This is a genomic window from Nonomuraea montanisoli, assembly GCF_013363975.1.
Classification (GTDB): Bacteria; Actinomycetota; Actinomycetes; order Streptosporangiales; family Streptosporangiaceae; genus Nonomuraea; species Nonomuraea montanisoli.
In genome coordinates this window covers 1-83,614 of the sequence record NZ_JABWGN010000026.1, presented here as the reverse complement: position 1 = coordinate 83,614, position 83,614 = coordinate 1, and the positions used below count along the sequence as shown (strand labels likewise).

Below are 83,614 nucleotides of genomic sequence, written 5' to 3'. Positions count from 1 at the left end.
TAAGTGGGGCTCGATCAAGGACCATTCCTCGTCGGTGAGGTCTCCACGCGCCATGCCCGATGGCCTACCAGGACCGTCGGCCATACCGCAGGCAATCCCTCTGATCTCAACTCCGTACAGGCCCTAGTACGGACGCGGTCGAGGGGCGTCCCGGCGGGCGCCGCCTCCCGCTGCCGCTTCCCCGCGTTGCGGCGGCGCTGCTCCGCCCGTCATGCCGACCGAGGCGACGGTCCGTCACTGGCGCGGTACGGACCGTCGCCTCTCGCAGGAGTAGTGGCCCGTTATGCCGGGTAAATCCCCTTGTGGCATGTGAACGTCTCGGGGGGAGTACACATGATCGGCGCCATAGTCTCCGCCGTCGTCATCGGGGCCATCATCGGCGCCCTGGCCAGGCTCATCGTTCCCGGCAAGCAGAACATGTCCATCGGCCTGACGCTCATCGTCGGCATCGTGGCCGCTCTGCTCGGCACCCTCATCGCGCACCTGTTCGGCTGGGCCGACACCAGAGGCATCGACTGGATCGAGCACATTCTCCAACTCGTCCTCGCCGTCGGCGGTGTGCTCCTGGTGACCCGGATGAGCGCCGGAAAGACGGCCGGTCCAGGACCTACGGGGGTCTGACCAGCGCCAACGTAATTTCTACGCATAATTGTGCGCGCCTGGGTACTGATCTCACCGTGAGAGAGTGAACGGCTCACCCTCATGGGGAGGTTTCGTACCATGACTATCCAGTCCATCCTCGGCGCGATCGTCATCGGCGCCGTCATCGGTGCCGTCGGCCGTCTGCTGCTGCCCGGCCGGCAGGCCATCGGGTGGATCCTCACCGTCGTCGTCGGCATCGTCGCCGCCCTCGTGGGCACCCTCATCGCGCAGGTTCTCGGCGTTGAGACCACTCCGGGCATCGACTGGATCGAGCTCGTCATGCAGGTGGTCCTGGCGATCGTCGGTGTCGGCCTCGTGGCCGGACTCCGTCGGGGTAGCGGTTCGCGGAGCATCTAAGACCCCTACTCCGCGCTCCTGAGAGCGGCGCGGGACGCGGTATATGCGGAAAGACCCGCTCGGTTCAGCCGAGCGGGTCTCCGTGTTGCCTGGCGGGCTCTGAGACGGCCTTGTGGCGCGCCCTGAGCGCCCATGGGGGCTTTGCCTCGTTTGCCGTGGCTGGGCCTGTCCTGGGGGCTTGTCGGGCGCGTCTGTGGGGTCCGTGGGTCCGCCGGGCCGGCGCGGGCGCGTCGCCGGGTGCCGGTGGACGGCCGGTCACTCCTCGGGTGGGAGGGGCGTGCTGCGCATGCGCCGCGCCGGAGCTTCGTCGTACGCCTCGACGGGCTCCTCATGGATGACGGGGTGAGGGGCGGTGTCGACCATGGACTCGTCGCGCTCGTCGCCGCGCGCGGGCCGGGTGGGGACCTCCTCGGCCGCGGCGGTGGCGGGGGACTCGCCCGGGTCGGCGGCCTCGCGGCCGTGCGCCGGGTCCGGCCCTCTATCTCCGGCTCTGCCTCCGGCTCTGTCTCCGGCGGCCGGGCGGTCGTCGGCGACGACGGGCACGGGCTGGGTGTCGGCGTCCTTGCCGGCCGGAGTGCGGGGATGGACGAGGACGTCGGTCGGCTTCACCCGGTCGCCCCAGCGGACCGGCCGCCGACGAGGCTCCTGCCGAGGAGCCTCGGGGGGAGGAGTTTCCGACTGAGGAGTTTCGGGCCGAGGAGTTTCAGGTCGAGGAGTTTCAGATCGCGGAGTTTCGGGCCGAGGAGCGTCCTCGGGCAGCGGAGCCTCAAGCCGTGGGGCCGCCTCAGGCCGCTCAGGCCGAGGTGTCTCCTGGCGGGGAACCTCCTGGCGGGGAGTCTCGCGTCGCGGCGCCTCCTGCGCCGAAGGGGCGTCGAGGGCTTCGGCGGCGGCCGCCGTGGAGTCCTCCTCCACCGGCACGACCTCCGCCGTCTCCTCACCCGCAGCCGCCCTGGGCGCGTCGTTCCGTAACGTGTCCGCCTCCACCTGAGGAGCCTCTGCGCGGGTCACCCGCTCGGGGATCGGCGGCGTCTCGGGCGCCGGGGTGGGGCCGACGACGGGTGTCGGCTCCAGGACCTGCTCCAGCGGCTCGGTGAGCGGCGGCGCCTCGGAGAGAGGCGGCGGCGCGTCGACGGCGCGGCCACGCGGGAAGGGGACGAGGTCCCGCTCGTCGCCGTCGTCGTCCCGGTCGTCGTCGCGTACGGAACGCCGGTCCTGTACGTGCTTGATGAGCAGCAGCCACAGCCACAGCGCCACCGCCAGCATGACCCACGGCGCGACGGCCACGCCGACGGCCGCCTGCCGTACGTCCGGCTCCAGCAGCAGGGCGGTCGAGACGTTGGCCGCGGCGGCGGCCACCAGCAGCACGACCAGGACGATCGCCGTCTGGATCCGGACCAGCAGCCGCGCCGAGCGCAGCAGCAGGAGGCTGATCAGCGCCACCGCGAGCAGCGCGTCGAACGCCGCGGGATAGAGGTAGGCGAGGTCGGCCCGGGCCTCGCCGAGTTCGGCCAGCGACCGCAGGTCGTCGAAGGAGAGCGCGCACGCGGCGCCGGTCAGCGCGGCGACCGCGACACCGGCCAGGGCGATGCCGAGGCGGCGGAGCGTAGAGGGGGGAGTCACGTCCATGGCGCTGTCGAGCCTACAGAAGAATGGCGTTCACGACTGATCGAGGAGGAGACCATGGCCGAGCTTTCCGACGCCGTGCGCGAGTTGTTCGACGGGCCCAACTTCGCGACGGTGACCAGCCTGAACGCGGACGGATCACCGCAGAACACCGTGGTCTGGGTGCGTACGGATGGGAACGACGTGCTGTTCTCGACCGCCGCCGGCCGCGTGAAGCCGCGCAACTTCGAGCGGGACCCGCGCACCAGCCTGCTGGTGGTCGACCCCGCCAATCCCTACCGGTACGCCGAGGTGCGCGGCCGCGTCACGCTGGAGGAGGACCCGGAAGGCAAGCTCATCCAGGAGCTCTCGCACAAGTACATGGGGCAGCCCTGGCAGGACGCGCCGGGCACCCAGCGGCTGATCGTCAGGGTCACTCCGGAGCGTGTCCTCCTGCGAGGGTGATTTATTCGGCATGTGAGCGTGGCTGAGGCGTTAGCCTTTCCTTCGTGAGCCTGCACTTGTACGACACCAGCACACGCGCCGTTCGAGAATTCGTTCCTCTGGAACCCGGCCGGGCGTCGATTTACCTGTGTGGCGCAACCGTGCAAGCTCCGCCGCATATCGGGCATATCCGCTCAGGCGTGAATTTCGACGTGCTGCGGCGCTGGCTGCTGCGCTCCGGGTACGACGTGACGTTCTGCCGCAACGTCACCGACATCGACGACAAGATCATCAGGGTGGCCGCCGCGGAAGGCGTGCCGTGGTTCGTGGTGGCCGAGCGCAACCAGCGCGCGTTCACCTGGGCGTACGACACGCTCGGCTGCCTGCCGCCCACCGTCGAGCCGCGCGCGACCGGGCACGTGCCCGAGATGATCACCCTCATGGAGCGGCTGATCGAGCGCGGCCACGCCTACGCCTCCGGCGGCGACGTCTACTTCGACGTGGTCTCGTACGCCGACGAGTACGGCAAGCTCTCCAACCAGAAGCTGGAGAACATGCGGCCGGCCGCCGACACCGACGACGAGTCGTGCAAGCGCGACCCGCGCGACTTCGCCCTGTGGAAGGGGGAGAAGCCCGGCGAGCCCACGTGGCCCACGCCGTGGGGGCCGGGCCGGCCCGGCTGGCACCTGGAGTGCTCGGCGATGGCGACCAAGTACCTCGGGGGGACGTTCGACATCCACGGCGGCGGCCTCGACCTGACGTTCCCGCACCACGAGAACGAGATCGCCCAGTCGCAGGCGGCGGGCGACGGGTTCGCGCGCTACTGGATGCACAACGGCCTGGTCAAGATCGGCGCCGAGAAGATGAGCAAGTCGCTCGGCAACTCGCTGCTGATCCCGGAGATGGTGCAGAAGGTACGCCCGGTGGAGCTGCGCTACTACATGGCGGTGCCGCACTACCGTTCCTCGATCGACTACTCGGAGGAGGCGCTGCGCGAGGCGGCGGCCGCCTACCAGCGCATCGAGGGGTTCGTGACGCGGGCGGCCGAGGTCATCCACGACGTGGACGCCGACGCGCCGCTGCCCCAGGCGTTCGTGGACGCGATGAACGACGACCTGGGCACGCCGCAGGCGCTCGCCGTCGTCCACGAGGTGGTGCGCGAGGGCAACGTGGCGCTCGCCCGCGGCGACAAGGAGGCCGTGGCGCGGCTGCTGGCCGAGACGCAGAACATGCTGGACGTCCTCGGCCTCGACCCGCGCTCGCCCCAGTGGCGCTCCGCCGGGTCCGACCTCAAGCCGGTGGTGGACGCGCTGGTGGCGGTGGCGCTGGAGCAGCGCGCGGCGGCGCGGGCGCGCAAGGACTACGCGGCGGCCGACGCCATCAGGGACCAGTTGGCGGCGGCGGGCATCACTGTCGAGGACACGCCGCACGGGGCGCGGTGGGAACTCTCCCACTGAGCTCTCGGCTTCACTCGTAGAGGCCCGGACGTTCCTTTTGGGGCGTCCGGGCTTTTTCGTGCGGCCTGAGTGAACGTGTCTTCTGCTCTCCCGCGGCATCCAACGCGCGCTCTCGCCCGCCCCTCAGCCTCGCCTGTTCCTGAGCCTCGCCTGCCCCTGAGCCCCGCCCGCCCCTGGGTCTTGCTCGCCGCCGGCCTTGCTCGTTCCTTCGTCCGCCTGCTGACTTGGCCCGCTTGCTCGTTGCCCGACCCGATCCTTGGGCGGGCGATGGAGCGGGGGTGCCTCGGGGAGAGCAGGAGCCCGGAGGCGATGAACTCCGCGACGCCGCAGCGGCCCGGGGAGCGAGCAGGTGTCGCGGCCAGGAGGAGGTGTCGCGATCAGGAGCAGGTCGCGATCAGGAGCAGGTCGCGATCAGGAGCGGGAGTGCGAGTGCCTGATCGCCGGGCCGAACACCCGGCGCTCCAGCCGCGCGTACGCCCGCCCGGACATCGCCAGCAGCGCCCGCCTCCCCACCCCGGCCTCGCGCATGAGCTGGCGACGCTCCTCGGGGGTCGCCAGCCGGGCCGCCCAGGGCAGCACCCAGGGGACCCGGTGAGGGGCGATGGTGGAGCGCATCCGCCGCGATGCCACCACGTAGTCGTCAGCGGACACGTACCGGGTGATCAGCGGCAGGACGTCCTGGTCCAGGTGGTCGACGTGCTCGTCGATCCGGTCCCGGACCACCCGCAGCAGCGCGGCGAGCAGCGCCGCGCCCGACTCGGGATCATCGACGAACTGGTCGGCCGCCGCCCGCAGCCCCGCCACGATCGGCGTCAGGGCGTCGCGGCTCTCCAGGTACGGACGCATGTCGATGGCGGCGCCCGCTGACTCGGACAGAATCGGCCACAGGACCCGCTCCGCGCACTCGTGGTGCCGGTCCATCTCCTCGCAGAGCAGCGTGACGTAGTCCCGCACGGCCACAGCCCGCCGCCGGGACACCAGAGGCGCCTCCTGCGCCGGCGCAGATGCTCTCGGCGTCCGCTGGGACAGGGCGAGCCGGGACGAGGCAGGCATGCCTGGCCCTGACGTGCGCTTGGACTGGATGGCCTGGGTTGTCGGTGGCGGCCCCTGCGTGCGCTGGGACGGGGTGGGGACGCCCGTGGGCCGCTCGGCACCGCTCTCCGGGGTGCGCGTGGGTCCGGCCACGGCCGAGGAGACCGGCGGCACGGCGCTCGCCTCGACGGCGTCCGCCAGCCCGCCGATCACGTCGGCCAGCCTGTGGAGGTCGTCGCGCAGGGAACGGTGTATCAGCCGGAGAACGGTGACATCGGCTCCACCTGTGTTGTGGACCGCGCCGTTCCGGCCTGCGGCATTCTCGTCTGCGACGCCCTGACCGGTGCCGCCTCCGTCCCTGACTCTTTCGTCGGCGGGCCTCGCGTCCACGGCCCTTTTCCGGGCCCGCCTTTCGTCCGCGAACCTCTCCTCCGGGAGCTGTGAACCTTCATGCGAGTGAGGCGCGACGCTCACACCGCCGTTCTTGTGGATGTACGTCATAAATGACCTTCCCGGTCGTCTCGTCTACCGACTCCTCCTGCTCGGAGTGGGTCAAGTGAAGATTTCGTAATATCGGCACTTATTGCCGACTTCCTGGTGGCCGCCCAGGCTCATAGACCTATGACCAGATGTGTCTCGACGTATGTGAACGAGCCCCATTAGTGCTGAGCCCGCACTCCAGCCATTCCGGGCCTCGCCCGCGTCCTGCGACTGGAACCCAACGGCCCCGAGCCGGAACCCAACGGCCCCGAGCCGGAGCCCAACAGCCCCGAGCCGGAACCCAACAGCCCCGAGCCGGAGCCCAACAGTCTTGAGCTGAAGCCAGCCGTCCCGGGCTGGCTCCTGGCGCCTGAGGGACGGGCTTCCGTCGATGCCCCGTGGGGTCGGCCAGCGTGCAGCGTGCTCATCGCTCCGCTTCCCGATCCCGCCTTCACAGCGAACCTCGTCCAGCACTCGTCCGGCCCTACGAGCGAACCTCGTGCCGGCCCTCTTCGCGCCCTCAGTCCACCGAGCCATGACTGTGGAGGCGGCTGGAGGTGGGCCGTCATGTCCCACCGATGGGGCCACCCGATGGGGCCACCTCACAAAGTCGGCCACTCTCGCGTACGCCTGACCTCACCGTACGCCTGCGCTCTGAAGCACTCACCGCAGCCCGCAGACGGGAAGCGAAGGGGTGTCTTACACGGGGCCCCAACCCGGCTCGAACCAGTCACGTGATCGCCGACCGGCAACACCCGCATCCCCTATCAACAGCCTTCGACCTGCGGATTGTTCCCCAAGAACCGCGCTCCACCCTGTCGCTCCGCCCCGGCTCCCCGCTCCGCAGAGACACATGCATCGCTACCTGACTTCAAAGCTGCTACTTCAAAAACAAGAAGTCATCGCTCTAAGATCGAGACACATGTTCAGAGCTTGGAGTGAGAGGAGCGCCATGCGCGACGGCAAGGACCGGACCCTCGACAGCACCTCCGAGGCGACCCCTGACAGGGCGCTCCGCGAGGCCCGGGATCCGGCACCCGATGAGGCGCCCGGCAACACCGATGGCGCGGCGTCCGCGAAGGGACCAGCCGGGACTTACGGCGGTGCGTTCACGCGGCTGTCAGTGAGGACATATCGCGCGGAGTCCACCAGAACATCACCCAAGACCAATGGCACAGCTTCCGCCGGAGCGCCAGGCAGGACTGGCGACGCGACTACCAACAGGGCGTTCGGAGAAGCCCCCGACGCGGCACCCGTCGACACGTTCAACGTGACTCCGTCCGGAGCCGCTGTGGTGCGGATCGGGTACCTGCTCCCGACCCGGGACTGGGTGGTCATGGACGATCGCGACCTCACCTCCCTGGTCGATCAGGCGAGGTTGGCCGAGGAACTCGGGTTCGACTCGGTCTGGGCGGGGGACAGCCCGGTGACACGTCCGCGTGCCGACCCGCTGCTGGTGCTGGCCGCCGCCGCGGCGCTCACTCGGCGCGTCACGCTCGGCACAGCGGTCCTGCTGCCCGCCTTGCGACACCCCATCCTCCTCGCCCATCAACTGGCCACGCTGGACCTCATGTCCGGAGGCCGCCTGGTGGCGGGCATGGGTGCCGGCTTTCCGACCCCGAACACCGAGGCCCAGTTCGAGGCGATCGGGATCGGCTTCAAGCGCCGGGTCAGTCGCATGGAGGAGGCGATCCACGCCATGCGGCGGCTCTGGAGCGAGGACGAGGTCTCGCACCAGGGGACGCACTTCGCCTTCAGCGACGTACACCTCGCCCCGAGACCGGCCCGGCGGGGAGGCCCGCCGATCTGGCTGGCGGGGGGCGGCTCCGACGCCGCGCTGCGGCGCGTCGCGAGGATGGCGGACGGCTGGCTCCCGTACCCGCCCGACCATCGCACGTACGCCACCGAATGGACGTCCATCGCCACACAACGGTCAGCCCTCCCGAAGGCGGCGGGCTCCCGCGACACGGAAGAACACGACGACGAGGGGACGGCGAGGCGAAACCCTCGCAGACCCGGTAACCATGAAACGTCCCGGTCATCCCGCGAGAAGCCGCCTGGTGACGAAACACTCGCCGACGCCCGCGACGCCCGCGACGCCCGCGACGCCCGCGACGCCCGCGACGCCCGCGGCAACCAGGGCTGCTACCAGGGCGGTTGCCGTGACCAGGGCGAGCAGGGCGATCGGGGTGCCCACGGCGACCGGGACGATTGCAGCGACCGCGGCGACCGAGGCCTGCGGGGCTTGGACGGCGATCCGACCCCCGCCCTCTACGCCACGATCTGCCTGGACGAGGACCCCGAACGGGCCCGCCTCCGCCTCCGTACCAGCATCGAGCGCTACTACAACGCACCTCTGGAGTTCGTGGAGGGCATCCAGGCCATGTTCGCCGGAACTCCTGAGGACGCCGCCACCTGGCTCCAGGCGTACGTGAAAGCCGGGGCGCGGCACGTGGTGATCCGGCTGGCCGTGGACGATCACCGAGCGGCTCTGGAGGAGTTCGCCGCCCGGGTGCTGCCCCTCATACGGCATGCGTAGCCAAGCCGGCAGGAACCGAGACATGCCGACGACAGGAAGGAACACCATCATGACCACGTACGTCCTCGTGCCCGGCGCCTGGCACGGCCCCACGGCCTGGGACCGCGTCGTGCCGCTGCTCGAACGAGCCGGTGCCCGCACCGTCACGCTCGACCTCGCCGCCACCCCCGCCACCGGGTTGGACGAGCACGTGCAGCAGGTGATCACGGCGCTGGACGCACTTGAGGCGTCCACCTTCGCCACGCCCACAGACGACGAGGCCTCAGAGACGACGACGCCAAACAGCGACACGCCACGGTTTGCTACGTCCGCCCCCGAGCACGCTGCTACGTCCGCCCGCGAACGCGTTGCTACGTCCGCCCCCGAGCACGTTGCTACGTCCGCCCCCGAGCACGCTGCTACATCCGCCCGCGAACACGTTGAGACGCCCGCCCCTGAACACGTTGACGTGCCCGCCCGCGAACATGGGCGGGTCGTCCTCGTCGGTCACAGCTACGCGGGCCTTGTCATACGCCAGGCCGCCGATCGCAGGCCCGATCGCGTCGAGCACCTCGTCCTGATCGACGCCTGGGTCGGTCCGGACGGGGCGGGGCTGTTCACCCTGGCTCCCGAGGCGTTCGCGGACAGGATCCGCGCCGCCGCGGACGAGAGCGGCCTCATCCCCGCGCCGGCACCCGCGATGTACGGCGTCACCGAGCCCGATGACGCCGAGTGGCTGCGGACGCGGCTGCGCCCTCACCCGCTCCGGACGTTCACGGACACGACCACCCTCACCGGCGCCGTGGACCGCATCCCCGGCACCGCCCTCTACTGCCGCCCGCAAAGCCTTCCCTTCGACCGGCTGGCCGAGAAGCTGGGGTATCGGACGGTGCCCGTTGACGGGCCGCACGACGTGATGGTCACAGATCCCGAGACCGTCGCCCGCCACCTCCTCGACATCCCGCAGGTTCAAAATCGGGAAGCGCCAGAGCTACAGTGAAGAAGTGGATCAGCGGACGTACAACCAGTACTGCGCGACGGCCCGGACCCTCGACATCGTGGGGGAGCGCTGGACGCTGCTGCTCGTGCGCGAGCTCCTGACGGGGCCCAAGCGCTTCGGCGACCTGCAGAGCAGCCTGCGCGGTCTCGGCACGGGGCTGCTCGCGGCCCGGCTGAAGCACCTCGAACGCGAGGGACTGGTCCGCAAGGTCGTGCTGCCGCCGCCCGCGCGCACCCCCGCGTACGCCTTGACGCAGGCGGGCGCCGAGCTGGGCCCCGCGGTCCTCGCGCTCGCGCGGTGGGGGATGAAGTGGGCCATGGGCGAGCGCCGCGAGGACGAGGCGTTCCGGGCCGGCTGGGCGGTCCTCGGGCTGCGGGCCTGCTTCGACGCGGAGGCGGCGTCGGGGACGCGGGCGGTGTACGAGTTCCGGATCGCGGACGAGATCTTCTACGCGCGGGTCGAGGACGGGACGATCGAGACCGTGCTGGGGGCGGCGCAGCAGCCGGACGTCGTGATCGAGATGGACGACGAGACGCTGGCGGAGCTCGCCGCGGGGGAGCGGACGCTGGCGGACGCCATCAGGCACGAGGTCGTACGGGTGTCGGGGGACGCGGAGGCGGTCGGGCGGCTGAAGTCGCTGTTCCGGCTGCCCCAACCGCAGTCCAGGTACGGACGGGCGCCCCAGGAGGTCTGACGCCGGAGTACCGGGCGCTGGCCGGAGTCCCGGGCACTGGTGGAATCTGAAGACCGAGGCGCCGGAGGAACCTGACCGAATACCGGTGCAACCCGAAGCCCCAGCCGCGGGTGAAATCCGAAGCCTAAGGCGCCGGTGAAACGTAATGCGCCCCAGGCTCCGGTGGAACGTAATGCGCCCCAGGCTCCGGTGGAACGCAATGCGCCCAGGCCCCGCTGGAACCTGAAGCCGGGAGCCAGAGGAGTCTGAAGACTCGGGCGCCGGGATGAAGCCGGACTCCCGGATGCTGGAGGTCACCGCGGCCCAGACCGGACACTCATTCCAGACACCGGGGAAACCCGGATGACGGACCCCCGTCCCTGACATCGGGGAAACCTGGATTACGGGACACCCACCCCTGACACCGGTGGAACCCGGATACCCGGACACCGGCGAAACAGGGCCGAACCAGGCGGGCATGAGTGGGTCGTGCCCGCCAGTACCCTTGATGGCATGGCAGCTGGTGGTAGGGCGTCGGGCAGGCCCGCGAAGAAGAAGGGCCCGTCCAAGGGCACCGGAGGTCAGGGCCGCCGGAGCCTGGAGGGCCGGGGCGCGACCCCGCCCGCCGAGGCGCGCCACTGGTACAAGGACAAGGCGCGAACCGAACGCATCGCCCGCGAGGAGCGCGGCGGCGGCGCGCGACGCCCGGCCGCGGCGCGGCAGAGGCGTTCGGAGGAGTCGCCCGAGTACATCGGCGGTCGCAACCCGGTGCTGGAGGCGCTGCTCGCCGGGGTGCCGGCCAACGCCCTGTACGTGGCGCAGCGCATCGACAACGACGATCGCATCCGCGACTCGATCAAGATCGCGACCGAGCGCGGCATCGCGCTGCTGGAGTCCACGCGCGACAAGCTCGACCGCCTCACCGACGGCGCCGTGCACCAGGGTCTCGTGCTCCAGATCCCGGCCTACGACTACGCGCACCCGTCCGAGCTGGTCGAACTGGCCCGGGACGCGGCCGAGCCGCCGCTGATCGTCGCCCTCGACGGGGTGACCGACCCGCGTAACCTGGGCGCCATCGCCCGCTCGGCCACCGCGTTCGGGGCGCACGGGCTGCTCATCCCCTCGCGCCGCTCGGCGGGCGTCACGGGCGGCGCCTGGAAGACGTCCGCGGGGACGCTCGCCAACCTCCGGGTCGCCCGCGCCGCCAACCTCACCGCCGCGTTGCGCGAGTACCGCGACGCCGGCCTGTTCGTGATCGGCCTGGACGGCGAGGGCCGCACCGACATCGGCGACGTCGACCTGCTGTCGGAACCCCTCGTGGTCGTCATCGGCTCGGAGGGCAAGGGGCTCTCCCGGCTGGTGCGCGAGCACTGCGACGTGGTGGCCCGCATCCCGATGCACGCGGCGGCGGAGTCGCTGAACGCCGGGGTGGCGGCGGGAGTGGCGCTGTACGAGACCGCTCGTCACAGGCGTCGCTAGGCTCTACACTGGTAGGCCGTGCCGACGTAGCTCAATCGGCAGAGCATCTGTCTTGTAAACAGAAGGTCAGGGGTTCGATTCCCCTCGTCGGCTCTGTGCCGGATGGCCCCTGAACAGGGATTTCTTGTTCGGGGGCTTTCTGTTTGCCGGAACAAAGATGCGATCTTGCCAACACCCTTGCCAACAGGAGATCCGGTGACTCTGGAAAAGCATCCTGGCACATGGACCTACGACCCTGAGGCGGGAGCCGCGTATGTCTACCTGCGCGGTCCTATCGCTCAGGGTGGGGTCGCGAGGACGGTCACGATGGATGAGGCGACGGTCAACTTGGATCTTGATGCTGAGGGCCGCGTGATCGGTATCGAGATCCTCGCTGAGTGGCCCGAACAAGAGAAAAGGGCGTGATGGCGTGGCGTCTTGAGGTTCTGCTTGTGGTGGGCCTCGACGGACGAGCTTCGGCATGAGCGATGCCGGGGTGTCAGGGAAGCGAGGATCTCCCCAGCCGGTCGTGAACGCGTAGGTGTCGCCGCCTCTTCACGCTTCGCCGAGTTTGAGGCGGTCCTCGTCTTGCCGGCCACGTTTCGGACGCCGAAGCCCCTGAACAGGCGATATGCCATCAGGGGCTTCCTCGTTGCGGGGTGTGCCCGCCCATACCCTGTGGCGGCAACCCTGGATGGGCTCAGGAGCTCATTTCATAGCGGTACCAACGGCGCGGATCGCCGTCCTCGTGCAGCCACAGCGTTCCATCCCTGCCGATCTTCCCTCGTGCCCAGCCGGTCGGGTATCGGTCTTCTGGTAGCAGCAGGTTCGCCCGGCCCGTCTCGGTGACGGCTCCGCCCTCTCGCCGGGCGCTGCGGATCTCCCAGCGGAAGCCGCCACCTGCTCGATGCTGATCGAGGAAGGCAAGCTCATTGCCGGAGACAGCCAGGCCGCTGCACCGTGTGACGGGGTTCGGTGTGATGCCCCGGACGCCATCACTGTCGATCTCGATCAGCGGAAAGTCGGTGTACGGGCAGGCGTGGACCACCTCACGGCCGACATTGAGCGCATAGCAGTCGCACCAGAGGACGCCTGGAGTGTGCGACGGTGCCATCCAGGGTGGGCCACCGTGGCTGTCCCAGCGCGCGAGGCCGATCATGAACCTGTAGGAGCGGGTGCCGTCCGGGTTGGCGAACCAGTAGTTCGACTCGTCGAAGTAGCTGGTCCAGATGTTGCCCTGGGCGTCGGTCATGAGCTGCTCGATGCCGTCACCAGCGTAGAAGGCCGATCGGGTCTCCCCGCCTCCGTCGATCACTCGGACGTTGTCGGTGAGGTGGAGTCCGTCCTCCGGAACCAGCCATCGATAGCGCTCGATGTCGACGCCCGAGGGCTCGCAGCGTGCGACGGCCAGCACGATGCCGTCGCCGAGGGTGTCGATGTGGGTGAACCACAGGTCGAGATCTGTCAGCGCGATCTCGCGGATCTCGGCTCCGTCGCAGATGACGGCGGTCGCGTCGTAGCGCGGGGGCGGACGTGGCGTGGAGAAGTGCGGGATGAGGGTGAAACCCTGAGCGGGGTCGGCAACCAGGGCGGCGAGCCGGCCGCGGTGGTCGATGGTTGAGGCCAGGACCTCATATGGGGCGTAGCGGTCGGGAAGCGTCGCGTGCAGCGCGAGCCGGCGGTCAGCGACCATGGGCCTTTCTCGTCGTCATCCATCGATGATCGCATACAGGGCGGCGCCGAGTGCGTCGGTGCGGTCGACCGGACTCTTGCTCCGACGGCTCCCCCTGGCAGCACGCTTCCTCTGCTCGTTCACTCTCTGGCCACTCCGAAGCGCGGGACACGGATGTACGTCCGTGGACGGACGTTCTTGGTGATCGTGATGCCGGCATGCCCCGCGGACTTTGGACACCACGTGGAACGTGGTGCCTTGGGGATGCCGTCCTCCGCGCGGAGGATCCAGTCCATCGTTGATCAGCTCACTGGGCCTGCCGGGGCGGGCAGATGTCGCGGTAGGGCACGTCCTTGAGGAAGGCGGTCCAGTCGGCCGGGGAGAGGGTGTGCCCGACACGGTGGCACACGTCCTGGACGATCCGCTCGGCACCGATGGGGATCTCGTGGACGGCGCCCCAGTCCGCGGCGTAGAGCGTGGAGCCGTCCGGGCTGAAGGCGAGCGAGGTGATCTGGGAGCCGTGCAGGTCGAACGCGCCGCCGAGCCGCCGCATGGCGTTGACGTCCCAGATCTGGAGGATGCCGTCCATGGTCACGCCGGCGAGCAGGTCGCCCTGCTGGGAGAAGGCCAGTTCCTCGATCTCCCCCGCCGTCCCGCGCAGGACCGGCGTGATCGGGGTCGGCCCCCGGACCGTCCACATCGCGATGCGGCCGGCCGCGCTGGCGCTGAACGCCAGCCGCCCCTGGTCGCTGACGGCCACTGCCGAGGCGCCGCGCACGACATCGAAGGCCGCGTCGACCGGCTGGCCGGCGGTGAGGTCGATGAACCTTCCGGAAGCCGAGGCGAGGCGCCCATCCGGTGTGTACGGCCCGCCGCCGATCTGCGAGCTGAAGGTACGCAGGACACGCCCACTGGCGGCGTCCAGCACCAGGAGCCGGAAGCTGCCCTCCTGGGTGGACGGCTGGAGCGTGAGCGCGATCGTCTTGCCGTCCTGACGGAAGTCGACGCGCTCGGGGTTGTTCGTGTTCGTGTTCGGCGTGGCGATCTGCCAGAGCTTCTTGCGTGTGGCGAGGTCGATCAGCCGTACGCTCGCGCTGTCGGCGATGAGCATGCGCGTGGCGGCCCGGTCGAATCCCCACGCCCCGAATTCGCCGAGCGGGAACGTCGCCACCTCCGTGCGGGCGCGCAGGTCCCAGAGCCCGAGACGGTTCTGGTCGGGATCCTCCATCGCCGCCCATCGTCCTCCGGGGCTGAGTTTCCCCACCCCCTTCCGGACCTGGGTGGCGCCGGCTCTCGGCGACAGGTCGAGGCTGATGACCATGTTGTCGTAGAGGTAGCGCAGGCTCCTGCCGTCGGGGTCGAATCGAACGTCGGTCAGCTCGTCCTCGGCCCGGTAGGTGAGGATCGGCTTCCGGTCGGCGACCTTCCACACGCGCACCTCGCGTTCGGCGAAGGCGGCCAGGTAGTCGCCGTCCTGGCTGAAGCGCAGCCGGGCCCCGGACTTCGTGCAGATGTCGCAGACCCACTCGTCATCGCCCAGTTTGCGCTCACGACCGGTCGCCGCGTCGACGAGCGCGATCGTGGCGTTCGCGCAGGCGACGGTCCTGCCGTCCGAGGTGAACGCCACCGCCTCCATGTGAACGTGGCAGGGCGCCAGACGCCGCTCCCGGGTCAGGCCGGGCAGCGTCAGCTCGTCGAAGCGCCCACCCGACAGCAGCAGGTGTTCACCTGTGGGGTCGACGAGCGGAGGCTGCGAGGGCGACACCATGTCGCCGTCCGTGGAGAGGTTCTGGCCGAACTGCTTGCCGGTCGCCGTGTCCACCAGGTACACGATGTCGCCCTGGTACATCACGGTGAGGATCGACTCGTGCTCACCCCAGGTCGCGCTGAAACCACCGCGTTCCGTCAGAGCGTGCCGCAGCAGTTGCTTGCCGGACGCGAGGTCCCAGACCCCGAGCTCCGCACCGCTGATCATGGCGAGCAGGCGGCCGCTCTTGTTGAGCGTCAGCCCCCCGGGAGGCGCGCCCTGCAGCTTCAGCCCGGCCCAGCCGCCGGTGCGCTTGCCGGTGCGGACGTCGTAGACGTTCACGCCGGCCTCACTGACGCTGACGAGTGTGCGGCCGTCGCGACTGAGGGCGCGGTCCGCGGTGCCCTTGACCAGGGGATCACGGAAGACCGCCGTCTCCTGCTGCTGCAGGGAGGCGATGAGACTGGATCGGGCCTCCAACTGCGGTGAGGTCCGCCAGGCGGCGACGCTCAGCAGCATCGCCTTGACCGGGTCGGTCGTGCGCATCCGGTCGGCTTCCGCCGCCACCTGCTTGGCGGTGAGGATGTCGCGCTGTTCGGTGGCCTGGTGCTGCTGGTAGACGGCCAGCCCGCCGGCCACCAGGGCCACGACCAGCAGCCCGGCCAGCGTGATCGTGGTCAGCGTCCTGCGGCGGGTCCGCTTCCTGGTCAGCTCGGTGCCCGCGCGCAGGAAGTCCCGCTCGGCGGGGGTGAGTGTCACGTGACGGCGGCCGGTGGCCGCCCAGCTGAGCGCCTGCTCCAGGCGGCTGCCCTGGAAGAGGTCGCCGTCCCGCCTGCCGTTGTCGGACCAGCGCCGTGCCGCCGTGGAGATCTGGCCCAGTATCGCCAGGCCGTCGCGGTCGGCGTCCACCCACATGCGCAGCCGTGGCCAGGCCCTCAGCAGGGCGGGTCTGGACAGCGCGACCGAGGTGTCCTTGGTGGTCACGACGTACGAGAACGCCCGCAGGATCCGCTCGACCGCTCCCGCCTCACGCTCTGGGCGCCCGCCGTACAGCTCCTCGTGCGAGGCCCACCGCCCGCTCTCGTGTCCTTCCTCGTCCACCGTCACCATCCGCAGGAACACCGGGGCGACCAGCTCGCGCTCCTCCGGTGTGAGCGCCGCATACGCGTCCTCCGCGATCGTGCCGAGCGCCGGATCGCCCTGGTCGGGCCCGTGCACGCCCTGGGCCGAGCGGCTGCCCGCGGCCAGCAGGCCCCTGGTGTCGGCGGCGTTGCCGCTGACCAGCGCGAGCAGCAGGTCGCGTGCCGCGGGCCTGGCGGCGGGATCCTGCGCCATCGCGGCCGCCACCAGCTGGGCCAGCCGCGGCGGCAACGCCCGCAGATCCGGTGCGGAGGACAACACCTGGTGCATCACGCCGCCCAGGTTGTCCGCCTTGAACGGATCCTGCCCCGTGGCGGCGAACACCATGACCGAACCCCACGCGAACACGTCGGCGGGCGCCCCCGCGCGCTGTCCGATGAACACCTCGGGCGCCATGTAGCCGGGCGTGCCCGAGACCTCGCCCGTCTTGGTCAGCGACATGTCCATGGTGCGGGCGATGCCGAAGTCGATCACGCGCGGGCCGTCCGGGCCGAGCAGCACGTTGTCCGGCTTCAGGTCGCGGTGGATGACGCCCGCGTCGTGGATCGCGGTCAACGCGGTGGCGATCGCCGTCGCCAGCCGGTGGAGGTCGTCCTCGGTGAACCGTCGTCCCTCCACCACAGCCTTGCGCAGGCTCGGCCCGGCCACGTACTCCGAGACGATGTACGGCTTGCTCGCCTCCAGGTCGGCGGCGAGCACCCGGGCCGTGCAGAACGAGGCCACCCTGCCGGCCGCGGTCGCCTCCTTGGCGAAGCGGTCACGGCTGCCGTCGTTGTCCGACGCGTGCAGGACCTTGATGGCGACCCTGCGTCCCTCGGGGTCGTAGGCCTCGTACACGACTCCCTGGCCGCCCGAACCAAGGCGTCCAGCCAGCCAGTAGTCCCCGATGTGCTGGGGATCCCCCGCGCTCAGTGCATCCACGGCGCGTTAGATGAAGCTTCCTCGCCCAAAGTTGCCGCATCCGGGCGTCTTGTCCCGACTTGTCGGCAGCCGCCGCCGGACGAGACGGCGAGGCGGCCGGCTCCCGTTCGCAGCGAAAGCAGGATGCCGCGGCTTTTTCCTGCTTCGTCCCATGGAAATTCGCGTACCTCTGGATTTGAGCGAGCTTGGCATCCCTAACTTTAGGGATGCCAAGCTTTCCTCGGGGCGCTTTATCGTGAAGCGAGCAGAGAGCCAAACAAGTGGAAAGGAGTGTGACGATGTCGAAGTTGTACGCTTCATGGCATCACGGATTCACGGCGGTGGCCGAGAATCCCGGCACGAGCGCGCTGCGTCAGGGATTCGGCGTGACCTTCTCGCTTCCGGCGAACGGGGGTGACTGGATCCATCTGGCCATTCCCACCCCGGTCATCGTCGAAGACCGTCGGGCCACCCTGGACAGGGTGCTGATCCTCTTCGACGCGCGAGAGACCAGCGCGCTCCTCGCCGTGCACGTGTGGGACGGCCCGGAGCGCATCCTGGTCAGAGAGGGCCTCCGGGTCGAAGGTGACCACGCGCACGGCCTGAGCGCGGACAACGTCTTCCCGGTGGGCCGCGACGGCATCAACTGGGGGTGCGGGATCTCGATGTTCTTCACCGCCGGTCAGATCGACAGCCACGTCTTCATCGCCGGTTTCGGCGGGGACTTCTCGCACAACATCTGAATGGACCGGAATTCCTCGGCGGAGACGGCCTTCGCCGAGGAATTCATTTGATAGCGCCCTGATGAAATGGGCCCTGCTTCTGGACGGTCTTTTCCCGGCGAATCTCAGGACGAACCGGCGGAGTGTCGTCCGGCGACGACGTTCGCCGCGATGAGCAGTCCGGCGGGAACGATCGCGGAGAGGAAACCGCTCGGCCCGATCAGGCTGACGGCGAACGCCCCCCAGGCGAGGATCGCCCAGCCGACATACCCGGGAACGTGGTGCCCCTGCCGCCCTGCCCGCGCCACCAGCAGCCCCAACAGCGCCAGCACCACGACGAATCCGCCCGGCAGCGCCCAGAACGTCGCCATCGAGTCGCTGTCCGCGGCACCCGTGCGGAGGTCTCCGGCGAGCCAGCTGGACCAGGGGGCGATGAGGGAGAACAGGACGGTGTGCGCCACGGCGATCAGGACCATGCTGCGGCCGGCCCAGATGGTGAGCCGGCTCGGAGGTGCGGACGTTGCGGGCGGTTTTGCCGCGGGTGTGGTGCTCATGGGGGTCAGCTTCTCCGGGGCGCGGTCCGGCTTGCTCCCCTTCAGGAGGGATGTCGCTCCCTCGCTCCGGGGAGTGGCTCGGGCGAACGACGAAGCACTCAGGTCTCGCGAGGGATCTCGATCCGAACGGGATCTGCGGACGCGGGTGGCTCCCCCGGGAAGACACCGGTGATCAGGGCGGCGACCGTGTAGAGGTTCCAGGCCAGCGCGGGCTGCCGCACGACGGGTTCGGAGAAGAACGCCCTCAGCTCGTCGCCGCGTACGAGGGGAGCCAGGGCGTCGGCTCGTTCGAGCACGAACGCTCCGAGGAGAGCGGACATGTGGGGCCCCGGGGCGGTACGCCAGTTCCAGGTGCCGCCACGCTTCGGAACAGGCGCCGCGGGAGCGCCGGCCGGAGGCTTCCGCCGCCACCATCCGCGCTGCCTCTTCGCCTCCCCGGCGAGGAAGCGCCACGGCTTGCCCTCCAGGTCGATCTCCTGCAGGCCCGGAGCCATTCGGCTGATCAGTTCGTGGACGACTTCTTCGGAATGCCGCCATCGCTGGTCGAGCGACAGCGCCTCGACCACCACGCGATTGTCGAGAAACGGCTGGATCGGGTCGCCGCGCCTCAGTGATCCCACCCGGGCGGCGGCGTGCCACCGCCCCACGCGGTACGTGACGTACAGGTGGTCGAGCACTTCCCACGGGTTCTCGCCGGCTCGTCGCAGCCATGGCTCCGCCAGCCCGCGGGCATGCTCGTTCGCCTCGTCGGTGAACAGCGGCTCGTCGCGGAGGAAGAAGTCCTTGACCCTGCGACGCATCGCCGTGTCGGTGGTCTGTCCCTGGCTGTAGAGGAAACCGCCTCTGAGGATCTCACCGCTCTGCCCGGACATGGTGGGCATGGTGGAGTACGGCCGGTAGTCCACGATGCTCTCGTACGCCGAGGTCATCCCTTCGCAGGCGCGGATGACGTCATAGGTGCGCACGCTCGGGTGGGGGACGAGCACGGCGTCCTTCGCCTCGGTCCGCGCGGGCGGGATGACCGTGTGGCGGATGCGCAACCGGGCGGCGACCGCGCGGGCGATGACGACGTCCGGGTGGGTGTCGAGTCCGTTGGTCGTCGCGCGGAAAGGCACGCGGCCCGCGTGCAGAAGCGCTGCCATCAGCCGGCTGTCGCGCCCGCCGGTGAGTGCCAGGTTCACCGGTTCGGAGACGGCCCGCAACGGCTCGACGGCAGCGACGAGGGCGTCACTCACCTGCTTGATCGCCTTACGTCTGGCTCGCGGCGAGGCCGGCGCCGGTGGCGCCTGCGGCAGCGGTCGCGTGACGATGCGCCTGCGACCCTCCTTCGCCGTGATCACGGAGGACGGCCCGAGCGCCATGACACCCCGGTACGGGGTCTCATCGGAGAGGAAGTAGCCCTGGCGGATCATGGTCTGCAGGGCGACCTCGTTCCAGGCGACCTTGCCTCCGTTCGCCACGAGGTGCACGTGCAGAGCACGAGTACCCATGAGGTGGAGATCCTCGTTCTCCGCGTAGAAGACGGAAAGCGCCCGGGTGCTCGCTGTGGCGGCCTGCAGCTCTCCCCCCGCGACCCGGACGGCGGAGAAGCACCCGGACAGGTCCGCCACCACGTCACCGAGGTCGGGCGTCTGGGCGAGACGGCGCACGTCCCGCTGTGAGGTGAAGGTGCCGCTGATGCCCAGGCCTCCGTGTTCTCCCCGCACGATCAGCGGTGGGCGGGCATCCGTCCCGTTCTCGTTGGACCAGGCGAGCAGCGCGGCGCTCCTGCCGGTCCACTCGTCGGCGTCGACGGTTTCCGGCGGTACGGGGAACACGTCCGCGAGGAGCGAGCGGGCCAGGGAGAGAGGCCGGCCGATGTCCACCCCCGGACGCTTCGCGGCCATACCCAAGAACACGCGCATCGGCAGCTCCTCGCACCTCTAGGCCGTTCGGGATCACTGATCACTGATCACCGTTCGGCGGCCCTTGAGTTCACGCGGCGGCGGAGTGCCGGCGGGCGCAGGACCCGCCGGCCGGGGATCGGGCGGGCCCGGGCTATGGTCGTGATCATGGATGTCGACCAGGTGACCGAGATCGTCGTCGACGCCGCGCGCGTCGCGATCCTTCCCCGCTTCCGCGCGCTGGCCGATGGAGAGGTGGCCGAGAAGTCGCCCGGCGAGGTGGTCACCGTGGCCGACCGTGAGGCCGAGGAGCTGATCAGCCGGCGGCTGCGCGAGGTGCTGGACGCCCCGGTCGTCGGTGAGGAGGCGGCCGCCGACGCCCCCCAGCTGCTGACGGCGTTGAGGGAGGCGCCCGCGGCGTGGGTGGTCGATCCGCTGGACGGCACCGCCAACTTCGTCGCCGGTCGTCCCGACTACGCGGTGATGGCGGCGCTGGTGCGCGACGGGGAGACCGTCGCCGCGTGGATCGCGCAACCGGCCCAGGGCCGCGTCTACGTCGCCGAGCGTGGGGCGGGGGCCTGGCGCGACGGGGTCCGCCTGCGCAGGGAGCCCGCTCCCGGCGACCCGGCGGCGCTGCGCGGAGCGGCGCTCACCAGGTTCCTCGATCCGGCGGCGAAGGCGCAGGTCGAGGCGGCCGCGCCGCGGTTCGCCGCCCTGGGGCCGGGCAGCGGATGCGCCGGTGTCGACTATCCCCGCCTGGTGGACGGCGAGCAGGACTTCGTCCTCTTCCAGCGCACCCTGCCCTGGGATCACGCCCCTGGTGTCCTCCTGCTGACCGAGGCGGGCGGTCACGCGCGCCGCCTGGACGGCAGCACCTACCGGCCGGCCGATCCGCGTGCCGGCCTGCTCGACGCCGCGGACCCGACCTGCTGGGAAACGGCGCGGTCGCTGCTCCTGGGGTGATCCGCTGTGTCCTCAGGGGTTCCGGGACATCCTCATGGGTTCCGGGACAACCGTCGCGCCAGGATCCGGGCACGGGCGAGCTGGACCTTGCGCGCCTGGCCGGCGGCGAACCCGGCCACGAGCCACGGCGCCGTCAGGTCGAGCCGGTCGCTCACCCGCGTGCCGGCGCCGTCCGGCGCGAGGTCGAAGCGGTAGGCCATGCGGACGCGTCCGGGGCTTCGCACCTCGCCGTACACGGACAGGCCGTCGGTGTGGAGTGCCACGTCGATCGGATTGTCGTAGGTGAGGAACCGGAGGAAGCGGAACCGCTCGACGGCCGTGTACCGGATCACTCCGGCCTCCGAACGGTCCACGTCACGGACGGCGATCACGAGCGGGGACAGGCCGATGTAGCTCTCCGGAGTCGTGAGGTGCTCGAACACCTTCTCCGGTGCGACGCCTACGCGGAAGTGGTGGCTCAGCACCCTGTTCGACACCCCGGCCTCCCATGCCTGCGCGTTCTGTCGCGGAATTGTGGCAAGGTTGCTCCCTGCCGGGAAGCTCCGAATGATCACGAAAGTGATGGTTGAGGGTGAGACGCGGCAACTGACATGATCTCGCTGGTTATGTCACCCTCTGCAGCGCATGGAGCACCCTTGTTCAAGCGTCGTGGTTTGATCGTGTCCGCAGCCCTCACCGCGTTGGCGGTGGGTGTCGCCGTTCCCGGCGCGGCGGCGGGCGACGAGTTGGATGATCCGACAGCCCCGGGTCCGGTGTACAAGACGGTCACGGACAAGAGCGCTCTGCTGTCCTTGCAGACCAACGGGCGTCCGGACGGGCGGGACATGGTGTTCCGGATCTCGGGCTCCGTCTACGCCAACATCGAGGGCAACGCGTACGACCCGAGCCTGCGTCACGGCCAGAAATTGTTCAACATCGAGGGCTACAACATCCGGCGGTTGTACCGGGTGCCCGGCACCACGCAGCTCTACCAGCTCTCCCGTGAGATCGTCTTCTACACCGACCCCGCCGACCCGACGAAGGTCCTGCGGGAGTGGAAGAACCCGATCGACCTCAAGACGTACCCCGTCGTCCCGATCAACAACGACGCGGTGAACTTCGGCCCGTTCAACGTCACCTCCTCCTACGTCGGCCCGCCCCTGCGGCAGATGCACGACGAGACCGAGTGGACCAGCGACATCCCGGTGCGCACGGACCTCAAGACCGCGCTGGGCGAGTCGTTCGGCCTGGTGAACGGCGTCTACGCGGCTCAGGAGATGTTCGACTTCTACGTCGACGAGCGCGAGGTCGCCACCCGCACGGTCGCGGGCACCGTCCCCAAGGGGGCGATGAAGACCAAGATCAGTTGGGCGAGGACGAGCCCGTGGGCGCCGTTCATGTGCCTGCCGGAGACCGACGTCCGCGGGCAGCTCACCTACCACGCGCGGAGCTGGTCGCTGCAGTCCTACAGCGAGATCGAGCCGTGGCTGCGCGCGGAGGTCGAGGCCGCCTACCCGCTCTACAAGGCCGCCCCCACCGCGCCCGGCCCGAGCGAGAACTCCTGGACCTCCTTCTACAACAAGCAGCTCGGCAAGGGGGCCACCACGTGGTCCGCCTGGTGCGCCGCCAACGGCAAGGCCTGACCGCACCCTGATCCCAGCCGCTCGCCGAGGGCGGCTGGGAGGGACCTATCGCGCCGGTACGAGCCCGACGTCGAACCGTACCCCGACCTCGTCGCCCACCTTGAGCGCGCCGAGGAACGCCGAGTACGGCCGGATCCCCCATCGTGACTGCATGATGACCGCCGAGCCCGTCACCCGGCCCCCGGCCACGGAGCCCTCGACCACGACGGGCCGGGTGGCGCCGGCCATCGTGAGGTCGCCCTCGACGCGGAACGACTCCGCCGTCCCCTCGACTCGCGACGACCGGAACGTGATCACCGGGTTGCGCGCGCTGTGCAGGACCTTCTCCCGGATGTTCTTCTCGATCTCCGCGCGGTCGGAGGCCGTGAGCGGCTTGACGCCGCCGGTCCCCTCGCAGACCTCGAACGACTCCGCGTCGACCTCCACGCTCACCGCGGAGCCGGCCGGGTCGGCGGGGTCGATCGTGGCGTCGCCCCGCCAGCGGGTGACCGCGATGGTGAGATCATGGCCGGCCTTGGCGCCGAACCCGGCACGCGTCGTCGTGACCACGAGCAGGCCGGACTCGGGTCCCAGCGTGTAGCCGCCGGCGGTGATGCTCATTCCGCCGCCCTACGAGCCGCATCCGATGGTGACGAACGTCCAGGCGATGGACCGGATCCGCTCGTAGGCGTCGTACACCTGCCAGCCCTCCTTGAAGCTCGCCGCGACCAGGCCCAGGACGATTCCGGCGGCGAACGCGTCGCAGGCCGCTCCGTTCCAGCCGTCCGACGCCTGGCTCTTGACCGCGTACGCCGCGCTGAAGAGCGGGTCGCTCAGCGGGCTCCAGGACTGGGCGAGGGAGCTGTAGCCGCACGGGTTCCAGCAGCCGCCGGCGTTCACGTTGCCGCGGTCCTGGCCGTTCTCGAAGATCTGCAGGAAGAGGTCGTCCGCGCTCTGGCCGTCGATGGTGACCTTGAGAGTGGTCTGCTGGGAGCCTGAGATGGCGAGCTGGATGGTCTTGGGGTCGGCCTGCACGTCGGCCGAGGAGTCCTGTACACCGCTCGCCTCGTAGGCGGCGAGCGCGAGCGCGGATCCGTCGGGGGAGAGCGTGCACCAGGTGATGCCGGCGCCTCCCGGTGTCTCGGTGGGGGCCGGGACGACGATCAGCGGGTTGTCGGCCATGTGCGCTCGCTTTCGGTGATCTTTCGGGTCATGCCTTTCTCGTGCAGCGGGATACCCGATGGCACGCAGCGCCGCACGCGTCGTCCTCGACGTTGGATGCTTCTTGGCGGTGGATCGACCCTGCCGGAGCCCGCTTCACGCGGGTGCCGGGAGGTCGGCCACGCCGACGGAGAAGACGACCCGCTCCTCCTCGCCCTCGGTGAGCCCCCACAGCTCGCCGGTGCCGTACCAGAGCGACAGGTCCTCCGGCCGGTACGCCCACCGCGTGTGGGCGTTGATCGTCCAGGTGGAGGCGGCGCCGTCGACGTCCACGGTGGCGAACCGCCTGCCGGGATCCGGGCCGGGGTGGGAGCCGGCCGACATGTCGAGGTACAGGCGGTCGCCGTCGGCCTGGACGCCCTGCACGTCGCTGATCGCGTCGGCCGGGTCGGCCGGGACGGTGGACACCCACGCCTGGGCGGGCGCGGCGGCGAGCCGGTAGTCGCCGTCCGGGGGCGGCTGGAAGCGGTAGCGGACCAGCTTGGTGCCCGCCAGGGAGGCGGAGGTGCCGCCGGAGCGCTTGTACGTGCCCGCGACCAGGGTCGCGCCGCCGGAGCTGCGGCGGTCCAGGGAGACGTAGTCGAAGAGGATCGGCGTGATGTAGTGCCGCACCTCCGGGATGACGTACCTGTAGTCGCCGCCGCTTCCGTCCCGCTTGCGGTAGATCTTGCGGGTGTCGAACACCCGGATGGTGTGCCGCGTGGAGTCGGGGCCCGCGTAGCCGTTCCAGTTGGAGCTGGAGGTCATGAACAGGTAGGGGCCGTACCACGCCAGACCGCCCCCGTGGCCGTAGACGCGGCGCAGCCTGCCCTGCCCGTCCACCCACACCGGCAGGACGTCGCGGTAGCGGCGCTCGTCGAGGTCGACGACCGACAGGATGACGGAGTTGGTGCGGTAGTCGGGCGCGTCGAGGTCGGGCGAGTTCAGCCACGCCCAGCTCGCGATGAGCGTCCTGTGGTCGCCGCCGATCGGGATGCCGCCGAGCTGCGCCTCGCCGGAGGTGGCCAGCCCCTGCGGCACCCAGGGGGAGTGGGGGAGGTCCTGCTTGTCGCCCTGGGCGCCGGGGTTCCAGCAGAACCACGTACGGACCGGCAGCCGCGGCAGATAGGACGCCCGGGCCGCGCAGCCGGCGTCCTCGCTGCCCGGCAGGGCGGTGCGGTCGGTCCCGGTGAGCGCCCCGGCGATCCCCACCTGCTCGTACTCGGCCGACGGCGGCGTCGTGTAGGGGTCGGAACCGGTGGTCAGGTTGAGCCCCGTCAGGCTCAACGCCTTGAGCGGCGCGGGATGCGTGTCCGCGTGGGCGGGTGCCGTCGCGGACGAGGCCAGGGCCACGGCGGCGGCCATCCTCACGAACCAGGTCAGAGCGGTCGCCGTCCAGTGCTCGGCCATGCGGCTCCCCGGTGGGCGCGTCAGTTGACGTGATCTTGACCCAGGGGGCGGCGGCCGTCAACCCGCCGGCATCAAGCTCATCGACCTGCTGCCGAACGCGGTGCGCTACAGTCCAGGCGACCGGAAGGCGCTGATCAGCGCGAGCTGGAACGGCGGGACACCAGGGGGAGGTCTCACCATGATCCTCGCATTGCCCGTCTCGTCCCGGGCGGTGGCGCCGTGACCCGCGTCCTCGTCGTCGACGACGAGCCCCAGCTCCTCAGGGCGCTGCGGATCAACCTCGTGGCCCGCCACTACGAGGTCGCGACGGCCCCCGACGGCGGGGCGGCGCTGCGCCAGGCCGCGGAGTTCCACCCCGACCTGGTCCTGCTCGACCTCGGGCTGCCCGACCTGGACGGCCTGGACGTCATCCACGGGCTGCGCGGCTGGACCTCCGTCCCGATCATCGTGCTGACCGGCCGGTACGCGCACCAGGACAAGATCGAGGCGCTGGACGCCGGCGCGGACGACTACGTGACCAAGCCGTTCAACATCGAGGAGCTCCTCGCCCGCATCCGCGCGGTGACCCGCCGGGCGGGCCTGCACGAGGAGGAGCTGGCCAAGATCCAGATCGGTGACCACACGGTGGACCTGACCGCCAAGACGATCTCCGGGGACGTGCGGCTGACCCCGACCGAGTGGGGCATCCTCGAGATCCTGCTCCGCAATCCGGGCAAGCTCGTCAGCCAGCGCCATCTGCTGTCGGAGGTGTGGGGGAGCAGTCACGTCAAGGAGACGCACTACCTGCGCCAGTACATGGCCCAGTTGCGCAAGAAACTCGAACGGGACCCGGCCCATCCGGCCCATCTGATCACGGAGTCGGGCATGGGATATCGCTTCAAGCCGTGACGCCGCCTCGGCTGCCGAAATATATGCATTCATACGCATTCTTGACGCCCTCACCTGGCCATTTGCCCTTCCGGGCTGGGTAGTGTGCTTTCGGCTTTAGGCGTGTTTCGTGAAGGGTGTCCGAAATGGTGCTGGCGAAACGGCCAGTCGCTACCGAGGGAACGCTGCGTTCGTGGCTCCTTGAGGGTCTGCAGACCGACCGCAGGCAGATCGAGCACGGTCCCCACGTCAAGCACTCGTGGTGGCGGGTGATGTGCCTGACCGGGGTGGACTACTTCTCCACGCTGGGCTACCAGCCGGGCATCGCCGCGCTGGCGGCCGGCTTCCTGTCGCCGCTGGCCACGCTGTTCCTGGTGGGGCTCACCCTGCTGGGCGCGCTGCCGGTGTACCGCAGGGTGGCGGCCGAGAGCCCGTACGGCCAGGGCTCGATCGCCATGCTGGAGAAGCTCGCCCCGCAGTGGTGGGGCAAGATCTTCGTGCTGGCCCTGCTCGGGTTCGCCGCCACCGACTTCGTGATCACGATGACGCTGTCGGCGGCGGACGCGACGGCGCACATCCTGGAGAACCCGCTCGTCCCCGACGCGCTCCAGGGGCAGGCGGTCCCGGTCACGCTGCTGCTGCTCGCCCTGCTCGGCGGGGTGTTCCTCATGGGCTTCAGCGAGGCCATCGGCATCGCGGTGGTGCTGGTCTTCGTCTACCTGGCGCTGAACGCGGTGGTGGTGGCGACCGCGCTCCTGCACGTGCTGGAGGAGCCGCAGGTGGTGGTGGACTGGCGGGACGCGCTCAGCACGGGATACAGCAGTCCGCTGGCCATGATCGGGCTCTCGCTGATCGTGATGCCCAAGCTGGCGCTCGGCATGTCCGGGTTCGAGACGGGCGTGGCCGTGATGCCGGTGATCGAGGGCGACATCAAGAAGCGGATCGGGGGCGCCCGGCGGCTGCTCACCACCGCCGCCCTCATCATGAGCGTCTTCCTGATCCTCTCCAGCTTCGTGACGACCGTGCTCATCCCGCACCACGAGTTCGAGCAGGGCGGCAAGGCCAACGGAAGGGCGCTGGCCTACCTCGCGCACGGCTACCTCGGCGACTGGTTCGGCACCGTCTACGACGTCTCCACGATCGCGATCCTCTGGTTCGCCGGGGCCTCGGCCATGGCCGGCCTGATCAACCTCGTGCCCCGCTACCTGCCCCGCTACGGGATGGCGCCCGAGTGGACCGGCGCGGTGCGGCCCCTGGTGCTGGTCTTCTCGGCGATCGGGTTCGCCATCACGGTCATCTTCGACGCGAACGTGGACGCCCAGGGCGGCGCGTACGCGACCGGCGTGCTGGTGCTCATGCTGTCGGCGGCGGTCGCGGTGACGCTGTCGGCCCGGCGCAGGCGGCAGCACGGGGCGAGCGCCGGCTTCGCCGTCATCTCCCTGGTGCTGGCGTACACGCTGGTGGACAACGTCATCGAGCGGCCCGAGGGCGTGAAGATCGCTTCCTTCTTCATCGCGGCCATCATCCTCACCTCACTGCTGTCGCGGGCCACCCGATCGACCGAGCTGCGCGTCACCGACGTGCGGCTCGACCCGCTGGCCGAGGAGTTCGTGAACGAGGCGTGCGGGGAGGTCCACCTGATCGCCAACGAGCCGCACCGGCGTGACCAGGACGAGTACAACGCCAAGGTGCGCGAGACGTGGCTCAACCACCGGCTGCGCAGCTCGGAGCCGGTCATGTTCGTCGAGGTGACCGTGCCGGACGCGTCGGAGTTCGAGACGGAGCTGGACGTCAGGGGCGAGGAGCGCTACGGCCACAAGATCCTCACGGTCGAGAGCTCGGCGGTGCCCAACACGCTCGCCGCGATCCTGCTCTACCTGCGCGATCGCACGGGCGGGGCCCCGCACATCTACTTCCACTGGACCGAGGGCAACCCGGTCGTGGCCATGCTGCGTTACCTGGTCTTCGGCGGCGGCGACGTGCCGGCCCTCACGCGGGAGGTGCTGCGCCAGGCCGAGCGCGACCTGGAACGCCGGCCGCACGTCCACGTCGGCTGAGGCGCCGCCCCCGCACGGTGGGGACATTTCGGTCAACGGCGAAGGATTGTCCCCATACCGTGGGGCCATGGTGTTCCGAAAGAGCGAGTGGCCCGCCCTGGCGGCGGCCGGTGTCACCGTCGTCCTGTGGGCCTCGGCCTTCGTGTCCATCCGCAGCGCCGGCGCGGCCTACTCCCCGGGCGCGCTGGCCCTCGGGCGGCTGCTCGCGGGGACGCTCGTGCTGGGCGCCATCGCCCTGGTCCGGCGGGTGGGATGGCCGCCGCGGGCCGCGTGGCCGGGGATCGCCACCTCGGGCGTGCTGTGGTTCGGCGTGTACATGGTGGTCCTGAACTGGGGCGAGCGAGAGGTGGACGCCGGGACCGCGGCCATGGTCGTCAACATCGGCCCGATCCTCATCGCCCTGCTGAGCTCGCGGCTGCTGGGCGAGGGGCTGCCCCGGCCCCTGCTGGCCGGCATGGGCGTGTCGTTCGCGGGCGCGGTGGTCGTCGGGGCCTCGGTGTCCGGCGGCGGGCACGCCTCCGTGGTCGGCGTGCTGCTGTGCCTGCTGGCCGCCATGTCGTACGCCGGAGGCGTCGTGGCGCAGAAGCCCGCGCTGCGCCACGCCGGCGCGTTGCAGGTCACCTTCTACGGATGCCTGGTCGGAACCGTGGCCTGCCTGCCCTTCGCCGGCGTGCTGGTGAGCGAGGCGGCCCGCGCCCCGCTGTCCGCCACGCTCAACATGGTCTACCTGGGGGTGTTCCCGACCGCGCTGGCGTTCACCACCTGGGCGTTCGCCCTGGCGCGGACCACGGCCGGGAAGATGGGCGCCACCACCTACGCGGTGCCGGTGCTGGTGGTGGCCATGTCGTGGGCGCTGCTGGGTGAGGTGCCCGGGCTGGTCACCCTGCTGGGCGGGGCGCTGTGCCTGGCCGGGGTCGCCGTGTCGCGCCGCCCGGCGGCCCGTGCCCCGCGGGAGCCGGTCGCCTCGCCGGTCAGGTCCCGGTGAGGTCGCGTTCCAGGGTGCGGGCGTAGGACTCGACGGCGGCGACGATGTCCACCGCCTCCGGGTCCAGCAGCCATTGGGTCTGCAGCCCGTCGAGCGTGGCGATGATCTCGGCCGCCTTGGTCTCCGGGTCCAGCCCGGCCCGCGTGAGCCCCTCCTCCTGCGCCGAGCGGATGGTGTCGGCGACGATGGCGCGCAGCGCGCGGTAGCGGGCGACGAAGTGGTCGTGGCCCGGCGCGTCCGGCTCCAGGCTCTCGGCCACCAGCACCGTGAACAGCTTGGCCAGGCCCGCCCGCTCCCTGTTGCGCCGGGCGAACTCCGGCAGCGCCCGCAGCCGGTCGGCCGGCTCCATGCCGAGCAGCTCCATGGCGAACGCCTCGCTGTCGAGGTCACGCCGCTCGATCACCGCCAGCAGCAGCCCCGCCTTGTTGCCGAAGTGGTGCAGCAGGCCGGGCTCGGTGATCCCCGCCCGCGCGGCCACGTCGGCCAGCGCGGTGCCCCGGTAGCCGCGCTCGGCGAACAGCTCGGAGGCGATGAGGATGATCTCCTCGCGGCGCAGGCGGGCTCGTTCGCGGCGGTTCGTGACGGGTTGGTCCCCGTGGAGGGGTTGATCAGCGCGGCTCATGGTGCTAAACCTAGCGCAACTCACTTACCGAGCACTAAGTAAGTTAGGTGGCGACCATGGGGCGTCTGCTGGCAGGAGCGGGGGTCGTCGTCTTGTCGGCGGCCCTGAGCACGAGTTCGGGAGTGGCCTGGGCGCGGCAGTCCCAGGGCGAGCCGGTCATCCTCGTCCACGGCTGGAACGGCACGCCCGACTCCTTCGCCCCGATGAAGGCGGCGCTGGAGCAGGCCGGGCACCCGACGTACGCCATCGACCTGCCCGGCGAGGAGAACGTCGCCAACGCCAACGCCATCGCCGCCCTGGTCGAGCAGGTGCGCCAGACGCACGCCGCCGACAAGGTGAGCCTGGTCGGCCACAGCATGGGCGGCCTGTCGGCCCGGTACTACCTGAAGTCCCTGGGCGGCGCGGCCAAGACCCTCAGCTACGTCTCCATGGGCACCGGCCAGCGCGGCTACTGGCCCGCCTGCCTGATCCCGGTCGCGCAGGGCGGCCAGATGTGCCCCTCGGGCTCGTTCATGCAGCAGCTCAACAGCGGCGACCCGACCCCCGGCGCGGTGCGCTACACCGTGCTGGCCAGCTCGCTCGACGAGACCCGCAACGACACCATCGACGGTGTGGCCTGCCGGGCCGAGATCCCGGGCGTGCCCCATGCGGAGGAGCCGGGGAACCAGGCGTTCATCAGCGCGGTCCTGACCGCCCTGAACGGCGGCTGCCCGGCCTGACGGCCGCCTTCCGCGCCCGCGGCAAGGCGGGATGACCCCGTACCGGATCGAGGGCCCCCAACTCCAGCTCCCCGGGTGCGGCCGGGGAGCTGGAGCCCGTTCAATCGGCGGCCGTCCGCTCCGCATGGTCGCGGAGGGCGGTCAGCCGCTCTGCCTCGTGGTGCAGCGCCGCGGTCAGCAGCAGCTCCAGGCGGAGCTCCGCGAGATCCGGCGCCGCGAGGCCGTCGAGGACGCTCATGGTGGGCCTCCCTTGCAGGATGGACGCCCCACCGGTCACATCGGTTTACCGTTCGCGGGATATCGGTCGCCGCGAAATCCGGCCGCGGCGCGGCCCGGAAGGCGTCACTCCCGGAACCTCTCCCACGCGGACTGCCGGGTCATGCCCAGCGCGGCCCCGATGCGCTCCCAGCTCACGTCGCGCGTGCGCAGGTGGCGCACCCAGTCGTGCAGGTTGTCGTCGACCTGGACCTGGACGGCGACGATCTTGGGCAGGTGGTCGAGGATCTGCTCCTCGGTCATGCTCTCCCACATGGGCAGGCGGGGTTCGGTGGAGGTGGCGAGCCGCTCCTGCTCCAGGATGTCGACGCAGAGGCCGACGCACTCGTCGCAGATGTGGACGCCGGGGCCCGCGATGAGCTTCGCGACGTCCGCGCTCCCCTTGTGGCAGAACGAACAGCGCAGTTTCTCTTTCCAGTCAGGCATGGCCTGACACTAATCCGTCAGGCTGAGCCTGACAAGGGTCATGCGGGCCTGATCGATCTCCTGGCGTTCCTCGCGGATCCGGCGGCAGATCGTCACGTACGCGGTGACCACCTTGCGGTAGGCCCGGCGCGCCTCGTCGAGCTGGACGCTGAGGGCGAGGATCCGGTCGGGGTCGCCCTGCCGCTCGGCCTCCGCGAGCAGCTCCCGCGCCTCCTTCACGATCTCCTCGGCCCTCAGCCGCGTACGGCGGAGCAGCGCCGAGCACTCGGAGAGCTCCCGCAGGCGTGCCGAGGAGACGATGAGCTCGGCGGCACGTACGGCCGAGCCGGTTTCTCCGTGCCTGCGGAGATCAGATGTCATTCCCGCCACCTCCCCGGTCGAGATTGCCTAAGCGTAGACGCGTGACGAGGGCCGGCGGATCACCGTCGGAGGCGCCGGGGTACGGCACTCCTACCAGTGGGAAAGTTCTCCACCCCGCGGTGGAGAAACGCCTTCCTGAAAGTAATTCGGTGCTGACGAATGGTGACCGGTTAGCGATATTAGCTGGGCTTTCCCCGGGCTACGGGAAGAATTGTCGGAGTCGTGAGGGGACGAGAAAAAAGCCGGTGGTGAAGTCCGCCGATCGCCCCACGCGCCCACCGCGCTTCATCACATACTGAATCCAAGTGGAGGCGGACTGTAGCGGCGAGGGGCGCGGCTGTGGCTATCACGACATCGGCGAAGGACGGCGAGACGGTGGACGTCAGCGTCGTCATCCCGGCCCGCGACTGCCGGCCGTACCTCGACCGCTGCCTGACCTCGGTGCTGGTGCAGCGGGTGCGCAAGGAGATCGTGGTCGTCGACGACGGCTCGACCGACGGCAGCGCCGAGCTGCTCGACCTCTACGCCGCCTACCACAAGGCCAGCGTCAAGGTCGTGCGCCTGCGCGGCGAGGGCGGCGGCGCCGGGCGCCCGCGCAACGTCGGCCTCGACCACGCCACCGGGCGCTACGTCTTCTTCTGCGACGCCGACGACTACCTCGGGCCCGAGGCGCTGGAGCGCATGGTCGCCATGGCCGACCGCAACGGCTCCGACATCGTGCTCGGCAAGATGGTCGGCCACGGCCGCCGCGCCCCGGTCTCGATGTTCGCCCGCGACGCCGAGCGGGCCGAGCTGGGCGCCAGCGCGGTCTACAACAGCCTGTCGTGCTTCAAGCTCTTCCGCCGCGAGATGCTCGAACGCCACCGCATCCGCTTCGCCGAGAGCCGGCTCGTGGGCGAGGACATCTACTTCACCGTCCACGCCTACTGCCACGCCGGGGTGATCTCCGTGGTCGCCGAGCACGACTGCTACCACCTGGTGGCCCGGCCCGACGGCAGCAGCATCATGCAGCAGTCCGGCAGCCGCGACCCGGTGGGCTGGCTGACCATGATCCGCGGGCCGGTCCAGCTCATGCTGGAGCACATCCCGCCGGGACCGCTGCGCGACCACCTGCTGCTGCGGCACTTCCGGCTGGACGTGCTGGCCCAGCTCGGCGTGCCGTTCCTGGAGTCCGACCCCGTGCGCCGCAAGAGCATCGCGCAGGAGGTCGCGGCGCTGTGCGACGAGTGGCTGACGCCGGGGGTCCACGCACGGCTCAGCCGCATGGGCCGGCAGCGGGTCGCCTCGCTCGACGACGTCGACCGGCTCGGCCGGCTGGCCGACATCGAGGCCGCCGCCGTCCGCCGCCGCCTGACGGCGCTGCGCTGGGAGGACGGCATGCTCGTGGTCGCGGGCACGGCCGGGCTCGACGGCGTCCACCTGCCGTACGCGATGTCGCTGGTGCTGCGCGACCGGCACGACGCGGGGCGTGAGGTCGTCGTGCCCGCCGCGTGCGAGGGCGAGCGCTTCACCGCCCGCCTGGACGTCTCGCTGCTCGGCTCCGGCATCTGGGACGCGCGGATCGCGATCGAGCTGGAGGGCGTGCTGCGGACGGGCCGGCTGGGCGCCGACCGCGACGAGGACGTCGCCCGGCCCGCCGCCCGGCTCGTCGGCGAGGCGGTCGTCATCCCGTACTTCACCAAGGACAACGGCAACCTCAGCGTCGACGTCGGCGGGCACCTCGCGGCGGTGCCCGGCAGCGTGCGCGTCACCCGCACCCGGTGGGCGCTGGGCAGCCGGCTGGCCATGGACGGCGAGGTCACGGTCGGCGGGTCGGCGCCCGGCGCGTCGGCGCTGCGCCGGCTGATCTGGCGCGAGCGGCGCACCGGTGACGAGCGCGCCGAGCGGGTGGTGCCGCTGCCGGGCGGCGGGTTCGCGGCCCGGCCCGCGATCGGCCGCCTGTCGCCGGGCACCTGGGACGCCTATCTGGAGGTGGTGGTGGGCGGGCCGCCCGCCCGGTTCCGGGTCGAGGCCGACGCCGAGACGGTGGCCGCGCCGCGCCGCCTGTGGGGAGGGGCGATGTTCCGCAGCGTGCGGCCGTACGCGACGCCGGGTAAGGGACGGTTGAGCGCGGTGGTCCGGAAGCTCACCGCTCGTACCGTGCTACGAAGGATCTTGCCCTAATTGCCAACTATGTGCAGGTGCAAGACAATGTCCTAAAGTAGGGCTGTTGTGCTGCCCTAGGTGAAGGATGTGCCGTGCACGTACCCGATGGCTTCTTCAACGCGGCCGTGTCCGTTTCCGCCGGAGCCGTGGCCGCGGCCGGAGTGGCCGTGTGCCTGCGCGGCGCCCGGCGCGAGCTCGACGACCGCACCGCCCCGATGGCGGGCCTCGTCGCCGCGTTCATCTTCGCCGTGCAGATGCTGAACTTCCCGGTCGCCGCCGGCACCAGCGGGCACCTGCTCGGAGGCGCGCTGGCGGCGATCCTCGTGGGTCCCTACACAGGGGTCCTGTGCATGGCCGTGGTCCTGCTCGTCCAGGGCGTGTTCTTCGCCGACGGCGGGCTCACGGCGCTGGGCATCAACATCACGATCATGGGCATCGTCACCGTGCTCGTCGGCTGGGGTGTCTTCCGGCTGGTCACCCAGCTCGTCCGGGGCAAGGGCGGGGTGACGATCGCCGCGTTCCTCGCCTCCCTGATCTCGGTGCCCGCCGCGGCGCTGGCGTTCACCCTGCTGTTCTGGATCGGCGGCACCGCGCCGATCGAGGTGTCGGCGGTGGCCGCGGCGATGGGCGGCGTCCACGTGCTCATCGGCATCGGCGAGGGCCTCATCACCGCGTTCACGGTCGGCGCGGTCCTCGCCGTCCGGCCCGACCTCGTGTACGGCGCGCGCGGGCTGGCCTCGCCGCTGGTGCTGCGCGGCCCGGACGGGGTCACGACGGTGGAGCCGGCGGCCCGGCCGGCGACGGCCGGCCACGGAGTGCGGCCGTTCCTGCTCGGCGGCGTCGGCCTGACGCTGCTGCTGGCGGGCGTCGTGTCGTTCTTCGCCTCCTCCAGCCCCGACGGCCTGGAGGCCGTGGCCGAGAACAAGGGCTTCCTCGACCAGGCGACGGACCACCTGATGAGCTGGTCGCCGCTGGGCGACTACGGCGAGGTCGGCGGGATCCCCGTGGGCGTGGCCGGGGTCGTCGGTGTGGGCATCGTGCTGCTCGTCGCCGGCGCCGTCGCCTACGCGGCGCGCACCCGCGGGCACGCCCCCGCCGCCGGGGACGACCAGGTCAAGGTCTGAGGAAACGTCGTGGGCGCGGGGCACCACCACCAGCTCTACCTGCCGGGCGCTTCGGCGGTCCACCGGCTGCCGCCGCAGTGCAAGCTGCTCGCGGCCTTCGCCTTCGCCGTGGTCGTGGTGGCCACGCCGCGCGAGCGGTTCTGGGCGTTCGCCGCGTACGCGCTGCTGCTGGCGGCCGTGGCCTGGGCCGCCCGCGTGCCGCCCGGCCACGTGCTGCGGCGGATGGCGATCGAGCTGCCGTTCGTGCTGTTCGCCTTCCTCATCCCGGTGATCGGGCTGGGGGAGCGGACCACGGTGCTCGGCCTCTCGCTCAGCGTGCCCGGGCTGTGGGCGGCGTGGAACATCCTGGCCAAGGCCACGCTGGGCGTGGTCGCCTCCATCCTGCTGGCGGCCACGACCGAGCCCCGGGTGATCCTGCTCGGGGCGCAGCGGCTGCGCGTGCCGTCGCTGCTGGTGCAGATCGCCATGTTCATGCTGCGCTACCTCGACGTGATCCTGGACGAGATGCGGCGGATGCGGGTGGCGCGCGAGTCGCGCGGCTTCGAGGCCCGCGACGTCCGGCAGATCCCGGCCGTCGCCCGCTCGGCGGGGGCCCTGTTCATCCGCTCGTACGAGCGGGGTGAGAGAGTGCACCTGGCGATGCTGAGCCGCGGCTACTCCGGCCGGATGCCGATGCTCGGCGAGGTCTCGGCGTCGGCCGCGCAGTGGGGGGTCGCGCTCCTGCTGCCGGTTTCGGCTCTAGCGGTGTTGGGACTGTCCCTGTGAACTCACTCGAAGTCTCGCGTCTGGCCTACGCCTACCCGGACGGCACGCAGGCCCTGTTCGGCGTGGACCTCACGATCGGCCGGGGCGAGCGGGTCGCGCTGCTCGGCCCGAACGGCGCGGGCAAGACCACGCTCGTCATGCACCTCAACGGCATCCTCACCGCCGGGCACGGCACGGTGACCGTGGCCGGCACGCCCGTGCGCAAGGACACGCTCAAGGAGGTCCGCCGCCGGGTCGGCCTGGTCTTCCAGGACCCCGACGACCAGCTCTTCATGCCGACCGTCCGCGACGACGTGGCCTTCGGCCCGGCCAACATGGGCCTGACCGGCGAGGAGCTGGAGCGCGCGGTCAAGGGCGCCCTCGAACGGGTCGGCATGCTGGAGGCCATCGACCGGCCGCCGCACCACCTGTCGTTCGGCCAGCGGCGCAGGGTGGCCGTGGCGACCGTGCTCGCGATGGAGCCCGAGATCCTCGTGCTGGACGAGCCGTCGTCCAACCTCGACCCGGCCGCCCGCAGGGAGCTGGCCGAGGTCCTGCGCTCGCTCGACGTGACCGTGCTCATGGTCACGCACGACCTGCCGTACGCGCTGGAGCTGTGCGAGCGCTCGCTGATCCTCTCCGACGGGGTGATCGCCGCCGACGGGCCCACGCGCGAGCTCCTCGCCGACACCGGCCTGCTCGCGGCCCACCGGCTGGAGCTTCCGTACGGCTTCGCCATTCCGGCCCCCGCCGAGCCCGCCTGAGCCGCGCCACCGCGCCTCCGGGAGAAGTACAGTGGCTCATCGAGGAGGGGCCCAATGAAGCTGCGGCTTGCGCGACACGCCCTCGGTGACGCCGTGGTGGTGGCCGTGGAGGGTGAGCTCGACCTTTTCACGGCGCCGTTCCTCCGCGACGAGGTACGCGACGCCATCAAGCAGGACAGCGCCCGGCTCGTCCTCGACCTCCAGCTGCTGTCGTTCATGGACTCCAGCGGCCTGTCGGTGCTCATCGAGGCGTGGCGGCTGGCGACCGGCGAGGGCGGCGGGGTGTCGCTGGCGGCGCCCCAGGCCCCGGTGGCCCGGATCCTGCGCACCACCGGCCTCGACCGGCGGATCAAGGTGTACTCCGACGTCGACAGCGCTGTGGGTGAGATTTAACCCACCCCGAGTAGAACTTCATTCGGTCGGCGGGTTAGGGTCCGGGATATGGACGTGAACGGATCTGCAGCAATCATCTCCGGCGGCGCCAGCGGCCTCGGTGAGGCCACCGCCCGCGAGCTCGCGCGGCACGGCGCGACCGTCGTGATCGCCGACCTGAACGAGGAGCGCGGCAAGGCCGTCGCCGACGAGCTCGGCGGCGTCTTCGTCCGCACCGACGTGTCCGACGAGGACCAGGTGCAGGCAGCCGTCGATGCCGCCGTCGCCACCGGCAAGCCGCTGCGCGTCGTGGTCAACAGCGCGGGCATCGGCTGGGCCGAGCGCACGGTCAACCGGGAGGGCAACCCCCACAGCGCGGCCTCCTACCGCAAGGTCATCGAGGTCAACCTGATCGGCACGTTCAACCTCATGCGCATCGGCGCCGCCGCCATCGCGAAGACCGAGCCGGTGGACGGCGACGGCCAGCGCGGCGTGGTGATCAACACCGCGTCCGTGGCGGCCTTGGAGGGCCAGACCGGCCAGCTCGCCTACTCCGCCTCCAAGGGCGGCATCGTCGGCATGACCGTGCCCGCCGCCCGCGACCTGGCCGCCATCGGCGTCCGCGTCAACACGATCTGCCCCGGCATCATCGACACCCCCATCTACGGCTTCAACCCCAACGCCGAGGAGTTCAAGGCCAAGCTGGTCGCGCCGGTCGTCTTCCCCAAGCGCATGGGCCAGGCGAGCGAGTTCGCCCACCTCGTCCGCTCCCTCGTCGAGAACAACTACATGAACGCCGAGGTCGTCCGCTTCGACGGCGGCATCCGCTTCCAGCCCAAGTGAGGTCACGTGTCTGACGACGTGCTCGTCGAGGAGTCCGGCGGCGTCGCCGTGCTCACGATCAACCGCCCGAAGGCGCGCAACGCGATCAACGGCGCGGTGGCCCGGGGCATCGCCGAGGCGCTGGACGCGCTCGACGGCCGCCCCGACGTCTCCGCCTACGTCCTGACCGGCGCGGGCGGCACGTTCAGCGCCGGCATGGACCTCAAGGGCTTCCTGGCCGGCGACTTCCCCGTGGTCGAGGGGCGCGGCTTCGGCGGTCTCACCGAGGGGCCGCCGCGCAAGCCGCTGGTGGCCGCGGTCGAGGGGTACGCCCTGGCGGGCGGCTTCGAGCTCGCGCTGTCCTGCGACCTCGTCGTGGCCTCCTCCGAGGCGACGTTCGGCCTGCCGGAGCCCAAGCGGGGGCTGGTCGCGGGCGCGGGCGGCATCATGCGGCTGCCGCGCCGCGTGCCGTACCACGTGGCCATGGAGATCGCCCTGACCGGCGACCACTACCCGGCCTCGCGCCTGTACGAGCTGGGCCTGGTCAACCGGATCACCGAGCCCGGCGCCGCCCTGGAGGGCGCGCTGGAGCTGGCCCGCAAGATCGCGGCCAACGCGCCGCTGGCTCTCGCGGCGACCAAGCGGGTGATCATCGAGTCGCAGGACTGGCCGCTGGAGGAGATGTTCCGCCGCCAGGGCGAGATCATCAACCCGGTGTTCGGCTCCAAGGACGCCATGGAGGGCGCGGCGGCGTTCGCCGAGAAGCGCGCCCCCCAGTGGAAGGGCGAGTAGCCCGGCGGAGTTTCTCGCCCCCTCCCCGCCCCGGGGAGGGGGTTGTTTTCCGCACGCGCGCATGACGGGCCCTGCGTACGGTAAAGAGAGGGCGTGGAGCGGGAGGGCGTATGAGCGACGATTCCAGGGCGAGGTACGAGTCGGTCAAGCGCGGGGCGGGCACGCTGCTCACCGGCGCGCTGAGCGCCCTCGTCGTCATGCTGGTGATCCTGGGCGTGATGTGGGGCGTCGAGGTCGTGGACTACGTGCTGGACGGCACCCTCGACCGGCAGTTCGGCATCGTCGGCTGGGAGCCCGACGGGCTGGCCGGCATCCTGTTCGCGCCGTTCCTGCACGTCGGCTTCGGCCACCTCATGGCCAACTCGCTGCCGCTGCTCGTCCTCGGCTTCCTGGCCGCCGTGCGCGGCCTCGGCCGCTTCTTCGCGGCCAGCGCGCTCATCATCGTCATCGGCGGCCTCGGCACCTGGCTCAGCAGCCCGGAGATCATCACGGTCGGCGCCAGCGGGCTGGTGTTCGGCTACTTCGGGTACGTCGTGTGCCGGGGGCTGTTCGACCGCCGCGCCCTCGACATCGTCATCGGCGTCGGCGTGGCCATCGCGTACTACTCGATCCTGTGGGGGCTGCTGCCCAACCAGCAGGGCATCTCGTGGCAGGGCCACCTGTTCGGCCTGATCGGCGGCATCGTGGCGGCCTGGGTGCTGCGCCGCAAGCGCCCCGCCGCCCTGCCGTCCTGACCTCGCGACGCGAACGGCCCCGCACACCGCCTGCCGGCGGGTGCGGGGGCGTCTCCGCGTGATCCGCCGGCTAGAGGCGCTCGACCACGTGGTCGATGCACACGGTCAGGGCCTCGACGTCGGCCGGGTCGATCGCCGGGAACATCGCCACCCGGAGCTGGTTGCGGCCCAGCTTGCGGTACGGCTCGGTGTCGACGATGCCGTTGGAGCGCAGCACCTTGGCCACCGCCGCCGCGTCGACCTCGTCGGAGAAGTCGATCGTGCCGACCACCTGCGAGCGGAACTCCGGCGCGGCGAACGGCGTCGCGTAGGACGACTTCTCGGCCCACGAGTACAGGCGCTGCGCCGAGTCGGCCGTGCGCGAGGTGGTCCAGGCCAGGCCGCCGTTGCCGTTCATCCAGTCGAGCTGGTCGGCCAGCAGGAACAGCGTGGCCACGGACGGGGTGTTGTAGGTCTGGTCCTTGGCGGAGTTGTCGACGGCGACCGGCAGGCTGAAGAACTCCGGCACGTAGCGGTCGGTGGCGGCGATCTCCTCGACGCGGGCCAGCGCGCGCGGGGACATCAGCGCGATCCACAGGCCGCCGTCGGAGGCGAAGCTCTTCTGCGGCGCGAAGTAGTAGACGTCGGTCTCCTCGATCGACACGGGCAGGCCGCCCGCGCCGGAGGTGGCGTCCACGAGCACCAGCGAGTCGTCGGAGCCCACGCGCCGGATCGGCATGGCCACGCCGGTCGAGGTCTCGTTGTGGGTGAGCGCGTAGACGTCGACGCCGTCCTCGGCGACCGCCGCCGGGTGGGTGCCCACCTCGGACTTGATCACCGAGGGCTCGCCCAGCCACGGCGCCTTGCGGGCGACGGTGGCGAACTTGGACGAGAACTCGCCGAACGACAGATGCTGCGAGCGGTCGCGGATGAGCCCGAAGGAGGCGATGTCCCAGAACGCGGTGGTGCCGCCGTTGCCGAGGACGACCTGGTAGCCCTCGGGCAGCGAGAACAGGTCGGCCAGCCCGGAGCGCACGCGGCCGACCAGCTCCTTGACCGGCTTCTGGCGGTGGGAGGTGCCCATGACGCTCGCCCCGGCGGAGGCGAGGGCGGCCAGCTGCTCGGTGCGAACCTTCGAGGGCCCGCAGCCGAAGCGGCCGTCGGCGGGCTTGATGTCAGCGGGAATCACGATGTCAGCCACCCGACCAGGTTACTGAGCCGGTCAGGGTGACTCGCGCCGGGTCCGGAATGTGAGATGTGGGCGGGGCACGACTGGGCAGCACCGTACCGCCCGGGTGATGTCGCACCCGGGCGGTGAGCTGACCTTCGGCCTTGTGGGCGCCGGGGTCAGATGGTGCCGGCGACCTCGGCGGCACCGGGCACGTCGCTGAGCGGACGCGACGCCGGGCCGGTGTACCTGGCGCTCGGGCGGACCAGACGGCCCGTCTTCTTCTGCTCCAGGATGTGCGCGGCCCAACCGGCCGTGCGGGCGCAGGTGAACATCGAGGTGAACATGTGGGAGGGCACCTCGGCGAAGTCGAGGACCACGGCGGCCCAGTACTCCACGTTGGTGGCCAGCACCCGGTCGGGCTTGCGGGCGTGCAGCTCCTCCAGCGCGGCCTGCTCCAGCGCCGCCGCCACCTCGTAGCGCGGGGCGTCGAGCTCCTTGGCCGTACGGCGCAGCACGCGGGCACGCGGGTCCTCGGCGCGATAGACGCGGTGGCCGAAGCCCATCAGCCGCTGGCCCTTGTCCAGCTCACTCTGCACGTACTTCTTGGCGTCGCCCATCTGCTCGACGCCCTCGATCATGTGCAGCACGCGGGCCGGGGCGCCGCCGTGCAGCGGACCCGACATGGCCCCCACGGCGCCGGACAGCGCGGCCGCCACGTCGGCGCCGGTCGAGGCGATGACCCGGGCGGTGAACGTCGAGGCGTTCATGCCGTGCTCGGCGGCGGAGGTCCAATAGGCGTCGATGGCCTTGACGTGCCGGGGGTCCGGCTCACCGCGCCAACGGATCATGAACCGCTCGACGATCGTCTTCGCCTCGTCCACCCGGCTCTGCGGCACCATCGGCAGGCCGAGGCCGCGCGCCGACTGCGCCACGAAGGACAGGGCCATCACCGAGGCGCGGGCGAGCTGGTCGCGCGCCTCCTCGTCCGAGATGTCGAGCAGCGGCTTGAAGCCGTACGCCGGGGCCAGCATGGCCAGGGCGCTCTGCACGTCGACCCGGATGTCACCGGAGTGGACGGGGATGGGGTACGGCTCCGCCGGGGGCAGGCCCGGCTGGAACTTGTTGTCCACCAGCAGGCCCCAAACGTGCCCGAACGGGACACGGCCGACCAGCTCTTCGATGTCGACGCCCCGGTATCGAAGGGCGCCTCCTTCTTTGTCCGGTTCCGCGATCTCGGTCTCGAAGGCCACGACGCCTTCGAGGCCGGGTTTGAAGTCGGACATTATTGGCCGCCTCCCTTTCTTGCCATGTTCCGGCAATGCCTTGATGTCGAGATACCGGCGGGTCAATTTAACCCCCTGCCGAGTCATGCTCGGTCTCCGGACCCGTTGAAACGCCATCGCCCCAGGTCGGGGGCTCGGTATGGGGTTCACGGCCGAGCGCGCAAGAATACCGTCTCGTGGATGCCACCTCGCGCCCGCCCTCGCTGGCCGGGCTTCGCCGCACGTACGAGGGCGAGCCGCTGCTCGAAACCGGGGCCGCCGCCGATCCGATCACCCAATTCAGTGTCTGGTTCGAGGACGCGCTGCAGGCGGGCGTGCCCGAACCGAACGCCATGGTGCTGGCCACCGCCTCGGCCGGCGGCCGGCCCAGCGCCCGCACGGTCCTGCTCAAGGGCTACGACGAGCGGGGCTTCGTCTTCTACACCAACTACGAGTCGCGCAAGGGCCGCGACCTGACCGAGAACCCCCGGGCCTCGCTGCTGTTCCCCTGGCACCCCATCCGCCGCCAGGTGCGCGTCGAGGGCTCGGTGACGCGCCTGCCGCACGAGGAGTCGGCCGTCTACTTCCGCTCCCGCCCGTACGGCTCGCGCATCGGCGCGTGGGCGTCGCGGCAGAGCGCGGTGGTGCGCTCGCGGGAGGAGCTGGACGCCCGCTACGCGGAGCTGGCGGCGCGCTGGCCGGACGATCCGCCGGTGCCCGACTTCTGGGGCGGCTACCGGGTCGTGCCGCTGGAGGTGGAGTTCTGGCAGGGGCAGCTCGACCGCATGCACGACCGCCTCCGCTACCGCCGGACCGGAACTCAGTGGGTCTTGGAGAGACTTGCCCCTTAATGTGCCTTAAGTGGCAATCGGGGCGCTTGTTAAACGTCATCTCCTGGACACCCGGCCGCTGGGCGTGCCCGCGTACCGGCGGATCTGGATCGGCCAGTCCGTCTCGCACGTGGGCAACGCCGCGACCCTCGTCGCGGTCGGCCAGCAGGTCTACGTCCTCACCGACTCGTCCTTCTGGGTGGGCCTGCTGGGCATGGCCAACTTCATCCCGCTGGTCGCCTTCGGCCTGTGGGGAGGGGCGGTCGCCGACGCCGTGGACCGGCGCCGGCTCCTGCTGATCGGCTCGGCCATCTCGTGGGCGAGCACGCTGCTCATCCTGCTCCAGGCGCTCGCCGGCCTGGACAACGTCTACGCCCTGCTCGCGGCCGTCGCGCTGAACGCCACCGGCTTCGCGATCAGCTCGCCCACCCGGGGCGCGATCATCCCCCGCATCCTCACCCCCGAGCTGGTGCCCGCGGCCAACGCCCTCAACTCCCTGGTGTACAGCCTCGGCGCCATCGCCGGGCCGATGATCGGCGGCCTCGTCCTCGCCTGGTCCGGCTACGCGGCCGTCTACGCGCTGGACGCCGTCCTGTTCGGCGCCGGCCTGTACGCCGCGCTGCGCCTGCCGCCGCTCCAGCCGGAGGGCGAGGTGCGCCGGCCCGGCGCCCGGGCGGTGGTCGAGGGGCTGCGGTTCATCCTCGGCAGCCAGGTGCTGCTCATGTCGTTCGTGGTGGACATCATCGCGATGGTGCTCGCGCTGCCCCGCGCCCTGTTCCCCGAGGTGGCGGCCGAGCGGTTCGGCGGCGACCCCCTCGCCCTCGGCTGGCTCAACGCGTCCATGGCGATCGGCTCGGCCGCCGGGGCGCTGTTCTCCGGCTGGGTCGGCCGGGTCACCCGGCAGGGGATCGCCCTGGTCGCCGTCATCGCCGTGTGGGGGCTGTCGGTCGCCGCGGCCGGGTTCGTCCACCAGTTGTGGGCCGTCGTGGCGTTCATGGCCGTGGGCGGGGCGGCCGACGTCGTGTCGTCCGTGTGGCGGCAGTCCATCCTCCAGCTCCACGCGCCCGACGAGATGCGCGGCCGCATGCAGGGCGTCTTCCTCGTGGTCGTGGCCGGCGGACCGCGCCTGGGCGACCTGCGGGCCGGCGCCACGGCCGTCGCGTTCGGGGTGGGGGCGGCCTGGGTGGGCGGCGGGCTCGCGTGCGCCGCCGCCGTGCTGGCCGTCGGCCTGTCCGTCGCCCGCTTCAGGGACTACCGCGCCGATCGTTGACGGCGCCCGCCTTCTCTGGAGCCCTCCTGAGCCCGTGCCGTGTTCAGGCGGCGCCGTTCACGGTGCCCGCGGCGACCCGGAGGTCGGCGAGCAGGCCCGCGTAGGCCGCGTCCCGGTCGGGGGCGCGCAGCACCGCCGACGGGTGGATGGTCGCGATCGCCAGAGCCTCCCCCAGGGGCACCGGCTCCCCGCGCTGCCGCGTCACCCGGAAGGCCGGCCCCAGCAGCGACCGCGCCGCCGTGGCGCCCAGCACCACGACCACCTCCGGCTCCACCAGCGCCAGCTCGGCCGTCAGCCACGGCCGGCAGGCGTCCACCTCGGCCGCCGTCGGCTTCTGGTGGATGCGCCGCTTGCCCCTGAGCACGAACGAGAAGTGCTTGACCGCGTTCGTCACGTAGACGTCGTCGCGGTCGATGCCGGCCTCCTCCAGCGCCCGGTCCAGGATCCGCCCGGCGGGCCCGACGAAGGGCGCGCCCTTGCGGTCCTCCTGGTCGCCCGGCTGCTCGCCGACCAGCATGAACCTGGCCGAGGCCGGTCCCTCGCCGAAGACGGTCTGGGTGGCGTCGCGATACAGCTCGCAGCCCTGGCAGCGGGTCGCCGCCTCACGCAGGGAGTCCAGGTCGAGGCGGTCGGGAAGGAACGGGGCCGCCCCGTTGTTGCCGTCCTTTGCCATCGCCGGTCCTTGTCCGCGAGTTCCGCAAGTAAGGTTTCCTCTGACTTGTGTGCCCGAGGCGGACGGGCTCAGTCCCCGCCGTGACCGGCGTAGCATTCCAGTTGGGAGGAGCCTTGACCGCACACGGCCTGATCGACACGACGGAGATGTATCTCCGGACGATTTACGAGCTTGAGGAGGAGGGCATCGTTCCCCTCCGGGCGCGCATCGCCGAGCGCCTCCAGCAGAGCGGCCCGACGGTGAGCCAGACCGTGGCCCGCATGGAGCGCGACGGACTGGTTCGCGTCGAGGGTGACCGGCACCTGTCGATGACGGAGCTGGGCCGCACGCTCGCCACGCGCGTGATGCGCAAGCACCGCCTCGCCGAATGCCTGCTGACCGAGGTGATCGGCCTGCCGTGGGAGGAGGTGCACATCGAGGCGTGCCGCTGGGAGCACGTGATGTCGGAGTCGGTGGAGGCGCGGCTGGTGACGCTGCTGCACAACCCGACGACGTGCCCGCACGGCAACCCCATCCCCGGCCTGGCGGAGCTGGGGGCCAAGGAGCCGGCCGACGAGACGGGTCTGTCCATCCTGACCTCGATGTCGGCGCTCGCCGGTCCCCGGGACGTACCGGTCGTCGTGCGGCGAATTAGCGAACAAGTGCAAAGCGATCCCGCCGTGATGCTTAAACTCAAGCAAGTTGGGATACAACCCGGACGCGAGGTCACGCTCGCGGCGAGCGACGACGGTGTACGGGTGACAGGTGACGGTGACGCGAACAACACTCCCGCGGAGCTACCGCGCGACGTTGCCGCGCACGTTTTCGTCTCCAAGCGCTGACGCGCGCGCTGCTGCTTGGTTGAATCCCTCGAGGGAGGCCCTCCACTCCCCTCCGGTCAAGACTGTTGCAGGAGCGCCCGTGGTTCGCTTTGCGCACATGCCTCCCCGAGGAGTGGTCTCCGGATGAAGCGCTGGGGGGATCTTTCCGAGGACGCGGCCGACCACCTCGCCGCGGAGTCCGTCCTCGACCACGCCGAGATGGCCGTCGTCGTGACCGACCGCTTCAGCAACCTCCTGTACTGGAACCCCTTCGCGGAGAAGCTGTTCGGCCGGCCGGGCAAGTCCGTGGCGAGCGACACGTCGGTGCTGTCCCTCGGCATCCTGGAGAAGGACCACCCGCTCGCGATCGAGCTGGCCAAGCACGTGCTCAAGGGCGGCGTCTGGGAGGGCACGTTCGACGTGCGGCGCGGCGACGGCACGATCGTCTACGTGCGCGCCCAGGCCGTGCCGCTGCGCCACTCCTCCGGCTCGGTGACCGGCATCGTGATCACGGCGCGCGAGGCGCTGCGCAGCAACGAGCGCGAGAAGGACCGCTTCGGCCTGCTGGAGCGCATCGGCGAGCGGCTCGCGGGCTCCCTGTACGTCGAGGAGACGCTCAAGCGGGTCGCCGAGATGCTCGTCCCGCAGTTCGCCGACCACTGCTTCATCGAGCTGATGGAGGGCGACCGCCTGGTGCGCCGGGTGTCGCAGCACGTGCAGGGCTGGACCCCGCCGCCCGGCAGCTGGAAGCCGGTCGGCGCCGAGATCCGCTACCCGCCCGGCCACTACGCCGAGGTCGCGATGCGCCGCCAGGAGACGATCCTCGTCGAGGACTTCTCCTCCAGCAGCTTCCCCGCCCCCAGCGAGAACAGCGCCAAGCTGTGCGGCGAGGTCGGCATGACCTCCGCCATCGTGGCGCCGCTGTGCGTGCGCGGCGAGACGCTGGGCCAGATGTACCTCGGGCTGTCCAACCTGACCGACCGGCGCAGCCCCCACTACGACGCCTTCGACCGCGACTTCGTCGGCGCCATCGCCACCCGCGTCGCGCTCGCCATCGACAACGCGCTGCTGTTCGAGGAGGAGCGGCACACCGCCGAGTCGTTCCAGAAGCACCTGCTGCCGCGGGCGCTGCCGAAGCTCGACGGCCTGCAGATCGCCGTGCGCTACTACCCGGCGGCGCCGCTCGCCTCCCACGGCCAGGGCATCCAGACCCAGGTCGGCGGCGACTGGTACGACGTGATCCCGCTGTCGGCGGGCCGGGTCGGCATCGTCATCGGCGACGTCGAGGGCCGGGGCGCCCGGGCCGCGGCGATCATGGGTCAGCTCCGCGCCGCCCTCCGCGCCTTCGCCCAGGACGACAAGTCGCCCGCCGACATCCTCGCCCGGCTCGACGAGTGGACCCGCATCATCGCCACTCCCGAGAAGGACGACAACGGCGCCGACGTCAGCGTCCCGCCCATCGTGACCTGCCAGTACCTCGTCTACGACGCCTGGTCGCGCACGCTGTCGTTCGCCAACGCCGGCCACGCGCCGCCGCTGCTGCTGGTCGACGGCCAGTGCGTCGAGATGGACATCGAGGAGGTCGGCCAGCCGCTGGGCGTGCGCGCCAAGGGCCTGCACGCCGATCTGGTCTACAAGGAGCAGACCCGCGTGCTGCCGCCCGGCGCCGCCCTGCTGCTCTACACCGACGGCCTGGTGGACCGGCGCCCCAACCGCGACGGCCAGATGCCGAGCGACGAGGAGACCCTCGGTGTGCTGTGCGAGAAGCTCGCCAAGTACGCCGACGCCGAGGTGGAGCGGGTGGCCGACGCCGCCACGGTGGCCGTGCCCGGCGAGATCGACGACGACATGGCGATCCTCGTGGTCCGCTCCAGCCAGGCGGACCTGGACGTGGAGGAGCGCACCTTCCCCGCCCAGCCGATCATGGTCGGCGAGGCGCGGCGCATGGCCTCGGAGGCGTTCGACGCCTGGAACGTACCTGAGGAACGGGCCGAGCTGGCCTGCCTGCTCGTGTCGGAGGTCGTCACCAACGTGGTGCTGCACGCCGCGAGCGCCAGCGTGCCGCGCCGCGAGCTGACCGTGGACGGGCCGCTGCCGTTCGACGAGTCGTGGGACGTGCCGGGCTTCGAGGACGAGGTCGTGGGCGAGAAGGAGTTCACGCTGCGGCTGCGCCGGGGCGACGAGGCGGTCTGGGTCGAGGTGTTCGACCAGGATCTGCGGCTGCCGCGCATCCGCAGCGCGGGGGAGAACGACGAGGGCGGCCGCGGCCTCTATCTCGTCGACCAGCTCGCTCGGCGTTGGGGCTCGCGTCCTACCAGGGAAGGCAAAGCCGTCTGGTTCGAGATTCCCACCCGCAGCCGCTGAGTGGTTCACTCCTCAGCATGGAGTTGGCCTTCGAGCGGCGCGGCGCCGGTCCGCCGCTGATCCTCGTCCACGGCATCGGCCACCACTGGCAGGGCTGGCTGCCGGTCATGGACCGGCTGGCCGCCTCGCGCACGGTGATCGCGCTCGACCTGCCCGGGTTCGGTGTCTCGCCGCCGCTGCCCGCCGGCACGCCGTACACCGCGGAGGCGCTGGCCGACGCGGTCGAGGCGTTCTGCGAGCTGCTGGGCGTGCGGGAGCCGCACGTGGCGGGCAACTCGCTGGGCGGCTACATCGCGCTGGAGCTGGCCTCGCGCGGCGTGGTCCGCACCGCCACCGCGCTGTCGCCGGCCGGCTTCTGGTCGCGCTCGGAGCTCCTGTACGCCCGGACGGTGCTGCGCACCGTGCGCGCGTCGGCCGCGGCCCTGTCGCCCGAGCAGGCGGCCCGGGCCGCCGCCACCCCGGCGGGCCGGGCCCTGAGCGCCGGGCTGCTGGTCGCCCACCCCTCCCGGCTGGCGCCGGAGGCGCTGGTGGCCGCCTCGCAGGCGATGGCCGCCGCGCGGGGCTTCGAGGAGACGCTGGAGTCGTTCGCCGGGATGATGCCGCCCGCGCCGCCCAAGGCGCCGATCACGATCGCCTGGGGCGAGCACGACCGCCTGCTGCCGCGCCGTCAGGCCGTGCGCGCCGCCCGGTGGTCGGGGCAGCGGGTCAAGCTGCTGCTCGGGTGCGGGCACCTGCCGATGAGCGACGACCCGGAGCTGGTGGCCCGGGTGCTGCTGGAGGGCAGCGGCGGTCAGGCGGCTCCGGAGTAGCCGTCAGGCGGCTGCGTGAGGGGCCGTCAGGCGGCTGCGTGAGGGGGCCCGTCAGGCGGCTGCGTGAGGGGCAGTCAGGCGGCTTCGAGGTTGGCCGCCATGCGGCGCAGCACGTCGATGGTGGCCGCGTACTCCTCGGCGCTCACCCCCTCGGCGGCGCGGCGGCGGATGCGGCCGACCTGCTCCGCGAGCGCCGCGTGCGCGCGCCGTCCCTCCTCGGTGAGCGCGCCGCCGTCGGCCCATCCGCGGGAGGCCAGGCGTTCCTGCGCGTCGTCCACCCCCGAGAACGGGGAGAGCTGGGCGCCGGGGTCCTCGCCGGCGGACAGCACGTTGAGCGCCTGCCACTCCCGGCGCGACACTCCTTCCGCCACCAGGGTCGTCGTGAGCACGTTCTCGAAGAGCTCGTCCAGGTGCTTGAGCCAGTAACCGATCATCTTCTGCATGGATGTAGAATAGCAACTATATGTACGATGACAACAATCTTGAGGCAGTCGAGCGCGCGATGGTCGCCATCCGGCGCAGGCAGAGCAGGCGGGTCCTGGCGCGGCAGCACGGCGCGCCCGCTCCGGAGCACGAGGTGCTGGACGTGCTGGAGGCGGCGGGCGAGCCGGTGACCGTGTCGGCCGTCGCCGAGGCGCTGTCGGTCGACCAGCCGCGGGCGAGCCGCCTGGTCGCGGCGGCGGTGTCGGCCGGACTGGTACGGCGCGAGGCCGACCAGGCCGACGGCCGCCGGGCGCTGCTCGTCATGACCGAGGCGGGGCGGGAGGCGGTCGAGCGGGCCCATCAGGGCAGGCGGGCTACCTTCGACCGGGCCATGGCCGGATGGACCGGCGACGAGCGCGCGCAGTTCGCGCGGCTGCTCGCCCGCTTCGTCGAGTCGCTGCCGGGCGGCTAGAAGACCGGGCGGCCGGCTAGCGGAAGGTCTGGCCCCAGAGCAGCAGCATGACGATCACGAAGACGATCATGATCCCGGCGTAGCCGACGGCGCCCAGGCGCAGCGCGCGCCGCACGCGGTTCAGGCCCCAGGCGAACAGCAAAGCGAGGAACACCAGGAGGATCAGGCCGCCGTCCATGCTGCCCAGTATGCGCCGCCGCAGGGCCCGGCGCGCGGCGATGCCCGGTGTCCGCCGGGATCCGGGGCCGCGTCGCCGGTCAGAAGCCGAACGACCGCCCGATGATCTCCTTCATGATCTCGGTGGTGCCGCCGTAGATCGTCTGCACGCGGCTGTCCACCCACGCCTTGGCCACGGGGTACTCCATCATGTAGCCGTAGCCGCCGTGGAGCTGGAGGCAGCGGTCGATGACCTTGGTCTGCAGCTCGGTGGTCCACCACTTGGCCTTGGCCGCGTCCAGCGCGGTCAGCCGCCCCGCGTTGAGCGCGAGGACGCACTTGTCGACGTAGTGCCGGGCGATCTCCGTCTCGGTGGCCAGCTCCGCCAGGACGAACCTGGTGTTCTGGAACGACCCGATGCTGCGGCCGAACGCCTGGCGGCCGCGGCAGTACTCCACGGTCTGCTCCAGCACGGTCTCGGCCGCCGCGACCGCGCCCACCGCGATCGACATGCGCTCCTGCGGCAGGTTGCGCATGAGCTGGAAGAATCCCTGACCCTCGTCGGGGCCGAGCCGGTTGGCCACGGGCACGCGCACGTTCTCGAAGAACAGCTCGGCGGTGTCCTGCGCCTTCATGCCGATCTTGTCGAGGTTGCGGCCCCGGCCGAACCCCTCCATCCCGCGCTCCACCACCAGCAGCGTGATGCCCCGCGCCCCGGCCTCCGGGTCGGTCTTGGCCACGACCACGACGAGGTCGGCGTTGACGCCGTTCGTGATGAACGTCTTCTGCCCGTTGAGCACGTAGTGGTCGCCCTCGCGGACCGCGGTGGCGCGCACGCCCTGCAGGTCGCTGCCCGCGCCGGGCTCGGTCATCGCGATCGCCGTGATCAGCTCGCCGCTCGCGAAGCCCGGCAGCCACCGCTGCCGCTGGGCGTCGTCGGTCAATTCCACCATGTACGGGGCCATGACGTCGTTGTGCAGCGAGAACCCGAGACCGGTGGCGCCGTGGCGCATGATCTCCTCGACGATCACGGTGTTGTAGCGGAAGTCGGTGACGCCGGCGCCGCCGTACTCCTCGGGGACCGAGAAGCCGAACATCCCGATCTCGCCGGCCTTCTTCCAGACCTCGCGCGGGACGATGCCGTCCTTCTCCCAGCGGGCGTGGTGGGGGGCCACCTCCCGGGCCATGAACTCGCGCACGGTGTCGCGGAAGAGCAGGTGCTCCTCCTCGAAGAGGTCTCGCTCCATCGGTCTCCTCCAGGACGGGCGGTACGGAGGCCAGAATACGATTCTGTTACCTGGAGATATACCCCGCTGAGCGCCTGCTTTGTGGAGTGGACACGGCTTCATCACAAGTGCCGAACATCGGCTGATTGAAAGTGAAATCGCCTTAAGATCTACCTTCGGTCGATGTGTGTCGGGAGTGTCCGTGAATCGGTGGCGCAAGGCGTTGATCGGCGCAACGGTCGGCATGGCCGCGTCCGCCGCCTTCGTGGCGGCATCCCACCCTGGGCAGGCCGAGGCATCGCTGGTGGCCAAGTACCTCTGCACGGGCGGGGTCGCCGGTGACACGGGCGGGGTGCTGCTGGAGGCGAGCGTCACGCCCAGGCTCACGACCGGGGGCATGCTGGACGTGGGCTGGTCGATCAGGTACCTGAGCGCCAAGAAGTTCGGCTCGCCGGGCTTCTTCCCGGCGGGCTCCACGCTGAACCTCGAAGGCGTCGTGGACATCAGCGGCGCCTGGTACGGCCAGCTTCGGCCCAAGGGCTCCCAGGACCAGGCCGAGCTCGTGCCGGGCGACTTCCTCAAGCTGCCCTCGGGCCTGTCCGACGCGGGCTCCGTGCAGCGCCCCGGCACCATCCGGGTCAAGCCGGCCGGCCTGGTCGTCAGGTTCAAGCCCGCCAAGGGCGAGGTCACGGTCAACGACAACAAGCTCGTCACGTACACCGGGGACTGGAACCACCACCAGACGCCGGAGGAGTACGCCGACCACATCTACGACCTGCACACCACCACCACGAAGGACGGCGTCGCCAAGCTGGAGTTCAAGGGCACGCAGGTGGCCTACATCGGCCGGCGCGAGCCCGGGCTGGGCCCCGTGCGCATCCTGCTGGACGGCCAGACGGTGACCGACCCCATCGTGGAGCCCGACAAGGACCGCAACGGCGTGCCGATGACGGGGACCAAGTCCAAGGAGGTCCTCTGGACCTCGCCGGAGCTGCAGTACGGACCGCACACGATCGAGGTCGTCAACGTCGAGGCCAAGACCGCGCACGTGGACGCGTTCCGGGTGACGACGGGTGAGATCACCGAGCCGCCGTCGCACAACGAGGCGGTCTGCGCGCTCCAGGGCGACCCCGGCGCCATCGACGTGACCGTCCCCGGCGCGACCCCCACTTCGTCGAGTCCCACACCGACGACGCCCACCCCCACCGTGACGACCCCCACGCCGACGGGCACCGGTACCCCCACGACGCCGAACCCGAACAACTCCTCGCCCTACTCCCACACCCCCGGCACGTCCCACGTCAGCGTGGTCACCGGAGGCGTGCGGACCGCGACGGCCACGGCGACGGTGACGCCGACCCGGTCGCCCAAGCCGACCACCACCAGGTACGTCAAGGCCCAGGTGGCCAAGACCCCCAAGGGCGGGGTGGACACGGGTGAGGCGCCGGAGCCCGCGAGCACCTCGTACGGACTGGTCGCCGGCGGCTCACTGCTGCTGATGGGGAGCGCCACGGGCGGGCTGCTGCTGCGCAGGCGGCAGGCCGCGCACGCCGGAGGAGGTCGCTGATGAGCGAGCACACGACTGGGCCGACGAACGAGCCGACGCCCGCGTTGCCTGTCGGGAAGGCGAGCGAGCGCGCGCGGGCGCGCAAGGCGGCGTTCAACAAGGCGATGCCAGGGCTGCTGGTCGCCGGCTCCCTGGGCGGCGTGGGCGCCATCATGGCCGGGCTGCTGTCGCTGGCTCCCGCCGTGGACGACGGCTCCGTCCCCGTTCCGGGCGCGGTCGCACAGGGCGAGCCGGGCACGGTGCAGATCCAGAACATGGGCGCGTTCGTGCTGTCGCCGACGGTCGGCCCGGGCGGCAAGGACGTCCCCCTGACCCCGGCCCGCCTCGACGCGCCGCCGCCCCCGGCCGCGGCCCCGATCGTGGCGGCGATCCCGCCCGCGAAGACCACGACGAAGAAGAAGCCCGCGCCGACCCGCATCAAGATCCCCAAGATCAAGGTCAACGCGCTGATCGGCTCGGTCACGGTGGACCTCAAGGGCAACCTGACCACGCCGCCGCTGTCCAGGCCGAACCAGGCGGGCTGGTACCGCTTCTCGCCCGTGCCCGGCGAGCTGGGCCCCTCGGTGATCAACGGCCACGTGAGCACCCGCAAGGGCGCCGCCGTCTTCTACCGCCTGCGGGAGCTGGCCAAGGGGGACGCGATCTACGTGTACCGGTCGGACAAGAAGGTGACCAAGTTCACGGTCAGCGGGATCGAGCAGGTCGGCAAGACGTCGTTCCCGACCGGCCGGGTGTACGGCAACACCGCGAACGCGCAGCTCAGGCTGATCACCTGCGGGGGCGTCTTCAACAAGACGGCCCACTCCTACACGGACAACGTCATCGTTTACGCGACCTTGTCCAAGAAGAAGGGCTAACACCGTATTTGCGCAGGTTTCCCGGTTTACAGGAGATTTACAGCCACAATTCGTAGGATCTCAACCTAACCGTGACCAGTGGCTGCCAGTCTGGTACGCCTGTTGAACCTGTGCCGAAACGGAGAAGGACAGTGCTGACGTCCAAGGCGCGGCGCCGCCGCCTCGCCCTCAAGACATCCGCCTTAGCCGCAGCAGGTGCAGGTATCTTCGGTGTCGTCCCCGCCGTGGCCGCCCTCGCCACTCCTGTGGAGCGCCCATACGTCTGCACGCCGGCCACCGGGGCCGGGGTCCCATCGCCTGCGCCCACCATGACAGTTCCCTTCAGCATGGAACTGGTGACGCCAGCGGCGGCCACGCCGCATGCGACGGTGACGGTCAACTGGCAGATCGTGCAGCCCACCACCGGAGCATTCACCGCGCCGGCCACGATCAGCGCCCAGGCCACCCTCGCCGCCGAGGCCACGGTGACGCCGAGCGGCACGCCGATCACCTCCTTGCCCGTCGTGGCCTCGGGCGCGGTCACGCCCTACAGCGCGATCACCCCGGGCGCGACGCCGCAGCTCCCCAACATGAAGATCGTGGTGACGCCGACGGCGACGGGCACGGTCGCCATCAAGGGCGACGCGTTCGCGCTGAAGGTCAACAACACCACGTGGTACAACTGCGCGCCTCAGACCGCAGGCGGCGGCCCCACACTGGCCTTCGTCGTCGGCACCGGAACCCCGACCAGCACCTCGACCTCGACCTCGACGTCGACCTCCACCTCGACCCCCAGCAGCACCCCCACCACCCCAACGCCGACCCCCACCAAGACCACCCCCACCCCCAAGAAGACCAGGACGAGCTACGTCACCGTGGTGGAGACCCCCAAGAAGCGCTCGTCCAAGACGCCCAAGGCCGGGGCCAACACCGGTGCCGGCGGCGAGGCGGGCCCCGACGGGCGGATGTTCATGCTGGTGGGCTCGGCGTTGATCCTGGCGGCGGGCGTCGGCGGGCTGGCGATACGCCGCCGCGGCATCAGCCGGGGCTGACGGCGCCATGGCCCCCCACTACCCCTACGGAGGCGAGCCGCCCGACGACCCCGGCGGGCGGGTGCTGCGCACCGTCCTCATCCTGGCCGCCATCGCGGGTGTGATCACGGTCGTGGCCGGCATGCTGATCGTCTTCAACTCCCCGGAGGAGTACGGGCTGGCCTCCTCGCGGCGGGACCAGCTCGCGCTGGGCGCCCAGCCCGACGGCAAGACCACGGGACAGCAGCAGGCGCTGTTCAAGGCCGCCCCGACCGTGCCGCCGCCCCTGCCGCTGCCCGACCCGGCGCCGCCGATGATGCCCTCCAGCCCGGTCCGCATCGTGATCAAGAAGCTGGGCGTGAACGCCCCGATCAAGTCGCTCGGCCTGGCCAAGGACGGCACGATCCAGGTGCCGCCGGCCAACAACCCGAACCTGGTCGGCTGGTACCGCGAGATGGCCACCCCGGGCGAGGCCGGCGCCGCGGTCATGCTGGGCCACAAGGACACCTACACGCGCAGCGCCGTCTTCAGCCGCCTGCACGAGCTCCGCAACGGCGACACCATCGAGGTCAAGCGCCAGGACGGCATCACGGCGGTCTTCACCGTCGGCGGCATCGAGCAGGCCAGCAAGAAGACGTTCCCGACCGAGCGCGTCTACGGCGGCCGGGCCAACGCGCAGCTCCACCTCATCACCTGCGGTGGCACGTACAACCACGCGATAGGCCACTACACCGATAACATCATCGTCTACGCGACGATGACGAGCTCCTATCGAAGCTGATCGCGGAGGCGCGCATGGGCTGGATGGCGAAGCGGAGACTGCGTACTGGCCCGACGGCGGCGTTGCCCGCCAAGCCGGTCCGCGGTGAGGTGCTGCGACTGGTGCGGCTGGCCGATCCGGACGCCCGCGAGGACGGTGAGGACGTCGTCGCGACCGACGTCCGGGTCCACGCGCCGGTGGAGGCCGAGCCCGACCTGGTGGGCGGCGTGCTGGAACAGGTGTGGGCCGTGCGGGTGTCGGCCGAGGGGCCGCTGCCGTTCGACTTCTTCGACCGCTACCTCGCCGAGGGCCTGGCGTTCCGGCTGGGCGGGCTCGCGGTGTGCCGGGGCGAGGTGAGCGATCCGGCCGACGAGGAGGGCGGTGGGCCCGCCGTGATCGTCCCCGTACGGCCGGCGGACGACGAGCTGCGCCCCCTGCTGGAGGCCGAGCTGGACGAGGTCGAGCAGGAGGAGGAGTTCGTCCACGCGGGCGACGGCGTGCGGGTGCTGGTCGTGCCGCAGAAGGGCCGGCCGCCGGCCGTGGGCGAGCTGCTGCCGTTCGCCTCCGACCTGACGGCGATCGAGCTGCGCGGCGACGACCCGGAGCGGCTGGGCGCCCTGGCGCTGCGGCTGGCCGAGGCGCTGAACGGCCTGGTGGTCGACCGGTGGCGGTTCCGGGTGGACGACGTCGCCGATCTGATGCCTCCGGCCGAGCAGGCGTAGAGCATCGTTCTGTTGTAGTCTCTCCCTATAACCGAATAATGCTCGGTTTCAGGAGGCACTGTGGCAGAGGCGTACATCGTCGGGGCGGTCCGCACCCCGGTCGGCAAGAAGAAGGGCGGCCTTTCCACCGTCCACCCCACTGACCTGGCCGCGCACACGCTCAAGGCGCTGATCGACCGCACCGGCGTCGACCCGGCGGCGGTCGAGGACGTCATCATGGGGTGCGTGATGCAGTTCGGCCCGCAGAGCATGGACATCGCGCGCAACGCGTGGCTGTCGGCCGGACTCCCCGAGACCACGGCCGGCGTCACGATCGACCGGCAGTGCGGCTCCTCGCAGCAGGCGGTCCACTTCGCCGCCCAGGGCGTGCTGTCCGGCACCCAGGATCTCGTCGTGGCGGCCGGCGTCGAGTCCATGAGCATCGTGCCGATGGGCGCCTCGATCACGGCGGCGCTGGAGAAGGGCATGCCGTTCCCGTTCGGCGACCTGTGGGGCGAGCGGTACGGCAAGCAGGAGATCTCGCAGTTCCGCGGCGCGGAGCTGATGTGCCAGAAGTGGGGCCTTACCCGGGAGGAGCTGGAGCGGTTCGCGCTGGAGTCGCACCAGCGGGCCGCCAAGGCGGTCGCCAACGGCTACTTCCGCGACCAGATCGCCCCGGTCAACGGCGTCGAGGACGACGAGGGCCCGCGTCCGGACACGACGCTGGAGAAGATGGCCGAGCTGAAGACGCTGAAGGAGGACGGCCGGATCACCGCGGCCACCTCGTCGCAGATCTCCGACGGCTCCGGCGCGGTGCTCATCGCCTCCGAGCGGGCGGTCCGCGAGCACGGCCTCACCCCGCGCGCGCGGATCCACCAGCTCGCGCTCATGGGCGACGACCCCGTCTACATGCTGACCGCGCCGATCCCCGCCACCCGCAAGGCGCTGGACAAGGCCGGCATGTCGATCGACGACATCGACGTGGTGGAGATCAACGAGGCGTTCGCCCCGGTGCCGCTCGCCTGGATCAAGGAGCTCGGCGCCGACCCGGCCCGGGTCAACCCGAACGGCGGCGCCATCGCCCTCGGCCACCCGCTGGGCGCCACGGGCGCGATCCTCATGACCAAGCTGCTGCACGAGCTGGAGCGCACCGGCGGCCGGTACGGCCTGCAGACGATGTGCGAGGGCGGCGGCCAGGCCAACGTCACCGTCATCGAACGGCTCTGATCCCGAGCAGAGGTCCAGCGCGGCGCCCCGGCCCCACGGGGAGGCCGGGGCGCCGCGGTGGTGTGCGGGGGCCCATGGCGTACGGGCCGCGCGCCGCACTCACCACCATCCCGGTAGTGGTCTAGCGCCCCTTGGGCGGGATGCGCCGCGGCGGCGCGACCGGCCGCTGCGGCATCTTGGGCATCTTCCGGGGCGCCGGCGACGCCGGGGTCCCCGGAAGACTCGGGGCGTTCTTCTTTCGCTTACCGCTGGCGTGTACTCGCATACGAGGCTCCTTCACGTGACTCGTGACGCGGCTGGGGAAAGCCGGTCGACAAGCTCAGCTGCCGCGTCTGGGACGGACTCGCCGGCGGGAGTGGACACCGCCGGCGGATGGGCTGCCGAGTGGCCGGGCCGATCGGGGTCGGCCCCGCTCATCACAGGAAGAAACGCATGTCCTAGACGGTAAGGGGCGTCCCGGAAGGGGCGCAAGCGATTATTTCCGCGAAGCCTTCGTCGAGAAGCTAGTCCAGCCGCGCCGGGGCGGTGTCGTGGACCTGCTGGAAGATGACCGACGTGCGGAAGCCCGCGATCTCGCGCCGCTTGCTCAGCCGGTCCAGCAGGAACGCGTGCAGGTGGTCGAGGTCCTGCACCGCGACGTGCAGCAGGAAGTCGTCGCCGCCCGCCAGCACGAACACGCTGAGCACCTCCGGCAGTTCGGCGGCCGACTGCTTGAACGCGTCGATGACCTCCCGGCTGAGCGGGCGCACCTGCACCGACACCATCGCCTGGACCGACCGGTTGAGCGCCGCGGGGTCGATGTCGGCGTGGTAGCCGCGGATCACGCCGCGGCGGGTGAGCGCGCGGACGCGTTCCAGGCAGGTGGAGGGCGCCACGCCGAGCTTGCGGGCCAGCTCGCGGTTGGACTGGCGCGCATCTGTTTGGAGAAGGCGCACGATCGCCGAATCTAGTTCGTCCATGACGGCAGTCTCGCACCGGTTCCGGCCGACTGTTCGGCTGCTACCCCATCAGAGCAGGCGAATGACTAGTTTTTCGGGGTATGACAGGACAGATCGGTGGGCGGCTCGGGGCCGCGCAGGGGACGGCGTTGCTCGTGGGCGCGGTGCTCGGGCCGGGGATGCTGGTGCTGCCGCACCTCGCGGCCGCCGCGGCCGGGCCCGCCTCGGTGCTGGCGTGGGCCGCGCTGCTGCTGCTGAGCGTGCCGGTGGCGCTCACCTTCGCCGCGCTCGGCGCCCGCTACCCCGACGGCGGGGGAGTGGCCAGCTTCGCGGCGCTGGCGTTCGGCCGGCGCGCCTCGGCGGTCGTCGGCTGGTGGTTCTACGGCGTCATCCCCGTGGGCGCGCTGGCCGGGGCGCTGGTGGGCGGCGAGTACGTGGCCGCCGCCCTCGGCCTGGACTCCCGCGGCGGGACCTGGGCGGTCGCCGCGGCGCTGCTCCTGGTGGCGTTCGCGGCCAACGCCGCGGGGCTGCGCACCTCCGGGGGGCTCCAGCTCGGCATGGTGCTCGCCCTGGTCGCGGTGCTGGCCGGCGCCGTGCTCACCGCCGCGCCGCACGCCGCGGCCGCCAACTTCACCCCCTTCGCCCCGTACGGCCTGACGGGGGTGGTGGACGCGGCCGGGGTGCTGCTGTTCGCCTTCGTCGGCTGGGAGGCCGCCAGCCACCTGTCGGCCGAGTTCGCCGGCGGCCGTGGGCTCACCCGGGCGACCGTGGCCACCCTGGCCGTCATCACGGTCCTCTACCTGGGCGTGGCCCTCACCACGATCGGCGTGCTCGGCCGGCGCGCGGCCGAGAGCCCGGTGCCGCTGGCCGCGCTGCTGGAGGTCGGCGCCGGCTCCGCCGCCCGGCCGGTCGTCGGCGGCGTCGCGGTGCTGCTGACCTTCGGCGCGATCAACACCTACGTCGCCGGCGCCTCCCGCCTAGGGGCGGCGCTGGCCAGGGACGGCGCGCTGCCCGCCTGGTTCGCGCGGGGCGGCGGGCCCGGCCGCACGCCGTACCGGAGCCTCGGGCTGCTGGCCGTGGCGACCGCCGCGACGACCGCCCTGGCGCTGGTCTGGACCGTGGACCTCGACACGCTGATGCGGGCCACCTCGGCCTGCCTGGCGGCGGTGACCGCGGCCGGCGTGGCGGCGGCCGTGCGGGTGCTGCCCCGCGGGCGGCTGCGGGTCATGGCCGTGGTTGCGACCGTGCTCGCGCTCGCCGCGCTCGCCTGCTGCGGGCCGTACCTGCTGGTGCCCGCCGTACTGGCGCTGGTGGCCCTGGTGGCGACGCGCGCCGCGGCCCGCCGCCCGGTGGCACGCGTGACGATCCCTTGAGGTGATCTCGCCGGAGCGCCGGGTACACAGGCATTCCCAGGGGGCGTAACGTCGGCGGGAGGATGCCATGAGCGAGTACGCGAAGGCGAGAGAGCTCGGCGAGCAGGCCCGCGAGAAGGAATGGACCCGCCCCAGCTTCGCCAAGCAACTGTTCCTCGGAGACTTCCGGCTGGACCTCGTGCGCCCAGCGCCCGCACCCGCCGAAAAGGCGGCAAAGCGGGGCGAGGACTTCGTCCGCGCGGTGCGCAGGTACCTGGACGCGCACGTCGACCCCGCCGAGATCGAGCGCACCGCCCAGGTGCCCGACGCGGTGGTCAAGGGCCTGGCGGGGCTCGGCGCGTTCGGCATCACGATCGGCGAGGAGTACGGCGGGCTCGGCCTGCCGTACCTGTACTACTGCCGCACCCTCATGCTGGTCGGCTCGTACTGCCCCGCCCTGGCCACCCTGCTGTCGGCGCACCAGTCGATCGGCGTGCCGCAGCCGCTGAAGCTGTTCGGCACCGAGGAGCAGAAGCGCGAGTTCCTGCCCCGGTGCGCGCGGGGCGAGATCTCCGCGTTCCTGCTGACCGAGCCGGACGTCGGCTCCGACCCCGCCCGCCTGTCCACCACCGCGGTGCGCGACGGCGACGAGTACGTCCTGGACGGCGTCAAGCTGTGGACCACCAACGGCGTCGTCGCCGACCTGCTCGTCGTCATGGCCCGCACCGGCGAGAAGGTCAGCGCGTTCGTCGTCGAGGCCGACACGCCGGGCATCACGGTGCAGCGCCGCAACAGCTTCATGGGCCTGCGCGGCATCGAGAACGGCGTCACCGAGTTCCGCCAGGTCAGGGTGCCGGCCCGCAACCTCGTCGGCCGCGAGGGGCAGGGCCTGAAGATCGCCCTCACCACGCTCAACACCGGCCGCCTCTCCCTGCCCGCCACCTGCGCGGGCAACGCCAAGTGGGCCGTCAAGATCGCCCGCGAATGGGGCAACGCCCGCGTCCAGTGGGGCCGCAGCGTCGGGCGGCACGAGGCCGTCGCCACCAAGATCTCCTTCATCGCGGCCACCGCGTACGCCCTGGAGGCCGTCTGCGACCTGACCAGCCGCATGGCCGACGACCAGCGCAACGACATCCGCATCGAGGCCGCCCTGGCCAAGCTGTACGCCTCGGAGCTGTCCTACCAGGTGCTCGACGAGCTGGTCCAGATCAGGGGCGGGCGCGGCTACGAGAGCGCCGAGTCGCTGGCCGCCCGCGGCGAGCGCGGCGTGCCCGCCGAGCAGATGCTGCGCGACTCCCGCATCAACCGCATCTTCGAGGGCTCCTCCGAGATCATGCGCCTGCTCATCACCCGCGAGGCGGTCGACGCCCACCTGTCGGCGGCCGGCGAGCTGATCGACCCGGACGCCCCGCCGCAGGCGCGCGCCCGGGCGCTGCGGCGGGCCGGCGCCTTCTACGCCCGCTGGCTGCCGACGCTGGTGGCCGGCACGGGCAACCTGCCCACCTCGTACGCCGACTTCGGCCCTCTGGCCCACCACCTGCGGTATGTGGAGCGGACCAGCCGCAAGCTCGCCCGGTCCCTGTTCTACGGGATGTCCCGCTGGCAGGGACGGCTGGAGCACCGGCAGGCGTTCCTCGGCCGGATCGTGGACATCGGGGCCGAGCTGTTCGCCATGACCGCGGCCTGCGTCCGGGCCGAGGAGGACGCCGCCGACCTGGGACGCCGGCCGTACGAGCTGGCCGACACCTTCTGCCGGCAGGCCAGGCGGCGGGCCGACGCCCTGTTCACCCGGCTCTGGGACAACACCGACAGCGCGGACGTCCGGCTGGCCCGGTACGTCCTCGACGGCCGCTACGGGTTCCTGGAGGAGGGCGTCCTCGACCCGTCGATCGAGGGACCGTGGGTCGGCGCGCCCGAGGGCGGGGAGAACCTCCGCAGGAAGATCACCTGACTCTGGTCTAGACCGGTTGTGAGCAGTTTCAGCCGCAGATGTTGCCGAACCGAGACGAGCCGGTATAGACCGGCTGTCGAAAGCGGGCTTACGCTGACGCAAACGCGTGGCGAGACGGCTCACGCACCCCCAAATCCCTCTGGGCGGGACGGCAACTGGTACGGACCAGCAGGACCCCGTCCGACGAGAAGGCGGTACACAGGTGAGAATCAAGCTTGCGGGCGGCGCCGCTCTCGGCGTGGCGGCCATGCTGGTCCTGTCCAGTTGCGGCTCGGGCTCGGGCGGCTCCGGCTCGTCCGGCGACCAGAAGTCCTCCGACGGAGGCCAGGTCACCCTCAAGATGGTCGCCGCCGACTACGGCGACGGCCCCGGCAAGCCCAACTCCGGCGAGACGTTCTGGAAGGGCGTCGTCGACGAGTTCCAGGCGGCCAACCCGAACATCAAGGTCGAGGTCCAGGTCATCAACTGGAACGACATCGACAAGCAGGTCGCCACCATGGTCCAGAACGGCCAGGTGCCCGACATCCTGCAGACCGGCGACTACTCGGGCTTCGCCAAGGACGACATGCTCTACAAGGTCGAGGAGGTGCTCTCCCCGAACGTCTCCGGCGACATGCTGCAGAAGTTCGCCGAGTTCGGCAAGGTCGACGGCACCGCCTACGGCATCCCGTTCGTCTCCTCCGCCCGCGCCCTGTTCTACAACAAGGAGCTGTTCACCAAGGCCGGCATCAGCGAGCCGCCCAAGACCTGGGACGAGCTCAAGGCCGACGCCGAGAAGCTGAAGAAGGCCGGCGTCAGCCAGCCGTTCGGCCTGCCCCTCGGCCAGGAGGAGGCCCAGGGCGAGTCGTTCCTGTGGATGCTCGGCAACGGCGGCGGCTACAAGGACGCCTCCGGCAAGTGGGCCATCAACTCCCCGCAGAACATCGAGACGTTCACCTACCTCAAGGGCCTGGTCAACGCCGGCCTGACCACCCCCAACCCGGGCACCAAGGACCGCAAGACGGTCTGGGAGGACTTCGGCGCCGGCAAGGTCGGCATGGTCAACGGCGGCCCCATGTCCATCCCGATCTTCGACGCGGCCGGCCTGAAGGACAAGTACGGCGTCGCGCCCATCCCCGGCAAGTCCGGCCCGCTCGACACCACGCTCGGCGTCATGGACTGGATCATGGCGTTCAACAAGAACGGCCACGCCGCCGAGATCAAGAAGTTCTTCGACTTCTTCTACACCGGCTCCGCCGCCCAGAAGATCAGCGACACGTACAAGCTGCTGCCCGTCACCAACGGCGGCATCCAGAAGCTGTCGAGCGACGAGAAGCTCAAGCCGTTCCTCGACGCGCTGCCCAACGCCAGCTTCTATCCGTTCCAGGACCCCAAGTGGGCCGACGTGAACCCGGCGATCAAGCAGACCATCGGCGGGGCCGTCAAGGACGACCCGGCCAAGGTGCTCGGCGAGCTCCAGAAGACCGCCGACGCCGGCTGACCCCTCGGCGCACCGTACGGCCGGCGTCTCGCAGCCGGGACGCCGGCCGTACCGTCCTGGAAGGTAGTTCATGAGAAGGTTGCGCGCCCTGGAGCCGCTGGCCTGGACCGGGCCCGCCGTCGTGCTCATCGCGCTCGTCGTGCTCTGGCCCGTCGTCGAGATGATCCGGTCGTCGTTCCTCAAGATCAACCGGCGGGGAGTGGAACAGGGCTTCTACGGCTTCGCCAACTACGACAAGCTGTTCGGCGAGAAGGACTTCGCGGACATCATGGTCCGCAGCGTCATCTGGGTCGTCGCCGTCGTCGCCCTGACCGTCCTCATCTCCCTCGCCCTCGCCCAGCTGTTCAACCAGCGCTTCCCCGGCCGCCGCGTCGCCCGCTGGGCGCTCATCGCGCCCTGGGCCGCGTCCGTGCTGATGACCGCGATCGTCTTCAAGTGGATGCTCGACCCCGAGGTCGGCGTCATCAACCAGATCCGGCTCAAGCTCGGCCTCATCGACGCGCTCGGCGGCGCCCCGGCCGACCAGCTCGGCGACGCCTCCACCGCCATGCCGTGGTTGATCTTCGTCGCCGTCTTCGTCTCCGTGCCGTTCACCACGTACGCGCTGCTCGCGGGCCTGGCCACCATCCCGGCCGACGTCTACGAGGCGGCCAAGATGGACGGCGCGTCCAAGCTGCGCACCTACTGGTCCATCACGCTGCCCCTGCTGCGGCCCGCCCTGACCGTGGCCGCGCTCATCAACGTGATGAACGTCTTCAACAGCTTCCCCATCATCTGGGCGATGACCCACGGCCAGCCCGGCTACTCCACGGCCACCTCGACGATCCTCATGTTCATCCTCAAGGGCTCGAACATCGGAGAGTCGGCCGCCATGTCCGTGGTCAACTTCGGCATGGTGCTCGTCCTGACCGTGATCTTCCTCAAGGTCTCCCGCTGGAACAAGGAGGTGGCCTGATGGCCGTCACGACCGCGCCCCCGGCCACCGGCCACCAGCACGCCCGGCCCCGGCCCCCCGGCCGGCGGGCCATGCCGAAGCTCAAGACCACGATCACCGCGGCCGTCGCCTACGTGATCGCGTTCGTCTTCGTGTTCCCGTACCTGGTGATGCTGATCACCTCGCTGCGGCCCCAGGACACGCTGCGCGAGGCCACCCTGCTGCCCACGAAGTGGGACCTGTCGAGCCTGACCGGCTTCTGGAGCAGCGGCCTGGCCGGCAACCTCATGGTCACCCTCAAGGTCGCCGCCGGGTCCACGATCCTCGTGCTGCTCGTGGCCCTGCCCGCCGCCTACTACTCCGCCCGGCACAACTTCCGGGGCCGCACGGCGTTCCTCATCCTCGTGCTCGTCACCCAGATGTTCCAGCCGACCGCCATGCTCGTCGGCATCTACCGCGAGTTCTACGAGTTCGGGATGGTGGACTCGATCTGGTCGCTCATCCTGGTCAACGGCGGGTTCAACCTGGCGTTCGCGGTGTGGATCCTCAACGCGTACTTCTCGTCGATCCCGCGCGAGCTGGAGGAGGCCGCGTTCATCGACGGCAACGGCCGCTTCGGGGCGCTGTTCCGCATCACGCTGCCGCTGGCCATGCCCGGCGTCATCACCGCGCTGATCTTCACGTTCATCGCCGCGTGGAACGAGTTCGTGGTGGCGCTCACCCTCGCCACCACGCCCGAGAACCAGCCGCTCACCGTGGCGCTCAACTCGTTCATCGGTCAGTACCAGGTGGACTGGCAGAGCCTGTTCGCCGGCTCGGTCATCGCGACCATCCCGGTGATCATCCTGTTCGCGCTGATCGAGCGGAAGGTCGTCGGCGGCCTGACCGCCGGCTCCATCAAATGACGGCCGCCGGCGGGCGCGGGCCGCTCACCCGGGGGCGCGGGCGATCTACTGGGGGACGCGGGCGACGCAGAACACCGTCTGGCCGAACGGCGGCGTGATGAACCGCTCGATCAGCCGCGTCGCCGGCACCACCGTGCGGTCGTAGATCTTCACCAGCCGCGGGTCGGGGTAGCCCACCCCGCCCCGCCGCACCGCGGCCCACCAGGCGATGCCGCCCAGGAAGTTGATCGGCTTGAGCACGTCGATGTCGAGCCCCGCCTTGGCGACCGTCGAGCGCAGCGTCTTGGGCGTGTAGCGCTGCACGTGACCCACCTTGCGGTCGAAGTCTCCGTAGAGCTGCATGTAGCCCGGCACCCAGATGATGATCCGGCCGCCCGGCAGCGTCACCTTCGCCAGCGAGCGCAGCGCCCCGGCGTCGTCCTCGATGTGCTCCAGGACGTTCATCATCACGACCGTGTCGACCTTGTCCTCAAGCGGGATCTCGGTCGGCAGGCCGAACTGGAGGACGTCGATGTCGTCGCGGCCCGCGAAACGCTTGCGCAGCTGCTCGACGCAGTAGGGGTCGAAGTCGCTCACCACGAGCCGGTCGAGCCGCGGCAGGAACTGCTCGGCGAAGTGGCCCAGGCCGGAGCCGATCTCCAGCATCGACCGCCCGACGTGCGGGGCGACCATGTCCAGCTCGTACTGCCGGTAGTTCTTGGCCTCGTCGCCACCGAGGTGGTTCTCCAACGCCTCGTCGCCGGCCGCCGGCTGCACTACACGGTCATACCCTGAAGACATAGTCCCGTTCCTTTAAGGGCTCGCGGATTGGCCCGAGTCTAGTGCCCGGCCGGGCTCGAAGGTCACATGATGCGCCGAACGGGCCTTCCCAGACCGTCCGGGATGCGGTGGAATCTGACTCGCACATGGACGACGACGAGGCCATCACCCGCTCCCTCGACGGTGATCTGACCGCCTACGAGGCGCTGGTCGCCCGCTACAGCGCGCTCGCCCACCGTACCGCCGCCATGCTCGGCGCCGCCGACGAGGCCGAGGACGTGGTGCAGGAGGCGTTCGTCAAGGCGTACCGCGCTCTGGCGTCGTTCCGCCGCGGGTCGCCGTTCCGGCCGTGGCTGCTGCGGATCGTGGCCAACGAGACACACAACCTCACCCGTTCGCGCGGGCGCAGGAACGGCCTCACCGCCCGGCTCGGCGCCGTCGCCGACCCCGTCGCCCCCGACGACCCGGAGGGCGCCGCCGTGGCCGGGGACCGCCGTGCCCGGCTGCTGGAGGCCGTACGCGCCCTGCCCGACGGGGAACGCGACGCCGTCGTCTGCCGGTACTTCTTACAGCTGACCGAGGCCGAGACCGCCGAGGTGCTCGGCCGTCCGGTGGGCACCGTCAAGTCCAGCACGCATCGCGGGCTGGCCCGGCTGAGGGAGGAGGTGGGCGGTGAACTCGCGTGAACCCCACGACGACGATCGCGACAACGTCGGCGGCGTCGACAACGTCGGCGATTCCGGCGATTCCGGCGATTCCGGCGATCTGCTGGGGCGCGGCGACGTCGGTGGCTTCGGCGACCTCGAAGCCGAGCTGTTCGCGCTCGGCGACGCCCTCGACGTCCCCGCGCCGCCGCCCGCCGACGTCGCGGCGGCCGTCCGCGCCCGCCTGTCCGCCACCCCTGCGTCCCCGGTCACCCGCCCCCTGAAGCGCGCCCACCGGCGCGGGCGCCGATGGGCGGTCGTCGCCGCCGTCGTGCTCGCCGTGGCCGCCCTCACGGCCGCCACCCCGCAGGGCAGGGCCGCCGTGGCCCAGATCCTCCGGTACGCGGGGATCGAACTGCGCCTCGGCGGCGCCCCCACGCCCACCTCGCCCGGCGCGCCCACGCCCACCGCGCTGCCCGGAGAGCGCGCCGTCACCCTCGCCCAGGCCCGCGCCCTGGTCCGCTTCCCCGTCAGGACCCCGGCCGCCCTCGGCGCCCCGGACGTCGTCACCGTCGCCGACGGCGGGCGCGTGGTCTCCATGCTGTGGCCCGGCGGCCTGCGCCTCGACCAGTTCGACGGCACCATCAGCCCGTACCTGTGGAAACAGCTCGGACCGCCCTTCCCCGAGGAGGTCCACGCCGCGGGCCTCGACGCCCTGTGGATCGGCGGCGCCCACCCCCTCGGCTACATCAAGCGCGAGGACGGCACCTCCGTGCCGCTCCGGCAGGCCGCGCCCACCCTCATCTGGGAGAGCGGGGGAGTCGGCCACCGCCTGGAGGGCGCGGGAGGCAAGGACCGCGCCACCCGCATCGCCGCCTCACTGCACTGACCCACCTCACTGCGCTGACCCGCCTTCCCGCTTCCCGCTGCCCGGGAACGGCGCTCACTCGGGAGCGGCCAGCCAGTCGTCGATCTCCTTCAACAGCTCCTTGCGCGTCTCCTCCGGCGCCGCCGACGCCCGCACCGACTGCCGCGCCAGCTCCGCGACCTCCGCGTCGGCGAAGCCGTACGCCTCGCGCGCCAGCTCGTACTGCCGCGCCAGCCGCGACCCGAACAGCAGCGGGTCGTCGGCCCCCAGCGCGATCGGCACCCCCGCCTCGAACAACCGCCGCACCGGCACGTCGGCCGGCCGCTCGGCGACCCCCAGCCCCACGTTCGAGCTGGGACACACCTCGCAGCAGATCTCCCGCCGCGCCAGCACCTCCATCAGCCGCGCGTCCTCCGCCGCCCGCACCCCGTGCCCGAGCCGGTCGGCGCCCAGGTCCTCCACGCACTGCGCCACGCTGCGCGGCCCCAGCAGCTCACCGCCGTGCGGCACAGCCAGCAGCCCCGCCCGCCGCGCGATCCGGAACGCCCGCTCGAAGTCGCGGGCCTGCCCCCGGCGCTCGTCGTTCGACAGCCCGAACCCCACCACGCCCCGCCCCGCGTACTGCGCCGCGAGCCGCGCCAGCGTGTTGGCGTCCAGCGGATGGCGCGTGCGGTTGGCCGCCACGACCACCGCGATCCCCACGCCCGCGTGCTCCGCGGCCCGGTCCACCGCGTCCAGCACCATCTCCATCGTCGCCGTCAGCCCGCCGAAGCGGTGCGCGTAACCCGACGGGTCCACCTGGATCTCCAGCCACCGCGAGCCCTCGGCCGCCTCGTCCTCGGCCGTCTCCCGCAGCAGCCGGTAGACGTGCTCCGGCCGCGACAGCACCGACCGCGCGATGTCGTACAACCGCTGGAACCGGAACCAGCCCCGCTCGTCGGTGGCCCGCAGCCGCGGCGGCCAGTCCTGCTCCAGAGCGTCCGGCAGGTGCAGGCCCTGCTCACGGGCCAGCTCGATCAGCGTCGAATGCCGCATCGATCCGGTGAAGTGCAGGTGCAGGTGAGCCTTGGGGAGAGCGTCGAGCGGACGTGCCATTTCCCTATGGTGCCACTCAACCCGACGCGGTACTCACGCGTTGAGGAGGGGCGAAAGGGGACCCTCGCTCATGACGGATGAAGATGAGGCGGCGTTCGACGAGTTCCTCGCCGCCCGGAGCACCTCGCTCATGCGCACCGCGATCCTGGTCTGTGGCGCCACCAGCCACGACGCCGAGGACCTCGTCCAGCACGCGCTGGAGAAGGTCTACCGGCACTGGCCGAGGATCCGGAGCGACAACCCGGAGGCGTACGCGCGCAGGATCGTCGTCAACGCGGCGATCAGCAAGGCGCGGCGCCGCCGGCTGATCCAGGAGATCACGTTCGCGCGGCCGCCCGAGACGGCCGCGCCCTCACCCGACCTCGACCTGCGCGACGCGCTCTTCGAGGAACTGCGCAGGCTCCCGCCCCGCATGCGGGCCGTGCTCGTCCTCCGCTACTGGGAGGACCAGTCCGAGGCCGCGACCGCCGCCCTGCTCGGCTGCTCGCCCGGCACCGTCAAGTCCCAGGCCGCGCGCGGCCTGGCCAGGATCCGCGAACGCATGAACGTCACAGAAGGAGCGATGCCGTGAACGTCGAGGACCTCCTCGCGGAGGCCATGGAGCGCCAGGTGTCCCACGTCCAGGCCCCGCCCACGCTGGGCCGGACCGTGCGCAGCCGTCACCGGGCCCACGTCATCAGGTTCCGCGTGGCCGGAGCCGCCCTGGTGACGGCCGCCGTCGCCGTGGCCGTGCCCGTGGCGCTCGGCACCGGACGGACCGCCCCCGCCCCGGCGGCGAGCTCGCCCACCTCGGGCCAGGACACCGCCGTGGTGGACTCCGTCACCATGCCCGACGTCACGGGCATGAAGACCGCCGACGCCGTCGCGGCCGTACGCGCGGCCGGCCTGGGCCTGGAGGGCCCGGAGCCGTCCGGCACCGCCGACGAGATCGTCGTCACGCAGAAGCCCGCCGCCGGCACGGAGCTCGCCAGGAACTCGCTCGTCGTCCTCAGATCCATGCCGCGCGCCAAGGACCCGCAGGACCTGGGCGACCTCGGCGACGGCCGGACGTTCGGCGGCATCCACATCGGCTACCTGCCCGAGGGCCTCGCCTGGGACAGGTGGTCGGGCAAGAACGGCTTCGGCAGGAAGAGCTACGCCACCTCCTTCTCACCCGGGGGTGACGGCACCAAGGGGTACGGCGTCGAGGTGGTCGTGTACGAGGGCGAGGCGGTCCGGCACGTCCGGAGCCGGATGGGGACCGTGCCCTCCGTCGAGATCGGCGAGCGCAGGGGCTACCTGGGCAACCTCACGGACGGCGGTGAGGTCATCGAGGAGCCCAGGGAGGACACCACGGCCACGATCGGCTTCCTCCTCCGCGACGACCTGGCGGTAGAGGTGTACATCAGCCCGATGTACGTCAAGAAGGTCGACGCCCCGGCCGAGCTGAAGAAGATCGCCGAGGGGATCGAAGCGGCCGAGTGACCCGTGCCGCGTCGCCGGCTGAGCGGGGGCCAGTCGCGCGAACGGCACCACGGGCGGCGGTGGAGCGGGGATCCTACGGTCATGACCCCTGAGGCGATGACCCCCCGCCCCCCGCAGGACGCGCCGCCCGCACAGGACGCGCCGCCCTCCCAGGAGGCGCCGATCGCGGGGGAGACGCCCGTCTCGGGGGCGGCGGTCCCCCGGCAGGGCACCCGAGGCCCGCGCGCCGCCCCGGCTCCGCGAGAGGGCGCGGCGCCACAGGAGCCAGGCTCCGGGGGGCGCCCGCGGGGGCAGTGGTGGCGGGCGGTGCTCGCGCTCGGCGCGTTCGGGGTGGCGGCGACCACGGTGTACGGGATCTTCTCCTCGGGGTTCGGCCGCCCGCCCCGCGCCGCCGCCCTCGACCCGCCGCCCGCCCCGCCACCGCTTTCCGAACCCCGCGTCGCGCCGTCCACGGCCGGCACTCCCGCCGGGACCTCCACCGGCACTCCCACCCGCACCCCCACCGGCGCCCCCGCCGGACCCGCGCAGGCGCCGCCGCCTCCCGGCCGCGCCCCCACCCTCGCCGTCGTCTCCGGCGACCTCTGGTTCACCCACCTCCCGGCCGGGCTCACCCGAACAGGCGGGGGAGCGGCCGACACGGGCCCCGGCACACGTACCGTGTGGGCCGTCTGGGCCGCACGACCCTCGTACGGACCGGCCCCCAAGGCAGCGGGATCCGGCGCGGGCGACAGGTTCGTCGAGGCCCGCGCCGACTACGGCGCGATCGCCGCGAGCTGGGCGGCCTATCGCCGCACCGCCCCGCCCGGGTCCAGGGAGACCGTCGTCGGCGGCAGGCCCGCCATGGTCGGCCGCGACCCGCGCGGCGGCCGCACCGTCGTCCGGCTCGTGCGTCCCGGCACCGGGGTCCGCGTCCGGGTCGGTGAACCGCTCGCCGGGGAGCTGCTTCCTGTTGCCGCCTCTGTGCGGAGTCCTGTAGGAGACTGGGGAGGTTTTCCCTGAGTCTCCACAAAAAGTCATGGGGGGTCGATGCGCCGCTGCCTGACCTCGGCGATCATCGTGCTGGCAGTGGCCGGTTGCGGCTCCGACGTGCCCGTGACGCACACCGCGCGCACCACGCCCGGTCCCGTCACCGTCCACGAGACGCCGTACCCGGACCTCACCTGCGGTGACGGCAACGTGACGCTCACCTACGTGCCGTCCGGGCTCACCCGCGGCCCCGCGTTCAGGCGGATCAAGTCCCTGACCCGCAAGCTCCACGTGCGCGGCCGGACCTGGCGCGGCAGCGGCGGCGGCGAGCAGCTGCTCGTCGGGGTCGTGTGCGGGGTCCGGTCCGTCGAGACGTTCGCCGGACTGGTCAGCAGGGCCGGGCTCGGCGCGTACGAGGGCATGCCGGCGCTGCGCTGGCGCACCCGTGGCGACATGCGCAACTTCATGTGGCTCGAACGGCCCGGCGTCGCGGTGTACGTGGCCGCGACGCCGGGACTCGCCCACGAGGTCCAGGACGTCGCCGACGGCATAGCCCTGAACGGCTGACGGACCCGGAGGCCCGGAGCGTCAGTGCGCCTCGGACAGCAGCTTGGCCATCCGGCTGACGCCCTCGACCAGGTCGTCGTCGCCGAGCGCGTACGACAGCCGGAAGTACCCCGGCGTGCCGAACGCCTCACCCGGCACCACCGCGACCTCGGCCTCCTCCAGGATCAGCTCGGCCAGCTCCGCCGACGACGCGGGCCGCCGTCCGCGCAGCTCCTTGCCCAGCAGCTCCTTGACCGACGGGTACGCGTAGAACGCCCCCTTCGGCTCCGGGCACACCACGCCGGGGATCTCGTTGAGCATCCGGAGCATGGTCCGCCGGCGCCGGTCGAACGCCTCGCGCATCCGCTCCACCGCCGACAGGTCGCCGCGCACCGCCGCCAGCGCGGCCATCTGCGAGACGTTCGCCACGTTGGAGGTGGCGTGCGACTGGAGGTTGGTGGCCGCCCGCACCACGTCCGGGGGGCCGATGAGCCAGCCCACCCGCCAGCCCGTCATCGCGTACGTCTTGGCCACGCCGTTGAGCACGACCACCCGGTCGGCCAGCTCCGGCACGGCCGTGGCGATGCTGGTGAACTCGGCGCCGCCGTACACGAGGTGCTCGTAGATCTCGTCCGTGACCACCCACAGGCCGTGCTCGGCCGCCCAGCGGCCGATCTCCTCGGTCTGCTCGCGCGTGTGGACCGCGCCCGTGGGGTTGGACGGCGAGACGAACAGCAGCACCTTCGTGCGCTCCGTGCGCGCCGCCTCGAGCTGGTCGACCGTCGCGAGATAGCCGGTCGTCTCGTCGGTCACGACGTCGACCTGGACGCCGCCCGCCAGCTTGATCGCCTCCGGGTACGTCGTCCAGTACGGCGCGACGACCAGGACCTCGTCGCCCGGGTCGAGCAGCGTGGCGAACGCCTCGTAGACGGCCTGCTTGCCGCCGTTGGTGACCAGGACCTGCGTGGGCTCCACCCGGTAGCCGGAGTCGCGCAGCGTCTTGTCGGCGATGGCCAGCTTCAGCTCGGGCAGGCCGCCGGCCGGCGTGTACTTGTGGAAGCGGGGGTCGCGCGCCGCCTCGACCGCCGCCTCGACGATGTACTCGGGTGTCGGGAAGTCGGGCTCGCCGGCGCCGAAGCCGATGACCGGGCGGCCGTCCGCCTTCATCGCCTTCGCCCGGGCGTCCACGGCGAGAGTGGCTGACTCGGAGATCGCGGAGATTCGCGTGGAGACGCGAGGTCGCATGGACATGTCCCCATGCTTTCATCTCCTCGCCGCCGCGGCCCGTCTCCGGGGCTCTGAGCTGGGAGATCGGAATGAGTTCGACGGAATGGGGATCCACCGATACACTTTCGCCTGGTCGTACCGCCGCATGTCGATGTGCGGTTCGGTCCAGGCAGTGAGCCGATCAGGGTAGTGTGGTTGGCGACATAGGGCACTGGCGCAATTGGTAGCGCACCGGTCTCCAAAACCGGCGGTTGGGGGTTCGAGTCCCTCGTGCCCTGCGAGTGCGGTCCGCGCAATAATGGGCGTGTAATGCGCGCCGCAAACTGCGTTGGATACGACAGATTCAGGTGAGGACTGTGGCGATCGACACGCGCGGCGAGACCGCAGGCAAGCCCAGTGGTGAGAAGAAGTCTCGCACTACGCCTGCCCTTTTCTACCGGCAGGTCGTCAACGAGCTGCGCAAGGTCATCTGGCCGACACGCAAGGATCTTGTCACCTACACCACGGTCGTCCTGGTATTCGTTCTGATCATGGTGGCCGTCGTGTACGGGCTGGACAGCGCCCTCGGCTGGGCCGTCCTCAAGGTCTTCGGCGGATCCTGATCCGCGTCGGGGTCGCCGAGGCCGCCTGACGGAGTCGCCATTCGATTCGACGAAATTCGACGGAAGAGGAAAGTCACCGTGTCCGAGTCTTCAGTGCCGGCGGAGGAGCCCCGTAGCGAGTGGGGCGACGAGCCGGAAGAGGCCGTCGAGGCCGCTGAGGAGTCCAACGGCGCCGAGTTCGCGGACAGCGACGAGGACGAGGCCGCCGCCGACGAGGCTCCCGCAGCCGAGGACGGTGACGCAGAGCCCGACGTCGATCCCGTCGAGGAGTTCAAGCGCGGTCTGCGCGGCCTTCCCGGCGAGTGGTACGTGATCCACTCCTACGCCGGTTACGAGAACCGCGTGAAGTCCAACATCGAGAGCCGCAACGTGTCGCTCAACATGGAGGACTACATCTACCAGGTCGAGGTGCCGACGCACACCGTCCAGGAGTTCAAGAGCGGCAAGAAGGTCCCGGTCAAGGAGCGGGTGCTGCCCGGCTACGTGCTGGTGCGCATGGAGCTGACCGACGAGTCCTGGGCCGCGGTGCGCAACACGCCGGGCGTCACCGGCTTCGTCGGCCTGTCCAACAAGCCGAGCCCGCTGAGCCTCGACGAGGTCGCCAAGCTGCTCGCCCCGGAGCCCACCGAGGAGAGCAAGAAGGCCACCGCCAAGACCTCCACCGGCCCCACGGTCGAGTTCGAGATCGGCGAGTCCGTCACGGTCATGGACGGCCCGTTCGCCACGCTGCCCGCCTCGGTGAGCGAGATCAGCCCCGAGTCGCAGAAGCTCAAGGTGCTCGTCTCGATCTTCGGCCGCGAGACCCCGGTCGAGCTGTCGTTCAACCAGGTCTCGAAGATCTAAAACGATCACATACACTTAGACGTTCGGCTGGCCGCCTGTCGCGAAGGGCGGCCTTCCGACATGTCCGGCCGCACCCGCGCCCGGACAGCATCACGATCAGGACCCGGAGAAGGACACATGCCTCCGAAGAAGAAGATCGCGGCGCTCGTCAAGGTTCAGCTCCCCGCTGGCCAGGCCACGCCCGCCCCGCCGGTCGGTACCGCCCTCGGTCCGCACGGCGTCAACATCATGGACTTCGTCAAGCAGTACAACGCTGCGACGGAGGCCCAGCGGGGCAACATCATCCCCGTTGAGATCACCATTTTCGAGGACCGCAGCTTCACCTTCGTCACGAAGACGCCCCCGGCGCCCGAGCTGATCAAGAAGGCTCTGGGTCTCGACAAGGGCAGCGCGGTCCCGCACAAGGACAAGGTCGGCAAGCTCAGCCGCGAGCAGCTCCGCAGCATCGCCGAGACCAAGATGCCCGACCTCAACGCCAACGACATCGAGGCGGCCGAGAAGATCATCGCCGGCACCGCCCGGTCGATGGGCATCACCGTCGCCGACTGAGACCTTTTCCCAGCCCGTGGGAGGGCCCAGCGCTGGCCCGCGGACCACAAGGAGACATCATGCAGCGCAGCAAGGCGCACAAGAACGCCGCGGCGAAGATCGACCGCGACAAGCTCTACTCCCCGGCCGAGGCGGCCAAGCTCGCCAAGGACACGTCGACCACCAAGTTCGACGCGACCGTCGAGGTCGCCCTCCGGCTCGGCGTCGACCCTCGCAAGGCCGACCAGATCGTGCGCGGCACGGTCAACCTTCCGCACGGCACCGGTAAGACCGCCCGGGTCCTGGTCTTCGCGACCGGTGACCGTGCCGAGGCCGCCCGCGAGGCTGGCGCCGACATCGTCGGCGCCGACGAGCTGATCGACGAGATCGCCAAGGGCAACCGGCTCAACGAGTTCGACGCCGTGGTCGCCACCCCGGACCTCATGGGCAAGGTCGGCCGCCTGGGCCGCGTCCTCGGCCCGCGTGGTCTCATGCCCAACCCCAAGACCGGCACCGTGACGCCCGACGTCGCCAAGGCCGTGACGGAGATCAAGGGCGGCAAGATCGAGTTCCGCACCGACCGGCAGGCCAACCTGCACTTCATCATCGGCAAGACGTCGTTCGACGAGCGCAAGCTCATCGAGAACTACGCCGCCGCGCTGGACGAGGTGCTGCGTCTCAAGCCGTCGGCCGCCAAGGGCCGCTACGTCAAGAAGGTCACCTTCTCGACCACCATGGGCCCCGGCGTCCCGGTCGACCCCAACGCCACGCGCGGCCTCACGGCCGAGCTCGACGCGTAACGACGTTCGCGCCCCAGGGCGCACGTCGAACGGCCCCCGCCTGCACCGCAGGCGGGGGCCGTTCGCGTACGCGCGCGTACGGGCTCACGTCGGCCGTCCGACCGTCGGCGTTCGGCGCGCCACACCGGTGCCGTGGCCATCGGCCACCGGTGTTCGCCGACAGGGGAGGCGGCACGGCGCGGGGCGCATGTGGCGCAGGATGCCGACATGAGACTGACGAAGTTCGGGCACGCGTGCGTGCGGTTGGAGAAGGACGGGCGCGGGCTCGTCATCGACCCGGGGCTGATGACCCCGGAGGCCGAGGCCCTGAGCGGGGCGGAGGCCGTGCTCGTCACGCACCAGCACTTCGACCACTTCGACCCCGACCGCCTTCGCGCCGCCGCCGCGGAGCATCCGGACCTCGCCGTCTACACCTGTCCCGGCGTGGCCCTCGAACTGCCCGACCTCGCCGACCGCGTGACGGTGGTGCGTGACGGCGACACCTTCTCCGCCGCGGGCTTCCGGGTGAGGGCCGTGGGCGAGAAGCACCATGTCAGCCATCCCGACGTGCCCCCGGTGGACAACGTCGGCTTTCTCGTCGACGACGAGGTCTTCCATCCGGGTGACGCGCTGACCCTGCTCGACGCCCCCACCCTGCTCTTCCCCGGCCAGGCGCCCTGGATGACGGTGCCCGACCTGATCGCGTACCTGCGGAAACTGTCGCCGGGACGCGCCTACGCCGTCCACGACGGGCTGCTCAACGCATGGGGGCTGCAGGTCCTGGACGGCGTCCTCGCCAGTGAGGCGGCCGGCCTGGGCGCGACCATCGGACGCCTCGCCCCGGGGGAGTCCGTGGACCTCTGAACACCTCTGGGCACCTCAGGGCGGGTCCGAGCCGGACGGGCGACAACGCCACCGGATGGTCCGGGACGACCCTGGGTTTTCCCTTAGATCTCCGGGGAAGACGGCATTTCCGGCTACTGACACGTAGGGTCAAGACATGCTGAAGCGCAGGATTTCTCTCGCCACTGCCGCGGCCGGCGCCGCGTTAGTGGCGGTCACGCTCACCGGTTGCGGCTCGAACGCGCAGCCGATCCAGGTGAACCTGGCCGCCTCCGAAGTGCTGGCGCAGGCCGCGCAGAAGACCTCGGAGGTCACCAGCTACACCGTGGACGCCGTCGTCAACGTCACGGGCTCGCAGGACGACAGCGGCAAGGTGCAGGGGCGGATGCTCTACCAGAGCAAGCCGCAGCTCGCCGTCGACCTCACGCTCGACACCGTCGACATGGGCCAGCGCGCGCTGCCCGGCGGGGTGCGCGCCGTGCTCCAGGGCGACACGGTGTACGTCAAGGTCGAGGCGCTGAAGGAACTCGTCGGCGCCACCAAGCCGTGGATCAAGGTCTCGCTCAACGACATGGGCGGTTCCGACCAGGTCAAGCAGACGCTCGGCCAGATCCAGCAGTTCGACCTGGCCAACGTCACCAAGATGGTCACCACGTCCCAGGACGTGAAGTCCGTCGGCACGGAGACCGTGGACGGCACGGACACCACCCACTACAGCGGCACGTTCCCGACGGACGTGGCGGTCAAGCAGCTCCCCGCCGACGAGCAGGAGCAGGCCCGCAGGGGTCTGGCGGAGCTGAAGGACGTCAAGTTCGACTTCTGGGTGGGCTCCGACGGCCTGCCGCGCAAGCTCGCGCTGAACGGCAAGGAGCAGGGCACCACGCTCGACGCCACGCTGTTCTTCAAGGGCTTCAACGAGCCGGTGAACATCGAGGCGCCGCCCGCCGACCAGGTCGGTGAGATGCCCAAGGGCACCACCAACTAGAGCACGTCCACCACGGACCGAGCGATCGGTCCCGAGAGCGATTTGGAAACTCGGCGGCCAGGCCTTACTCTGGTCGTTGCCGAAGACCGCCGGCTGTTGTCGGGTGCCTGACTACCTGACGACCGAAGGATCCGCGCAAGCGGACAGCCCGCGCAGGTGTGATGCGAGTTTCCCGCATGGTTGATCCATGTGCGTGAGCCCCGTGTGCGCCCTGCGCCCGGGGCTGTTCTCGTTTCTGTGGGCCTTCACCGGTGGCACATCTGGAAGGAGGCCCATGGCGAGGGCGGATAAGGCGACAGCGGTTGCCGAGCTCAAGAGCGAGTTCGAAGGCAGCGCCGCCGCCGTTCTGACCGAGTACCGCGGTCTCACCGTCGCCCAGCTCAAGCAGCTGCGCGTTGCTCTTGGTGAGAATGCGAAGTTCGCCGTGGCGAAGAACACCCTGACCAAGCTCGCGGCCAACGAGGCCGGCGTGACTGGTCTGGACGACCTGCTGATCGGCCCGACCGCTGTCGCCTTCGTCAAGGGCGACGTCGTCGAGGCGGCCAAGGGTCTGCGTGACTTCGCCAAGGCCAATCCCCTTCTGGTGATCAAGGGTGGCGTGCTGGAGGGCAAGGCCCTCGACGCCGCTGGAATCACCAAGCTCGCCGACCTCGAGTCCCGTGAGGTTCTCCTCGCGAAGCTTGCTGGCGCGCTCAAGGCGAAGCAGAGCGCCGCTGCCGCGATGTTCGCCGCGCTGCCCACGCAGATGGCTCAGCTGGCCGAGGCCCTTCGCGCCAAGCGCGAAGAGCCGGGCGAGTAGCTCGGGGATTGCCGCACACACCGCGGTCCCGTTCCTAATTTTCGCAAGTCCCATACGGAGGAAACCATCATGGCGAAGCTCAGCACCGACGAGCTGCTCGACGCGTTCAAGGAGATGACCCTCCTCGAGCTGTCCGAGTTCGTGAAGCAGTTCGAGGACGTCTTCGACGTCAAGGCCGCCGCCCCCGTCGCGGTCGCCGCCGCCCCCACCGGCGCCGGTCCCGCCGCCGCCGAGGTCGAGGAGCAGGACGAGTTCGACGTCATCCTCGAGGCCGCCGGCGACAAGAAGATCCAGGTCATCAAGGAGATCCGCGCCCTCACGTCCCTCGGCCTGAAGGAGGCCAAGGACCTGGTGGACGGCGCTCCCAAGCCGGTCTTCGACGGCAAGGTCAACAAGGACCAGGCGGAGAAGGCCAAGGCTGCCCTCGAGGGCGCCGGCGCCACCGTCACCGTCAAGTAACACCCCTCTCCGGGCGCCCCTCGCGGGCGCCTCGCGAGATCGTTCGTCCAGAAGGGGCGGCCACACCCTGGTGCCGGGTGTGCCGCCCCTTCTGCGTGCCCGCACCGGGTGCTTCCGTGATCGCGCCGGGTGCCTTCGCGTGCCCGCACCGGGTGCTCAGCGGATTCTCATGCGCCTCTCACCGTGGGCGGAGGTGCCGTTCCTAGCCTGGCCTGCGTGACCACCACCACGCATGGCAGGACCCGATGGGCGCTGGGCGGCCTGCTCGCCGCCACCGCCGCGCTCTACCTCTGGGGGCTCGGCTCGTCCGGCTGGGCCAACGCGTTCTACTCGGCCGCCGTGCAGGCCGGCACCCAGAGCTGGAAGGCGTTCTTCTTCGGCTCGTCCGACGCCGCGAACGCGATCACCGTGGACAAGACGCCGGCGTCGCTGTGGCCGATGGAGCTCAGCGCGCGCGTGTTCGGGCTGAACACGTGGAGCATCCTCGTCCCGCAGGCGCTCATGGGGGTGGCGACCGTCGCCGTGGTGTACGCGACGGTGCGGCGGCGCTTCCCGGCCTGGGCGGGACTGCTGGCCGTCGCCGTCATGGCGCTGACTCCGGTGGCGGTGCTGATGTTCCGCTTCAACAACCCGGACGCGCTCCTGGTGCTGCTGATGACGCTCGCCGCGTACTGCGTGGTGCGGGCGCAGGAGCGGGCGGCCACCCGGTGGCTGGTGCTGGCCGGGGTGTGCCTGGGGTTCGCGTTCCTGGCCAAGATGCTGCAGGCGTTCCTGGTGCTGCCGGGGTTCGCGCTGGTGTACCTGCTGACGGCGCCGGCGGGCGTGTGGCGGCGGGTGGGGCAGCTCGCCCTCGCCGGGGTGGCCATGGTGGTGTCGGCCGGGTGGTGGCTGCTGGCCGTGGCGCTGGTGCCCGCGTCCGACCGGCCGTACATCGGCGGCTCGCAGACCAACAGCGTGCTGGAGCTGGCGCTCGGCTACAACGGCATCGGGCGGCTCAACGGCGCCGACTACGGCGGTCTCGGCAACCTCAACCAGGAGGCGGGACCGTTGCGGCTGTTCGACGCGGAGGCGGGCGGCCAGATCTCGTGGCTGCTGCCCGCCGCGCTGATCCTGCTGGGGGCGGGGCTGTGGCTGACGCGGCGCGCGCCGCGCACGGATCCGGCCCGCGCGCAGCTCGGCGTGTGGGGTGGGTGGCTGGTGGTCACGGGGCTGATCTTCAGCTTCATGCAGGGGATCTTCCACGCGTACTACACGGTCGCGCTGGCCCCGGCGATCGCCGCTCTGGTGGGGGTGGGGGCCGCGCTGGCGTGGGAGCGCCGGGAGCCGGTCCTGCCGGCGGGGGTCACGGGGCTGACGGCGCTGTGGTCGTACGTGCTGCTGACGCGTGACGAGGACTGGAACCCCTGGCTGGGGCCGGTGGTGCTGGTGGCGGGGCTGGCGCTGGCGGCGGCCCTCCTGCCCCTGGGACGCCTCGCCACCCGGCACGTGGCCGTAGGGGAGACCGAGGAGCAGGACCCGGCGGTGCGGGAGGACACGGAACGAGAGCCGGCCGTACGGGAGGTGGCCGTATTCGGGCCGACGGACCGGGAGGACTCCGCCGAGAGGGACCCGGTTCGGCCGGGTGCGATTCGATCGGGCGCCTGGCCGGCGCCGAAGCCGACGGCCCGGGCACGTGAAGCCGTCCAGGCACGTGAAATAGCCCGAGCAGGTCTAGGTCTGACGGGGCAGGAGTCCGGGCGGCGGCGGCCGCTGAGGTGGTGGGGCAAGGTCGTCGCCGTGGGGGCGGTCGTGGTCTGTCTCGCCGGGCCGGCCGCCTATGCGGTGGACACCGCGTCCTCGCCACACACGGGCGCCATCCCGACGGCCGGGCCCTCCACCGGCGGCCCGGGACGCTTCGGCGGCCCCGGCGGGTTCCGTGGCGGGGGCCGGGCGATGGGCATGGGCCCGATGGGCGCCCAGCCCGGGCAGGGCTTGCCCGGCGGGGTGCAGCTCGGGCAGGGCCCGTCCGGGGGAGCGCCGCAGGGCACGGGGCAGCCGGGCGGGCCGTTCCCGGACGGGCGCGCGGCGGGCCGTGGCGGCATGGGCGGCGGACGGCCCGGCGGCACGGGCGGGCTGCTGAACGCGGGCACCCCCTCCGCCGAGGTGACCACCCTGCTCAAGCGGGACGCCGCCTCCTACACGTGGGCCGCGGCGACGGTCGGCTCGAACAACGCCGCCGGGTACCAGCTCGCGAGCGGCCTGCCGGTGATGGCGGTGGGCGGGTTCAACGGCACGGACCCGGCACCGACGCTGGCCCGCTTCCAGCAGTACGTGGCCGAGAAGAAGATCCACTACTTCGTCGGGACAGGCATGGGGATGGCCGGCCGCCCAGGCGCCACGGGCGGCATGGGGACTTCGGGCGGCACGGGGAGCTCGGGCGGCACGGGGAGCTCGGGCAGCGGGGGCAGCGACGACGCGGCCCGGATCGCGGCCTGGGTCCAGGAGACGTTCACGGCCACCACCGTGGGCGGCGTGACGCTCTTCGACCTGACCACCGGCTGACCGCCCGCCCACCGGCCCACTCCACGTCGGCACGGCCACCGCCCACCGCTCGCCTCCGCCTCCGCGCGGCCACCCCACGCCGGTCGCCTCCACGTCCGCGCGGCCCCCACCAGCGGGCCGCGCCGCCGCATCGGCGCGGTCACCGTTCATGGGCTGCGCCTTCGCATCGGCGCGCCCCCACCAGCGGGCCGCGCCTCCGTGGCCGCCGCCCCCGGCACGGCGCACCCCCACCCCGCGCCCACGCCCCACGCCCGTGCGGTGGTCACCCCGTCGCGGGCCCACGTCCGCGCGAGGCCCGCGCGGCAGCCGCGGGGTGGCTGGCGAACCCTCACGTTCGTGTGGCGGCCTTCCGCCGCGGGCTCACGTCCGCGCGGGGGCTCACCGGACGCGTCCCGAGACGGGGCGGTGCTGGTCAGGTGGTGGCGCGGATGCGGCTGATGGCGGAGGCGTCCATGTAGTCACGCGTGTGGACGATCCGCCCGTCCCTCACCCGCAGGACCAGCAGGCCGGGCACGGTGATCGGGTTCCCGGCCACCGTCACGTCGGTCTGCTGCTCCACCACCACGACCTCCGGATCGGCCGTGGCGTGGAGCGCCACCATCCGGACCCGCTCGACCTCGGCCGGCGTCTCGGACCACGACACGCGGTACGCGGCGCGGACCTCCTCCCGTCCCTTGAGCGGCGCCAGTCCGCCGAACGGGAACTCGTGCAGGCCGTCCTCGGCGTACAGGTCGGCGAGCTCGTCGGCGGACTTGTGCAGCATGGCGCGGTGGAACGCCGCGACGATCTCCTCGATGGACACAGATGTACCCCATTTCGCTCAACAGGCGTTGACTCAACGAGCGTAGAGTGAACGAGGATCTCCGGTCAACACATGTAGAGTCGACCCCGTGACCGAGCCAGCGCTCCCACGCGCCGAGCGCCGCCGCAGGACCGAGCAGCGCATCCTCGACGCGGCGCGAGACCTGTTCGCCGAGCATGGCTTCGAGCGCACCACGATCCGCGCCGTTGCGGCGGCCGCCGAGGTCGATCCGGCGCTGGTCATGCAGTACTTCGGCAACAAGCGACGCCTCTTCGCCGAGGCCGTGCGCGTCGCGGACCCGGCCGACTCCGCGGCGAGCCCGGAGGAGGCCGTCGAGCAGTTGCTCGGCACCCTGGGCGTGAAGATGCGGCTGCCGCCCGCGTCCCTGGCGATGCTCCGCTCGATGCTCACCCACCCCGAGGCCGCCGCGACGGCGCGCGAGGCGCTGAGCCGGCAGGTCGGACAGGTCGGCGCGGCGCTGCCCGGCGAGGGCGCCCCGCTGCGCGCGGCGCTGATGACGGCGGTCCTGCTGGGCGTGACCGTGGGCCACCAGCTTCTGGAACTGGACGAGCTGCGCGAGGCGTCACACGACGACATCGTCGCCGCACTCCGCCCCGCCCTGCGCGCCCTGGCCGAGCCGGGCGCCTGAGGCGTCTGGCGCCTGAGCCGGCACCTACGCCGTCTGGCGCCCAAGTCACTCCGGTACTGCTTCGCCTGGCGTCCCAGTCACCCGGGTCACCCCGTCGCTGACCGATCCATGCCGTCTCATGCCTGTCCGGCCGATTCCCGTCCGGTCGCGGTGACCTCCGCGTTATGATCCGGCCGGCGGAAGGGATGCACGGACGTGACGAATCTCTCTCTTCGGTTCGGTCGCCCACTGATCCTCGCGATGTCCGCGCTGCTCGTCGTGCTGGCCGTGGCCGGCCTGTGGGTCGGCGCCCAGGAGCGGGACGCGCAGGCCAGGGCCGACGATCGCGCGGCGGCGCTCCAGGCCGCGGGCTCGCACGCGGTGAACCTGCTGTCGCTGCACTACAAGACCGTGGACGCCGACGCCCGGCGCATCCTCGACTCCTCCACCGGGGCGGCGCGCGAGGAGTACGAGGCGAACCTGGGCCGGCTCAAGAGCACCACGGTCGCCAACAAGGTCGTGCAGGACGGCGTGGTACGCGCCACGGGGCTCGTGTCGATGACGGGCTCGGCGGCGAGGGTGCTGGTGGTGGCCGACGTGGACATCCGCTGGGAGGGCTCCAAGACGCCGCCGCAGGACCGGTTCTGCCGGTGGTCGATGGACCTCACCAAGGTCGGCGGGGTCTGGCTGGTGTCCAAGGCCGTGCAGATGTAGTGCGCCGTCGTGTGCAGTGCGCCGTCGTGGCGCCCGGAGGAGAGGAGCGCGGGTGTGAGGGTCGTCATGGCCGCGGTGCTGGCCGTCGCCGTGCTCGTGCTGGGCGCGGTCGTCGGCGTGATGTGGGCCGACCTGCGGGCCCTGCGCGACGCCGACGCGGACGGCGTGGAGGCGATGGCGTCCGCCCGTACGGCGGCGCCCGAGCTGATGTCGTACGACTACCGCACGGTCGACCGCGACCTGGCGCGGGCCAGGGCGCGCACGACGGGCGCGCTGTCCGGCTACTACGGCGAGCTGTCGAAGTCCCTCGCCGGGAAGGCCAGGGCCCAGAAGACCGTGCAGACGGCGTCCGTCACGGCGGCGGCCGTCGAACACGCGGAACCCGGGCGGGTCGAGGTGCTCTTGTTCGTGAACACCGGTACGGTCAGGGAGGTTCCGGGGGAGGCGGCGCCGCAACGCCAGATCAGCCAGAATCGGGTCAGGCTGACCATGGTCCGCGGTGACGGCGGGTGGCTGGCGGCGGACCTGTCGACGCTGATCGGGACCGTCTGAGGGCTGGGCGCGGCGGTCCGTCAATTGTTACCAAAAAAGAGGTTTGGCGAAGGCAAAGAACGGGGTACCTCCTTCACGACCACACCGGTCGCCGGCATGGGTTCGGTCCTCGGTGTGACGGAGCGTTAACCGTCCCCGTTCGCGGGTATCGTCTTGGGCCTGACGGTAGGCGCCCGATCACGCAGGGGAGAAAACCCAGCGTCCGGGCCCCTGGTCGGCGGAAAGTCCGGCTTGTGGGCTTGACGTTTCCGCGCGAACGGGCGATGCTGCGACCAACGTGGAGCATGCAGCGAAGGCGAAGTGGACAGGCGTGTGCCGTTCGGCTACACTGCCCCTTTGCGCTGCCCTTTGACGACCCGCTCCGCTTGCTCACGTTGCGAGGTTGTCTGGCGTGCGTGTAGTCAGTCCGCCGCGAGCCCTCGGAAGGACATCTGTTGGCAGCCTCGCGCAACGCCTCCGCCGTACCCGCCGGTCCCCGTCGCGTCTCTTTTTCGCGCATCCAGGAGCCCCTCGAAGTTCCTGACCTTCTTGCCCTGCAGACCGAGTCCTTCGACTGGCTGCTCGGCAACGAGAAGTGGAAGGCCCGGGT

At 71.1% G+C, this 83,614-nt stretch carries 84 protein-coding genes and 2 tRNA genes; 61 read left to right on the top strand and 25 right to left on the bottom strand.

Annotated elements, in window-relative coordinates:
* Positions 1 to 333: 333 nt before the first annotated feature.
* Both HTZ77_RS42905 and HTZ77_RS42900 read left to right on the top strand, forming a co-directional pair.
* Positions 334 to 621, top strand: coding sequence for a GlsB/YeaQ/YmgE family stress response membrane protein (locus tag HTZ77_RS42905; protein ID WP_175595544.1), 288 nt, complete (start codon positions 334 to 336; stop codon positions 619 to 621).
* Positions 622 to 720: 99 nt separating this feature from the next.
* Positions 721 to 999, top strand: a complete 279-nt coding sequence (locus HTZ77_RS42900; RefSeq protein WP_175595543.1) for a GlsB/YeaQ/YmgE family stress response membrane protein — start codon at positions 721 to 723, stop codon at positions 997 to 999.
* A 255-nt stretch (positions 1,000 to 1,254) separates the two neighbouring features.
* Here the strand turns inward: HTZ77_RS42900 and HTZ77_RS42895 are convergent, their stop codons facing one another.
* Positions 1,255 to 2,625: a DUF2637 domain-containing protein gene (locus HTZ77_RS42895; protein WP_175595542.1), complete on the bottom strand. Its 1,371-nt coding sequence runs from the start codon at positions 2,623 to 2,625 to the stop codon at positions 1,255 to 1,257.
* Between the two features lie 54 nt (positions 2,626 to 2,679).
* Here HTZ77_RS42895 and HTZ77_RS42890 point away from each other — a divergent pair, with 54 nt between their 5' ends.
* Together HTZ77_RS42890 and cysS are read left to right on the top strand one after the other, a co-directional pair.
* Positions 2,680 to 3,066: a PPOX class F420-dependent oxidoreductase gene (locus HTZ77_RS42890; protein ID WP_175595541.1), complete on the top strand. Its 387-nt coding sequence runs from the start codon at positions 2,680 to 2,682 to the stop codon at positions 3,064 to 3,066.
* A gap of 44 nt (positions 3,067 to 3,110) precedes the next feature.
* Positions 3,111 to 4,502 (top strand): cysteine--tRNA ligase, encoded by a 1,392-nt coding sequence (gene cysS / locus HTZ77_RS42885; protein ID WP_175595540.1) that lies wholly within the window; start codon positions 3,111 to 3,113, stop codon positions 4,500 to 4,502.
* 411 nt (positions 4,503 to 4,913) lie between these two features.
* Here the strand turns inward: cysS and HTZ77_RS42880 are convergent, their stop codons facing one another.
* Positions 4,914 to 5,747, bottom strand: a complete 834-nt coding sequence (locus HTZ77_RS42880; RefSeq protein ID WP_175595539.1) for a hemerythrin domain-containing protein — start codon at positions 5,745 to 5,747, stop codon at positions 4,914 to 4,916.
* 1,561 nt (positions 5,748 to 7,308) lie between these two features.
* On the opposite strand from HTZ77_RS42880, the gene HTZ77_RS47150 reads away from it, so the two are divergent.
* From HTZ77_RS47150 to HTZ77_RS42845, 6 genes are all read left to right on the top strand, one after another.
* On the top strand, positions 7,309 to 8,553 hold the full coding sequence (locus HTZ77_RS47150) for an LLM class flavin-dependent oxidoreductase (RefSeq protein ID WP_328809100.1): 1,245 nt from the start codon (positions 7,309 to 7,311) through the stop codon (positions 8,551 to 8,553).
* 49 nt (positions 8,554 to 8,602) lie between these two features.
* Positions 8,603 to 9,532 carry an alpha/beta fold hydrolase gene (locus HTZ77_RS42865; protein ID WP_175595538.1) on the top strand — a complete coding sequence of 310 codons (930 nt, stop codon included), beginning with the start codon at positions 8,603 to 8,605 and terminating at the stop codon, positions 9,530 to 9,532.
* A 4-nt stretch (positions 9,533 to 9,536) separates the two neighbouring features.
* Positions 9,537 to 10,226, top strand: a complete 690-nt coding sequence (locus HTZ77_RS48605; protein WP_175595537.1) for a winged helix-turn-helix transcriptional regulator — start codon at positions 9,537 to 9,539, stop codon at positions 10,224 to 10,226.
* Between the two features lie 492 nt (positions 10,227 to 10,718).
* The gene (rlmB, locus tag HTZ77_RS42855; RefSeq protein WP_175595536.1) at positions 10,719 to 11,684 is read left to right on the top strand and encodes a 23S rRNA (guanosine(2251)-2'-O)-methyltransferase RlmB; all 966 of its coding nucleotides are present in this window, start codon (positions 10,719 to 10,721) and stop codon (positions 11,682 to 11,684) included.
* 20 nt (positions 11,685 to 11,704) lie between these two features.
* A tRNA-Thr gene (locus tag HTZ77_RS42850) sits at positions 11,705 to 11,777 on the top strand.
* A 9-nt stretch (positions 11,778 to 11,786) separates the two neighbouring features.
* A complete protein-coding gene (locus HTZ77_RS42845; protein ID WP_175595535.1) occupies positions 11,787 to 12,089 on the top strand; it encodes a DUF2283 domain-containing protein in 303 nt (100 codons plus the stop codon).
* Positions 12,090 to 12,363: 274 nt separating this feature from the next.
* Here the strand turns inward: HTZ77_RS42845 and HTZ77_RS42840 are convergent, their stop codons facing one another.
* Positions 12,364 to 13,356 (bottom strand): hypothetical protein, encoded by a 993-nt coding sequence (locus tag HTZ77_RS42840; RefSeq protein WP_175595534.1) that lies wholly within the window; start codon positions 13,354 to 13,356, stop codon positions 12,364 to 12,366.
* A 286-nt stretch (positions 13,357 to 13,642) separates the two neighbouring features.
* Entirely contained in the window at positions 13,643 to 17,143 is a 3,501-nt protein-coding gene (locus HTZ77_RS42835) for a protein kinase domain-containing protein (RefSeq protein ID WP_175595533.1), read from the bottom strand.
* Between the two features lie 278 nt (positions 17,144 to 17,421).
* Between HTZ77_RS42835 and HTZ77_RS42830 the strand changes: the two genes are divergently transcribed.
* Positions 17,422 to 17,865: a DUF6623 family protein gene (locus HTZ77_RS42830; protein ID WP_328809101.1), complete on the top strand. Its 444-nt coding sequence runs from the start codon at positions 17,422 to 17,424 to the stop codon at positions 17,863 to 17,865.
* Between the two features lie 104 nt (positions 17,866 to 17,969).
* Here HTZ77_RS42830 and HTZ77_RS42825 read toward each other — a convergent pair whose 3' ends face one another.
* Together HTZ77_RS42825 and HTZ77_RS42820 are read right to left on the bottom strand one after the other, a co-directional pair.
* The gene (locus tag HTZ77_RS42825; protein ID WP_235996028.1) at positions 17,970 to 18,398 is read right to left on the bottom strand and encodes a DUF6463 family protein; all 429 of its coding nucleotides are present in this window, start codon (positions 18,396 to 18,398) and stop codon (positions 17,970 to 17,972) included.
* Positions 18,399 to 18,496: 98 nt separating this feature from the next.
* Positions 18,497 to 20,302 carry an asparagine synthase-related protein gene (locus HTZ77_RS42820; RefSeq protein WP_175595531.1) on the bottom strand — a complete coding sequence of 602 codons (1,806 nt, stop codon included), beginning with the start codon at positions 20,300 to 20,302 and terminating at the stop codon, positions 18,497 to 18,499.
* A gap of 147 nt (positions 20,303 to 20,449) precedes the next feature.
* On the opposite strand from HTZ77_RS42820, the gene HTZ77_RS42815 reads away from it, so the two are divergent.
* Positions 20,450 to 21,244 (top strand): inositol monophosphatase family protein, encoded by a 795-nt coding sequence (locus tag HTZ77_RS42815; RefSeq protein ID WP_235996026.1) that lies wholly within the window; start codon positions 20,450 to 20,452, stop codon positions 21,242 to 21,244.
* 32 nt (positions 21,245 to 21,276) lie between these two features.
* Here the strand turns inward: HTZ77_RS42815 and HTZ77_RS42810 are convergent, their stop codons facing one another.
* Positions 21,277 to 21,720, bottom strand: coding sequence for an SRPBCC family protein (locus HTZ77_RS42810; protein ID WP_175595529.1), 444 nt, complete (start codon positions 21,718 to 21,720; stop codon positions 21,277 to 21,279).
* A gap of 183 nt (positions 21,721 to 21,903) precedes the next feature.
* Between HTZ77_RS42810 and HTZ77_RS42805 the strand changes: the two genes are divergently transcribed.
* Entirely contained in the window at positions 21,904 to 22,866 is a 963-nt protein-coding gene (locus HTZ77_RS42805; RefSeq protein ID WP_328809099.1) for a DUF1838 family protein, read from the top strand.
* A 45-nt stretch (positions 22,867 to 22,911) separates the two neighbouring features.
* Here the strand turns inward: HTZ77_RS42805 and HTZ77_RS42800 are convergent, their stop codons facing one another.
* The 3 genes from HTZ77_RS42800 to HTZ77_RS42790 all read right to left on the bottom strand — a co-directional run bounded on the left by HTZ77_RS42800 (position 22,912) and on the right by HTZ77_RS42790 (position 25,455).
* A complete protein-coding gene (locus HTZ77_RS42800; RefSeq protein WP_175595527.1) occupies positions 22,912 to 23,466 on the bottom strand; it encodes a YceI family protein in 555 nt (184 codons plus the stop codon).
* Positions 23,467 to 23,475: 9 nt separating this feature from the next.
* Positions 23,476 to 24,027: a hypothetical protein gene (locus HTZ77_RS42795; protein WP_175595526.1), complete on the bottom strand. Its 552-nt coding sequence runs from the start codon at positions 24,025 to 24,027 to the stop codon at positions 23,476 to 23,478.
* A 135-nt stretch (positions 24,028 to 24,162) separates the two neighbouring features.
* A complete protein-coding gene (locus tag HTZ77_RS42790) occupies positions 24,163 to 25,455 on the bottom strand; it encodes a hypothetical protein (protein WP_175595525.1) in 1,293 nt (430 codons plus the stop codon).
* A gap of 219 nt (positions 25,456 to 25,674) precedes the next feature.
* Here HTZ77_RS42790 and HTZ77_RS42785 point away from each other — a divergent pair, with 219 nt between their 5' ends.
* The 3 genes from HTZ77_RS42785 to HTZ77_RS42775 all read left to right on the top strand — a co-directional run bounded on the left by HTZ77_RS42785 (position 25,675) and on the right by HTZ77_RS42775 (position 29,364).
* A complete protein-coding gene (locus HTZ77_RS42785; RefSeq protein ID WP_175595524.1) occupies positions 25,675 to 26,343 on the top strand; it encodes a response regulator in 669 nt (222 codons plus the stop codon).
* Positions 26,344 to 26,468: 125 nt separating this feature from the next.
* The gene (locus HTZ77_RS42780) at positions 26,469 to 28,379 is read left to right on the top strand and encodes an APC family permease (RefSeq protein WP_175595523.1); all 1,911 of its coding nucleotides are present in this window, start codon (positions 26,469 to 26,471) and stop codon (positions 28,377 to 28,379) included.
* A 67-nt stretch (positions 28,380 to 28,446) separates the two neighbouring features.
* Positions 28,447 to 29,364 carry a DMT family transporter gene (locus HTZ77_RS42775; RefSeq protein WP_175595522.1) on the top strand — a complete coding sequence of 306 codons (918 nt, stop codon included), beginning with the start codon at positions 28,447 to 28,449 and terminating at the stop codon, positions 29,362 to 29,364.
* On the opposite strand, the gene HTZ77_RS42770 is transcribed toward HTZ77_RS42775, so the two are convergent.
* Positions 29,351 to 29,986: a TetR/AcrR family transcriptional regulator gene (locus HTZ77_RS42770; protein WP_175595521.1), complete on the bottom strand. Its 636-nt coding sequence runs from the start codon at positions 29,984 to 29,986 to the stop codon at positions 29,351 to 29,353. The two genes, HTZ77_RS42775 and HTZ77_RS42770, sit on opposite strands and share 14 nt — an antisense overlap.
* 56 nt (positions 29,987 to 30,042) lie before the next feature.
* Between HTZ77_RS42770 and HTZ77_RS42765 the strand changes: the two genes are divergently transcribed.
* On the top strand, positions 30,043 to 30,705 hold the full coding sequence (locus HTZ77_RS42765; protein WP_175595520.1) for a lipase family alpha/beta hydrolase: 663 nt from the start codon (positions 30,043 to 30,045) through the stop codon (positions 30,703 to 30,705).
* Between the two features lie 100 nt (positions 30,706 to 30,805).
* Here HTZ77_RS42765 and HTZ77_RS42760 read toward each other — a convergent pair whose 3' ends face one another.
* The 3 genes from HTZ77_RS42760 to HTZ77_RS42750 form a co-directional block, all read right to left on the bottom strand.
* Positions 30,806 to 30,943 carry a hypothetical protein gene (locus tag HTZ77_RS42760; RefSeq protein ID WP_175595519.1) on the bottom strand — a complete coding sequence of 46 codons (138 nt, stop codon included), beginning with the start codon at positions 30,941 to 30,943 and terminating at the stop codon, positions 30,806 to 30,808.
* 104 nt (positions 30,944 to 31,047) lie between these two features.
* Complete coding sequence (locus HTZ77_RS48600) at positions 31,048 to 31,407, bottom strand: ClpX C4-type zinc finger protein (RefSeq protein ID WP_175595518.1); 360 nt, start codon at positions 31,405 to 31,407, stop codon at positions 31,048 to 31,050.
* A 9-nt stretch (positions 31,408 to 31,416) separates the two neighbouring features.
* Positions 31,417 to 31,767: a hypothetical protein gene (locus tag HTZ77_RS42750; RefSeq protein ID WP_175595517.1), complete on the bottom strand. Its 351-nt coding sequence runs from the start codon at positions 31,765 to 31,767 to the stop codon at positions 31,417 to 31,419.
* A gap of 339 nt (positions 31,768 to 32,106) precedes the next feature.
* Between HTZ77_RS42750 and HTZ77_RS42745 the strand changes: the two genes are divergently transcribed.
* From HTZ77_RS42745 to HTZ77_RS42710, 8 genes are all read left to right on the top strand, one after another.
* Complete coding sequence (locus tag HTZ77_RS42745) at positions 32,107 to 33,930, top strand: glycosyltransferase family 2 protein (RefSeq protein WP_175595516.1); 1,824 nt, start codon at positions 32,107 to 32,109, stop codon at positions 33,928 to 33,930.
* 74 nt (positions 33,931 to 34,004) lie between these two features.
* Positions 34,005 to 35,036 carry an energy-coupling factor ABC transporter permease gene (locus HTZ77_RS48595; protein ID WP_175595515.1) on the top strand — a complete coding sequence of 344 codons (1,032 nt, stop codon included), beginning with the start codon at positions 34,005 to 34,007 and terminating at the stop codon, positions 35,034 to 35,036.
* A gap of 9 nt (positions 35,037 to 35,045) precedes the next feature.
* The gene (gene cbiQ, locus HTZ77_RS42735) at positions 35,046 to 35,801 is read left to right on the top strand and encodes a cobalt ECF transporter T component CbiQ (protein WP_175595514.1); all 756 of its coding nucleotides are present in this window, start codon (positions 35,046 to 35,048) and stop codon (positions 35,799 to 35,801) included.
* Complete coding sequence (locus tag HTZ77_RS42730) at positions 35,798 to 36,544, top strand: energy-coupling factor ABC transporter ATP-binding protein (RefSeq protein WP_175595513.1); 747 nt, start codon at positions 35,798 to 35,800, stop codon at positions 36,542 to 36,544. Before cbiQ ends, HTZ77_RS42730 begins: the two co-directional genes overlap by 4 nt.
* A 54-nt stretch (positions 36,545 to 36,598) precedes the next feature.
* Entirely contained in the window at positions 36,599 to 36,937 is a 339-nt protein-coding gene (locus HTZ77_RS42725) for an STAS domain-containing protein (protein WP_175595512.1), read from the top strand.
* Between the two features lie 48 nt (positions 36,938 to 36,985).
* Positions 36,986 to 37,759, top strand: coding sequence for an SDR family NAD(P)-dependent oxidoreductase (locus HTZ77_RS42720; RefSeq protein WP_175595511.1), 774 nt, complete (start codon positions 36,986 to 36,988; stop codon positions 37,757 to 37,759).
* A gap of 6 nt (positions 37,760 to 37,765) precedes the next feature.
* A complete protein-coding gene (locus HTZ77_RS42715; protein WP_175595510.1) occupies positions 37,766 to 38,530 on the top strand; it encodes a crotonase/enoyl-CoA hydratase family protein in 765 nt (254 codons plus the stop codon).
* Positions 38,531 to 38,640: 110 nt separating this feature from the next.
* The gene (locus tag HTZ77_RS42710; protein WP_175595509.1) at positions 38,641 to 39,264 is read left to right on the top strand and encodes a rhomboid family intramembrane serine protease; all 624 of its coding nucleotides are present in this window, start codon (positions 38,641 to 38,643) and stop codon (positions 39,262 to 39,264) included.
* 70 nt (positions 39,265 to 39,334) lie between these two features.
* Here the strand turns inward: HTZ77_RS42710 and serC are convergent, their stop codons facing one another.
* Positions 39,335 to 40,444: a phosphoserine transaminase gene (gene serC / locus HTZ77_RS42705; protein ID WP_175595508.1), complete on the bottom strand. Its 1,110-nt coding sequence runs from the start codon at positions 40,442 to 40,444 to the stop codon at positions 39,335 to 39,337.
* 146 nt (positions 40,445 to 40,590) lie between these two features.
* Positions 40,591 to 41,697 (bottom strand): citrate synthase 2, encoded by a 1,107-nt coding sequence (locus HTZ77_RS42700; protein ID WP_175595507.1) that lies wholly within the window; start codon positions 41,695 to 41,697, stop codon positions 40,591 to 40,593.
* A gap of 176 nt (positions 41,698 to 41,873) precedes the next feature.
* Here HTZ77_RS42700 and pdxH point away from each other — a divergent pair, with 176 nt between their 5' ends.
* Both pdxH and HTZ77_RS42690 read left to right on the top strand, forming a co-directional pair.
* Positions 41,874 to 42,527 (top strand): pyridoxamine 5'-phosphate oxidase, encoded by a 654-nt coding sequence (pdxH, locus tag HTZ77_RS42695; protein WP_175595506.1) that lies wholly within the window; start codon positions 41,874 to 41,876, stop codon positions 42,525 to 42,527.
* Positions 42,528 to 42,537: 10 nt separating this feature from the next.
* Positions 42,538 to 43,776, top strand: coding sequence for an MFS transporter (locus HTZ77_RS42690; RefSeq protein ID WP_328809098.1), 1,239 nt, complete (start codon positions 42,538 to 42,540; stop codon positions 43,774 to 43,776).
* 43 nt (positions 43,777 to 43,819) lie between these two features.
* Here HTZ77_RS42690 and HTZ77_RS42685 read toward each other — a convergent pair whose 3' ends face one another.
* On the bottom strand, positions 43,820 to 44,449 hold the full coding sequence (locus tag HTZ77_RS42685; protein WP_205304665.1) for a UdgX family uracil-DNA binding protein: 630 nt from the start codon (positions 44,447 to 44,449) through the stop codon (positions 43,820 to 43,822).
* 113 nt (positions 44,450 to 44,562) lie between these two features.
* Here HTZ77_RS42685 and HTZ77_RS42680 point away from each other — a divergent pair, with 113 nt between their 5' ends.
* The 3 genes from HTZ77_RS42680 (at position 44,563) to HTZ77_RS42670 (ending at position 48,422) form a co-directional block, all read left to right on the top strand.
* Entirely contained in the window at positions 44,563 to 45,270 is a 708-nt protein-coding gene (locus HTZ77_RS42680) for a metal-dependent transcriptional regulator (RefSeq protein ID WP_175595504.1), read from the top strand.
* Positions 45,271 to 45,393: 123 nt separating this feature from the next.
* On the top strand, positions 45,394 to 47,613 hold the full coding sequence (locus HTZ77_RS42675) for an ATP-binding SpoIIE family protein phosphatase (RefSeq protein ID WP_175595503.1): 2,220 nt from the start codon (positions 45,394 to 45,396) through the stop codon (positions 47,611 to 47,613).
* Positions 47,614 to 47,630: 17 nt separating this feature from the next.
* A complete protein-coding gene (locus tag HTZ77_RS42670) occupies positions 47,631 to 48,422 on the top strand; it encodes an alpha/beta fold hydrolase (RefSeq protein WP_175595502.1) in 792 nt (263 codons plus the stop codon).
* 74 nt (positions 48,423 to 48,496) lie between these two features.
* On the opposite strand, the gene HTZ77_RS42665 is transcribed toward HTZ77_RS42670, so the two are convergent.
* The gene (locus tag HTZ77_RS42665; protein WP_175595501.1) at positions 48,497 to 48,865 is read right to left on the bottom strand and encodes a MarR family transcriptional regulator; all 369 of its coding nucleotides are present in this window, start codon (positions 48,863 to 48,865) and stop codon (positions 48,497 to 48,499) included.
* A 20-nt stretch (positions 48,866 to 48,885) separates the two neighbouring features.
* Here HTZ77_RS42665 and HTZ77_RS42660 point away from each other — a divergent pair, with 20 nt between their 5' ends.
* Complete coding sequence (locus tag HTZ77_RS42660) at positions 48,886 to 49,317, top strand: MarR family winged helix-turn-helix transcriptional regulator (RefSeq protein WP_175595500.1); 432 nt, start codon at positions 48,886 to 48,888, stop codon at positions 49,315 to 49,317.
* A 16-nt stretch (positions 49,318 to 49,333) separates the two neighbouring features.
* On the opposite strand, the gene HTZ77_RS42655 is transcribed toward HTZ77_RS42660, so the two are convergent.
* Together HTZ77_RS42655 and HTZ77_RS42650 are read right to left on the bottom strand one after the other, a co-directional pair.
* Complete coding sequence (locus HTZ77_RS42655) at positions 49,334 to 49,495, bottom strand: hypothetical protein (RefSeq protein ID WP_175595499.1); 162 nt, start codon at positions 49,493 to 49,495, stop codon at positions 49,334 to 49,336.
* 79 nt (positions 49,496 to 49,574) lie between these two features.
* Positions 49,575 to 50,720 carry an acyl-CoA dehydrogenase family protein gene (locus tag HTZ77_RS42650; protein WP_175595498.1) on the bottom strand — a complete coding sequence of 382 codons (1,146 nt, stop codon included), beginning with the start codon at positions 50,718 to 50,720 and terminating at the stop codon, positions 49,575 to 49,577.
* A gap of 181 nt (positions 50,721 to 50,901) precedes the next feature.
* Between HTZ77_RS42650 and HTZ77_RS42645 the strand changes: the two genes are divergently transcribed.
* The 6 genes from HTZ77_RS42645 (at position 50,902) to HTZ77_RS42620 (ending at position 56,821) form a co-directional block, all read left to right on the top strand.
* Positions 50,902 to 52,266 carry a hypothetical protein gene (locus HTZ77_RS42645; protein ID WP_175595497.1) on the top strand — a complete coding sequence of 455 codons (1,365 nt, stop codon included), beginning with the start codon at positions 50,902 to 50,904 and terminating at the stop codon, positions 52,264 to 52,266.
* Entirely contained in the window at positions 52,266 to 53,123 is an 858-nt protein-coding gene (locus HTZ77_RS42640; RefSeq protein ID WP_175595496.1) for a class F sortase, read from the top strand. Before HTZ77_RS42645 ends, HTZ77_RS42640 begins: the two co-directional genes overlap by 1 nt.
* A gap of 335 nt (positions 53,124 to 53,458) precedes the next feature.
* Positions 53,459 to 54,154 (top strand): hypothetical protein, encoded by a 696-nt coding sequence (locus HTZ77_RS42635; RefSeq protein ID WP_175595495.1) that lies wholly within the window; start codon positions 53,459 to 53,461, stop codon positions 54,152 to 54,154.
* Positions 54,155 to 54,161: 7 nt separating this feature from the next.
* Entirely contained in the window at positions 54,162 to 54,914 is a 753-nt protein-coding gene (locus tag HTZ77_RS42630) for a class F sortase (protein ID WP_175595494.1), read from the top strand.
* A 23-nt stretch (positions 54,915 to 54,937) separates the two neighbouring features.
* The gene (locus tag HTZ77_RS42625; protein ID WP_175595493.1) at positions 54,938 to 55,615 is read left to right on the top strand and encodes a hypothetical protein; all 678 of its coding nucleotides are present in this window, start codon (positions 54,938 to 54,940) and stop codon (positions 55,613 to 55,615) included.
* 60 nt (positions 55,616 to 55,675) lie between these two features.
* Positions 55,676 to 56,821, top strand: coding sequence for an acetyl-CoA C-acetyltransferase (locus HTZ77_RS42620; RefSeq protein ID WP_175595492.1), 1,146 nt, complete (start codon positions 55,676 to 55,678; stop codon positions 56,819 to 56,821).
* 503 nt (positions 56,822 to 57,324) lie between these two features.
* On the opposite strand, the gene HTZ77_RS42615 is transcribed toward HTZ77_RS42620, so the two are convergent.
* On the bottom strand, positions 57,325 to 57,780 hold the full coding sequence (locus tag HTZ77_RS42615) for an Lrp/AsnC family transcriptional regulator (RefSeq protein ID WP_175595491.1): 456 nt from the start codon (positions 57,778 to 57,780) through the stop codon (positions 57,325 to 57,327).
* An 80-nt stretch (positions 57,781 to 57,860) separates the two neighbouring features.
* On the opposite strand from HTZ77_RS42615, the gene HTZ77_RS42610 reads away from it, so the two are divergent.
* The 5 genes from HTZ77_RS42610 (at position 57,861) to HTZ77_RS42590 (ending at position 64,381) form a co-directional block, all read left to right on the top strand.
* On the top strand, positions 57,861 to 59,132 hold the full coding sequence (locus tag HTZ77_RS42610) for an APC family permease (RefSeq protein ID WP_175595490.1): 1,272 nt from the start codon (positions 57,861 to 57,863) through the stop codon (positions 59,130 to 59,132).
* Between the two features lie 67 nt (positions 59,133 to 59,199).
* A complete protein-coding gene (locus HTZ77_RS42605; RefSeq protein ID WP_175595489.1) occupies positions 59,200 to 61,062 on the top strand; it encodes an acyl-CoA dehydrogenase family protein in 1,863 nt (620 codons plus the stop codon).
* 202 nt (positions 61,063 to 61,264) lie between these two features.
* Positions 61,265 to 62,542: an extracellular solute-binding protein gene (locus HTZ77_RS42600; RefSeq protein WP_328809097.1), complete on the top strand. Its 1,278-nt coding sequence runs from the start codon at positions 61,265 to 61,267 to the stop codon at positions 62,540 to 62,542.
* A 70-nt stretch (positions 62,543 to 62,612) separates the two neighbouring features.
* Positions 62,613 to 63,497 carry a carbohydrate ABC transporter permease gene (locus HTZ77_RS42595; protein WP_175595488.1) on the top strand — a complete coding sequence of 295 codons (885 nt, stop codon included), beginning with the start codon at positions 62,613 to 62,615 and terminating at the stop codon, positions 63,495 to 63,497.
* Positions 63,497 to 64,381 (top strand): carbohydrate ABC transporter permease, encoded by an 885-nt coding sequence (locus HTZ77_RS42590; RefSeq protein ID WP_175595487.1) that lies wholly within the window; start codon positions 63,497 to 63,499, stop codon positions 64,379 to 64,381. The genes HTZ77_RS42595 and HTZ77_RS42590 overlap by 1 nt, the downstream gene beginning before the upstream one ends.
* 45 nt (positions 64,382 to 64,426) lie before the next feature.
* On the opposite strand, the gene HTZ77_RS42585 is transcribed toward HTZ77_RS42590, so the two are convergent.
* Entirely contained in the window at positions 64,427 to 65,137 is a 711-nt protein-coding gene (locus HTZ77_RS42585; RefSeq protein WP_328809096.1) for a class I SAM-dependent methyltransferase, read from the bottom strand.
* A 131-nt stretch (positions 65,138 to 65,268) separates the two neighbouring features.
* On the opposite strand from HTZ77_RS42585, the gene HTZ77_RS42580 reads away from it, so the two are divergent.
* Together HTZ77_RS42580 and HTZ77_RS42575 are read left to right on the top strand one after the other, a co-directional pair.
* Positions 65,269 to 65,826, top strand: a complete 558-nt coding sequence (locus HTZ77_RS42580) for an RNA polymerase sigma factor (protein WP_328809095.1) — start codon at positions 65,269 to 65,271, stop codon at positions 65,824 to 65,826.
* Positions 65,813 to 66,673: a hypothetical protein gene (locus HTZ77_RS42575; RefSeq protein WP_175595484.1), complete on the top strand. Its 861-nt coding sequence runs from the start codon at positions 65,813 to 65,815 to the stop codon at positions 66,671 to 66,673. Before HTZ77_RS42580 ends, HTZ77_RS42575 begins: the two co-directional genes overlap by 14 nt.
* Positions 66,674 to 66,727: 54 nt before the next feature.
* Here HTZ77_RS42575 and HTZ77_RS42570 read toward each other — a convergent pair whose 3' ends face one another.
* Positions 66,728 to 67,747 carry an adenosine deaminase gene (locus tag HTZ77_RS42570; RefSeq protein WP_175595483.1) on the bottom strand — a complete coding sequence of 340 codons (1,020 nt, stop codon included), beginning with the start codon at positions 67,745 to 67,747 and terminating at the stop codon, positions 66,728 to 66,730.
* A 70-nt stretch (positions 67,748 to 67,817) separates the two neighbouring features.
* Here HTZ77_RS42570 and HTZ77_RS42565 point away from each other — a divergent pair, with 70 nt between their 5' ends.
* The 4 genes from HTZ77_RS42565 (at position 67,818) to HTZ77_RS42550 (ending at position 70,744) form a co-directional block, all read left to right on the top strand.
* Positions 67,818 to 68,318 carry a SigE family RNA polymerase sigma factor gene (locus HTZ77_RS42565; protein WP_175595482.1) on the top strand — a complete coding sequence of 167 codons (501 nt, stop codon included), beginning with the start codon at positions 67,818 to 67,820 and terminating at the stop codon, positions 68,316 to 68,318.
* Positions 68,315 to 69,211 (top strand): PASTA domain-containing protein, encoded by an 897-nt coding sequence (locus HTZ77_RS42560; protein WP_175595481.1) that lies wholly within the window; start codon positions 68,315 to 68,317, stop codon positions 69,209 to 69,211. The genes HTZ77_RS42565 and HTZ77_RS42560 overlap by 4 nt, the downstream gene beginning before the upstream one ends.
* A gap of 81 nt (positions 69,212 to 69,292) precedes the next feature.
* The gene (locus HTZ77_RS42555) at positions 69,293 to 70,210 is read left to right on the top strand and encodes a hypothetical protein (protein ID WP_175595480.1); all 918 of its coding nucleotides are present in this window, start codon (positions 69,293 to 69,295) and stop codon (positions 70,208 to 70,210) included.
* Between the two features lie 27 nt (positions 70,211 to 70,237).
* Positions 70,238 to 70,744 (top strand): hypothetical protein, encoded by a 507-nt coding sequence (locus HTZ77_RS42550; protein WP_175595479.1) that lies wholly within the window; start codon positions 70,238 to 70,240, stop codon positions 70,742 to 70,744.
* Between the two features lie 21 nt (positions 70,745 to 70,765).
* Here HTZ77_RS42550 and HTZ77_RS42545 read toward each other — a convergent pair whose 3' ends face one another.
* The gene (locus HTZ77_RS42545) at positions 70,766 to 71,974 is read right to left on the bottom strand and encodes a pyridoxal phosphate-dependent aminotransferase (RefSeq protein ID WP_175595478.1); all 1,209 of its coding nucleotides are present in this window, start codon (positions 71,972 to 71,974) and stop codon (positions 70,766 to 70,768) included.
* A 181-nt stretch (positions 71,975 to 72,155) separates the two neighbouring features.
* Here HTZ77_RS42545 and HTZ77_RS42540 point away from each other — a divergent pair.
* From HTZ77_RS42540 to HTZ77_RS47925, 10 genes are all read left to right on the top strand, one after another.
* Positions 72,156 to 72,228 (top strand) — tRNA-Trp (locus HTZ77_RS42540).
* Between the two features lie 78 nt (positions 72,229 to 72,306).
* Positions 72,307 to 72,552: a preprotein translocase subunit SecE gene (gene secE, locus HTZ77_RS42535; RefSeq protein ID WP_175595477.1), complete on the top strand. Its 246-nt coding sequence runs from the start codon at positions 72,307 to 72,309 to the stop codon at positions 72,550 to 72,552.
* 78 nt (positions 72,553 to 72,630) lie between these two features.
* Complete coding sequence (gene nusG, locus HTZ77_RS42530) at positions 72,631 to 73,395, top strand: transcription termination/antitermination protein NusG (RefSeq protein ID WP_175595476.1); 765 nt, start codon at positions 72,631 to 72,633, stop codon at positions 73,393 to 73,395.
* 117 nt (positions 73,396 to 73,512) lie between these two features.
* Entirely contained in the window at positions 73,513 to 73,944 is a 432-nt protein-coding gene (gene rplK, locus HTZ77_RS42525; protein ID WP_175595475.1) for a 50S ribosomal protein L11, read from the top strand.
* A 59-nt stretch (positions 73,945 to 74,003) separates the two neighbouring features.
* Positions 74,004 to 74,723 carry a 50S ribosomal protein L1 gene (gene rplA, locus HTZ77_RS42520; protein WP_175595474.1) on the top strand — a complete coding sequence of 240 codons (720 nt, stop codon included), beginning with the start codon at positions 74,004 to 74,006 and terminating at the stop codon, positions 74,721 to 74,723.
* 207 nt (positions 74,724 to 74,930) lie between these two features.
* A complete protein-coding gene (locus HTZ77_RS42515; protein WP_175595473.1) occupies positions 74,931 to 75,566 on the top strand; it encodes an MBL fold metallo-hydrolase in 636 nt (211 codons plus the stop codon).
* A 136-nt stretch (positions 75,567 to 75,702) separates the two neighbouring features.
* Positions 75,703 to 76,530 carry a LolA-like protein gene (locus HTZ77_RS42510; protein WP_235996024.1) on the top strand — a complete coding sequence of 276 codons (828 nt, stop codon included), beginning with the start codon at positions 75,703 to 75,705 and terminating at the stop codon, positions 76,528 to 76,530.
* 274 nt (positions 76,531 to 76,804) lie between these two features.
* Entirely contained in the window at positions 76,805 to 77,329 is a 525-nt protein-coding gene (gene rplJ, locus HTZ77_RS42505) for a 50S ribosomal protein L10 (RefSeq protein WP_175595472.1), read from the top strand.
* Between the two features lie 69 nt (positions 77,330 to 77,398).
* Positions 77,399 to 77,788 (top strand): 50S ribosomal protein L7/L12, encoded by a 390-nt coding sequence (rplL, locus tag HTZ77_RS42500; RefSeq protein WP_175595471.1) that lies wholly within the window; start codon positions 77,399 to 77,401, stop codon positions 77,786 to 77,788.
* Between the two features lie 216 nt (positions 77,789 to 78,004).
* Positions 78,005 to 80,329, top strand: a complete 2,325-nt coding sequence (locus tag HTZ77_RS47925) for a glycosyltransferase family 39 protein (protein ID WP_328809094.1) — start codon at positions 78,005 to 78,007, stop codon at positions 80,327 to 80,329.
* A 412-nt stretch (positions 80,330 to 80,741) separates the two neighbouring features.
* Here the strand turns inward: HTZ77_RS47925 and HTZ77_RS42490 are convergent, their stop codons facing one another.
* Positions 80,742 to 81,131 (bottom strand): nuclear transport factor 2 family protein, encoded by a 390-nt coding sequence (locus HTZ77_RS42490; RefSeq protein WP_205304664.1) that lies wholly within the window; start codon positions 81,129 to 81,131, stop codon positions 80,742 to 80,744.
* Between the two features lie 88 nt (positions 81,132 to 81,219).
* Here HTZ77_RS42490 and HTZ77_RS48590 point away from each other — a divergent pair, with 88 nt between their 5' ends.
* The 3 genes from HTZ77_RS48590 (at position 81,220) to HTZ77_RS42475 (ending at position 83,025) form a co-directional block, all read left to right on the top strand.
* The gene (locus HTZ77_RS48590) at positions 81,220 to 81,780 is read left to right on the top strand and encodes a TetR/AcrR family transcriptional regulator (protein ID WP_175595469.1); all 561 of its coding nucleotides are present in this window, start codon (positions 81,220 to 81,222) and stop codon (positions 81,778 to 81,780) included.
* A gap of 240 nt (positions 81,781 to 82,020) precedes the next feature.
* Complete coding sequence (locus tag HTZ77_RS42480) at positions 82,021 to 82,473, top strand: hypothetical protein (protein WP_205304663.1); 453 nt, start codon at positions 82,021 to 82,023, stop codon at positions 82,471 to 82,473.
* Positions 82,474 to 82,527: 54 nt separating this feature from the next.
* Positions 82,528 to 83,025: a hypothetical protein gene (locus HTZ77_RS42475; protein ID WP_328809093.1), complete on the top strand. Its 498-nt coding sequence runs from the start codon at positions 82,528 to 82,530 to the stop codon at positions 83,023 to 83,025.
* The last annotated feature ends 589 nt before the right edge of the window (positions 83,026 to 83,614 follow it).

What these genes read in the sequence shown, in the direction of transcription:
- HTZ77_RS42640 (WP_175595496.1), top strand. Translation starts at nt 52,266, where the DNA reads ATGAGCGAGCACACGACTGGGCCGACGAACGAGCCGACGCCCGCGTTG.
- HTZ77_RS42665 (WP_175595501.1), bottom strand. Translation starts at nt 48,865, where the DNA reads ATGCAGAAGATGATCGGTTACTGGCTCAAGCACCTGGACGAGCTCTTC.
- HTZ77_RS42650 (WP_175595498.1), bottom strand. Translation starts at nt 50,720, where the DNA reads ATGGAGCGAGACCTCTTCGAGGAGGAGCACCTGCTCTTCCGCGACACC.
- HTZ77_RS42725 (WP_175595512.1), top strand. Translation starts at nt 36,599, where the DNA reads ATGAAGCTGCGGCTTGCGCGACACGCCCTCGGTGACGCCGTGGTGGTG.
- rplA (WP_175595474.1), top strand. Translation starts at nt 74,004, where the DNA reads ATGCAGCGCAGCAAGGCGCACAAGAACGCCGCGGCGAAGATCGACCGC.
- HTZ77_RS42760 (WP_175595519.1), bottom strand. Translation starts at nt 30,943, where the DNA reads ATGAGCGTCCTCGACGGCCTCGCGGCGCCGGATCTCGCGGAGCTCCGC.
- HTZ77_RS42830 (WP_328809101.1), top strand. Translation starts at nt 17,422, where the DNA reads ATGTCGAAGTTGTACGCTTCATGGCATCACGGATTCACGGCGGTGGCC.
- HTZ77_RS42625 (WP_175595493.1), top strand. Translation starts at nt 54,938, where the DNA reads ATGGCGAAGCGGAGACTGCGTACTGGCCCGACGGCGGCGTTGCCCGCC.
- HTZ77_RS42800 (WP_175595527.1), bottom strand. Translation starts at nt 23,466, where the DNA reads ATGAGCATCACCGCCGGCGGCTACACGCTGGGACCCGAGTCCGGCCTG.
- HTZ77_RS42815 (WP_235996026.1), top strand. Translation starts at nt 20,450, where the DNA reads ATGGATGTCGACCAGGTGACCGAGATCGTCGTCGACGCCGCGCGCGTC.
- HTZ77_RS42840 (WP_175595534.1), bottom strand. Translation starts at nt 13,356, where the DNA reads ATGGTCGCTGACCGCCGGCTCGCGCTGCACGCGACGCTTCCCGACCGC.
- HTZ77_RS42865 (WP_175595538.1), top strand. Translation starts at nt 8,603, where the DNA reads ATGACCACGTACGTCCTCGTGCCCGGCGCCTGGCACGGCCCCACGGCC.
- HTZ77_RS42555 (WP_175595480.1), top strand. Translation starts at nt 69,293, where the DNA reads ATGACCCCTGAGGCGATGACCCCCCGCCCCCCGCAGGACGCGCCGCCC.
- HTZ77_RS42710 (WP_175595509.1), top strand. Translation starts at nt 38,641, where the DNA reads ATGAGCGACGATTCCAGGGCGAGGTACGAGTCGGTCAAGCGCGGGGCG.
- HTZ77_RS42795 (WP_175595526.1), bottom strand. Translation starts at nt 24,027, where the DNA reads ATGGCCGACAACCCGCTGATCGTCGTCCCGGCCCCCACCGAGACACCG.
- HTZ77_RS42790 (WP_175595525.1), bottom strand. Translation starts at nt 25,455, where the DNA reads ATGGCCGAGCACTGGACGGCGACCGCTCTGACCTGGTTCGTGAGGATG.
- HTZ77_RS42675 (WP_175595503.1), top strand. Translation starts at nt 45,394, where the DNA reads ATGAAGCGCTGGGGGGATCTTTCCGAGGACGCGGCCGACCACCTCGCC.
- rlmB (WP_175595536.1), top strand. Translation starts at nt 10,719, where the DNA reads ATGGCAGCTGGTGGTAGGGCGTCGGGCAGGCCCGCGAAGAAGAAGGGC.
- HTZ77_RS42685 (WP_205304665.1), bottom strand. Translation starts at nt 44,449, where the DNA reads ATGGCAAAGGACGGCAACAACGGGGCGGCCCCGTTCCTTCCCGACCGC.
- rplK (WP_175595475.1), top strand. Translation starts at nt 73,513, where the DNA reads ATGCCTCCGAAGAAGAAGATCGCGGCGCTCGTCAAGGTTCAGCTCCCC.
- HTZ77_RS42545 (WP_175595478.1), bottom strand. Translation starts at nt 71,974, where the DNA reads ATGTCCATGCGACCTCGCGTCTCCACGCGAATCTCCGCGATCTCCGAG.
- HTZ77_RS42890 (WP_175595541.1), top strand. Translation starts at nt 2,680, where the DNA reads ATGGCCGAGCTTTCCGACGCCGTGCGCGAGTTGTTCGACGGGCCCAAC.
- HTZ77_RS42770 (WP_175595521.1), bottom strand. Translation starts at nt 29,986, where the DNA reads ATGAGCCGCGCTGATCAACCCCTCCACGGGGACCAACCCGTCACGAAC.
- HTZ77_RS42515 (WP_175595473.1), top strand. Translation starts at nt 74,931, where the DNA reads ATGAGACTGACGAAGTTCGGGCACGCGTGCGTGCGGTTGGAGAAGGAC.
- HTZ77_RS42820 (WP_175595531.1), bottom strand. Translation starts at nt 20,302, where the DNA reads ATGCGCGTGTTCTTGGGTATGGCCGCGAAGCGTCCGGGGGTGGACATC.
- HTZ77_RS42775 (WP_175595522.1), top strand. Translation starts at nt 28,447, where the DNA reads ATGGTGTTCCGAAAGAGCGAGTGGCCCGCCCTGGCGGCGGCCGGTGTC.
- HTZ77_RS42895 (WP_175595542.1), bottom strand. Translation starts at nt 2,625, where the DNA reads ATGGACGTGACTCCCCCCTCTACGCTCCGCCGCCTCGGCATCGCCCTG.
- HTZ77_RS42550 (WP_175595479.1), top strand. Translation starts at nt 70,238, where the DNA reads ATGCGCCGCTGCCTGACCTCGGCGATCATCGTGCTGGCAGTGGCCGGT.
- HTZ77_RS42630 (WP_175595494.1), top strand. Translation starts at nt 54,162, where the DNA reads ATGGCCCCCCACTACCCCTACGGAGGCGAGCCGCCCGACGACCCCGGC.
- HTZ77_RS42845 (WP_175595535.1), top strand. Translation starts at nt 11,787, where the DNA reads ATGGCCCCTGAACAGGGATTTCTTGTTCGGGGGCTTTCTGTTTGCCGG.
- HTZ77_RS42670 (WP_175595502.1), top strand. Translation starts at nt 47,631, where the DNA reads ATGGAGTTGGCCTTCGAGCGGCGCGGCGCCGGTCCGCCGCTGATCCTC.
- HTZ77_RS42510 (WP_235996024.1), top strand. Translation starts at nt 75,703, where the DNA reads ATGCTGAAGCGCAGGATTTCTCTCGCCACTGCCGCGGCCGGCGCCGCG.
- HTZ77_RS42660 (WP_175595500.1), top strand. Translation starts at nt 48,886, where the DNA reads ATGTACGATGACAACAATCTTGAGGCAGTCGAGCGCGCGATGGTCGCC.
- HTZ77_RS42610 (WP_175595490.1), top strand. Translation starts at nt 57,861, where the DNA reads ATGACAGGACAGATCGGTGGGCGGCTCGGGGCCGCGCAGGGGACGGCG.
- HTZ77_RS42565 (WP_175595482.1), top strand. Translation starts at nt 67,818, where the DNA reads ATGACGGATGAAGATGAGGCGGCGTTCGACGAGTTCCTCGCCGCCCGG.
- HTZ77_RS42825 (WP_235996028.1), bottom strand. Translation starts at nt 18,398, where the DNA reads ATGAGCACCACACCCGCGGCAAAACCGCCCGCAACGTCCGCACCTCCG.
- HTZ77_RS42900 (WP_175595543.1), top strand. Translation starts at nt 721, where the DNA reads ATGACTATCCAGTCCATCCTCGGCGCGATCGTCATCGGCGCCGTCATC.
- HTZ77_RS42655 (WP_175595499.1), bottom strand. Translation starts at nt 49,495, where the DNA reads ATGGACGGCGGCCTGATCCTCCTGGTGTTCCTCGCTTTGCTGTTCGCC.
- HTZ77_RS42905 (WP_175595544.1), top strand. Translation starts at nt 334, where the DNA reads ATGATCGGCGCCATAGTCTCCGCCGTCGTCATCGGGGCCATCATCGGC.
- HTZ77_RS42480 (WP_205304663.1), top strand. Translation starts at nt 82,021, where the DNA reads ATGTCCGCGCTGCTCGTCGTGCTGGCCGTGGCCGGCCTGTGGGTCGGC.
- HTZ77_RS42780 (WP_175595523.1), top strand. Translation starts at nt 26,469, where the DNA reads ATGGTGCTGGCGAAACGGCCAGTCGCTACCGAGGGAACGCTGCGTTCG.
- HTZ77_RS42750 (WP_175595517.1), bottom strand. Translation starts at nt 31,767, where the DNA reads ATGACATCTGATCTCCGCAGGCACGGAGAAACCGGCTCGGCCGTACGT.
- HTZ77_RS42765 (WP_175595520.1), top strand. Translation starts at nt 30,043, where the DNA reads ATGGGGCGTCTGCTGGCAGGAGCGGGGGTCGTCGTCTTGTCGGCGGCC.
- HTZ77_RS42605 (WP_175595489.1), top strand. Translation starts at nt 59,200, where the DNA reads ATGAGCGAGTACGCGAAGGCGAGAGAGCTCGGCGAGCAGGCCCGCGAG.
- HTZ77_RS42570 (WP_175595483.1), bottom strand. Translation starts at nt 67,747, where the DNA reads ATGGCACGTCCGCTCGACGCTCTCCCCAAGGCTCACCTGCACCTGCAC.
- HTZ77_RS42720 (WP_175595511.1), top strand. Translation starts at nt 36,986, where the DNA reads ATGGACGTGAACGGATCTGCAGCAATCATCTCCGGCGGCGCCAGCGGC.
- HTZ77_RS42590 (WP_175595487.1), top strand. Translation starts at nt 63,497, where the DNA reads ATGGCCGTCACGACCGCGCCCCCGGCCACCGGCCACCAGCACGCCCGG.
- rplL (WP_175595471.1), top strand. Translation starts at nt 77,399, where the DNA reads ATGGCGAAGCTCAGCACCGACGAGCTGCTCGACGCGTTCAAGGAGATG.
- HTZ77_RS42615 (WP_175595491.1), bottom strand. Translation starts at nt 57,780, where the DNA reads ATGGACGAACTAGATTCGGCGATCGTGCGCCTTCTCCAAACAGATGCG.
- HTZ77_RS42700 (WP_175595507.1), bottom strand. Translation starts at nt 41,697, where the DNA reads ATGTCCGACTTCAAACCCGGCCTCGAAGGCGTCGTGGCCTTCGAGACC.
- HTZ77_RS48600 (WP_175595518.1), bottom strand. Translation starts at nt 31,407, where the DNA reads ATGCCTGACTGGAAAGAGAAACTGCGCTGTTCGTTCTGCCACAAGGGG.
- rplJ (WP_175595472.1), top strand. Translation starts at nt 76,805, where the DNA reads ATGGCGAGGGCGGATAAGGCGACAGCGGTTGCCGAGCTCAAGAGCGAG.
- HTZ77_RS42595 (WP_175595488.1), top strand. Translation starts at nt 62,613, where the DNA reads ATGAGAAGGTTGCGCGCCCTGGAGCCGCTGGCCTGGACCGGGCCCGCC.